Raw genomic sequence first — 80,890 nt, forward strand, 5'->3', positions numbered from 1 at the left:
GGCTTCGGCCGCACCAGCATCCCCGGGTTCAGGCCCCCGTCCGGGTCCCACACGTCCTTGACCGCGCCGAAGAGGCCGACCAGCTCCTCCCCGTACATCCTCGGCAGCAGCTCGGCCCGCGCCTGCCCGTCGCCGTGCTCCCCGGAGAGCGAGCCGCCGTGGGCGACCACGAGGTCGGCGGCCGCCTCCGAGAAGCGGCGGAAGTCCCGTACGCCCTTCCCCGTCCACAGGTCGAAGTCGATCCGGACGTGGACGCAGCCGTCGCCGAAGTGCCCGTACGGGACTCCCCGGAGGCCGAAGTCGGCCAGCAGCGCACGGAACGCGCGGAGGTACGCGCCCAGCCGCGCCGGCGGCACCGCGCAGTCCTCCCACCCCGGCCACGCGTCCCCGCCCCCCGGCATCCGCGTCGCCGTTCCCGCCGCGTCCTCCCGGATCCGCCACAGCGACCGCTGCCCGGCCGCCTCCCGCACCACGACCGCGTCCAGCGCGTCCGCCGCCCGGACCAGACGGGAGGCCGCTCCCGCGCCGTCGACCTCGCAGAACAGCCACGCCCCGCCCCGGGGCAGCCCCTGGGCACCCCGTACGAGATCGGCGGCCATGCCCTCCACCGTCAGCGGGCCGTACGCCAGGAGCCCCGCCGCCGCGTCCGCCGCCGCGGTCTCGTCCGCGTACCCGAGGACGACGAGGACCGGCTCGGCGGGCAGCGGGACGAGGGCCACCGTCGCCTCCGTCACCACCCCGAGCGTGCCCTCGCTGCCGCAGAAGGAGCGGGCCACGTCCACGCCCCGCTCGGGGAGCAGCGCGTCGAGGGCGTAGCCGGAGATCCGGCGCGGCAGACCGGCCGGGTAGCCCGTCCTCAGGAGGGCGAGGTGGCGGTCGACGAGGTCGAGGAGTCCGGCGGGGGCGCCGCGCCCGCCCCGCCCCAGCGTCAACTCGGCGCCTCCGTACGTCACCACTTCCAGCGAGCGCACGTTGTCCGCCGTGGTCCCCCAGGCGACCGAGTGCGCCCCGCACGCGTTGTTGCCGATCATGCCGCCGAGGGTGCAGCGGCTGTGCGTGGACGGGTCGGGGCCGAAGGTCAGCCCGTGCGGGCGGGCCGCCGCCCGCAGCCGGTCCAGGACGAGGCCGGGCCGGACGACGGCCGTCCGCGCCTCCGGGTCGAGGGAGACGATCCCGCCCATGTGCCGTGTGAGGTCGAGCACGACGCCGGTGCCGGTCGCCTGGCCGCCGATCGAGGTCCCGGCGCCCCGCGCGACGACCGGGGTGGTGCCGTGCGCCCGGCACACCTCCAGGACGGCCGCGATGTCGGCGGCGTCGCGCGGCGCGACCGTACCGGCCGGAACGCGGCGGTAGTTGGAGGCGTCCATGGTCGCCAGCGCCCTCGCGGCGGCGGAGAAGTCGACCTCGCCGGCGACGGCCGCGCGCAGGTCGGAGGCCAGCCCGGACGCGTGTTCCTCGTGTCTTCCCACAAGCCCAGGATGTCTCAGTCCTCGTCTCATCGGGCGGACATCCGGCGACCGGCCCCGCCCCGACCCGATACTCTCCGCCTCGTGGCTGAGATCCAGATTCCCGCTGACATCAAGCCCGCCGACGGCCGTTTCGGCGCGGGCCCCTCCAAGGTGCGTACGGAGGCGCTGGACGCCCTGGCCGCCACCGGCACCTCTCTCCTCGGCACGTCCCACCGCCAGGCTCCGGTCAAGAACCTGGTCGGCGAGGTACGTACCGGCATCTCCGACCTCTTCTCGCTGCCCGAGGGCTACGAGGTGATCCTGGGCAACGGCGGATCCACCGCCTTCTGGGACGTCGCGACCCACGGTCTGATCGAGAACAAGTCGCAGCACCTCACCTTCGGCGAGTTCTCCTCCAAGTTCGCGAAGGCCGCCAAGCTGGCTCCCTGGCTGGCCGAGCCGACCGTGATCTCCTCCGACCCGGGCACCCACCCGGAGCCGGTGGCCGAGGCGGGCGTCGACGTCTACGCGTACACCCACAACGAGACCTCCACCGGTGTCGCCGCCCCGATCAAGCGGGTCGCGGGCGCCGACGAGGGCGCGCTCGTCCTGGTCGACGCGACCTCCGGCGCGGGCGGCCTCCCGGTCGACATCGCCGAGACGGACGTCTACTACTTCGCCCCGCAGAAGTCCTTCGCCGCCGAGGGCGGCCTGTGGCTCGCGGCCTTCTCCCCGGCCGCCCTGGAGCGGGCGCAGAGGATCCACGCGTCCGGCCGTCACATCCCGGAGTTCTTCTCGCTCCCGACGGCGATCGACAACTCGCTGAAGAACCAGACGTACAACACCCCGGCGCTCTCGACCCTCTTCCTGCTCAACGAGCAGCTGAAGTGGATCAACGGCCAGGGTGGCCTCGACTGGGCCGTGGCCCGGACGAAGGAGTCCTCGGACGCGCTGTACGGCTGGGCCGAGGAGTCCAAGTACGCGTCGGCGTTCGTGACGGACCCGGCGAAGCGCTCGCAGGTCATCGGCACGATCGACTTCGCGGACGAGGTCGACGCGGCGGCGGTCGCGAAGGTGCTGCGCGCCAACGGGATCGTGGACACCGAGCCGTACCGCAAGCTGGGCCGCAACCAGCTGCGGATCGCGATGTTCCCGGCGATCGACCCGGCGGACGTGCGGGCCCTGACGGCCTGCATCGACTACGTCATCGAGAAGCTCTGACCTCTGCGGTCGTACGAGGGGCCCCGCACCGGTCGTGTCCGGTGCGGGGCCCCTCGCGTCCGTGTCAGCGGCCGCGGGGCCCCTCGCGTCCGCGTCAGCGGCTCAGGCGCCGGAAGCGGCGCACCGCGAGCGGCAGGAACACCGCCGTGATCGCCGAGCCCCCGCGACTGACGGCCGGGGGTCCCCGCGCCCGGCGGTCAGCCCCTGCGCCCGGCGGTCAGCCCCTGCGGAACAGGCGCTTCAGGCCGACCACGAGGACGGTGGCGCCGGCGAGGACGAGGAAGCCGACGGTGACGTTGCCGTTCTCGCCCCCGGCGGCCGGCGTCGCCGAAGGGGACTTCGGTGCTCCGCCCGGAGCCTCCGTCGGCTTCTTCGAAGGAGGCTCGACGCCCGCCCGTTCCACGCGCACCACCCGGCTGTTCCGGCCCTCGGAGCCGAACATGAGGGCCGAGCCGTCGGGCGTGTACGTCACCGACTCCGCCTGCCCCTGGAAGGGCGCCCCGACCGCCGTGCCCTCGTCGCCGAGGCGACCGTCCTTCCAGGCGTACTCCTGGGCGCTGAAGTAGCCCCGCAGGACGAGCCGTTCGCCGTCCGGCGAGAAGGCGCCGTCGGTCACCCACGGCACCTCGTCGACACGGCGGAAGACGTTCGTCCCGGACGAGGAGAGCCGCTCGGAGCCCGCGTACAGGCCGCCGCCGTCCTCGTTCTTGCTGGCGATGTACACCCGGCCGGTCTTCGGATGGACCATCAGGGCCTCGGCGTTGCGGGCGCCGTCGGCGTACTTCACGACGTACTGCCGCGCCGCCACCGTCTGGTCCTTCAGGGTCTTCGGCTCGGGGAAGCGGTAGATCCAGACGTGGTCCCAGGAGCCGTCGAGGTTGTCGCCGATGTCGCCGACGTAGATGTCGCCGTCCGGTCCTACGGCGATCGCCTCCATGTCGCGGGGGGTTCCGACGCCCGCCATGGTCAGGGTCGCGACGGTCTTTCCCGTACGGGAGTCGATGCCGTAGATCAGGGGCGCGTCCTGGTCGTTGTGCGTCCAGTAGATCCCGGGGTGGGCCCGGCTCGCGGCGAGGCCGCTGGACTCGGTGATCCGGGAGTCCTCGATCGTGAAGTCCCGGTCGGGTTCCTGCCCTTCGGCACGGGCATGGCCGGCCGGGAGCAGCACCAGGGCAGCGGCCGCGCCGAGGGCGCACAGAGCAGATCGCATGGATCAAGCCTGCCACGGCGCGGGGGAAACCGGCTTGACCAGCACCGAGGCCACTGTCATGGTCGCGCCCATGCCTACGCTCTCCGCCCCCGACGGGACCCTGCTCGCGTACCACGCGTCCGGTTCCGGCGACCCGCTGATCTGTCTGCCCGGCGGCCCCATGCAGGACTCCGCCTACCTCGGTGACCTCGGCGGGCTCGACGCCGGCCGCACCCTGATCCGTCTCGACCTGCGGGGCACCGGCGCCTCCGCGGTGCCGGAGGACCCGGCCTCGTACCGCTGCGACCGGCTCGTCGAGGACGTGGAGGCGCTGCGCGCGCACCTCGGGCTCGACACGGTCGACCTCCTCGGGCACTCGGCCGGCGCGAACCTGGCCGCGCTGTACACGGCCCGGTACCCGGAGCGGGTGGCCCGTCTCGTGCTCCTCACCCCGGGCACGGCGGCCGTCGGCCTGGAGACGGCCGGGGAGGAGCGGCTCGCCGCGGCGCGGCTGCGGGCCGGGGAGCCGTGGTTCGCGGAGGCGTACGCGGCCCTGGAGGACCTGACGTCGGGACGGGGGACGGCGGAGACCTTCGCGGCCGTCGCGCCGTTCTTCCACGGGACCTGGGACGAGGCCGCGCGGGAGCGGCACGCGGACAGCCACCGGCGGCGGAACGGGGAGGCCGCCGGGGTCTACGCGAGCGAGGGCGCCTTCGAACCGGAGGCCACGCGCGCGGTGTTCGCGGGGTTCGACCGTCCGGTGCTCGTCGTGGCCGGGGAGGGCGACGCGAACACGCCGGTGCCGACGGCCACCGCGTACGCCGGGCTGTTCCCGAAGGCCGATCTCGCGGTCCTGGCGGGGGCGGGGCACTTCCCGTGGCACGACGACGCGGAGTGGGTCGTGGAGACGGTCGGCGGGTTCCTGGAGTAGGCGGGAGGGACGGTCGGCGCGTTTCCGAGGCAGCGGCGACGGTCGGCGCGTTTCCGAGGCAGCGGCGACGGTCGGCGCGTTTTCCGAGGCAGCCGCAGGACCCGTGTCCCGGATCACGTCGCAGGTCCGGGACGCCGTCCGCGATGATGTGACCATGCGTTTTCTGTTCGTCGGCGACAGCATGACCATCGGACGCGCCGGCGACTGGACCTGGCGTTACCGCATGTGGGAGCACCTGGAGGCGACGCTCCCCGGCGGGTACGAGATCGTCGGGCCGCGCTCCGGCCTGTACGACCCCGCCGCCGACGCCCCGGCCTCGGAGGCGTACCCCGACCCGGCGTTCCCCGCCGACGCCCGGCGCCATCTGGCCGGCTGGGGCGAGGGCTGGCTGCACATGGCGCCGGTGATCGGCGAGACGGTGACGGCCACGGGCGCGGACGTCCTGCTGATCTCCCTCGGCCTGATCGACCTGGGCTTCTACACGAACAGCGACCAGACGGAGGAGAACGTGCGGGCGTTCGTGGCGGGCGCCCGGGCCGCGAACCCGCGCGTGCGGGCCGTCCTCCTGCCGGTCATACCGAACGTCCGCGCCGGGTACGACGCCGCTTTCGCCGCCGAGTGCTCCCGCTTCAACGAGCTGCTCGCGAAGGCGGTCGCGGACCTGGACACGGCCGCCTCGCCGCTGCTGCTCGCGACGGTCCCGGAGTCGTACGACCTCCGGGCGGACACCTACGACGGCACGCACCCCGGCCCGAGCGGGGAGCACAAGCTGGCCGCCGCGTTCGCCGGCGCGATGCACCAGGCGTGGGGGCTCGGCGGCCCGTACGCCCCCTCCTCCTGACGGGTCAGGCGGCGCGGGTGAGGCGGTTCGCGAAGGTCGAGACCGTGTACGTGCCGATGCCGAGGACGACCTCCAGGGCGTTGCGGCGGGTGTAGCCGGCCTTCTCGAAGGCGGCGAGGTCCTCGTCGCTCACCGCGCCGGAGGAGGCGAGGACCCGGAGGGTGAACGTCCTGACGGCGGCGAGGCGTTCGGCGTCGGGGGCCGGGCCGAGGGCGGCCAGCTTCGCCTCGTGCATGTCGACGCAGAGGTGGCACTGGTTGCGCGCGGCGACGGCCAGGATCACCGTCTCGCGGGAGTGCGGGTCGAGGGTGGTGGACTCGAAGATCGCGTTGATCTTGAGGAAGCCGTCGAGGGTCTCCGGGGACTCCTTGAGGAGGGCGACGGCGGCGTTGGCGCGGGCGGTCATGTCGGTGGTGGCGGGCAAGGCGGTTTCCCCCCGGGTAGAATGGACAACATGGTTGACCATGTCGCTGGAGAAAACGTAAACCAGGTTGTCGATACTGGCAAGGGGGTATCGCGGGACACTCCCGGATTCGAGCTGCCCCTGCTCCTCTTCGGCGGCTTCCGCACCCTCATCGACCGGCTCCACGCCCGCCTCGCCGACGAGGGCCACCCCGACCTGCGCCCCGCCTTCGGCTTCGCCATGCAGGCGATCGGCGCCCACGGCGCCACCGCCAGCGAGATCGGGCGACGCCTCGGCGTCTCCAAGCAGGCCGCCGGCAAGACCGTCGACCGGCTGCTCACCGCCGGCTACGCCGAACGCACCGACGACCCCGAGGACGCCCGGCGCAAACTCGTCCGGCTCACCCCGCACGGCTACGACGCCCTCGCCCGCTCCGCCGCGATCTTCGACGACCTGAGGGCGGAGTGGATCGCCGCCCTCGGCGCGGACCGGGTCCGGGACATGGAGGCGGCCCTGCGGAACGTCGTCCCCGCCGAGACGGCGTTCCGCCTGGACGCCACGAGCTGGCTGGGCGCGCCCTAGCGGGCCCGGCCCCGGGTCCTGTCCCGGACCCCGTACCCGGTCGTCACCAGGCGAAGGCCTCGGGAGACGGCCCCGGCCCCGGGAAGATCTCGTCCAGACCGGCCAGCAGCTCCTCGCCCAGCTCCAGCTCCAGCGCGCGCAGCGCGCCCGCCAGCTGCTCCGGGGTGCGGGGGCCGACGATCGGGCCCGTCACACCGGGACGGGTGAGCAGCCAGGCGAGGGCCGCCTCGCCCGGCTGGAGGCCGTGCTTGTCGAGCAGGTCCTCGTAGGCCTGGAGCTGCGCCCGCACCGCCGGGTCCGCGAGCGTGGTCGCCGCGCGCCCCTCGGTGCGCCGCTTGCCCTCGGTCTCCTTCTTCAGGACGCCGCCGAGCAGACCGCCGTGCAGCGGCGACCAGGGGATGACCCCGAGGCCGTACTCCTGCGCGGCCGGGATCACCTCCATCTCGGCACGCCGCTCGAAGAGGTTGTAGAGGCACTGCTCGCTGACGAGCCCGACCGAGCCCCGCCGGGCCGCGACCTCGTTGGCCTGGGCGATCTTGTACCCGGGGAAGTTCGAGGAGCCCGCGTAGAGCACCTTGCCCTGCTGGATGAGGACGTCGACCGCCTGCCAGATCTCCTCGAAGGGGGTCGAGCGGTCGACGTGGTGGAACTGGTACAGGTCGATGTAGTCGGTCCCCAGCCGCTTGAGGCTGGCCTCGACGGCCCGGCGGATGTTGAGCGCCGAGAGCTTGTCGTGGTTGGGCCAGGCCTCGCCGTCGGGGCCCATGTTCCCGTAGACCTTGGTGGCGAGGACCGTGCGGTCGCGGCGGCCGTCGCCCTTGGCGAACCAGGAGCCGATGATCGACTCCGTCCGCCCCTTGTTCTCCCCCCACCCGTAGACGTTCGCGGTGTCGAAGAAGTTGAGCCCCGCGTCGAGGGCGGTGTCCATGATGGCGTGACTGGTGGCTTCGTCCGTCTGCGGTCCGAAGTTCATCGTCCCGAGGACGAGTCGGCTGACCTTGAGTCCGGTGCGTCCGAGCTGCGTGTACTCCATGGGCGTCAAGCCAACTGCTTCGAGCGCACTCGAAGCAAGGCCCTTCCCACGGCATGGGCAGGGCGGAGTACGGGGGGCTACTGGCCGGCCAACGAGGCCACCGCGATGATCGCGAACATCAGTACGAGCACGCCGGCCATGATCCGGTTTCGGGTCTTCGGGTCCACCCGACGAGGTTAACCCGAGTGCCCCTCCCGCCCCTCAAGGGGCCAGGCGTCGACCGTCTCGTACCGGGGCTGCTCGCCCCGCACCCCGCTCACCGGCAGGTTCGACCGGACGAGCGCCAGCTCGGTCACCTGCCAGCGCGTGCCCTCGAATCCCCCGAGCTCGTCCAGGAAGGGCTGGAGCGGCGCCCCCTCCCCCCGTCCCCGCCCGACGGTCAGGTGCGCCTGATAGCGCCGGTGCTCGTCCATCGCGACCCCGGCGCGGCGCGCGGCGGCGTCGGACCGCTCGGCGAGGAGCCGCAGCGTGTCCAGGTCCCCGGCGACCCCGGCCCACAGGGCCCGGCGCCCGAAGTGCCCGCCGCCGTGCAGCCGCAACGGGAACGCGGGCGTGCGGTGCGCGGCCCGGCCCAGCCGCACCCGCAGCTCGGGCAGCAGCTCCTCCCCCACCTCCCCCATGAAGGCGAGGGTGAGATGCCAGCCGGGCCGCGAGGTCCAGCGGAGCCCGTCCGCGCCGGGCAGCCCGTGCAGACGGTCGACGACGCGTCCGAGCTCGTCGAGACACTCCGGGGGCGGCACGACGGCGGCGAAGAGCCTCATGGGGGAAGTCTGGCAGGCCGGACGGAGGTCCGGGCGGTACGCGCCGCCCGGCGGGCCGGCCTCACAAGGGTGCGGGGGCGCCGGGCGGCGCCCCCGCACCCGTCAGGAGACCTGGTTGTACACCCGGCCCAGGGAGTCCTTCCCGGCACCGGCCTGCGTGGTCGCCCGGGGCTTGAACGGGGTCTTGTAGTCGCCCGTGCCGGCGTAGAAGTACGCCGCTCCCGCCGCCGTCCGGGCGTACACGTCCGGACGCCCGTCCTTGTTGCCGTCGCCGATGCCGACGACGTCCGTGTACGCGTTCCAGCCGCCGCCTATCCGCGTCCGCGGCGCGAACGTGCCGTCCCCCCTGCCCAGGTACAGCCAGAGCGTCCCGGCCTTGTCACGGGCGACGAGATCACCGGCCGTGGCACCGCCGGTGTTCCCCGTGGCCGTGATCTGGTCGTAGATCCCCCAGCCGTAGCCGATCTTCCTCCGCGCCTCGAACGGCGCCGTCGTGGAACCCGTCGCCTTGTACAGCCACAGGTCACCCGCCTTGTCCGTCGCGACCAGATCGGCCCGCCCGTCACCCGTCAGATCACTCCCACCCGTGAGCCGGGTGTACGTGTTCCACCCGCCGCCGATCCGCACCCGGGACTCGTAGCCGACACGGGTCTGGCTGCCGGTGCCGCGGTGGAGCCAGAGGACCCCGTCCCGGTCGCGGGCGACCAGGTCGGCGGCGTTCGTACCGGCGATGTCGCCGACGGACTCGACCTGGTCGTAGATGTTCCAGCCGCGCAGCCCCGAGGTGGAGTTGTCCAGCGGGACGAGCCGTCCCGTGGCGTCGTCCCAGCGCGTGCCGATCTGGTCGAGATAGCCGTTCTTGTCCCGCGCGACCAGGTCCGGCGCCCCGTCGTCGTCGAAGTCGTGCGCCTTGGGGGAGCGGGTGACGGTGAGGGTGCCGGAGGTGGTGACCGACGGCATCCCGTTCCACGGCCGGGCGGTGACCGTCCACTCGTACGTGCCGTTGGGCGCGGGCCTCGGCCTCCACTTCTCCACCTCGCCGGCCCAGTCGAACCCGAGGCTTCCGTCCGGGTGGGCCCCGGAGCCGGACGCGGGCCGGACGACCGTCTCGAACGTCTCCCACGAGCCCTTGCGCTTCAGCTCGACGGTGAGGTCCGCCCGTGTGGTGGAGAACTTCCAGGACAGGCGGGTCTTGGCGACCCCGTCCAGGTCGACGGTGACCGGGGCGCCTCCGACGTACGCCAGGGGGGTGGCCCCGTCGTTCGGTTCGCCGGTGGAGGCGATCAGCGAGGCGGCCGGCTTCCCGTCCGCGCCGACCGCGACCCGGTAGACGCCCGCGCCGTCGGCGGCGGTGGTGCCGAGGACGAGGAAGGTGCCGTCGGGGCCCCGGGTGGTGCTCTCGGCGTGGTCGAGGAGCTTCACCGTCGACCCGTCCTTCAGGGAGCGGGCCGAGAACGCGTGCCACGGGGTGGCGTTGCCGGTGGAGGCGCCCCACAGGAACCAGTCGCCGAGCAGACCGCCGGTGATCGTGGTCGAGTCGTCGGGGCCGAGCGGGGTCCGCACGACCTCGTCCTGTCCCCGGACGGCCGTGGCCAGGACCAGCTTGTCGTCGGTGCGCTCCGTCCAGCCCACGTGCGTCGGGCTGAGGAAGGAGGACCTCGGCACGTACGGCTTCGGCCAGTCGGGTTCCGGGGCCAACTGGTACGTGCCGACCTGCTGCCCGGTCTTCAGGTCGATGACCAGGTCCTCGTCGTAGTTCCGCGCGACCGCCGTGTCGGGCAGGGTGTCGGACATCCAGCGGGGCTCGTAGTACGAGTCGCCCACGGTGCGGACGGTCGGCTGCCCGCCGCTGATGTCGATCAGCTTCAGCGTCTGCCGCGGGTGGTCGCTCACCAGGAGGGTCGAGCCCGCGACGGCGGCGAGGTAGCCGTGGGTCTCCGGGCCGGCGTTCAGGTCGAGGGTGACGGGCGCGGCGCCCGACGCCATGTCGAAGACCTTCACGGTCGAGGTGTAGATCTCCTCGGCACCGGCCTCGTTCACCTCGTGGGCGACCACGACGACGTCCGAGCCGGCCCCGCCACCGAGGACGTAGTCGCCCTCGCGCCTCTCGATGACCTTCGACACCCCGTCCGCGTACCGCGTCCAGCGCGCCGTGCCGTCGGCGTCCTCCGACAGGAAGCCGGTCTTCCCGGCGTTGAGCAGCTCACCGCCCGAGGCCAGGAACGGGACCTTGAGCGGCGCGGTGGCGGCCTGGGCAGCCGGCGCCAGGGCGGCGGGCGCGGGCGCGGCGATCGCGGTCGGTGCGGTGAACGAGGTCGCCGTCACGGCGGCGAGCACGACGCCGACGGCCACCGTCAGGCGCCGGCGGGAAAGAGCGGTACGCACAGCTTGGTTCTCCCCTTGTCGGATGGTCAGGTTCCTTCGAGGCGCTGCCGTCAGAAGGCCACGTTGTAGTACGTCTCGTGGTCCTCGTCCTCGACCGCGACCGCGGTGGAGGTGCGGGGCTTGAACGGAACCTTCCAGTCGCCCGTACCGGCGTAGAAGGAGGCGGCGGGCGTGCCCGTCGACGACCGGGCGTACAGGTCGGGGCGGCCGTCCTTGTTCGCGTCCCCGATGCCGACGATGTCCGTGTACACGTTCCAGCCGCCGCCGATCTGCGTCCGCGGCGCGAAGGTGCCGTCGCCCTTGCCCAGGTACAGCCAGAGCTTCCCGTCGTTGTCGCGGGCGACGAGGTCGCCGGCCGTGGCGCCGCCGATGTTCCCCGTGGCGGTGAGCTGGTTGTAGATCCCCCAGCCGTAGCCGATCTTCGTGCGTGCCTCGAACGGCGCGGTCGTGGAGCCCGTCGCCTTGTACAGCCACAGGTCACCCGCCGTGTCCGTCGCGACCAGATCGGCCCGACCGTCACCGGTCAGGTCGCTGCCGCCCGCGAGCTGGGTGTAGATGTGCCAGCCGCCGCCGATCCGTACGGGTTCGGCGGTGGCCCTCGGGTCGCCGACGTGCAGCCACAGGGAGCCGGACTTGTCCCGGGCGACGATGTCGACGGCCGGGGAACCGGCGATGTCGCCGACGGCCTCGACGCGGTCGTACCGGTTCCAGTCGCCCGTCCACACCGTCGAACCGCGGGTCTGCGCGTCGACGAGCCGCCCGGTGGCGTCGTCCCAGAGCGTGTCGATCGCGTCGAGGCTGCCGTCCGTCCGGCGCGCGAACAGGTCGGGCGAGCCGTTGCCCGCGTAGTCGTGCGCCTGGGGCGAACGGATCACGGTGAACGTGCCGGAGACCGTGACCGCCGGCATCCCGTTCCAGGGCCTGGCCGTCACCGTCCACTCGTACTCCCCGGCCGGAGCGGACGACCGGTAGGTGCCGCTGCCCAGTTCCCCGGTCCAGTCGAAGCCGAGCGAGCCGTCGGGGAGGACCCCGGTGCCGGTCTCACGGGGGCGGACGGTCGTCGTGAAGCGCCCTCCCGACTCCTTGTGCCGGAGCTCGACCGAGAGGTCCGCGTCGGTGGTGGAGAACTTCCAGCCCAGCCGGGTCTTCGCTACGCCGTCGAGGCCGAGGGTGGCCGGAACGCCGTGGCCGGTGTAGGTGAGGGGGGTGGTGGACCCGGGCTGCCCGCTGGAGGCGATCAGCCCGGCGGTCGGCTTCCCGTCCACGACGGAGAGCCGGTACACGCCCGCGCCCCGGTCGGCGGTGGTCCCGACCGCGAGCAGGGTGCCGTCGGCGGCCTTCATGACGCTCTCGGCGTGGTCGAGGAGCTTGACGGCGGTCCCGTCCGCCTGGGAGCGGGCCACGACCCCGCGCGGCTCGGCGGTGGCCCCCCGGTCGCCGAGCACGGACCAGTCGCCGCCCAGCGCGCCCAGGAAACGGGGCGGAACGTCGGCGGTGAGCGGCACGCGGGTGACCTCGGACGAGCCGCGCTTCGCCGACGCGAGGACGGTCGTGCCGTTCAGGTCCTCCGTCCATTCGACGCTGTCCTGCGTGATCGTGGCGGCTCCGCCCAGCGTCGCGCCGGCGGCGGCGGTGAACTCCTGGACGACGCGGGCGGTGGCGATGTCGACGACCACCAGCTTGCGCGGTCCGGTGGGTTCGAGGGCGCGGTAGAACCCGAGGGCGGTGCCCGGCAGGCTGTCCGCGACGGAGAACTCGCCCGCGCTGCCGTCGGTCATGCCGGTCACCCGACCGGAGGTCGTGACACCGCCCTGCTGGGTGCTGAGTATCGGGTGCAGCTCGTGGCCGTCGTCGAACAGGGCCGAGCCCACCGCGTCCGTGACCTCCCCGTCGAAGGCGGAGAAGGTGACGGGTGCGGCGCCGGTGGCCATGTCGCGCACGACCGCCTTCTCGGTCCCGTACCGCTGCGGCTTGGGCCAGGTGACCACCACGGAGTCCGAGGCGGACCCGAGGACCCTGCCGCCGGTCGTGTCGATCACGGTGGAGACGCCGTCCGAGTACCGCGTCCAGCGCGCGACCCCGTCGGCGTCCCGGGTGAGGAACCCGGTGGCACCCGCGCCGATCACCTGTCCGCCGGAGGCCAGGAAGGGGACCTGGAGGGGGGCGGTGGTCGTGGCGGCGGGTGCCGTCACCGCCACGGGCGCCGCGGCGGCGGCCGCCGGGGCGAGGAAGGGGCCGGAGGCGACGACCGCCAGGACGACCGCCACCGACATCGGGACACGACGACGAGACAAAGCTGTACGCAAGGTGTGTTCCTCCCCAACAACATCTTTACGGTCTTGACGACCGCCGAACTCGTCGAAGGGTTGTACGACTAGCCTCGTCGGCATGAAGATCCGAAAGGGCGGGGCGGAGGACCTCCCCGCGATACTCGCGATTCTCGACAGCGCCGTGGTGTGGCTCAACGGCAAGGGCATCACCGCGCAGTGGGGCACGGAGTCGTTCTCCGGGCGGCCGAAGGCGGTGGAGCAGGTCGAGCGGACGATGTCCGAGGGCGACCCGTGGATCGTCGAGATCGACGGCGTACCGGCGGGCACGATGACGCTGACGCCCCACCCCGGCCAGTACGTCGAGCCCGCCGACGAGCCCGAGGTGTACGTCCGACTCCTGGCGACGGACGCGCGCTTCCACGGACACGGGGTGGGGGCGGCCCTCCTGAAGCACGCGGAGGCGGAGACCCTCCGGCAGGGGGTGTCGCTCCTGCGCGTGGACTGCTTCGCGGGCAGCGAGGGCCGCCTCGTCGCGTACTACGAGCGCCAGGGCTTCACCCGCACCGAGCCGTTCGCGGTCGGCGACTGGCCGGGCCAGGTGCTGGAGCGGCGGTTCTGAGACGCGGACGGGGGCGGGGCGCTGCCTCACCGACAGCGCCCCGCCCCCTCAGCCGTACACCCGCGCCCGCGCCGTCAGGCCGCGGTCGCCAGCCGTTCGCGGGCCACGAACCGCACCTGCGGGTGCCCGTGGTGCCAGCCCATCGCGACCTTCAGGCCGCCGACCCGGGCCAGGACCAGGCCCACGACGACCGCCGCCGCGAGCGAGATCACGCCGCCCGTGGCGAAGCCGACGCGCGCGCCGTACGTGTCGGTGACCCAGCCGAGCAGCGGGGCTCCGATCGGCGTGCCACCGGCGAAGACCATCATGTAGAGGCTCATCACCCGCCCCCGCATCGCGGGGTCGGTGGCCATCTGGACGGCCGAGTTCGCGGTGATGTTGACCGTGAGGCCGATCATGCCGATCGGCACGAGCAGCAGCGCGAACAGCCAGAACGCCGGCGACAGGGCCGCCGCGATCTCCAGGACGCCGAAGACGGCCGCCGCGATCACCAGCATCCGCAGCCGGGTCGAGCCGCGGCGGGCCGCGGCGAGGGCGCCCACCAGGGAGCCGGCCGCCATCAGGGTGTTGAGGAAGCCGTACGCGCCGGCGCCGACGTGGAAGACGTCGCCGGAGAAGGCGGTGAGCCAGATCGGGAAGTTGAACCCGAAGGTGCCGACGAAGCCCACGAGCACGATCGGCCAGATCAGGTCCGGCCGCCCGGCCACGTACCGCAGCCCCTCCCGCAGCTGCCCCTTGCCGCGCGGGGCGCGCTCCACCGGGTGGAACTCGGCCGGCCGCATGAGCAGCAGGCCGACGATGGGCCCGAGGAAGAAGAGGCCGTTGAGGAGGAAGGCCCACCCGCTGCCGACGCCCGCGATGAGGACACCGGCGACGGCGGGGCCGATGAGCCGCGCGGACTGGAAGTTCGCCGAGTTCAGGGAGACGGCGTTGCGGAGCTGGTCGCGGCCGACCATCTCGGAGACGAAGGTCTGCCGGGCCGGGTTGTCGACGACCGTCACCATGCCGAGGAGGAAGGCGATGAGGTAGACGTGCCAGACCTGGATGGAGCCGGAGAGGGTGAGGGCGGCGAGCGCGAGCCCGCAGAGACCGAGGGCGGCCTGGCTGACGAGCAGCAGGCGCCGCTTCGGGTAGCGGTCGGCGATGACACCGCCGTACAGCCCGAAGAGCAGCATCGGCAGGAACTGCAGGGCCGTCGTGATGCCGACGGCGGCGGCCGAGCCGGTGAGGCTCAGGACCAGCCAGTCCTGGGTGATCCGGGCCATCCACGTACCGGTGTTGGAGACGATGGCTCCGGTGAAGAACAGCCGGTAGTTGCGAATGCGGAGCGAGGAGAAGGTTTCCCCCCGCCCACGGGTCTTGAGGGTGGGTTTGTGGACGGGTGCGGAGTCTGCTCCGGGTCCCGTACTCAAAGTGCGTCGCCTCCTTGGCGCATCGGTTACAGGTGGGCGAGCTTCTCCAGGACCGGGGCGGCGGCGCGCAGCTTCGCCCATTCGTCCTCGTCCAGGCCCTCGGCGAGGGTGGCCAGCCAGGCGTTCCGCTTGCGGCGGGACTCTTCGAGCATGGCTTCGGCCTGCTCGGTCTGGCTGACCACCTTCTGCCGGCGGTCGTCGGGGTGCGGCTCCAGCCGGACCAATCCCTTGGCTTCGAGCAGCGCGACGATGCGGGTCATCGACGGCGGCTGGACGTGCTCCTTGCGCGCCAGCTCGCCGGGGGTGGCGGAGCCGCAGAGCGACAGGGTGCCGAGCACCGACATCTCGGTCGGGCTCAGCGACTCGTCGACACGCTGGTGCTTGAGGCGTCGGCCCAGTCGCATGACGGAGGAGCGGAGCGCGTTCACGGCCGCGGCGTCGTCGGCGGTGCCGTGGGACAGGTCTGACATGTTCGTTAGCCTAACTCATTACTCTGTCTAAATACCAACAGGAACACGCGGAGGTAGCGGGGATCACACCCGTCACGCGCGCGGAGAGTGGCAGCACGGTGCACGGCAGATCACGCTTCGGCATCCATGTATCACCCAAACGAGTGAGTCGAATCCGGAAAGTGACGCAAAGGAGCCCCGGCTGCCCCGACCCTGAACGGCATGGGATCGACAGTGCTCAGCCTGCGCATCGACGGTGAGCTGCTCGACCGGCTCAGGAGTCACGCCGCGAAAAGAGGAATGAGCGTCCAGGACTACGTGGCCCGGACGCTCATTCGCGAGGATTTCGACGAGCGGTTCAAGACCGCGGTCGACGAGACGGAGAAGTTCTACGGTTCAGCTGCCGCTGAGCCCGGCGGTGATCACGTGAGGCCGAGCGCCGGCATCGCGTAGTAGAAGACGAAGACCGCCGACACGATGTACATGGCCACCGGGACCTCACGGCCGCGGCCGGCCGCGAGACGCAGCACGCTGAAGGCGATGAAGCCGATGCCGATGCCGTTCGTGATCGAGTACGTGAACGGCATCATCACCATGGCCAGGAAGGCCGGCACCGCGATGGTGTAGTCGCTCCAGTCGATGTCCTTGACCGAACCGGCCAGGATCAGGAAGCCGACCGCGAGCAGCGCGGGGGTCGCCGCCTGCGACGGCACCATGGTCGCGAGCGGCGTGAGGAACAGCGCCACCGAGAACAGACCGCCGGTCACGACCGAGGCCAGACCCGTGCGGGCACCCTCGCCGACGCCCGCCGTGGACTCCACGAAGCAGGTGGTGGCGGAGGAGGAGGTCGCGCCGCCGGAGGCGACGGCCAGGCCGTCGACGAGGAGGACCTTGTTGATGCCGGGGAAGTTGCCGTCCCGGTCGATCAGCTTGGCCTCGTCGCCGACGCCGAGGATCGTGCCCATCGCGTCGAAGAAGCAGGACAGCAGCACGGTGAAGACGAAGAGGGCGCCGGTCAGGAAGCCGACCTTCCCGAAGCCGCCGAAGAGGCTGACCTCGCCGACCAGACCGAAGTCGGGCGAGGCGACCGGGTTGCCGGGCCACTCCGGGGTGGTCAGACCCCAGGAGGGGACGGTCGCGACCGCGTTGATCACCATCGCCACGATCGTCATGACGACGATCGAGATGAGGATCGCGCCCGGCACCTTGCGGATGAGCAGGGCGAGGGTGAGGAGCGTGCCCAGGATGAAGACGAGGACCGGCCAGCCGGTGAGGTGACCGTCGCCGCCGAGCTGGAGCGGGACGGTGGTGTGCGCGGCGTCGGGGATGCGGGAGACGAAGCCCGAGTCGACGAGGCCGATCAGCATGATGAAGAGGCCGATGCCGATCGCGATGCCCTTGCGCAGGCCGACCGGGACGGCGTTCATGACGCGCTCGCGCAGACCGGTGGCGACGAGCAGCATCACGACGACGCCGGCGAGGACGACCATGCCCATGGCGTCCGGCCAGGACATCTTCGGCGCGAGCTGGAGCGCGACGACCGTGTTGACGCCGAGGCCTGCGGCGAGGGCGATCGGGACGTTGCCGATGACGCCCATGAGGAGCGTCGAGAACGCCGCCGTGAGGACGGTGGCGGTGACGAGCTGGCCGCCGTCGAGCTGGTGCCCGTACATGTCCTTGGCGCTGCCGAGGATGATCGGGTTCAGCACGATGATGTAGGCCATCGCGAAGAAGGTGGCGAAGCCGCCGCGGATCTCGCGGGCGACGGTCGAACCTCGCTCGGAGATCCTGAAGTAGCGGTCGAGGCCGGAGACGGGGTGTTCAGGGGTCTCCGGGGGCGTGGCCTTGGCGGTGGCCGTCGTACTCATGGGGGTTCCTCTTCGGAGGTTCAGAGAAGTCCTTTTTGGCGGTTCATACGAGTGGAACCCGCCAGAGGCAAACCGTTTCAGTATGAACACATGAACGAGCGAGCGTCCATCTCCGCGCGTAGACACCGCAACGAGCGGCCTAAACTGAGCCCCATGGCGAAGTGGACACCGAAGCACGAGGCACCCGAGCCCCTCGAAGGGCCGGTCGTCGCCACCATCACCGGCGGAACGATCCTCTGGTTCGTCCTCTTCCTCGTCCAGGTCCCCTTCTACGGCTGGTTCGACGACCGGGACCTCACCTGGTGGGTGTGGACCTGCCTGGCCGGTGCGGGGCTCGGCCTGATCGGCATCTGGTACGTACGCAAGCGGGACGCGGCGATCAAGCGGCACGCGGCGGCGCAGCGGACGGCCGACGGAGACCACGCGTAGCACCAGGGGACGATTCCGCTCCTCCCCCGGTCTGATCTTCGCCCTTCTCGGCAGGTGAACGACCGAATCCGGTCGTACCGTCGAGAACATGACTCAGCGGTCGAAGATCGACACGGACGGCGTCGGGACGACGGCGACCGGGCTCCCCGTCGTGCACAGCCCCGCCGGGCTGACCTCCGCCGAGGTCGCCGAACGCGTCGCGCGCGGCGAGGTCAACGACGTCCCCGTACGCAGCTCCCGCTCGACCACGGAGATCGTCCGCGCCAACGTCTTCACCCGCTTCAACGCGATCATCGGCGTGCTGTGGGTGATCATGCTGCTGGTCGCGCCGATCCAGGACAGCCTCTTCGGCTTCGTGATCGTCGCCAACACCGGCATCGGCATCGTCCAGGAGCTCCGCGCCAAGAAGACCCTCGACGGGCTCGCGGTCATCGGCGAGGCGAAACCCACCGTCCGGCGCGACGGGGTCGCCGCCGAACTCTCCACCTCCGAGATCGTCCTCGGCGACCTCATCGAGCTGGGCCCCGGCGACAAGGTCGTCGTGGACGGCGAGGTGGCGGAGGCCGACAGCCTGGAGATCGACGAGTCACTGCTCACGGGCGAGGCGGACCCGGTGGTGAAGAAACCCGGCGACCGCATGATGTCCGGCTCGTTCGTCGTCGCCGGCGGCGGCGCCTTCACCGCCACCAAGGTCGGCCGCGAGGCGTACGCCGCCCAGCTCGCCGAGGAGGCGTCCCGCTTCACCCTGGTCCACTCCGAGCTGCGTACGGGCATCTCCACGATCCTGAAGTACGTGACGTGGATGATGATCCCGACCGCGATCGGGCTCGTCATCAGCCAGCTCGTCGTGAAGGACGACAACTTCAAGGACGCCGTCGCCCGCACGGTCGGCGGCATCGTCCCGATGATCCCCGAGGGCCTCGTCCTCCTCACCTCCGTCGCCTTCGCGATCGGCGTGATCCGCCTCGGCCGCAAGCAGTGCCTCGTGCAGGAACTCCCGGCGATCGAGGGCCTCGCCCGGGTCGACGTGGTCTGCCTGGACAAGACGGGCACGCTCACCGAGGGCGGCATGGACGTCACGGAACTCCGCCCCCTGAACGGCGGCGACGAGACGTACGTTCGCAAGGTGCTGGGTGCCCTGGGCGAGTCCGACCCGCGGCCGAACGCCTCCCTCCAGGCCATCATCGACGCCTACCCGGACACGGTGGAGTGGCGCTGCACGGAGAGCCTGCCCTTCTCCTCCGCCCGCAAGTACAGCGGCGCGTCCTTCAGCGAAGGCGACGGCGAGAACTCGACCTGGCTCCTGGGCGCCCCGGACGTCCTCCTGAAGGCCGGCGACCCGACGCTCCCCGAGATCGACCACCTCAACGAACAGGGCCTCCGGGTCCTCCTCCTCGCCCGCGCGGCCCACGACCTCGACGCCCCCGACGTCGCCGCCGACGCCCGCCCCACCGCGCTCGTCGTCCTCGAACAGCGGCTGCGCCCCGACGCCGCCGACACCCTCGCCTACTTCGCCGACCAGAACGTCGCCACCAAGGTCATCTCGGGCGACAACGCGGTCTCGGTGGGAGCGGTGGCCGGAAAACTGGACATGCCGGGCGCGGAGAACACGGTGGACGCCCGCCACCTGCCCGACGACCGGGAGGCCATGGCAAAGGTCCTGGACGAGAACGCGGTCTTCGGCCGGGTCACCCCCCAGCAGAAGCGGGACATGGTGGCGGCGCTCCAGTCCCACGGCCACACGGTCGCCATGACGGGCGACGGCGTCAACGACGTCCTGGCCCTGAAGGACGCGGACATCGGCGTCTCGATGGGCTCGGGCTCGGAGGCGACGAGGGCGGTGGCCCAGATCGTCCTCCTGAACAACAGCTTCGCCACGCTCCCGTCGGTGGTGGCGGAGGGCCGCCGCGTCATCGGCAACATCACGCGCGTGGCCACGCTCTTCCTCACCAAGACCGTGTACTCGGTCCTCCTGGCGGTCCTGGTGGTCTGCTCCCAGGTGGAGTACCCCTTCCTCCCCCGCCACCTGACCCTGCTCTCCACCCTCACGATCGGCATCCCGGCGTTCTTCCTCGCGCTGGCCCCCAACAAGGAACGCGCGAAGCCGCACTTCGTCCGGCGGGTCATGCGGTACGCGATCCCCGGCGGCGTCGTCGCGGGCGCGGCCACCTTCACCACGTACCTCCTGGCCCGTCACCACTACACGGGCGAGGACGCCCTGGCCGCCGAGACCAGCGCGGCGACCCTCACGCTCTTCCTGGTCTCCCTGTGGGTCCTCGCGATCATCGCCCGCCCCTACACCTGGTGGCGCCTCACCCTCGTCGCCGCCATGGCCGGCGCCTTCCTCCTCGTCCTCGCCGTCCCCTGGCTCCAGGACTTCTTCGCCCTGAAGCTGGTGGGCGTGACGATGCCGTGGACGGCCGTCGGCGTCGCGGCGGCGGGAGCGGCCCTCCTGGAACTCGCGTGGCGCTGGGTGGACCGCCGCTTCCCGGCGTAGCCCTCACCGGGACACAGCTCCTCCACCCTTCGCTCCAGCGGGACTTGGGCCCATCGGCGCGCGGCGGCGCCTGCTGTACCGTACGGCTGCGATCTTCGGCTCGGGGGCGGTGTGCGCCGGTCCGGGCCGGCCGCGCCACCCGTTCTAGAGCAAAGGAAATGTCATGCGCAGACCACTCGCCGCGCTCGGCACCACGGCCCTGGTCATCACCTCCAGCCTCGGGCTGACGCTCGGGACCGCCGGTGCGGCCCACGCGTCCCGCGAGTACTGCCAGGCCATGTTCGGCAGCTACGAGCCGCTGCTGTACCAGGGCATCACCGGGTACAACCTGGAGGTCCAGGAGCTCCAGTGCAAGCTCAACTCCTGGAAGCCGAGCCTGGCGCTCGTGGAGGACGGCAAGTTCGGCCCGGCCACGCGCGACGCCGTCGTGAGGTTCCAGGCCTTCGCAGGCCTGGAGCAGGACGGCGTGGTCGGCTGGTACACGTGGAGCTCGCTGGACCGGTGGTGCAACTACCTGCAGACCTGACCGGCGACGGGGCCGCTCAGTCGAACCAGCGGTCCCGGGCCAGCTCCGCCGTCCTCGACGGGTCCTCCAGGAGGGCCGCCACCTCGAAGCGGCGGGGCCACTGGCCGGCCGCCCAGGCGAGACCGGCCGCCACGCCCTCCAGGGTCGAGGCGTGGACGACGCCGTCGGGGGTGCGGCGCCAGTCGAGATCGGTGCCGCCCGCGTGGAGTTCCTCGTGCTCGACGTACGAGGAGGGGGTCGAGGGGCCCAGGAGGGCGTGGACCGACGACGGGACCTCGTGCTCCTCGCCGACCGTCGTGACCTCGGCCGCGACGGCCTCGCTCAGCCGGCGGACCTGGAAGAGGTCGGCCAGGTCGGCCGCGCGGGACGGGGAGACCGGGAGGAGGGGGAGGTCGCCGGCCAGCGGGAGCAGGTCGGGGGCGTCTGCCACCAGGGCCTCGGAGGCGTCGACCACGACCAGGCTGCCGTCCACGACCGCGCGCAGTTCGTCCGGGAGCGTCACCTGCTCGGGGTCCAGGTCCGCCAGGGCCGTGTACAGGGCGTGGAGCTGGACCCCCGTCACCTCCCGCGACGGGTCCGCGAGACGGGTCAGGAGCTCCACCGCGCCGCCCGGCTCGTCGAGGAGGGCCGCGACCGAGGTGCGGACGCCCAGGGCGCGCAGGACCTGCTCGTCCTCGAATCCGGTCGCGTCGGCGGAGTCGTACAGGCCGGCGAGGAGCGGGTCCGAGCCCGCCGCGCGCAGGCCCGCCGGGCGGCGGCCGTCCAGGACCGGGTGGTCGCGCAGCCACCAGGCCGTGTACGAGCGGACGGTCTCCGTCGTGCCGTCCGGCAGCAGGACCCGTACGGGCTGGGTCAGGGCGTCCCGGAGGGGCGGCTGCGCGAGCAGCGCGAGGGCCTGCGGCCAGGCGTCGTCGTCCACCAGGTCCAGGTCCCGTACGGCCACGATCTCCGTCGCCACGGGGGGTACCGGGGTCTCCGGGAGGCGGTCCAGGACGTCCTCGCACCAGACGTCGACCGCGTCGAGGAGGCCCGCGTCGTCCGGCTCCGGGTAGTCGCCCTCGCGCGGCTCGACCTCGTCCGGGTCGAGGACCAGGTCGGTGGCGCGGACCAGGGCGAAGTTCGCGAGCACCCCGCACGCGGCGAGCGGCTGCTCGCCCCAGCGGGACGCCAGTTCCGCGTCGACGAAGGCCAGTTCGTCCTCGCGCATCACGGCCGCGAAGGGCGAGCCCGGGAGGACCAGTTCGCCCGCCGGGGAGAGTTCGCCGTCCTCGTCGGGGAGGGCGAGCGCGCCGAGCCACGGCTCCTCGCCGGGGTCGAGCTCCGCGTCGCGGACCAGGGCGAGGACCGTGTCGGCCAGCTCCTCCGCGTCGAGGGCGTCCGCGTCCTCGTCCCAGATCTCCCCCGCGTCGAGGGAGCCGGCGACCGCCGCCCGCACCTGCGGGGTCGTCAGGACCGCGCGGGGCGTGGCGGGCAGGGCGCCCAGCTTCTCCAGGAGCGGGTGGGCGGCCTCCGGGTGCGCCACCTTCAGGCCGAGCCGGGTCAGCTCGGCGGGGGTGCGGTCCTGCGGGAGGAGGACCTGACGGGGGCCGATCGTCGTACGGATCCGGGCGCCCTCGGCGGTCTCCGCGAGCGGCACCGGGAGGCCCGTCAGGCGGTCCGGGTCGACGCCGGCGAGGGAGTCGTACAGCCGCCACCACCACGTCGGCGCCCGGTCCACCCCGGCCAGGCGGTCGATCGCCTCGGTCAGGGGGACGCGGCCGACGCCGAGCGTGCGGAGCTCGGGACGGCGTTCGAGTCCGGCGGGCAGCAGGGTCGGGAACACCTCGGCGAGCACGTCGACGGTCTCCGCGCCCGCGCCCTCCGCGACCTCCGCCTCGATCGGGCGGAGCGCGGGAAGCTCCTCGGACGGCGCGGCCGGCGCCAGGAACGCGACCCTCGGAAGCCGGTCCAGGATCGCCTCGCGCAGCGCCCCGTCGAGCGGGCCCTTGCCGAGCGGCCCGGGGACGAGGTCGAGGGTCGCCGTCGTCACCGGATGCCAGTCGGCGAGCAGTTCGGCGTACGCGTCGGCGGCCCGCTGCACCAGGAAGTCGGTGAGCGGCCCCGGCGCCGGGTGCCGCCGGGCCGTGTCGAGCGGGAGGGACGCGATGAGCAGGGCGGGGATGCCGAGCGGCTCGTCGGTGGGGGTCGGGGCGTGCACGACGGGGGTCGTACGGGGGTACCTCGGGGCCCCCTCGGCATCCACGGGCACGGCCCAGGTCACGGACCAGTGCGGGCGGAGCCGCTCCTCGACCGGACGGTCCTTCAGGAGTCCGGCGTCGAGGGGGCCGCCGTGGGTGACGGTCCGCCAGCGGTTGCCGCCGGTCGCGGAGTCGTCGACGCGGACATAGCCGTCGTCCTCGGAGCGGCGCAGGGTCCGTACGCCCTCGGCCGTCTCCACGACGATCTCGGCGAGGCCCGGAAGGGTGAGGAGCAGGGCGTCGTCGACCGAGGCGAGGAGACGCTCGGCCAGGTCCTCGGCGGCGGTGTCCCGCAGCGGGAGGACGACGACGGTGTCGTAGCCGTCGGGCGCGGTGCCCTCGGCGGGCAGCGGGAGCCGGAGCAGCGGCACGTGGCCGTCGCGGCGGCGCAGTTCGTCGCCGAGGCCCGGGCTGTACCGGGCGGCCTCGGCGGCCAGTTCGCGCGCCTCGGCGAGGGACCACCTGACGCCGCCGTGCCGGCCCAGGACGGCGGGCTCGTCGGAGACGGCGAGGACGGCGGCGAAGCCGACGCCGAAGCGGCCGACGGCGCCGTGGGCCTGCTCGCGCTTGGCCGAGGCGCGGAGGGTGGAGAGCGACTCGGTGCCCGCGGCGTCCAGCGGGGCGCCGGTGTTCGCGGCGGCGAGGACGGCGGGGCCCTCGTGGTCCGCGGGGTGCAGGGTCAGCCGGAGACGGCCGGTGACACCGGCGCGGTGGGCGGCGTCGGCGGCGTTCTGGGCGAGCTCGACGACGAGGCGGTCGCGGTAGCCGCCGAGCGCCAGGTCCTCCTCGGCGTTGGCGTCCTCGCGGAACCGGGCGGGCGAGGCGCCCCAGGCGTCGAGCACGCCCCGCCGCAGCCGTGCGGTGCCGAAGGGATCGGTTCCGTCGGTCGTCGTCCGGACGCTGACGCTCACGTCTGACTCCACTCTGCGGGGCGGATCGGTCCCGGACCTCAGTGCCCGGGGCCCGAAGGTACCGCGCCCCGGGACCCCCGGACGGCCGGGGCACGTGCGGTCCCAGGGGCGTGCGGAGTCATTCGGCCACCCACGCGGGGCTCCGCGGGGTGGCGTGGCCACACCCCCTCAGGAGTGGCCCAGGTCCTCGGAGGCCGCGTCGGGTTCCGTCGTGGAGCCGGAGTCCTTCGCCGGGCGGAGGGGGAACTCGTCCGCCGCCATGGAGTCCAGGACCGGCGGGGCCGGGCGCGGGGGCTTCGGCATGACGGCGGCCTCCGAGTGCCCGCCGCAGCCGTACGCGAGGGAGACGACCCGGCCGTCCGCCGGGGAGAACTCGTTGGCGCAGAGGCCGAACGCCTGCTTCAGGGAGCCGGCCAGCGGCACCAGGAAGGCGCAGGACTCGCAGGAGGCGGGCGCCGCCTGTGCCATCGGGGTCTTCGCGCCGAACGCCTCGTCCCAGCGGTCCGCCGCCACGTGCAGTCCGTACCGGGAGAGGACCCGGGCCCGGCGCATGCCGAGTTCCTCGGCGACCGCCGCGATGGCGCCGCGGGACGGGGTGCGCGAGGTGAGCTCGGCGTCCTCCTCGTCGAGGTGCTCCTCCATCTCCTCCGAGACGGCGGAGTTCGGCGGCGGCGCGTCCTCGCCCGAGTAGCCGGGCTCCAGGCGCAGGTCGTCCTGCTCCGTGGGCAGGAGGTCGCCGGGGCCCATGTCGCCGGGCCGCAGCCGCTCGCTCCACGGCACCCACTCGGGGGCGAGGAGGGCGTCGCCGCCGGGCAGCAGGACGGTTTCGTCGAGCGTGACGTTCTTGGCACGCGAGGCCCGGGTGACGGTCACCGCCCAGCGCCAGCCCCGGTAGCCCGGCTCCTTGGACTCGAAGTAGTGCGTGACGACGCGGTCGCCCTCCGCGACCGCCTCGACGTGCGCGCCGACGATGCCGGGCGCGGCCGCCTCCTCGGCGGCCTCCCGCGCGAGGTCTACGGCCTCCGCGCACAGGCGGTCGGGGGTACGCGTGGCTCGCGGGGTACGCGGGGTACCGCTTCGCGTCGTCGCAGCACTCACAGGTCTCGCTTCTCTCCTACGCCGTCTCACGGGTGCGCCGGCCGAGGGGCGGGAGCGAAGCCACGGGCGGCGGGCGGAGCGGACCAGAGGGCCGCATCGACGTCCGCACCCGACTTGTCTCGCGCGTCTCGGGCACACCTAACGCCATCCATTCTGCGGGATGCCGAAGAGGCGCGCGGCCGAGAGCTTCCGCCGGTGACGCGCTACGCACGCTACCCCGTTCGCGGGCCTCCGCCCACCTGCCCGTCCCAAGTGGCCCGGATCGCGGACGCCCGGCGGGACCGGACCGACCGGCGGCGGGCCCTCCGCCGGGCCCGTCCGCGCCCCCGAAGTGGCCCGTTCCGGGACCCCGCGTCGGGGTCCACCGTCGTGCCACGGTTCGTCGGGCGCGCCCGTGGGGCACTATGACGGAGTGGCAGCCGCACGGTCCCCCGTACGATCGCATGATCCCGCCGGGCCGCTCCGCCGAGCGGGCCGGAAGGTCGGGCGCGCCCTGCACCTGCCGTTCACCGGGACCGCGAAGGGCATCCGGAAGGCCACCCACGCGCACGGCGCGGGCGAGTCGGGGCTCGGGAAGCTGATCGAGCTCCACGCCGTGAACGGCGCCGGGGACGTCATGATCACCGTCGCCCTCGCCTCCACCGTCTTCTTCTCCGTGCCGACCGACGAGGCCCGCGGCCGGGTCGCGCTCTACCTCGCCGTCACGATGGCTCCCTTCACGCTCCTCGCCCCCGTGATCGGTCCGCTCCTGGACCGGATCCCGCACGGGCGGCGCGCGGCGATGGCGGGCGCGATGCTGACCCGCGCGGTCCTCGCGATCATGATGTCGGGGGCCGTGGCGACGGGCGGCCTGGAGCTGTACCCGGCGGCGCTCGGCGTGCTCGTGGCCTCGAAGGCGTACGGGGTGGTGCGCAGCGCCGTCGTGCCCCGCCTCCTCCCACCGAACTTCTCCCTGGTGAAGGCGAACTCGCGGGTGACCCTGGCCGGGCTGCTCGCGACCGGCATCGCCGCGCCCATCGGGGCGGGGCTCCAGATGGTCGGGCCGAGCTATCCGCTGTACGGGGCGTGCGCGCTGTTCCTGCTCGGCGCGTTCTGGGCGCTGCGGATGCCGCCCAAGGTGGACTCGGCGAAGGGGGAGCGGCGGGCGCACCTGCTGACCCACGGCGAGAAGAAGCCGAGCCTGCGGACGGTCGGCCCGTCGGTGCTGCACGGTCTGGAGGCGAACGCCTCGCAGCGCATGCTGTCCGGTTTCCTGATCTTCTTCCTGGCCTTCCTGCTGCGTGAGCATCCGCTGTCCGGGCAGAGCGCGGCCGTCTCCCTGGGGATCGTGGGCGTGGCGGCGGGCGTGGGGAACGCCTGCGGCACGGCGGCCGGCTCGCTGCTGCGGGACCGGGGCCACGGGCCCGAGGTGATCATCGCCACGATGATCACCGTGGTGCTCGGTACGGCCATCTGCACGGCGGTCTTCTTCGGCGGTCTGATGGTCGCCGTCCTCGGCGCGGTCGCGGGGCTCACCCAGGCCCTGTCGAAGCTGTCCCTGGACGCGCTGATCCAGCGGGACGTGCCGGAACTGGTGCGGACCTCGGCGTTCGCCCGCTCCGAGACGGCGCTGCAGATGGCGTGGGTGGTGGGCGGCGGGATCGGCATCGCCCTGCCCCTGAACGGCACCCTCGGCATGTCGGTCGCCGCCGGGATCCTGGCCCTGGGCTGGCTCCTCGCGGTCCGTGGCCTCCTGTCGGCGGCCCGCAGCCGCCCGGGCCCGAAGGGCGGCCGCCCGAGGACGAAGGTGGCCTAGCCGGGGGCGGGGACACTCCGTGCGAACCGGTACGCCGTGGCGGCACGCCGTACCCCCGCGTGGCGCGGGCGCGGCGGCCCGATAGCCTTCGGCTCATGACCGTTGCGTTCTTCTCCGGCTCGCGCCGCCGGGCCGCCGTCGCCCTCGGGGCCGTCTCCGCCGGCCTCCTCGTCCTCTCCGCCTGCGACAAGCCGACTCCGCTCGCGACCCTGACGGTCGGGACGGACTCGGTGCACACCGAGGCCGCCTGCTACAACGACGGCGACGCCATCAAGGAGTCGCAGATCCAGCAGTGCCTCAACAAGAAGGCCGAGAAGACCATCACGGTCTCCGCGGACGACAAGATCCGCTTCGGGGTGGACCCGGAGATCGCGGACAACGGCTGGACGATCTTCCTCGGCGGCCAGCAGGCCGAGCCCGAGCCGTACAAGAAGACGTACCGGACCATCCCGGCCAGCGCCTTCTTCTCCAGCCAGACCGGCGAGGCCACCGACAAGACCCAGGTGACCATCGTCGAGAACACCGGCAAGAAGCTGACCGGCGTCTGGCACTTCCAGCTGAAGAAGGACTCCTGATCCGCCGGTGGTCCACCGGATCCTGATCGTGACGGCCGTGGCGGCGGAGGCGGACTCCGTCTCCGCGGGCCTCGGCCTCGGCGACCCCGGGCTCCTCCCGCTGCCGGGCGGTCTCACGCTGCGCCGTCACCGGGACCGCGTCGACGTCCTGGTCGGCGGGGTCGGCCCCGCGGCCGTCGCCGCCGCGACCGGGACGGCGCTCGCGCACGAGGCGCTGACCGGGGACCGGGGCCGTTACGGCCTCGTCGTCTCCGCCGGGATCGCCGGCGGGTTCCTTCCGGCGGCGCCGGTCGGCTCCGTCGTGGTGTCCTCGGCGATCGTCGCCGCCGATCTCGGGGCCGAGACCCCGGACGGGTACCTCGCCGTCGAGGAGCTCGGCTTCGGGCGGTCGGTCCACCACGTGCCCGAGGCACTGACCGACCGGATCACCACCGCGCTGACCGCCGGGAGCCGGGACACCGCGGGCCCGGACGCCGGGAGCCCGGACACCGCCGCGCCGGACACCGGGAGCCCGGACACCACCACCCCGGGCACCACCGCACCGCCGTACGCCCTCGCGCCCGTCCTCACCGTCTCCACCGTCACGGGCACCGCCCGGCGCGCCGCCGAGCTCGCGGAGCGCCACCCGACGGCCGCCGCCGAGGCGATGGAGGGCTTCGGCGTCGCCGAGGCCGCCGCCGCGCACGGCGTGCCCGTCGTCGAGATCCGGGCCGTGTCGAACGCCGTCGGCCCCCGCGACCGCGCCGCCTGGCGCATCGGCGAGGCCCTGGGCGCCCTCCGGCACACCTTCGAGCTGCTGAGCCGAACCGTCCTCGTGGAGCCGTGGGAGCCGTCGTGACCAAGCTGAAGATCGCCTACTCGCCCTGCCCGAACGACACCTTCGTCTTCGACGCCTGGGCGCACGGCCGGGTCCCGGGCGCGCCCCGGCTCGACGTGACCTTCGCGGACATCGACGTCACCAACGGCTGGGCGGAGAGCGGCACCGACACCCACGACGTCCTGAAGGTGTCGTACGCGGTGCTGCCGTGGATCCTCGACGAGTACGCCCTGCTGCCCTGCGGCGGCGCCCTGGGCCGGGGCTGCGGGCCGCTTGTCCTCACCCGCGACGCCGCGACCGGCGCGGACCTGGCGGGGAAGACGGTCGCCGTGCCGAGCGAGCGCTCGACGGCGTACCTGCTGTTCCGGCTGTGGGCGGCGGAGAAGGTCCCCGGCGGCGTCGGAGAGGTCGTCGTGATGCCGTTCCACGAGATCATGCCCGCCGTGCGGGACGGCAAGGTCGACGCGGGGCTCGTCATCCACGAGGCCCGCTTCACGTACGGGAACTACGGGCTGCACTGCCTCGCCGACATGGGCGAGCACTGGGAGTCCACGACCGGTCTCCCGATCCCGCTGGGCGCGATCGTCGCCCGCCGCTCGCTGGGGGCCGAGACGCTGGAGCTGCTCGCCGAGTCCGCCCGCGCCTCGGTGCGGATGGCCTGGGACGATCCGGCGGCCTCCCGGCCGTACGTCCTGGAGCACGCCCAGGAGATGGACCCGAAGGTGGCCGACCAGCACATCGGCCTCTACGTGAACGAGTTCACGGCCGACCTCGGCGAGCACGGCTACGCGGCGGTCCGCGGGCTGCTCACGCGCGCCGCGGCCGAGGGGCTCGTACCGCCCCTCGGCCCGGACGCGCTGCGGTTCCCGTAGGCGGGGCCTACACGTCGAGCTGGTCGGCGACCGCGCGGAGCAGGCCGGCGATCTTCTTGCCGGCCGCCTTCTCCGGGTAGCGGCCGCGCTCCAGCATCGGCGTGATGTTCTCCAGGAGCGTCGTCAGGTCCTGCACGATGGACGCCAGTTCGTCGGGCTTGCGGCGCTGCGCCGCGGCGACGGACGGGGTCGGGTCGAGGATCGTGACGGACAGCGCCTGGTCGCCGCGCTGACCGGCGACGACCCCGAACTCCACCCGCTGACCAGGCTTCAGTGCGTCGACTCCGGCAGGGAGCACCGACGAGTGGACGAAGACGTCGCCGCCGTCGTCACGGGAGAGAAAGCCGAAGCCCTTCTCGCTGTTGAACCATTTGACCTTGCCGGTAGGCACGTCTGTCCTCGTCCTCGTCCTCGTCGATGGGGATGGCAAACAGCGGGTCGACCGACCCGCCGGCACCAGGCTAATGGGCAGGAGGCCGGTGACAAGACGTCGCCGATGTGTTCCTCCGGCCTGGGAACTACCCTGGCCGGATGCGTAGTGAAACCCCCGCCGTGCCGGTGGACGACAGTGCCCCGGGTGACGGACTCGTCAAGGCCGGTGTGATCGTGTTCGCGGTCGGCGCGGTCGCGACGCTGGTCACCGTGGCCCCGCTGTTCCTCGGGACGGACCCGTTCCCCACCGTGGCGTACCTCGTGTCGATGCTGATGGGGGTCGGATTCCTCCTCGCCACCGCCGGGGTGCTGCGCTCGGTCGCGGCCCAGCGGCGGCAGGCCCGTTCCGGCCAAACGGCCTGAGGCTCAGGCCAGGTACCCCTCCCACCAGGCGCGGAAGTCCGTCAGGTCCGCCAGGACCACGTCCGCGCCGGCCGCCCGCAGCTCCTCGGCGGGGCAGGGGCCGGTCGCGACGGCCACCGAGAGGGCGCCCGCCGCGGCGGCGCCCCGGACGTCTCCGACATGGTCCCCGACGTACACCCCGGCGCCGTGCGCGCGCAGCGCCTCCGCCTTGCCCTCGGCCCACAGGCCGCCCGCGACCGCGTCGGGCTCGATGCCGAGGTGGGCGAGGTGCAGCTCGGCGTGGGGGCCGTTCTTCGCGGTGACGACGATCGTGCTGCCGCCCGCCTCGCGCACGGCCTCGATCGCGTCCCGGGCGCCCGGCATCGGGACGGTGGGCTCGATCGCGTACGTGGGATAGAGCGCCCGGTAGCGGGCGGTCATCTCCGTGACGTGCTCGGCCGGGAACCAGTGCGCGATCTCCTGCTCCAGGGGCGGCCCGAGGCGGCTCACGACGAGGTCGGCGTCGATGGGGACGCCCGTCTCGGCGGAGAAGGCGACGAAGGCCGCCCTGATGCCCGGGCGGGTGTCGAGCAGGGTCAGATCGAGGTCGAAGCCGACGGTGGGCGCGTGCGCGGGCGTGGTTGTCATGGGACCCATTGTCGGGGGACCTCCGGCCCAGGTGTTCGAATATGGGTGCTGGCTACACTCAGGTGAGCCTAACCAAACCCGTACTCCCCCGATGGGTCCCGATGCCAGCCGCTTTCCGTACCAGACGGGTCCTCGCGACCTCGGCGGCTCTCGTCGCCCTGCTCCTCGCCGTCCTCCTCAGCCTCGCCGTGGGCGCCCGCCCCATCGCGCCCTCCACCGTCCTCGACGCCCTGCTGCACGGCGCGACGGGCGACGACGCCGAGGTCGTCCGGGAGCTCCGCGTCCCCCGGACCCTCATCGGGCTGATGGTCGGCGCCGCCCTCGGGCTCGTCGGCACCGCCCTCCAGGGCATCACCCGCAACCCGATCGCCGACCCCGGCATCCTCGGCATCAGCCAGGGCTCGTCGGTCGCCGTCGTCCTCGCCATCGCCTTCCTCGGCGTGCACGAGCTGAGCGGCTACGTGTGGTTCGCCTTCGCCGGCGCCGCCCTCGCCTCCGTCGCCGTCTACGCGATCGCCGCCGCCGGGCGCGGCGGGGCCACCCCCGTGAAACTGGCGCTCGGCGGGGCCGCGATCAACGCGCTGCTGCTCTCCGTCACCACCGGCGTCCTCACGACCAGGGCCTCGGCGCTCGACGAGTTCCGGTTCTGGCAGATCGGCTCCCTCGACGGACGCGACACCGAGATCGTGGGCCAGATCTGGCCCTTCCTGCTGCTCGGCGCGGTCCTCGTCCTCTCCGTGGCCCGCGGACTGGACGCGCTCGCGCTCGGCGAGGACGTCGCCAAGGGGCTCGGGCAGAGCGTCGCGGCCGTGCGGATCGTGGGCGGGCTCGGCGCGACCGTCCTCACCGGCGCGGCCGTCGCCGCCGCCGGGCCCGTCGCCTTCGTCGGCCTCGCCGTCCCCCACATCGCCCGTGCCGTCGTCGGATCCGACCACCGCTGGGTGCTGCCGATGGCCGCGATCACCGGCCCGGTGATGCTGCTCGTCGCCGATGTCGCCGGGCGGATCGTCTTCCCGCCGGGCGAGATCCCGGCCGGGGTGATGACCGCACTCATCGGTGTGCCGTTCCTCGTCACCCTGGTCCGGCGGAAGGCGGTGCCGGCGTGACCACCGTGAACGTCCGGCCCGCCGGACACGGGCTCGTGCGCGCCGGACGGGGATCCTTCCTCGTCCACCGCCGCTCGGCCCTCGTCGCCGGCGGCCTGCTGCTGCTCCTGGCCGCGGCCTGCGTCGCGTACCTCTGCGTCGGGGAGAAGTCCGTCGCGCCCGGCGAGGTCCTACGGATCCTCCTCGGGGAGCCGTCGCCGTCCGCGTTCGTCGTCGAGGAGCTGCGCGAGCCGCGGCTCGTCGTCGCCCTCGCCGTCGGCGCCGCCTTCGGCATCGCGGGCGGCCTCATCCAGACCGTCGCCCGCAACCCGCTCGCCAGCCCCGACATCATCGGCATCAGCCAGGGCGCCGGGGCCGTCACCGTCGCCGCGATGACCTTCGGCCTCACCTCGTACACCGTCCTGCCGTACGTCTCCATCGCCGGCGGCATCCTCGCCGCCGCCCTCGTCTACGCCTTCGCCTGGCGCGGCGGGCTGCACGCGACCCGCTTCGTCCTCATCGGCATCGGCATCGCGATCGCGCTGCGGTCCCTCATCACGCTCTTCATGACGAAGGGCGACTACCTCGTCGCCCAGCAGGCCCAGATCTGGATGACCGGCTCCCTCAACGGGCGCGGCTGGGACGAGTCCGCGCCGATCCGCTGGACGCTGCTCCTGCTGCTGCCGGCCGTGCTGTGGGCGGCCCGCGCCCAGCGGACCGTCTCCCTCGACGACGACACGGCGACCGCGCTCGGCGTCCGGCTCGGCGCGGTCCGGCTCGGGCTCGTCGCCGTCGGCGTCGTCCTCGCCTCGGTGGCGACCGGCGTCGCGGGACCGGTCGACTTCGTGGCCCTGCTCGCCCCGCAGATCGCCCGCCGCATGACCCGGACGGCGCAGATCCCGCTGCTCTGCTCCGCGCTCACGGGCGCGGTGATCGTGGTCGTCGCCGACCTGCTCGGCCGGCGGCTCTTCTCCCCCGTCGAACTGCCGGTGGGTGTCCTCACGGCGGCGGTCGGCGCCCCGTATCTGATCTGGCTCATCGTCCGGAGCCGAGCCGTTGGAGGCAAGACGTGAGCAGACTGCAGGCCCGCGAGCTGACGCTCGCCTACGAGGACCGCACCGTCGTCGAGGAGCTCGACCTCGCGATCCCCGACGGCAGGGTGACCGTGATCGTCGGCCCCAACGCCTGCGGCAAGTCCACCACCCTCCGGGCGCTCGGCCGGCTCCTCAGGCCGGCGGGCGGCGCCGTCCTCCTCGACGGCGAAGAGCTGGCGAAGCTGCCGACCAAGCGGATCGCCCGCTCGATCGGCCTGCTGCCGCAGACCCCCGTCGCGCCCGAGGCCATCACCGTCGCCGACCTGGTCTCCCGGGGCCGCCAGCCGCACCAGGCCTGGTGGAAGCAGTGGTCCGAGGAGGACGAGCGGGCCGTCACCGACGCCATGGAACGCACGGACGTCGCCGCGCTCGCCGACCGGTCCGTCGACGCGCTCTCGGGCGGCCAGCGGCAGCGGGTGTGGATCGCGATGGCCCTCGCCCAGGAGACCGACCTGCTCCTCCTCGACGAGCCCACCACCTATCTGGACATCTCCCACCAGGTGGAGGTCCTCGACCTGGTCCGCCGCCTCAACCGGCTGCGCGGCCGGACCGTGGTCCTCGTCCTCCACGACCTGAACCAGGCCGCCCGGTACGCCGACCACCTCGTGGCCATGAAGGCGGGGCGGGTCGTCGCCGAGGGCCCGCCGGAGGAGATCGTCACGGCGGAGCTCGTGCGGGACGTCTTCGGGCTCTCGTCGGTCGTCGTCCCGGACCCCGTGACCGGGTCGCCGCTCGTGGTGCCGGGGGCGCCGTGGGGGGCCGAGGAGCCCGTGCGCTCGTAGGGGCGCAGGGCCCGCGCGAGCGCCGGAGGTAAGGCTCAGGTCTGCGCGAGCGCCGGAGGCAGGGCTCAGGGCACGCGCGAGCGCCGAAGGCAGGGCTCAGTGTCTGCGCGAGCGCCGGAGGCAGGGCTCAGTGTCTGCGCGAGCGCCAGAGCAGGAACAGGGCCGAGGCGATCGCCGCGCCCCGGAGGACCCACGGCCAGGTCTCGGAGACCGCCGCGCCCATCGCCTCGCCGCCCGGGGCCACCGCCTCGCCCCAGCGGCCCTCGACCCGGCCCCACAGCCAGACGATGCCGGTCGCGGCGCTGAGGCCGGGGATCACGAGGACGGCTCCCCTGACCTCGCCCGGGGTCAGCCGGCGGGAGGCGTAGGCGAGGAGCCAGCCCGCCGCGAGGGCGACCAGCGAGCCGAAGACGGCGCCGCCCACCAGGAGCAGCGCGGCCAGCAGGACGAAGGGGTTCGCGAGGCGGGCGCGGGACGGGGCCGCCTCCTCCTCCACGGGGGCCGGTTCCTCCGCGGGGGCCGGTTCCTCCACGGGGGCCGGGGCCCTGCGGAGCCGGAGGACCCGGGCGAGCCGGCGGACCTTCCCCGGTGCGGGCTCCTCGTCCGCGGCCTCCTCGTCCTCCTCGGGGGCGGGCCGCGCGAAGAGGTCGGGGCGCTCGATGCCACCGACGAAGCCGAAGAACCCGTCCTCGTCGGAGGGGTCGTCGGCGTCCGTCCGCCACCAGTCCGCCGTGCGGTCGGCGGCGGGGGCGTCCTTCTCGGCCCCGGCGGGGCCCGCGCCGCCGGGGCCGGAGCCGGCCGCGCCCCGGCCGCCCCGGGCCCGGCCGTCGGGGCCCCGGTCGTCCTGGGCGGGGACGGCGGGGCGCGACGCGCCGGAAGCCGGACGCGGGTTTCCGGGACCGCCGGAGGCCGCCTCGCGGGTACGGCGGAGGCCGCGGGTACGGCCCGGGCCCCCGCCGTCCCCCGTGCGGGGCTCCGGCACGGGTGCGGCAGCGGGCCCGCCCGAGGGGCCCGCGCGGTCCACGACCTCGTCCGGGGTGCCGAGGGCGCCGAGGATGCCGCGGACCGTGGCCGGGCTCTCCTCGCCGTGCGTGGCGCGCCGGCGGTCGATCTCGTTCCGCAGCCCGGACACCAGCTTCATCCGGTCGCTCGCCGGCAGTTGCCGCTGCTGTGCCAGATCGCCGACCCGGCTCAGATAGTCGTAGACCAACTGGTCGCTCTCGATCCCCACGGTGCCCCTCCACGGCCGGTTCGCCCGGTACGGCCCGACGTTAGCGCCTGGACAGCGGCTAACGTGGTCCGGATGGGGATCGGTGAGCTCGACCGGGAGGCGCACGTGCCCGAAGCAACTGGCGCCGGTGCGGCGCCCCGCACGCTCGCGGAGGCGCTCCGCGCGCGGGGCGACGAGGGGCTCTCCGCGCTGCTGCGCGCCCGGCCCGATCTGCTGAGCCCCGTACCGAACGACCTGACGCAGCTGGCGACCCGCGCCGGCACGCGGGGGTCGGTGGTGCGGGCCCTGGAGCGGCTCGACCGGTTCGCCCTCCAGACGGCCGAGGCGCTCGCCGTCGCCCCCGACCCCGCCCCGTACCCCTTGCTCCTGGCGCTGCTCACCGGCGACGAGGGCGATCCGGAGATCGAGGCGGCGCTGCCGGGCGCGGTGGCGCTGCTGCGCGAGCAGGCCCTGGTGTGGGGCGAGGACGACCGGCTGCGGCTCGTGCGGACCGCGCGGGAACTGCTCGCGCCCTCGGCGCAGCACCCTTCGCCGACCGGGCTCGGGCCGACGGTGGCCGAGGCGACCGCGGGGATGTCTCCGGGGCGGGTGCAGGAGATCATCGCGACGGCGGGTCTCACCGCGACGCACGATCCGGTGTCGGCGGTGGCCGTCCTCACCGGGCTGTTCACCGACCGGGAGCGGATGGGCGCGCTCCTCGACGAGGCGTCCCCCGAGGCCCTCTCCGTCCTGGACCGGCTGGTGTGGGGCCCGCCGTACGGCGAGGTGACGGCGAACCCGGCGCCCCCGGTGCGCTGGCTGCGCGACCGGGGTCTGCTGCTCCCGGTGTCGGCGCGGACGATGGTGCTGCCCCGGGAGGTGGCCCTGCACCTGCGCGGCGGGCGGGCGCACCGGTCGCCGGAGCCGGTGGCGCCGGTGCTCGCCGTGGCGCGCGACTACCGTCCCCAGGTTGTGGACAGCGCCGCCGCCGGGCAGGCGTACGCGACGCTCGCGACCGTCGAGGAGCTGCTGAAGTCCTGGGACCAGGGCGGCCCGCAGGTCCTGCGGGCCGGCGGGATGTCCGTACGGGACCTCAAGCGGACCGCGGCGACCCTGGACGTGACGGAGCAGCTCGCCGCGTTCTGGCTGGAGCTGTGCTTCGGGGCGGGGCTGCTCGCCTCGGACGGCGAGGCCGACGAGCGGTACGCGCCGACGCCCGCGTACGACGACTGGCTCGATCTGCCGGCCGCCGAGCGCTGGGCCCGGCTCGTCGCGCCCTGGCTCATGGCGACCCGGACGTCCGGCCTGGTGGGCGGTGCGGACGCGAAGGGCCGCACGCTCGCCGCACTCGGCCCGGATCTGGACCGCGCCTCCGCGCCGGAGGTCCGCCACCGGGTCCTGGAGCTCCTCGCGACGCTCCCGCCGGGCGCCGCGGCCGACCCCGAGACGCTGTTCGCGCGGCTGCGCTGGGAGCGGCCGCTGCGGGGCGCCGCGCAGGCGGGCCCGCCGCGCCCGCCCCAGCCCGCGGCCGGAACCGACGAGACCCCCGGCCCCGAGGTCCCCGGTGACCTGCGGTCCCGGCTCGCGCGCTGGACGCTCGCGGAGGCGGAGCTGCTCGGGCTCACCGGCAGGGGCGCGCTCGCGGGTCCCGCCCGGGCGCTGCTCAACCTGCCGCTGGCGGAGGCCGCGACGCCCGCCGACCACGGGGGCCGGGTCGAGCTGTCGGTGGCCGCCGGGCGGGCGGCGACCCTGCTCGCGCCGCTGCTCCCCGAGGCCGTCGACCACGTCCTGCTCCAGGCCGACCTGACGGCCGTCGCGCCCGGGCCGCTGCGGCGGCCGCTCGCCGACGCGCTGGCGGTCCTGGCGGACGTGGAATCGAAGGGTGGCGCGACGGTCTACCGGTTCACGCCCGGTTCCGTGCGGCGTGCGCTCGACTCCGGGCGGTCCGCCTCCGACCTGCACGACTTCCTCGGCGCGCACTCCCGCACGCCCGTGCCGCAGCCGCTCGCGTACCTGATCGACGACGTGGCCAGGAAGCACGGCCACCTGCGGATCGGGGCGGCCTCCGCGTACGTGCGCTGCGACGACGACACCGTCCTCGGGGAGATCCTGGCGGACCGGCGCTCCGCCGCGCTCGGCCTGCGGCGCCTCGCGCCGACGGTGCTCGCGGCGCAGGCGGACCCGGCGTCGCTGCTCGAAGGGCTGCGGTCGATGGGGTACGCCCCGGCCGCCGAGTCCGCCGAGGGCGACGTCCTGGTCACCCGCGCCGACGCGTACCGCACCCCGGCCCGTACGGCCCCGGTGCCCGTCCCCGACGGGCCGCCCGCCCCGGACACCACGCTGCTCGGCGCGGCGGTGAAGGCGATCCGGGCGGGCGACCGGGCGGCGACGGCGGTACGGAAGGAGCCCGCGGCCGCCGTGGAGTCGGCGGGCGGTCTCCCCCGCACGTCGGCGGCCGAGACGCTGGCCACCGTCCAGGCCGCCGCCATGACCGGCTCGGCCGTCTGGATCGGCTACGTCAACGCGGAGGGGGCGGCGAGCCAGCGCGTCATCGCCCCGGTCCGCGTCGAGGGCGGTTTCGTGACGGGCTACGACCACACGGCCGACGAGGTCCGCACGTACCCCCTGCACCGCATCACGGGCGTCGCGGAGCTGGCCGACGAGCAGATCTAGCGCTGCGGGCCCGGTCCGGTCCGGCCCCGCATCAGGCAGACTGGAGGATTGGCCGTCGTCGGAGCGGCCCGGGAAGGACCGATCGCACGTGAATGGGCCACTCATCGTCCATGCGATCAAGCTGGATGCACATACCTAGCACGTTGGGCCAGGTAGCGGATAGGCCCACCTGGAAAAGAGCGCGCTAAGCGCGCTTCACGCTCTCGGGCGGGACCAGCCACTCACGGCCCCCGCCCTCAGGCCAGAGGAACGCTGTAGGGCGCTTCCGGCGCTCGCTCGGCAGGCCGGCGGGGTCCTCGTAGTCCGGAATCACGTCACGCAGGATGCCGACCCGTCCCGCGCCGTCTTCCACACGTCGCCCGATGTCCGCTGCGGTGACCATCAGTGCCCCTCCGGGTGCCGCCGCATGAAGACGTTGCAGTCGGACACCGTGGCCATGTCGCCCCCGGCACGGGCGCGGGAGCGCACGTTGGCCAGCTCGATGCATCCCGCGCACCCGTCGACAGGGTCCGGCTCCCGATCCAGGTTCAACGGCAGTTCGACAGGCGTAGCGCTGTATCGCGTGGGCTCACTCATGGCGCGATGGTCGCGCCGGTCGTCAGGACGGAGGAACCTCGTACGTTTCCCACTTTGGGACGTCCTACCACGTGTAGAACGTCCCTAGGAACGTCCGAAATCCGAGGGGGCGCAGCATGTCCAACGAGCGACTTCGAACCGTCATGGAGGCAGGTGGCTGGACACATGCGGCCTTGGCTGGCGTCACAGGCGTCGGCCCCAAGTCCGTGGAACGGTGGGTCAATCTCGGGCGTACTCCGCGCCGGGCAACGGCACTGGCGGCAGCGGAAGCGCTCGGGGAAGACGTGCATGCCCTGTGGCCGGCACTCCGGCAGGCGCGTGCCGCACGTGCTGTCAGCCCCGAACTCGTCGCTCTGTACGGACAGCGGGCGGATCTTCCCGTGTCGGTCTTCGTCGATCTCCTCTCCCAGGCGCGGCAGCGGATCGACGTGCTGGTGTACGCGGCCGTCTTCCTGCACGAGGCGTACCCCCGCCTCAATGACCTCCTGCGCGAACGGGCCGACGACGGATGCGCGGTCCGCATCGCGGTGGGTGACGCCGACGACCGCAACGTCCAGCAGCGCGGACGAGAAGAGAAGTTCGGCCACGGCATCGAGTCCCGCTGCCGACTCGCGCTCCTGCATTACCGGCCTCTCGCGGACGTACCGGGAATCGAGCTGCGCACCCATGGAACGACCCTCTACAACAGCCTGTACCGCGCCGACGACCAGATGCTGGTCAACGCACACGTGTGGGGCGTCAACGCCTACGGCGCGCCCGTGTGGCACCTCCGGCGCCACGGCGACGGGGGCATGTTCGACACCTACGCGGGGAGCTTCGACGCCGTATGGGAAACGGCCCGCCCCGTGGAAGGCTGAGCACCGTGGCCCGAACCGAGTACTACGACGATCCCAACGCCCCCCGGCCGAACAGCCTGGTCGTGGCAGCCTCTGCCGTCGTCACCGATGAGGACGGCCGCGTACTCCTCCAGCGGCGCCGGGACAACGACTTGTGGGCGCTGCCGGGCGGAGCCATGGACATGGACGATTCCCTCCCCGGCACGGCCGTGCGAGAGGTCCAGGAGGAGACCGGTCTGGATGTCGAGATCACGGGACTCGTCGGCACGTACACCGACCCCCGCCATGTCATCGCGTACAGCGACGGAGAGGTACGCCGGCAGTTCAACGTCTGCTTCACCGCCCGGGTCGTCGGCGGCACCCTGGCCATCTCCGACGAGAGCACGGACCTCCGCTTCGTGGCGCCCGAAGCACTCGACTCGCTTCCCATGCACCACACGCAACGCCTGCGCATCCGGCACTTCCTGGAGCACCGCGCCGCCCCGTACCTGGGATAGGGCCACCGGTCGCGGTGGCGTCACTCCCCCAGCCGGCTACATGCACCGGCCAGCAGTTCATCAGGAGTAGAAGCCCTGGCCGTAGTCCTCCCGCCTCAGAGTGAAGTCGTCCGGACGATCACGACGAAGCTCCTCGTATCGCTGCGCGAAGATGTCGATCGCTTCATGAAGCGTGCAGTCCAATGCTTCGCGGATCGCCATGAGCGCAGAGATGATCCTTTGCTCCAGGATGTCGCGGTCCAGACTCTCGGGCAGATGCTCCACGGTGCCGTGACCCTACCCGGCACGGATGGCCAACCCCCGGGGCAGGGGATAACTGACCACGGAAACCCACTGATCAGCCACGCGAGAGTTTCCGCTCCCACACGCGCTGGTCAAGGGTTGAAGGGGGCCACCGCCCACCCCCTCGCACGCAAACGGATGCGGCTCTGGCTTCCGACCGCCCACTCCCACAAGCGCAGCGTGCGTGGCTCACCCTCAGCGGCGCAGGGCTGCGATGGCGCAATGACGGATCGAGCCCTTGGTCTGTTTTCTCTTATTTTTCTATGTGCAATCAAAAAGTAGGGAGAACCGTCATTCCGTCATCACCCTGCCGCTGAGAGAGCAGCAAACCGGCGGCACCCCCTGGGAGCGCGGACGACCCGCCGCCAGGGCTTCCCCAGCAACGGGCCGCGAACAGTCGCCAGGAGAGCTCAGAACAGCTCAAGCGTCTGAGCCGCTGCGCGCTGTACGACCGCTTCGACGTTCTTGCAGTCGGCGTCCGCCCGGCGGATCTCGCCGTCCTCGCCGAAGTAGACCGCGAGGCGGGAAGTGTCCAGTCTCGGGCCGCCCTTGCGGGACATGCCGACCTCGACGTACGCCCCCGCGTTCAGCAGCAGATCGCGCTTGCCCGCCGTGTCCGCGTCCTTCCAGAGCTGTGCGTGAGTCCGGCCGGTCGGAACCGCCTCCACGCCCGCAGGCTTCGCGGTGCGCTGCTTCTCGTTCAGCGAAGCCAAGCGTTCCTCCAGCTTGGCGTACTGAGCCGCGTACCTCGTGGCACCCTCCTCACCCTTGAACAGGCCACGGTCGTACCGGTCCTTCTCCAGGTCCTCCAGCGCTTCCCTGGCCTGCCGGATCTGCGGGCGGAAGTCCTCGCCCACGTGCTCCACCATGCGCACCACGGGGAAGGCGCCGAACTTCTCCAGGAACAGCGCCGTGACGTGCTGTTCCATGCCCTCACCGGCGATGCTCACGCCGTAGCAAGTCAGCTCCGCGCCTGCCTGCCGGGCCTTCAGCCGGCCGATGCACCGATAGCGGATGCGCCCCTTGGCGACGTACGTGTACATGCGGTTGTGGCACACCGCGCAGTAGACGATCCCCCGCAGCAGCGCCGTTCCCTCGCGTCGCCGGTCGCCCGGATTGGCTCGCCGGCTCAGCTCGTCCTGCAACGCCTGCCAGGTGTCCATGTCCAGGATCGGCGTGCGGTTGACCAGCGGCAGGCCGTCCGTCATCAGGATCGGCTTGCCGTCCTCGATCACCTGCCCCAGCAACTGGGGGTTGCCGAGAAGGCTCCGCAAGGTGGACGGATACCACCGCTTGGAGTCGCTTCGCTTGCCTGTGGTCTGCCGCGACGAGTGGCCGGGCGACGGCTTGTCGGACTCCGTGAGGTCCACTGCGATCTTGAGCAGCGAGTCCTTGTTGAGGACGCGTTCCACGATCTCGTGAATCGTCTTCGCTTCCTCGGGGTTGACCTCCAGGACCTTCCCCGCACCGTTGGGGTTCGGGGCCACCCGGTACCCGTACGGCACCCTGCCGCCCGTATAACGGCCCTCCCGTCGCAGGTGCTCATGGGCGCTGGAGACACGCATACCGATGGTGTCGGACTCCAGCTCGGCGAAGACCGCGATCACCTTGGCCATGGCACGCCCCATGGAAGAGGTGAGGTCCAGCGGCTCACTGGCGGATGCCAGAGCCACGCCCTCCGCCTGCGTCACCTTCATGATCTCGGCGAAGTCCACCGTGGAGCGGGCCAAGCGGTCGATCTTGAAGAACACGATCACGTCGAACTCGGCGAGACGGGCCAGGATCCGCTGAAGCCCGGGACGGTCCAGTCCGCGCGAGTAGCCCGAGACGTCGATGTCCTCTTCCACGGCTATGACCTGCCAGCCACGGGCCGCGCACAGAGCCTCACAGGCCGCGCGCTGACGCTCGGGCGAGGTAGAGTTTTCTGTTTCCCGCGAAAGGCGGACATAGATGGCCGCGCGCATTCCCGACGCGTTGGCCGGGACGCCCTTCGGGCGACGGGCACGGGGCATGGCCCTTGCCGTGGCAGGCGCAGATGTGGTGTCTGTCACAACGCGATCCTATCCCTGGAGGTATGTGTGTCCTGCCTGATCGTCCAGAGCGACAAGACGCTGCTCCTGGAGGTCGACCACGAGCTCGCCGAGGCCTGCCGTCGGGCCATCGCGCCGTTCGCCGAGCTGGAGCGGGCGCCGGAGCACATCCACACCTACCGGGTGACGCCGCTGGGTCTGTGGAACGCGCGGGCCGCCGGGCACGACGCCGAGCAGGTCGTCGACGCGCTCGTCGAGTACTCGCGGTACCCCGTGCCGCACGCGCTGCTCGTCGACATCGCCGAGACCATGGCCCGGTACGGGCGGCTCACGCTCTCCAAGCACCCCACGCACGGGCTCGTGCTGACCACGACCGACCGGCCCGTCCTGGAGGAGATCCTCCGGTCGAAGAAGGTGCAGCCGCTGGTCGGCGAGCGGATCGACGCGGACACCGTGGTCGTGCACCCCTCCGAGCGCGGGCAGATCAAGCAGACGCTGCTGAAGCTGGGCTGGCCGGCCGAGGACCTCGCCGGGTACGTGGACGGGGAGGCGCACCGGATCGACCTGGCCGAGGACGGCTGGAGCCTGCGCCCGTACCAGAAGCAGGCCGTCGACGGCTTCTGGCACGGCGGCTCCGGTGTCGTCGTGCTGCCCTGCGGCGCGGGCAAGACGCTGGTCGGGGCCGGGGCGATGGCCCAGGCGAAGGCGACCACGCTGATCCTCGTGACGAACACCGTGTCCGCCCGGCAGTGGAAGCACGAGCTGGTGAAGCGGACCTCGCTGACCGAGGACGAGATCGGCGAGTACAGCGGCACCCGCAAGGAGATCCGGCCGGTCACGATCGCCACGTACCAGGTGCTCACGACCAAGCGGAAGGGCATCTACCCGCACCTGGAGCTCTTCGACTCCCGGGACTGGGGCCTCATCGTCTACGACGAGGTGCACCTGCTGCCGGCGCCGGTCTTCAAGTTCACGGCCGACCTCCAGGCCCGCCGCCGGCTCGGGCTGACCGCGACCCTCGTGCGGGAGGACGGGCGGGAGTCCGACGTGTTCTCGCTGATCGGGCCGAAGCGGTTCGACGCGCCGTGGAAGGAGATCGAGGCGCAGGGGTACATCGCGCCCGCCGACTGCGTCGAGGTGCGGGTGAACCTGACCGACTCGGAGCGGCTCGCGTACGCGACGGCCGAGGCGGAGGAGAAGTACCGCTTCTGCGCGACGACCGCGACGAAGCGGAAGGTGACGGAAGCCCTGGTGAAGAGGTTCGAGGGTCAGCAGATCCTCGTCATCGGGCAGTACATCGACCAGCTGGACGAGCTGGGCGAGCACCTCGACGCCCCGGTGATCAAGGGCGAGACGTCGAACGCGCAGCGGGAGAAGCTCTTCGACGCGTTCCGCAACGGCGAGATCAACGTGCTCGTGGTGTCGAAGGTCGCGAACTTCTCGATCGACCTGCCGGAGGCGACCGTCGCGATCCAGGTGTCGGGCACCTTCGGGTCCCGGCAGGAGGAGGCACAGCGCCTGGGCCGGGTGCTGCGGCCGAAGGCGGACGGGCACAAGGCGCACTTCTACTCGGTGGTCGCGCGGGACACGATCGACCAGGACTTCGCGGCGCACCGGCAGCGGTTCCTGGCGGAGCAGGGGTACGCGTACCGGATCGTGGACGCGGACGAGCTGCTGGCGCCCTAGTCGGTGCGCGCCGGGCGGGGTCGGGGGTCCTTGATCCCCGCCTCGGCCGGGCCGTAGTCGCCCAGAAGGGCTACCGCGGCCGCCGCGCCGCCGAAGGCGCGTATCGCGCGGACGGCGGTGGCGAGGCGGTGGGGGCGGGGGACGGTGGTCACGAGGGTGAAGGTCGTCGCTGCCATGCCTCCATGATGGAATCCGGACATTGCGGATACATCGGCCTGGGGGTGGAACCGGGGTCCGCCTCGCGTCGGATCCTGCCCCCTAGGGGCGAAAGCGGTTCGCCCGGGCGCCCGCCCGGAGTTACACTTTCCGGCTTCCCCCGCTTCCCGTTCGTGGAGCGCCGCCGCCCGGTCGGAAACCGGCGGCCACCTTGTCGTGTCCGCGTATCCACCTGCCCGGAGGCTTCACCGTGTCCGTATCCGACCCGCTCTCGCGCGAGCGCGCCCATCTGACCTCGTCCCGCGCCGCGCTGCGCGCGATGCGCGAGGACGTCGAGGCGCTCGACATCAAGGACGTCACCGCGAACTGGGTCAACTCCCTGGTGCTCGGGCGGCAGATCGAGGACCGGATCAAGGCGCTCGCCGACCTCGCGGACACCCCGCTCTTCTTCGGGCGGCTCGACTACCTGCACACCACGCAGGAGGGGCAGCGCTTCTACATCGGGCGGCGGCACGTCCACGACGCCGACGGCGACCCGATGGTGATCGACTGGCGTGCGCCGGTCTCCCAGCCGTACTACCAGGCGTCGAAGAAGGACCCGCAGGACGTCGGCCTGCGGCGCCGCTTCGGGTACACCGGTGGCGACCTCACCGCCTACGAGGACGAGCACCTCTCCGACCCCGAGGAGCTGGAGCACACCAGCCGGCTGCTCCAGGCGGAGATCGAGCGGCCCCGCGTCGGCCCCATGCGGGACATCGTGGCGACGATCCAGCCGGAGCAGGACGGGATCGTCCGCTCCGACCTGTCGGGGACGGTGTGCGTGCAGGGAGGGCCCGGTACGGGCAAGACGGCCGTCGGCCTGCACCGTGTCGCGTACCTCCTCTACGCGCACCGGGAGCGGCTCGCCCGCACCGGCACCCTGGTCATCGGGCCGAACCGTTCCTTCCTGCACTACATCGAGCAGGTCCTCCCCGCGCTCGGCGAGCTGGAGGTGCAGCAGGCGACCGTCGACGACCTCGTGGCGCACGTCGAGGTGCGGGGCACGGACGAGGCGGCGACCGCCGTCGTCAAGGGCGACGCCCGGATGGCGGAGGTGCTGCGGCGGGCGGTCCGCTCGCACGTGACGCTGCCGACGGAGTCCCTGATGGTGGTCCGCGGTTCGCGCCGCTGGCGGGTCCCGGCCCACGAACTGGAGGAGATGGTCCGGGAGTTGCTCGACCGCGACATCCGGTACGGCGCCGCCCGCGAGGCCCTGCCGCAGCGCATCGCGCACGCCGTCCTGGTCCGCATGGAGGAGGCCGGCGAGGCCCCCGACGACCGGGTGCAGAACGCGGTCGCGCGGAACACGGCGGTGAAGGCCGTCGTGAAGGAGTGCTGGCCGCTCGTCGAGCCCGCGAAGCTGGTCCTGCGGCTCCTGAGCGACGCCGGCTTCCTCGCCGAGCACGCCGAGGGGCTGCTCACCGAGGACGAGCAGAAGCTGCTGCTCTGGACGAAGCCCGCGCGGAGCGTGAAGACGGCGAAGTGGTCGGCGGCGGACGCCGTCCTCATCGACGAGACGAAGGACCTGGTCGAGCGGACGCACTCGCTCGGGCACGTGGTGCTCGACGAGGCGCAGGACCTGTCCCCCATGCAGTACCGGGCGGTGGGCCGCCGCTGCACGACCGGCTCGGCGACGGTCCTGGGCGACCTGGCGCAGGGCACGACGCCGTGGGCGACGGAGAGCTGGGCGCAGGCGCTCGGGCACCTGGGGAAGCCGGAGGCGATGGTGGAGGAATTGACCGCCGGCTTCCGTGTGCCGCGCGAGGTCATCGCGTACGCCTCGCGGCTGCTTCCGCACATGTCGCCGGGGCTCGCGGCGGTGGAGTCGGTCCGGGAGAACCCGGGCTCGCTGGCCGTCCGCCGCACGGAGGACCTGGACGCGGACACCGTCGCGGCCTGCGTCGAGGCGCTGGCGCACGAGGGCTCCATCGGCCTGATCGCCGCCGACGCGCGGATCGCGCCGCTCGCGGAGGCGCTGGCGGCGGCCGGTCTGGCGCACCTCTCCCCCGGCGAGGAGACGACGGCCGAGTCCCGGCTGACGCTGGTCCCGGCCTCGCTCGCGAAGGGTCTGGAGTACGACTACGTGGTCCTGGACGAGCCGGCGGCCGTCGTCGACGGCGAGCCGGACGAGCGGACGGGCCTGCGCCGCCTCTACGTGGCGCTGACCCGAGCCGTGTCGGGCCTGACGGTCGTTCACTCGGCGCCGATCCCGGAGCAGTTGGGCGCGCTGTGAGCCGGGCGGGATCTCTCCACCACGTCGAGCTGTGGGTGGGCGACCTGGAGCGGGCCGAGCGGAGCCTCGGCTGGCTGCTCGGGGCGCTGGGGTACACGCCCTTCCAGTCCTGGGAGGGCGGCCGCAGCTGGGCGCTCGGCTCCTGCTACCTGGTCGTCGAGCAGTCCCCGGCGCGTACGTCGGACCACCACGACCGCCTCCGCCCCGGCCTGAACCACCTGGCCTTCCACGCGGGCGACAGGTCGGCCGTCGACGCCCTCGCCGCGGAGGCGCCGGCGCACGGCTGGCGGCTGATGTTCGCCGACCGGCATCCGTACGCGGGCGGCGAGGGCGTCTACGCGGCGTACCTGGAGAACGAGGACGGGTTCGAGGTGGAGCTGGTGGCGGCGGACTGACGCCCGGCGTGATCCGGAAGGCAGGCCCTAGAGCGAGGTCGCGTACTCGGCGAGGGCCTCGGTGCGGCTGCGGTGGGCGATTCCGGCGAGCACGAGGTTCGTGTCGCGGTAGTAGTGCTCGGTCACCAGGCCCCAGACCAGGGCCCAGCCCCGGCCGCGCGCCCAGGTGGCGTCGTCGACGCCGGCGGCCTCGCGGAAGAGGGACCGGGTGTCGGCGGTGAGCAGCGTCCAGGCCGGCATGGTGTCGCAGGCGGGGTCCCCGGCGCCGAGGGCGCCGAAGTCGATGACGGCGCTGAGGCGGCCGTCGCGGCCGAGGAGGTTGCCCGGTAGCAGGTCGCCGTGGATCCAGACGGGCGGGCCGTCCCACTGCGGGAGCCGGAGCACGGACTCCCAGGCGGCCGTGGCGAGTTCGGCGTCGATGGTGCCGTCGGCCCCGAGGTCGCGGATCGCTCCCACCAGGGAGCCGTCCTCCCAGCCGGTCACCGGGCCGCCCCGCGAGGAGGAGGGTCCGCCGGTGGCGTCGACCGCGCGCAGCGCCTTACCGAAGCGTCCCAGTTCGACGGCGGTGTGGGCGAGATCGGTGAGCGGGGCGGTGTGGGCGTCGGCGCCGTCCAGCCAGGCGAAGACCGACCAGGCGTGCTCGTAACCCTCGCCGGGCACGCCCTGCCCGACGGGCACGGGGACGGGCAGGGGCAGGTGGGGGGCGAGGTGGGGCAGCCAGCGCTGCTCCTTCTCCGCCTGCCCGGCCGCCCAGTCGGCCTTCGGCAGCCGTACGGCGAACTCGTCCCCGAGCCGGAACATGGCGTTGTCGGTGCCGGCGGAGTTCACCTCCCGTACGGGAAGTCCCGCCCATTCGGGGAACTGGGCGGCGATCAGCCGCTCGACGAGGGTGGTGTCGATGCCGGGGGAGGTCATGCGCGCGAGGTTAGCGATCAGCCGTCCGCCGGGCCACGGGATTTCGGGTCCGCGGGCCGGTCGAGGATGAGATCGCCGGCGCGGGAGAGGACTTCGGCGCGGGTGCGGCCGTCGTGGTCGGCGGCGAGGAAGTGGTGGCCGATGGCCACGCAGAAGGCGATGAGGCTGCGGGCCTCGACCTCGTCGGGGTCGGGACAGAAGGTGCCGATCATCTCGCGGAGCAGTTCCATGCGGCGGTTGTCGACCCGGCGCAGGCGCTCGGCGACGGCCTCGTCGCGCCGGGCCCAGTCGCGGACGGCGAGGTCGATGGGGCGCAGCCGGTCGCCGGAGAAGGTGAGCATGCCGGCGAGGGTGATCAGGGCCCTCGGGTCGCCGCCCTCGTCCTGCCGGACGCGGTCGACGACCTGGTCGGCGGCCTCCCGCTCCCAGGTGTCGAGCATGGCGGAGAGGAGGGCGTCGCGGTCGGCGAAGTAGCCGTAGAAGCCTCCCTTGGTGACGCCGAGCCGTTTGGCGAGGGCTTCGACGCGGACGGCGTCGGGCCCGCCGTCGGCGAGGACCCGGAGGCCCTCCTCCACCCATCGTTCGCGTGGCGTGCGTGCGCTGCCCACGGTGTGTCCCTCCTCACCCTGCAGCCGAATATACGCCTCCGTATATTCGGTCTGGCATCGTTGAACTCGTCGTTGTACGCGAGCGTATAGAACGTCGAGAAGTGGAAGGCGGCAGCACCATGAAGCTCCCCGTCACCGAACACACCACCCGGCCGTGGCGGATCCACGCGTTCACCCCCGACTTCACGACCGAGGACGTGTGGTCCTTCCGCACCCCGGGCGCGGGACCCGACGACTTCCCGCTCGCGCTCGCCGCGATCGCGGCGGGCGCCGGCCTCTCCCGGCAGTCGGGGCCGACCGCCTTCCTGTTCGCGGTGCGCTGGAAGCTGGGCGCCCTGCTCGGCTGGGACGAGCCCGGGGCGGGCATCGGCCCGCGGGTCCGGTCGCTGCGCGAGCGCATGCCGGAGGAGCTGACGGCGACGGTGGACCCCGCCCCGGGCCCCGGCCCGTTCACGCCCCTGTACGAGCTGCACGACGAGTGCGCCCGGGAACTGGCGAACAAGACCGTCCACGGGGTCATGCACCTGGGCTGGGTGGAGACGCCCGACGGGGGCCACGAGCTCCGCATGGCGGTCCTGGTCAAGCCCAACGGCCGCTTCGGCCGCGCCTACATGGCCCTGATCGCACCCTTCCGGTACCTCGTCGTCTATCCGGCGATGACCCGCCAGTGGGAAGCCGCCTGGCGGGACCGGGAGCGCCTGCTCGGGTAGGAGGTACGGACCGGGGTACGGGACCTACGCGTCGATCGCCTCGCGCCAGGTGCGGACCGCGTCCGCCGAGACCGGGGCCGTCCAGCCCCGGGGGCGGGCCGCGCCGCCGATGTGGAAGGCGGTGAGGCCGGCCGCGCGGAGGGTCGGGAGGTGGTCGAGGCGGAGGCCGCCGCCCACGAGGATCTGGGGCTCGTAGCCCGGCTCGCCCGCGCGGGCGGCCTCGGCGGCGAGGGTGGTGAGGCCGTCGTCGACGCCGGTGGCGGCGCCGGCCGTCAGGTAGGTGTCGAGGCCGGGCAGGTCGGCGAGGCGCTTGCGCAGGCCGTCGCGGTCGGCCGCGCGGTCGATCGCCCGGTGGAAGGTCCAGCGGCAGCCGTCCAGGACGGCGATCAGGCGCTCGACGGCGACCAGGTCGGGCTCGCCGTCGGCCGTGAGGAAGCCGAGGACGAACTCGTCCGCGCCCGCCGAGCGGAGTTCCTCCGCCCGGCCGGCCAGGGCGTCCACGTCGCCCGCCGCGAAGCCGTCCGCGAGGCGGAGCATCACGCGCAGCGGGATGTCCACGGCGGACCGGATGGCGGCGAAGGACGCCGTGGACGGGGTGAGTCCGTCCGCCGCCATGTCGGTGACGAGTTCGAGCCGGTCGGCCCCACCGGTCTGGGCTGCGACCGCGTCTTCCTCGTCGAGGGCGATCACCTCAAGGACAGCACGGTTGCTCATCTCGCCCATTCCTCCATGAATGACGACTACAGGTCTAGTCCAATGTCCAGACTAGCCGTGCGCGTGCTCTCCCGCATCGTGCGTGGCCTCGGCGGTGGCCGGAGCGGAGGCCTTCGCGGGGGTCTTTCCGGTCGCTCCCGCCGTGACCGTGAAGGACGCGGTCCGGACCTTGCCCTCGTGCTGGAAGTCGAGGAAGAGGCGGTACGTGCCCGCGCTGGGCGCCGTCGCCGTGAAGGAGACGTCCGGGCCGGGGCCGCCCTCGTTCGGGTGCACATGGAGGTAGGCGAGGTCGCCGTCGCGCAGGGCGACGAGGTGGCCGTACGCGCCGAGGTAGGGCTCCAGGTCGGTGACGGGCTTTCCGGCCCTGGTGACGGTGAGCCTCAGCTCGCCGGCCCTGCCCGGGTCGAGGACGCCGCCGAGCCGGACCTGGTAGCCGTCGACGGTCGCGGTCGGGGCGACGGCGGGCAGCGGCTTCGGGGCGTACGCGCCCGGGACCGACAGATCCACGCCCAGCGTGATGCCCTTCGCGCCCTTCACCGCCGGCTTGAAGTCGGCGAAGGCCTTGTAGCCGCCGGCGGCGGGCAGGTCCGCGTCCACCGACCAGGTGCCGTCGGCGGCCTTCACGGGGTGCAGGTGGCGGAAGGTGTTGAGGTCGCGCGAGGCGACGATGAAGTGCAGCTCCTTGCCGTGCTCGGTGGTGAAGGCGGTGACCTTCCGACCGGCGGAGTCCTTGATCGAGAACCTCAGGGTGCTCCTGCCCGCGGCGGGGGTGGGGGTCTCCAGGGCCAGGGTGTAGCCGTCCTGGGAGACCTGGAGGCCGCCGGGGAGGTCCGCGGCGGCGGTCGCGCCCTCCTCGTGGCCCGCGTGCCCGTCGCCCGCCTTCTTCTGCGGCTCCTGCGCCGCGTGCTCGCCGTGTCCCGCCTTCTGCGGCTCCTCGACGGGGCCGACCCCCTTGCCGACCCCGTACGCGGTCCCGAAGGTCGCGGCGAGCGCGGCGGCAAAGGCAGTGATCTTCACTCCGGTGTTCATGACTGCTCTCCCGTACGTGGGTGGCGTGGGCATTCCTGCGTCCGATGCACTTCACCATACCCCTGGGGGGTATCAAGTCAAGCCGGGTCCGACACTTGCGCGGGATACCACCGGGGGGTATACATGGACTCACAACCGGATACCCCCCGAGGGTATCTCCCAGTGGAACCGACCGAGGAGGAAGCCATGGGCTCCTGCTGCACCCCCGACAACAGCTGCTCGACCACCACGGAGACCGCCGCCGTCGCGGTCGCCGAGAGCACCGTCACCGTCTACGCCGTCTCCGGCATGACGTGCGGCCACTGCAGGACCGCGATCACCACGTCCGTCAGCGCCCTGGACGGCGTCATCTCCGTGGACGTCGACGTCGCCGGCGGCCTGGTGACCGTGACCACCGGCGGCGAGCCCGACGACGCCGCGATCACCGCGGCCGTCGACGACGCGGGCTACGAGCTGACCGGCCGGGCCTGATCCGCCGCCGGGCAGACCACACCCCACCGGCGTCCCCCGTCCCGGTACCCGAAGGTCCGCCCGGCAGGCGGCCACCGCCCGCACCACCCGGCCGCCGGGGCCCGGCCTCCCCCAAGCCCAGGCCCCGGCCCCCGAACCCGCTGCATCGAGGAGCAGGAAATGACCACGACCACTCCGGGCACCGCCCAGGTCGAGCTCGCCATCGGCGGCATGACCTGCGCCTCGTGCGCGGCCCGCATCGAGAAGAAGCTCAACCGCATGGACGGGGTCGAGGCCACCGTCAACTACGCCACCGAGAAGGCCAAGGTCACCTTCGACGCCGACATCGACGTCGCCGACCTGATCGCCACCGTCGAGGCCACCGGCTACACCGCCGCCGAGCCCCGGCCGGAGCGCCCCGCGAGCGGCGGCGGGGACGAGGAAGGCCCCACCGACGAGGAGAAGGCCGACGAGGAGCTGCGGCCCCTCAAGCAGCGGCTGGTCACCGCCGTCGCGCTCGCCGTGCCCGTCATCGCGATGGCGATGGTCCCGGCGCTGCAGATCGAGTACTGGCAGTGGCTGAGCCTCACGCTCGCCGCCCCGGTCGTCGTCTACGCCGCCTGGCCGTTCCACCGGGCCGCCTGGACCAACGCCAAGCACGGCGCGGCCACCATGGACACCCTGATCTCGGTCGGCACGATCGCCGCGTTCCTCTGGTCGCTCTGGGCGCTGTTCTTCGGCACGGCCGGTACGCCCGGCATGACGCACCCCTTCGAGTTCACGATCGCCCGCACCGACGGCGCCGGGAACATCTACCTGGAGGCCGCGGCCGGCGTCACCGCGTTCATCCTGGCCGGCCGGTACTTCGAGGCCCGCTCGAAGCGCAAGGCGGGCGCCGCGCTCAAGGCGCTGATGCAGCTGGGCGCGAAGGAGGTCACCGTCCTCAAGGACGGCCGCGAGGTCACCGTACCGACCGCCGAACTCCAGGTCGGGGACCGCTTCCTGGTCCGTCCGGGCGAGAAGATCGCCACCGACGGCACCGTCGTCGAGGGCTCCTCGGCCGTCGACGCCTCGATGCTGACCGGCGAGTCCGTGCCCGTCGAGGTCTCCGTCGGCGACTCCGTCACCGGCGCCACCCTGAACGCCGGCGGCCGGCTCGTCGTCGAGGCCACCCGCGTCGGCTCCGACACCCAGCTGGCCCGGATGGCCAAGCTCGTCGAGGACGCGCAGAACGGCAAGGCCGCCGCCCAGCGCCTCGCCGACAGGATCTCGGCCGTCTTCGTGCCGATCGTCATCGCCCTCGCGCTCGGCACCCTCGGCTTCTGGCTGGGTACGGGGCAGGGCCTGACCGCCGCGTTCACCGCCGCCGTCGCCGTCCTGATCATCGCCTGCCCCTGCGCCCTCGGCCTGGCCACCCCGACCGCCCTCATGGTCGGCACCGGCCGCGGCGCCCAGCTCGGCATCCTCATCAAGGGCCCCGAGGTCCTGGAGACCACCCGCAAGGTCGACACGATCGTCCTCGACAAGACCGGCACCGTCACCACCGGCCGGATGACCCTGATCAAGGTCCACACCGCCGCCGGCACGGACGAGACCGACGTCCTGCGCCTCGCCGGCGCCCTGGAGCACTCCTCCGAGCACCCCATCGCCCAGGCCGTCGCCACCGGCGCCGCCGCCAGGGTCGGCACCCTGCCCACCCCCGAGGACTTCGCCAACATCCCGGGACTCGGCGTGCAGGGCGTCGTCGACGGCCACGCCGTCCTCGTCGGCCGCGAGAAGCTGCTCCAGGAGTGGGCGATGGAGCTCACCCCGTCCCTGAAGGCCGCGAAGGAGGCCGCCGAGAAGGCCGGGAAGACCGCCATCGCGGTCGCCTGGGACGGCGAGGCCCGCGCGGTCCTGGAGGTCGCCGACGCCGTCAAGGAGACCAGCGCCGAGGCCATCCGGCGGCTCCGCGCCCTCGGCCTCACCCCGATCCTGCTCACCGGTGACAACAAGGCGGTCGCCGAGGCCGTCGCCGCCGAGGTCGGCATCGACGAGGTCATCGCGGAGGTCATGCCGCAGGACAAGGTCGACGTGGTCAAGAGGCTGCAGGGCGAAGGCCGTTCGGTCGCCATGGTCGGCGACGGCGTGAACGACGCCGCCGCGCTCGCCCAGGCCGATCTGGGCCTGGCGATGGGCACCGGCACGGACGCCGCCATCGAGGCCGGCGACCTGACCCTCGTACGGGGAGACCTGCGGGCCGCGGCCGACGCGATCCGGCTCTCCCGCAGGACCCTCGGCACCATCCGCTCGAACCTCTTCTGGGCCTTCGCCTACAACGTGGCCGCCCTGCCGCTCGCCGCGGCCGGACTGCTCAACCCGATGATCGCGGGCGCGGCCATGGCCTTCTCCTCGGTCTTCGTGGTCGGCAACAGCCTCCGCCTGCGGGGCTTCCAGGCCGCCGACCGCTGACGAACTCCCTTCCCGCCGATCCCCGAGGAGCCCGTCGTGGCCGGTTACGGACAGCACAAGGAAGACATCATCAGACGACTGCGCCGCATCGAGGGCCAGGTCAGGGGGGTGCAGCGGATGGTCGACGAGGACGTGTACTGCATCGACGTCCTCACCCAGGTCTCCGCGATCAACGCGGCCCTCCAGTCCTGCGCGGTGGCCCTCCTGGACGAGCACCTCAGCTGCTGCGTCACGGAGGCCATCGCCCAGGGCGGGGACCAGGCGAAGGTGAAGGTGGGTGAGGCGTCCAAGGCGATCGCCCGGCTGATCCGGACGTGACGGAGTCCCCGGGACTCACCGAAGCAGTGTCAACCGCCCTTGCGTGAAGGGCAGTCGGCGGACAGCGTGAGACTCAGCCGAAGACAGAGGCCGAGCACCTGCCGGAGGAGCGTCAGCTCCACCGATCCGGGCACACCGGAGCCGCAGACCTTCGCGCACGGGCGGTTCTTCATGAGGGTCGACATCCCGCCATCGTACCCCTGGGGGGTATACCTGGGCGGGGGAAGCGGCCCGTACGATGACTGGCCCTACGGGGGAGGGGATGCACGTGCGCCGGCTGGGAGAGCTGGAGGCCGAGATCATGGACCGGCTGTGGGCCTGGCAGCGGCCCGCCACGGTCCGCGAGATCGTCGACGACATCAATCGGGGACGCAGGGTCGCCTACACGACGGTGATGACGGTCGCGGACATCCTGCACCGCAAGGGCTGGCTCCGCCGCGAGAAGTCCGGACGGGCCTGGCTGTACGAGACGGTCCGCAGCCGCGAGGAGTACACGGCGGGCCTGATGCGGGACGCCCTCGGCGACAGCCAGGACCGCCCGGCCGCCCTCCTCCGCTTCGTCGAGGTCATCTCGGACGAGGACATGGCCGCCCTCGACGCGGCCCTCCGCGCCGCCCGGGGCGATCAGCTCCCGCACCCCGGGGACGGGGCCGGCGCGTGAACCACCACGTCCTCGTCCCGCTCGGGCTCGCGCTCCTCACCGGCTTCCTCGTGCCCTGGCTGGTGGTCCGGGCCCGCTGGGCCCAGCAGGTGCCCCGGCTCGCCCTCGCCGTCTGGGCCGCCTGCGGCGCCGGCTTCGCGGCCGCGGCGGCGCTGCTGCCCGCGCAGCTGGTCCTGTCGGGAGAGAGCAGCCACCGGCTGGCGGACATGCTGTTCACGTTCCGGCCGCCCACACCCGGCCAGATCCTGCACCTCGACGGGCGCGAACGGTTCGCCTTCTCCCTCTCGCTCCTCGTCCTGTCGCTGCCCGCCGCCGCGTTCGTCCGCCGCCTGACCAGGGCCCGGCGGGTCCGGGCACGGCACGCGGGCGTGCTGCGGCTCGTCGGACGGTACGACCCCGCGCTGCGCGCCACCGTCCTCGACGACGACCGGCCCGCCGTCTACTGCCTGCCCGGCCGGTCGCGACGGGTCGTCGTCTCCTCGGGCGCGGTGCACACCCTGACCCCCGCCCAGCTCGCGGCGGCCCTCGCGCACGAGCGGGCGCACATCGCGGGGCGGCACCATCTCCTGGTCGCGGCGGCCGAGGCCTTCGCCGCCGTCTTCCCGCGCCTCCCGCTCGCGCGCCACGGCGGGAGCGCCGTACCGCTGCTGCTCGAAATGGCCGCGGACGACCGGGCGTTGCGCCGCTGCACCCGCGACGCGCTCGCGACGGCGCTGTACGCCCTGGCCTCGGGCCGGGCGCCGCGGTCGGCGTTCGCCGCGGGCGGCCCCTCGGCGGCGCTGCGGATGCGGCGCATCCTCACCCCGTACAGCGCGGGACACCCCGTCCTGCGCGGTCTCCTCACGATCGCGGCGGCGGCGCTCGCGATGGCGCCCTTGATCGTCGCCTGCTGCTCGTTCCCCCAGTAATCGTGAACACCGTTATTTACTAAGCGAATTCGTAGATTTCGCATCGGTCACGGACCGCGGAATACGCCGCTATTGTGGGTACGTTGGGGCTCGGACTCGGCACGTCGAAGGGTGCACAACCAATGCAGCTCGCTGGCGTTCGTACGGCAGCGGCCGGCGACGCGACGACGATATCCAGACTGCTTGCCGACATCATCCGGAGCAGCTACGCCGGAATACTGGACGAAATCCCGATGCGCCGGCTGATCTCGGCCCAATGCGCACTCCCCCGCATACGCGCGGAAATTGAAATTCCGGGGGGCGCGCCCGGGTGGCTCGGCTGGCTGGTCGCCACGGACGCGGAGGGCGCGGTCGTCGGCGTGGCCGCCGGCGGGGTCCCGGTGCCGGGCGAGGGCGAGGTGTACGCGCTCGCGGTGGACCCCGGCGCGCGCCGCGCCGGGGTCGGTACGGCCCTGCTCGCCGCCGCGACCGAGCGGATGCGGGGCTACGGCGCCCGCGAGCAGCGGGTGGAACTCCCGGCGGTGGCCGACCCGGCGCTCCCCTTCTACTCCCACCTGGGCTTCGCCGCCCTCTCCCCGAGGCGCTGGAGCAGACCGCTCTCCTGAGCCGCACCGCGGCGGAGCCCGAGCGGCACCGTGGCAGATCCACGCCATCGCGTGTTCACGCAGGCCGATCCGGTGGATCGGGGTTCCCTCCCCAGGTCAGGATGGGTTCAGCGGCGCGGGCCCGGCGGCACGGGTACCTCGTCCGGACGGCATGGACCGAGCGAGCCCCTGGAGGAGCGATGCACACACCGAGCGGCACTTCCCTGCCCGTCGTGCCCGCAGCGCTCGCTCCGGTCCTGCCGTCCCGATACGGCCTCGACCAGGAGCCCGCCCCCGGCGCCGGCATCCGGGTCACCGCCGACACCCTCCCCGGGCTCGAATCGGTCTCCCCCGCCGACGAGAACTCCGTCTGGCTGCACGACGCCCTGCTCGGCCCGCACAGCGCGGACATCGTCCGCTACCTCAGCCTCGCCCGCTCCACCGGCGGACCCGTCCTCGACCTCGGCTCCGGCGCCGGGCGGCTCGCCGTCCCGTTCGCCCGGCACGGCTTCGCCGTGGAAGCCGTGGACCGGGACGCCTCGGCCCTGGAGCGCCTCGAAGGCTGGGCCCGCAGGATCGGTCCGCAGGTGGCCGGGCTCGTCGTCACCCACCGCGCGGAGCTCACCGGGCTCCGTCTGGAGGGCAGCTACCGGCTGGCGCTGCTCGCGGGCGCCATGGTCACCGCCGTCCCGCCGGCCAGCCGGCCGGAGCTGCTCCGCGAGGTCGCCGCCCATCTGGAGACGGGCGGGGCGCTCGCCCTCGACTACACCGCGCACCAGCTGCCGGGCCTGATCGCGGAGCCGCGGCGGACCTGGGCCTTCCAGGTGCCGCGCTTCGACGGCATCGACGAGTGGGTGGTGGCCCGGCAGGTCTTCGACCTGCCGTCGATGAGCGAGCGGATCACCTACTACGCGGCCAGGACCGGCAAGCTCTCCACGGAACGCGTCGTGCTCACGACCGACAAGTGGATCGTCGACCCCGAGCGGCTCGTGGCCGAGCTGCAGTCGGCGGGGCTGCACATCGAGGGCCGGCGGCGGCACCGGATCGACGAACGGACCGAGTCCGTCCTCCTCGTCTGCCGGACGGACGACTGAATCGCGGGGAGCACGGACGGCCGAAGAGCGCCTGACGAGGTTGACGAGCAAGAGGTACGATGCCCACAAAAGTTTGAGCCGACCAGGTGGCGGGCGGAGAAGATGGCAGTCGTGGAAGAGCTGACGGGCCGCGAGGCGGTGATCCAGCGCCTGCGCGATGTCGGGCTGCGGGTCACGGGCCCGCGCCTGGAGGTGCTCACGGTGCTCGCCGCCGGCGGCCATCTGGACGTCGAGGCGATCACCTCGACGGCCCGCGAGCGGCTCGGCACGCTGACCAGCCAGGCCGTGTACGAGATGCTGCGGCACTTCCAGGAGACCGGTCTGGTCAGCAAGTTCGACCGCCCCGGCCTGCCCGCGGTCTTCGAGATCTCCGGACCGGCCCACCAGCACGCCCTGTGCACGGTGTGCGGCCGGGTGGAGAACGTCTCCGCGACCGCGCCCGAGCCGCCCCGCGGCGCCCTGCCGCAGTGGCGGGTGGACGACGCGGAGGTCGTCTTCAGGGGCCTGTGCCCCGACTGCCGGGCGGACGCCCCCGGCGCCTGAGCCACGGTCAACTCCGTGCGTGTCGTTCGAATATGTGGCAGGGTCTAGCGGGGCGATTCAACAGGGTCCGCGTGGATCCGAGGGGAGTCTGCTGCGCCGTGTCCAGAAACGCCGCCGTGACCCGCGCGGGGAGCGAACAGGCCCTCGCCGTCTACCAGGAACTGCGCGCCCGCCCCGAGGCCGGCTTCGACGAGGTCGCGGACGGGTTCGAGCTCTCCGCCGACGAGCGGGACCGATGTCGGCGCGAACTCGCCTCCTTAGGTCTCACCGCCGGCCGTGAAGCCTCCGGCCCCGGCCCCCGCCCCCTCGTCGTCGACCCCGATGTCGCCCTGCTGCGGCTGCTGCGCCGGGAGCGCGACCGGCTCCAGGACCGCCTCGCCGCGACCAGCCGCGCGCACACCGCCCTCGAAGCCCTCGCCGGCCCCTTCCTGCGGGCCGGGGCCGCGCCCAGCTCCGAGGTCGAGGTGGAGATCGTCACCGATCCGCAGCGGGTGCTGCGCGAGCTGACGGACCTGACCGCGTCCGTGCGCACCGCCGTCCACGTCATGCACACCGGCTCCGTACGGCGCGAGGAGATGGCCGCCGAGCTGGAGCGGGACCGCTCCCGGGCGGCCCGCGGAGTGCGGGTCCGCGCCATGTACAGCCGCCGGGTCGGCACCGTGCCCGAGATGACCCAGCACCTGGAGGACCGGGCGGCGCTCGGCGTGGAGCTGCGCCTCTCCCCCGTCGTCCCGATGAACATGGTCCTCGCCGACGAGAACTTCGCCCTGCTGCCGACGGACCCGCACGACCCGGACTCGCCCACCATCCTCGCCCGCGGCCCGGGTCTGGTCCGCTCGTACCTCGCGCTGTACGAGTACTGCTGGCAGGCGGCCGCCCGGTACGGCGAGGAGCCCGGGGAGCCCGGCGGCGACGGCCTCTCCGACCAGCAGCGGGCCGCGCTGCACATGCTCGCCTCCGGCATCAAGGACGAGCAGATCGCGCGCAGCCTCGGGGTCTCGCTGCGGACCGTCAGCCGCCTGCTGTCCGAGGTCATGCAGGAGCTGGGGGCGGCCAGCCGCTTCGAGGCCGGCGTCAAGGCGGCCCGGCTCGGGCTGCTCGACGGCGAGGGGCCGGAACCCGTGGCCTAGCACGAGGAGTTCGGATGTCATGGAGGACGCGCACGGGCCGCAGGGGCCGTGCGGACCGCAGAGAGCGCACGACGGACTCCCGCCGAACCGTATGACAGGGTGAGGGCGGGGCGACTCGGAGGATGAGGGGGGTCACTTCGCCATGGTCACCGCGGGCGACGGCATCGGGGACGGCACGACCGACGTCCTGCTTGCCGTGTACCAGGAGCTGCGCCGCCGGGGCGTCTCGGACTTCGAGGAGGTCCGCAGGGAACTCGGTCTTGCGGCGGAGGAGTACGAGCGATGTCGCCGCGAACTCCTCGCCCTGGGTCTCATCGTGCCCACGGGGCAGGTGCACGCCACCGTCACCGCCGTGCAGGACGGCAGCTGGCGGTCGGAGACGGACACGGTGGCGGCGATCGACCCGGAGATCGCGCTGCTGCGGCTCCTGGAGCGGGAGCGGGAGCGGCTGCGGGAGCACCTGGCCGAGGCGGACGAGGCGTACAGCACGCTGGAGATCCTGGCGAGCTCCTATCTGCGGGCCGAGGCCCTGACCCGGGCGGAGGCGCACGTCGAGGCGCTGACCGACTACCGCAGGATCCAGCAGGCGATCGAGGACATCACCGATGTGATGCAGGAGAGTTCGGCCTCGCTGCACCCGGGGACGCCGGGCCGGCAGAACCCGGAGCTGATGCTCGACCGGGACCGGCGGCAGCTCGCCAACGGGGTGCGGGTGCGCGCCATCTACGGCCGCCAGGAGGCCACGGACCCGCAGATGGAGAAGTTCCTGGGGCAGCGGGCGGAGCTGGGGGTGGAGATCCGGCTGGCGCCGGTGGTGCCGATGAACCTGATCATCGCCGACCAGCAGTTCGCGCTGGTGCCGATCCGGCCCGAGGAACCGGGCGAGGGCGCGATCCTGGCGCGGGGCAGCGCCCTGGTGCGGCCGTATCTGAGCCTGTACGAGCACTGCTGGCACACGGCGACCCCGTACGGGAACGAGGCGACGGCGGAGGCGGGCGGCGACGGGCTCTCGGAGCAGCAGCGGGCCGCGCTGCACATGCTGGCGTCGGGGATGAAGGACGAGCGGATCGCGCGCACGCTGGGGGTGTCGCTGCGGACGGTCAGCCGGATGATCTCGGAGCTGATGCAGGAGCTGGGGGCGACGAGCCGCTTCGAGGCGGGGGCACGGGCGGTGCGGCTCGGCTGGCTGGACTGACTCTTTCCGGAATGCGCGGGAAATCACCGCGGCCCCGCAATCGTGGCAGCGATTGCGGGGCACGGCCGAGCGCATGAATTCCCGGGTGAATTCCCGGAGGAATGGCCTCAGTTGGTCGGGGTCGGCTTCGGGGGAACGACCGGCCAGCCGTTGTCCTCGGCGACGCCGGCGATGGTCTGCGGGGTGACCGGGGCGCTGCTGTCGGAGTCGACGGCGAAGGCGGCGCCGCCCGCGACGGCGGTACAGGCGACCGCCGCGACCAGCAGCTGACGGACGGCCTTGCGGATACCGGTGTTCTGCGCAACGGACATGATTCCTCCAGGACTTGGAATGTGAATTCCGTCTTCCGGGGCCCGTGCCGCCGGGCGTTCCCTGAAGACATCTCCATTCTGTCCCGGCCCCCGAATCGAATCCAGGGATAGTCTCTGCGTGGACCCGCCATGGCGTGGATGCGTCAATGCGCCCTCGCCGCAACGGAATTGAGCGATCCGGAGCTCGCCATACCTTTGGTCGAACCAAAAGAGATGCTAGACTTGTGCTACGGCCTTCTCGTTCCTCCAGGAGAGAGAGGCCGCCGGGGCAGGGGCGTGCCGCCGCCCCTGCCCCACCTCCCGCTCCAGCGCCCCCCGGTACACCTCGATGGTCCGGCCGGCCGACGCCCGCCAGCTCATCCCGCGCGCGTGGCGCACCGCCGCCGCCCCCATCGTCTCCACCGCCTCCGGATGCGCCGCGAACCAGCGCAGCCGGCGCGCGTACTCCACCGGGTCGTGCCCCCGCACGAGCAGCCCCGTCACCCCGTCCCACACCGCCGTCGGCAGCCCGCCCACCGCCGCCGCGAGCACCGGCGTCCCGCACGCCTGCGCCTCCACCGCCACCAGACCGAAGGACTCGCTGCGCGAGGGGACGACCAGCACGTCCGCCGCCCGGTACCAGTCCGCCAGCCGCTCCTGCGGCACCGGCGGGAAGGACCGCAGCACATCGGTGACCCCCAGCTCCTCCGCGAGCCGCCCCACCGAGCCCCGCCCGGTGGCGCCCGAATGCCCGCCCACCACCGGCACCAGGAGCCGGCGGCGCAGCTCGGGCGCCTCCCGCAGCAGCTCGGCCACCGCCCGGACGAGCACGTCCGGGCCCTTCAGCGGCTGGATGCGACCGGCGTAGAGCGGCACGAACGCCTCGGCCGGCAGCCCGAGCCGGGCCCGGGCCGCCGCCCGCCCTCCCCCGGAACCCTCACCCGGGCGGAAGGTGCGCAGGTCGACCCCTGGTCGCACGACCTCGGTCCGCGCCCCCTCCGCCCCGTACAGCGAGCGCAGCGCCTGCGCCTCGTCGGCCGTGTTGGCGATCAGCCGGTCCGCGCTGCCCACCACCTGGTGCTCGCCCCGGACCCGGAGCTCGGGCTCGGGGGTGTCGCCCTCGGCGAGCGAGGCGTTCTTCACCCGGGCCAGGGTGTGGGCGGTGTGCACGAGCGGTATCCGCCAGCCCACCGAGGCGATCCGGCCCGCCTGCCCGGAGAGCCAGTAGTGCGAGTGGACCAGGTCGTAGCGCCGCTCCTCCTTGAGCAGGGCCAGCGCGAACGGCACCACCAGGTCGGGCATGGCCTCCTTGGGCAGCGCCCTGCGCGGCCCGGCGTGGAGGTGACGGACCCGCACGCCCGGGGCGAGCTCGACGAGCGGGGGCGCGCCCTCGCCCCGGCAGCGGGTGAACAGGTCGACCTCCGCGCCCTGTTCGGCGAGGGCGCGGGAGAGCTCGACCATGTAGACGTTCATGCCGCCGGCGTCCCCCGTCCCGGGCTGGTGGAGCGGGGAGGTGTGGACGCTGAGCATGGCGACGCGCAGGGACACGTGGGGCTCCTGAGGAGTGGGGGGCCACGTGTCCCTGCGCGTCGCTCGCGCGCGCACGGTCACGCGGCAGGGAGGGGACTGGACACTGCTCGTACGGAAGTACTTAGTTGCTTAGTAGTTATGGGGATCAGAATCCGAAGACAGGGCCCGACGGCGGCGCCAGCCTGGTCCCCGGCAGCGGACCCGTCAGGGCCTGCCAGTCGACCGGGCGCCCCGGCTCCACCTGGAGCGCCGCCGCCAGCCGGCCGGCGCCCTCCGGCATCACCGGCCGCGCCCACGCCGACAGCGCCGAGGCCACCGCCAACTGCGCGGCGAGCGCCGGGAGATGACGGCAGGAGGTGCTGGGGCGGCACCGCTCGTGGGCGTTGACGTGGCCGAAGTCGGCCACCGACCGGACCATCTCGTCCAGGACGGCGACCGCCCGGCGCGGGTCGAAGGCGTCGGGGCCGTACGCCTCGCGCAGATCGTCCACGCCCCGGTGCAGCCGCCGCTCCAGGATCTCCCAGCCGGTGCCGCCGGGCAGCGCCTGCGGGGCGAGACCGCCGCACTCCTCCCGCACGGCCGAGAAGAGCCGGGACAGCCAGCTGTTCCAGTTCTCGTCCAGCTCCCTCCGGGCGGTCGCGAGCCGATCCCGCCGGAAGACCGTGCGGCGGCCGAGCGGGCGGGCCTGGAGGACATGGCGGCGCAGGGTGTCGGAGCCGTACTCGGTGAGCAGGTCGAGCGCCCAGGCGTTGCCCTCCTGGACCCCCTCCTCGATGACGTACGACTCGTTGACGTTGAAGTCCTGCGGCAGCTTGATGTCCTGCGCGAGCAGCAGCACCGGCAGCAGCACGGCATGGCAGAACGCGTGCCCGAAGCCGCAGAAGTGGATCGCCCGGCGGGGCAGCGGGCCCGTCACGTCGTAGCCGAAGAGGTGCATCGCGGCGGCCTCGAAGCAGCCGTCGACACGGTGCTCGGGGAAGCCCTCGACCGGCACCGGCAGGCCCCACTCGGCCGGGTGGCCGACCGCGATGTCCGGCAGCCCGTCCTCGACGAGCGACTCGCACAGCGCCGCCAGCCGCGGCGGCAGCCCGGCCGTCGCCCAGTAGTCGGCGAGGATGTCCCGGAACGGCTCCAGGGGCACGTACAGCCGGCGGCAGCGACGGGCGACCGCCGGGGTGTCGCAGAGCGCGCAGCGCGCCGAGATCAGGTCCCCGCCGTCGTTCGGACGGGCGCACTCGTGGCACATCCCGCCGTCGCTGACCGCGCCGCAGTGCGGGCAGGTGCCGGTGGCGTGCGCCCCGTACAGCCAGCGGTCGCACGGCTCGCAGTACGGGAGCAGCCGGGTCCGGGGAGCGATGACCCCCTGTGCGTACAGCTTCGCGAAGAGGTCCTGCACCCAGCGTCCGTACCCCTTGTCGCGGCGCGGGCGCACGATGTGGTCGAACTCCACGCCCGAGCGCAGCCAGTCGGCGGTGATCGCGGCGCGGTAGCCCTCCGCGACCTCCTCCGGCTTGCGGTGGTGGCGCAGCGCCCGCACCTCGACGGAGCTGGCGTGGTCGGCGGTGCCGGTGGTGAACCGGACCGCCTCGCCCTCGGCGCGCAGATAGCGGGTGAGGACGTCGGCGGCGACGTACGGCCCGGCGAGGTGGCCGATGTGGAGTTCGCCGTGGGTGGCGGGCGGGGTCGCGGTGATCCAGACGGGGGTGCTCATGGGACCTCCTTGACGCGGTGTGTTTCCGTCGGTCAGCGGGGCTCGAAGTGGAAGGAACGGATGAAGCAGTCGCGCGGCTGCTCGACCGCGTAGACGATGCACTCGAAAAGGGCCTGCGTGGTCAGCTTCTCGTCGGGTGCTATTCCGTCCGGATTCGATCCGTCCCATTCCGCGAAACGCGGGTCCGAGGTCGAGAAATCGGGCGGGAAGAGGGAGAAGACGCGCACCCCGGAGGGCCGCAGCCGGCGCGACAGGATGTCGGCGAAACCGGCCTGGGCGCTCTTCGCCGCCCAGAAGGCCTCGTGGGCGACGCCGGCGGTCGCCGCTGAGGCGCCCTCGGCGTCGCGGACGGCGACCATGTTCACGATGTCGGGCCGCAGCGAGCCGCGCAGCAGCGGCAGGAAGTGCTTCACCATGAGGACCGTGCCGCCGGCCGTCGACTCGATCGTCTCCACGATCTCGGCGTCGCTGGCCGCCTCCAGGTCCATGCCGTCGAGCCAGCGGGCGCCGTTGTTGACCAACAGGTCCACCCGGTCGGTCCGCTCCCCGACCCGGGCCGCGAACTCCCGGATCTCGGCGGGCCTGCTCAGGTCGCAGCCGAAGGCGTGGATACGGTCGCGGGCCGAACCCATGACCTCGGTACGGGTCCGCTCGGCGGCCTCGACGGTCCGCGCCGACACGTAGACCTCGGCGCCGAGATGCGCGAATCCGACGGCGAGCGCGCGACCGAAATAGCGGGACGCCCCGGTCACGACGACACGCAGATTCTCGAATTTCATGTGTGTCTGCTCTCCCCACGGATACCGATGGCCGGTCCATTTCAGCGTGGCAGAGGCACGGCGTTCCGAGCGCGCCGAAAGGGGTGCGCATTCACGCCGTTGCGTGGACACGCCACGGCAGCTCCAGGCTTTCGAGCACCTCGGCGCGCTTGTGGTGGACGCGGACGCGGTCGTGCGCGGCGGAGACCGTGACCGTGCCGGTGGGGGTGCGGACGGGACCCCGCACTGCGGGCACGACGGTCCCGCCGATCGCCCCCGCGGCGGCGAGGGCGGCGGCGCCGGTGAGGGCGAGCCGGGGGTGCCAGCCGCCGACGGTCAACGCGCGGACGGACAGGCCGTCGGGTCCTTCGGCGAAGGCGGCGATCTTGGGGAGGGCGGAGGTGGGGGGATGCCCGAGCCGGCGGGCGGCCTCGGCGCGCAGGGCGAGGAGCTGACGCTCCGTCGCTCCCGGCTCCAGCCGCCGGGCGTCGACGAACACGTACGGATTGCCGTACCGCACGAGGGAGACGGGCACGCCGAGGAGGACGTCGACGGGACGGCCCGTGGGGAGCGTGCCGGGAGCGTCGGGCGCCTTGAGGAAGCTGAGCGTGTACGCGTCGTGGTGGGGCTCGCGTTCGCACAGCACGGTGTCGCCGGTGGTCACGGCACGGACGGTGACGGGCCCGGGGCGGCCGTCGGCGACGACACAGGCGAGGAGGGAGTGCCCGCACCCGGCCCGGAAGTCGAAGGAACCGTCGGGGAGGGCCTGGACGAAGCGGTAGTGAAGGGTGAGGGGGTCGAAGAGAGCGATCTTGTTGAGGCGGGGGTGGGGGGTGGCGGCGAGGGCGCGTCGCAGCTCGCCGCCGAGGGCGAGGGCGCCGACGGGCAACCGGTCGACCCGCACGACGAGCGTGGGCCCGGGCGCGTCCTCGGCCCGCACGACGGTGGCCGCCACCGTTGTGGGCGCCTCCGCCGGGCGCGCCCCGGCCGTTGTGCGCATACGTTCCTCCCCCAGACTTCGTCCGGGAGATGCCCCCATCGCCCTGCGGGACGATTGCCCACACGGGCGTGGCCCCGGGGCGCAGCCCCCCTGCGCCGGCGCGGGTTCGGGACGGGAAGGTCCCGGGGGTTCAGGCCGCACAGCCGGCCGGGATCCGCATGCCCTGGACGACCTCCGTCCACAGCTCGTGGACGGCGAGGGACCAGAGCGTCAGGGCGGCCTGCGGGGTGGGGTGTTCCAGGTGGCGGGCCAGGAGCTTCGCCGCCCGGTCCGCGCGGATCTTCCCGCCGAGGACCAGCCGCGCCGGGGAGAGCATCTCGCGGACGAGGTCCAGCAGCGGGCCGCCGGGGGCGAGCATGGCCGCGACGGGCAGCGTGAAGGGCTGCTTGGGCCGCCGGAGCACGGACGGGGGCAGGAGCTCGGCGCCCGCCTCGTACAGCGCCCGTTTACCCGTCCGGGCCGCCACCGGCAGGGACCGCGCGTGGGTGACGACGGACGGCTGGAGGAACGGCAGCCGGGCTTCGACGGCCCAGGCCATGGAGAGGTGGTCGAGGCGTCGCAGGTGGTACGCGGGGAGCCGCCACCGGGTCTCGAAGGCGGTCATCGCGGTGAGCCGGTCCGCTCCGACCGCCTCGGCCGAGCGCAGCTCCTGTGCGATGCGGTCGGCGGCGGAGCCCGTATCCGCGATGTACGCACGGTAGTTGGCGGTGTAGAGGTGCTCGCGGAGCAGGCGCGGGGCCGCCGAGAGCGCGTCCGCGTACGCGCCCGCCCAGTCCGCCCCCTCCGGCGCCGCCAGCGCCGCCCGCATCCGGTCGTATCCGCCGAAGAGTTCGTCGGCGCCGTCGCCGGTGAGGGCGACGGTGAAGCCGTTCTGGCGGACGGCGCGGAAGAGGGCGTAGGTGGAGAGGGTGATGGGGTCGGCGTTGGGCTGGCCGAGGTGGCGGACGGTGCGGGTGAGGAGGGAGCCGAGTTCGTCGGGGTCGACGGCGACCTCGTGGTGGACGGTCCGGGCGCGGCGGGCGACGGCGCGGGCGTACGCGGCCTCGGAGTCGGGCCACCGGCCCCGGTAGGTGAGGTGGAAGGTGTGCAGCGGCGGCGCGTCGGTCTCGCGGGCGTGCTCGGCGGCGAGGGCGGTCACGAGCCCGGAGTCGAGGCCGCCGCTGGTGACGGCGCAGACGGGCACCTCGGCCCGGGCGAGCCGGCGGACCTCGTGGCGCAGGACGTCCTGGGTGCCGCCGAGGGGTTTCACGCGGTGGGGGCCGCGGCGTCGGACGACGGGGGCCGTGCCCGGGCGGACGAGGGCGGTGGCGCCGGGCGGCAGGACGTCGACTCCGGCGAGCGCGGTGTGGGTGGAGAAGGAGGTGCGGGTGGCGAGGACGGTGTCGAGGGCGTCCTCGCGCGGGGAGATCCGTACGCCTTCGAAGGCGAGGAGGGCGGGGATCTCGGAGGCGAAGCGGGTGGAGCCGTCGTACGGGTCGTGGTGCAGGTGGAGCGGCTTCATGCCCATGTCGTCGACGGCGAGGACGAGTTGCGTACGGCCGGGCCGCAGGTCGAGGAGGGCGACGGCGAACATGCCGTCGAGGTGTTCGGCGAAGGCGGGTCCGTACTCGGCGTACAGCGCGGGGAGCACGGTGCCGTCGCAGCGGTCGGGGAAGCGGTGGCCGCGGGCGGCGAGGGTGCGGCGGAGCTCGGCGTGGTTGTAGATCTCGCCGTTGAGCACGGCGAGGATGCCGGGCAGGTGGGGCAGCCGGTAGGGCTGCCGGCCGCCGCAGGGGTCGGTGACGGCGAGCCGGTCGCAGCCGAGGGACCAGCCGGGCCCGCTGAGCACGTGGTGCTCGTCGGGTCCGCCGTGGCGCTGGCGGGCGGAGACCGCCGCGAGCTGGGCCGGCTCGGGGCGGTCCGCCCCGGCGGCGAAGGAGCCGAGGATCCTGCACATACCGGTCACCCTCCAAGCACATCACCCAACATGTCACAGCCAATGATTTGAACGTACCAAGTTTTTGAATGGCGCGTAAGTGCCATGTCCTGTTCACGCCACGGCTTGGCCTTGCGACGCCCCCGCCACCCCAACAGGCTGACCCCATGGAGGACTTCAACCGGACCACCCCCGAGTCCCTGCTGGTCGTGGCCGCACACCCGGACGACATCGAGTTCTGCGTGAGCGGCACCGTCATGCAGTGGATCGAGCGCGGCACCCGCGTCACGTACTGCATCGTCACGGACGGCGGCGCGGGCGGTTACGACGAAGCGCTCCCCCGCCAGGCCATGGCGGACCTGCGCCGCGCCGAGCAGGTCCACTCCGCCAAGCTCAGCGGCGTCGCCGACGTGCGCTTCCTCGGCTACCCCGACAGCTTCGTGGAGGCCTCCGTGGAGCTCCGCCGCGATCTGTGCCGGGTCATCCGCGAAGTACGGCCGCAGCGCGCCATCATCCCGTCCCCCGAGATCAACTGGGCGCGCGTCGCCGACCTCCACCCCGACCACCGCGCGGTCGGTGACGCGTCTCTGCGCGCCGTCTACCCCGAGGCCCGCAACCCCTTCGCCCACGCGGAACTCCTCAAGGAGGAGGGCCTGGAGCCGTGGACCGTCCACGAGCTGTGGCTGATGACCGGGCCCACCCCGAACCAGTACGTCGACGTCACCTCCGTCTTCGACCGCAAGGTCGAGGCCCTGCGCATCCACACCTCGCAGACGGCCCACTTCGACGACCTGGCCGGCCTCCTGCGCGACTGGCTCGGCGAGCACGCGACGGCCGGCGGACTGCCCCCGGGCCGGATGGCGGAGGCCTTCCAGATCGTGCACATCGACTGAGTCTTGTCGCCTCTCGGGACGCGTGAGACCGTGACGGACCAACGCACGTGATTCTGGGGGGGAGTTCACGCCATGGCGGTCGAGAGGTCGGATGCGGACAAGGGTCTGATGGACCAGCACGCCCTGCCCTGGGTGGAGGCGAACGAGGACGACGCCCACGCGGCCGCCGACCGCCTCCGCCCCTTCGGTGCGAAGTTCGCGGACGACCGGGCGGACGCGGCCAAGGCGGTCGAGCGACTCGTGTCCAGCGGGCAGGGCGAGGCGAACAAGGCGCTCGCGGAGCACTGGGAGGGCCTGGCGGCCCAGTTCTCGCAGGTGTCCTCGGCGGCCGGGACCATCGCCGACGGCATGGACGGGTGCGGCGACATCGTCTCCGGGGCGAAGAACGCCGTTCTCGACCTCGTCCACAACCTGCGGTCGTCGGTCTCCCGCCTCTCGGACGCCATGATGCCGACGACCGACACCGCGCTCACCCAGGCGGAGGCGGCGGAGGCGGAGAAGGTCAGGCCCCGGTTCCAGGCCGAGGTGACCTCGGCGACCACCCACGGCGAGGAGCGCCTGAAGCGCGTACGGAACGACAGCGCCGTCGGATCCCTCAAGTCCATCGCCGGACTGCCCGAGGGGACCGGCGGTGGCACCGGCCGGCAGGGCGACGGCACCGGCGGGCAGGGCGCCGACAGGATGCACCTGGCCTCCGCCGGCGGCTCCTGGTGGGGTGATCTGATCCACGACGACGACGAGCACACGCACGCGGCCAAACGGCTCGGGAAGATCGCCGACCACATCCGTGACACCACCTCGCAGCCCCTCGCCCAGGCCGTCCTCGCCGTGACCGAACTCGGCGCGAGCGGCGCCGTCGGCGCCTCCCTGGCCGCCGGCATCCGCCCGCTCCTCGACGACCTCGTGCTCGCCTCGCTCGCCCTCGCCGACCACCTGACCGGTCCGCTCACCGGTGCGATCAAGGCCGCCGCCGAGGAGCAGAAGCGCAGGCAGGACGAGATCAGGGACCGCTTCGGCTGGAGGCGCTAGAGAGCGTCTCGCCGATCGGGCCGGGACAGCCCACTGGGGCCCGCCTCGTGGCGGGCCCCAGTGGGCTGTCGGGCGGGGTTCAGCAGGCGCCGAGGTCCTGCCAGACGCCCCACTCGCCGGTGGTGCCGGGCTCCTCGCCGGTCGTCCACCACTTGGCCTTCCAGGTGTGGCCCTTGTGCGAGACCTGCTGGCCGCCGGTGTACACGCTGGAGGACACCCACGGGGCCGCCGTGCACTGCGTGGCGCCGCCGGTGACGGTCAGGGAGAGGACCGCCGCGTGTCCGGCCGACGGGCTCGCTCCGTTCACCACGAGCTGGTAGGTGCCGGAGACCGTGGCCGCCGTGGTGTTCACGGTGAGGGTCGAGGAGCCTCCGGCCGTCACCGAGGCGGGGCTGAGCGTGGCGGTGACGCCGGCGGGCAGTCCGCCGACCGTGAGGTTCACCGTCTGTGCCGTGCCGGCGGTGACGGCGGTCTTCACCGTGGCGGAGGTGGACGCACCGGCGGTGACGGTGGCGGCGGCCGGGGTGGTGGTCACCGAGAAGTCGTCGGCCGGGGTCGTGGTCCCGCTGGTGAAGGGGGCGAAGATGTGCGAGAAGTCCCAGGTGTTCTGCTGGATGCCCGAGCAGTTGTCGGCGGCTGCGCCGCCGGCGCAGCCGCCGTTGTCACGCTGGAGTGCCCAGAACGAGAGGGTGTTGATGCCCTTGGAGACCGCCCAGTCGTAGACCGTGCGGGCGTTGGCGAGGGTGAAGGTCTCGGCGGGGCCGAAGTCGTCGACGCCGATCATCTCGGTGATGCCGACCATGCCCCAGAGCTGGGCGGACGTCTTGGTGGGGTAGAGCTTGGCGAGCTGGTCGTAGAGGCCCTGGGCGGCGGTCTTGGTGTCCGCGGCCATGTCGTGGGCGGCGTTGTCGTAGTAGTCGAAGGTCATCATGTTGACGACGTCGACGCGCGCGCCGTTGGTCACGGCGTTCTTGAGGACCGCGAGCCCGCTGGCGGCGAGGCCGTGGGTGGTCGTCGGCAGGGTGTACGAGATCTGGATCTGGCGGCCGTTGGCGGCGGCCCAGTCCTGGACGACCTTGATGGCCTTGTTGCGGCGGTCGATGCCGGCGGTGTTGTCGAGGGAGTCGACCTCGATGTCCATGTCGAGCCGGGTGACGTCGTAGGTCGTGATGACCTTCTCGTACACGGCGGCGATCTGGTTGACGTCGGTGCAGCTGTCGGCGATCTCGGTGCCGGTGGTGTCGGCCGTGTAGCCGCCGAAGGAGGGGATGACGTCGCCGCCGCGGGAGCGCATGGTCGCGATGTCGGCGCCGAAGGAGGACGCGGCGACGGGCAGACCGGTGTCGCCGTTCCAGTAGGCGGTGCAGGATCCCTTGGCGGCGGTCTGGAGGAACGCCATCGTGAGGTGCTTGGCGCCCGACTGCGCGCTGAGGGCGGCGGGGCTCTCCCCGGTCCAGGACTCGAAGTAGGGGGCGAAGACCCGGGCGGGGAGCGGGGTGGCCGCCTGGGCGGGGGCGGTGGCGACGGTGGCGAGGCCGAGGGCGGCCACGGCGGTCACGGCGGCGGTGAGGGCCGAGCGGAGCGAACGTACGCGTCGTCTCATGGCAATCCAATGACTGTGGGGGGGGTGTGGGGGTGCGTCAACGTCCTTGTCGCGCACGACTGTTGCGATACGGAGTAACCCCGCGGCCATGGGCACGTCAATGACCTGGACCAAACTTGGACTAGACCAATTTCGCGCTTCGTTGCGTGGTACATCCAGCCGGCGCGGGCGCGTGCTGGAGCGATGCGCGCGGGCCGCCGGATTGGTCCAGCGAGCCCAGCCTCACGGCCTCCGCGCTCGGAAGCGGTTCCTCCGCCGACCGCCCGGGTACCTGGCGTACATGTCAAAAGGCTGGCGCTGGTTCCTCCTGGCCGTCCTCGTCGTCTGGACCGTCTTCGCGCTCCAGTGGACGGATCTCGGCTGCGACTACCCCGAGGCCTATCTGGCGGTGCTCCGCTTCGGCACACCGGAGGGCCTGGAGTTCCTCCCGGCCTGCGCGGGCTAGCCGGTTCCGCTGCCTAGGATCGCCGCATGACCCGTCACTCGCGCTCGTCCCTGTCGCTCTGGTCGCGGGACTCGTTCCTGTCCGTCGGCTCGGTCGGATCGACCCTCTCGATCGGCTCGGTCGGCTCGTTCCTCTCCGTCGGCTCGGTCGGCTCCGCCCTCTCGGTCGCCTCCGTCGGCTCCTGGGCCAGCCTCGGCTCCCTCCTGTCCGCCCGGTCCAGCTGGTCGGTCCTCTCCTGGCGCTCCCACCGGGGCGTCCTCGCGGCGGGCGCGGTGCTCGCGGTGGCGGGGACGGTCGCGGTGACGAGCGCCCGCCGGACCCGCTGACGCGCACCGGGGCGCGAGCCGAGCGCGTGTCGGGCGCGTGTCGGGCGCGGGCTGGTCAGAGGGTCTCGGGCACCCCCGGGCGGAGCCATCGGAGACGGTCCTCCAGGTCCGGGGCCCCGAAGGCCTCCGTGATGCGGGCCGGGTCCTCCGCGAGGTGGGTCCAGGAGTCGAAGTGGAGCGGGACCACCGTGCGGGCGCCCAGGGTGCGGGCGAGGGCCGCGCCCTCCCCGGCGCTCATCGAGAAGGCGCGGTCGCCGGTGGACGGGAAGTGCGCGTCGCCGAGGTGGAGGAAGGCCGTGCCGATACGGAAGCGGGCGGCGATCTCCGTGAGGGCGTCGTGGCGGACGGTGTCGCCCGAGACGTAGAGCGTGCCGCCCTCGTACGCGACGACGAAGCCGGTGACCGGGCCCGTCACGTGCTCGGTGCCCTCCGGGCCGTGCCGGGCGGGGGTGGCCGTGACCGTGACGGCCGTGGCCCCGGCGGTGATCCTCCGGCTCTCCCAGGGCGCGAGCCCCTCCGCCCGGCCGCCGAGGCGTGCGGCGGCCTCCGGGGTGGTGAGGACCGCTCCCGCGCGGGCGAGGACCTCGCGGCCGGTCCGGTCGAGGTTGTCGGCGTGCTGGTCGTGCGAGAGCAGGACCAGGTCGACGGGCGGGAGTTCGGCCGCGGTCAGCGCGGGGCCCGCGGTGCGGTGGAGCGGGCGGGCGCCCGGGTAGTCGGCGGGGGCCGGGTCCAGTGCGGGGTCAGTGAGGACGGTGAGGTCGCCGATGCGCAGGAGGACGGTCGCCGTGCCGAGGTAGGTGGCGGTGACGGTCTCGACGGGCGCGCTCACGCGCAGGCCTTCGAAGCGCCCGTCTCCGAGGCGCCGGCCTTCGAGGCGTCGATCTTGGCCTGGAGGGAGGCCAGGAGGCCCTGGAGGAGCTCGATGGTGAGCTCGTCCGTGAGGTTGCCGTCGGCGTCGAAGCGCTCGTGCGAGCGGAAGACGTGGACCTCGGGCTTCACGACGACGTCGCTGTCGGTCCAGACGAAGACCTGACGGAGGGCGAGCTGCGCCCGGACCGTGCCGAAGTTGGTGGGCGCGGCGCCGAGGATCGCGGTGGGCTTGCGGTGCAGCGGGAGGCCCTCGGTCCTCGTCCAGTCGGTGGACAGCCAGTCGAGCGCGTTCTTGAGGACACCGGGGACGGAGTAGTTGAACTCCGGTGTGGCGATGAGCAGTCCGTCCGCCTCCATGACCCGGCGGCGCAGCTCGTTCACGACGGCCGGGCGCAGCTCGGGGGTGTCGAGGTCCTGCTCGTACGGCGGGATCTCGCGCAGGTCCTCGTAGATCTCGATCTCCTGGCCGCCGGGGTTGAACTTCCGGGCGGCGTGCAGCAGTCGGGTGTTGTGCGAGGCGGCGCGGAGCGAGCCGGAGATGGCGAGGATCGTGGACGCGGTCATGGGAACCCCCCAGTTCGTCGGGTGAGCCGGCGGGTGCCGGACTCGACGGTCCTGAAGCTAAACCGATCGGTTCAGTCTGTCAACCAAACAGTTCAGTCTTGACAGTGAACTGAATGGTGTAGTTCATTCGAGGGCATGGCCACTCACGCGCTCACCGCAGGGCGGACCGTCGCCCGCGTCGCCCGCCCCTTCCACACCTACGAAGGCGCCGGATTCCCCGTACGCCGCCCCTTCCCGACCGAGGAACTCCCCTTCGTCGACCCCTTCCTGATGATTGACCAGGTCGGACCGGTCGAGCTCGCGCCGGGCGAGGCGAAGGGCGCGCCCCCGCACCCGCACCGGGGCTTCGAGACCATCCAGTACGTCCTCGACGGCGACATCGCGAACGCCGACTCGCGCGGCCACCGCGCCGTCGTCCGCGCCGGCGGCGCCCAGTGGCTCACCGCCGGCTCCGGGATCGTCCACGAGGCCCTGCCCACCCCGGAGTTCCTCGCCTCGGGCGGACGGCAGCACATGCTCCAGATCTGGCTGAACCTCCCCGCCCGCCTCAAGGGCGTCCCGCCGCGGAGCCAGAACGCCGAGCCGGCCGACCTCCCCGTGGCCGTCACCCCGGAGGGCGCCGAACTGACCGTCCTCGCCGGGACCAGCCACGGCGTGACCGGCCCCTTCGAGACCCGTACGCCGGTCCTCGTCGCCCACGGTCGGCTCGCGCCCGGCACCCGCGCCGAGTTCACCGTCCCCGCCGGGCACAACCCGATGGTGTACGTGATGCGGGGCGAGGCCACCGTCTCCGGCGAGCACCTCCCCGACGGCCACCTCGCGGTCCTCGCCCGGGACGGGGAACGGTTCACGGTCGAGGCCCCGTCGGCCACCGGGGCACCTGCCGCCGCCGGGGCCCCCGGCGCCGTCACCGAGGTCCTCGTCCTGACCGGCGAACCGATCGGCGAACCGGTCGCCCGCAGCGGGCCCTTCGTGATGAACACGCCCGACGAACTCCGCCGGGCGGAACGGGACTTCCGGCAGGGCCTGATGGGCCGGATGCCGGTATGACGGCGCTGTCGACGCCCCCGGAGGCCAAGGAGACCGCCCCCCGGAGCGGCCTCCTGCTCGCCGCCCTCGCCGCGCCCGCCGCCATGGGCGTGTCGGGGCCGAGCCTCGCGCTGCCGGAGGCCGCGCGCGCCCTGGCCGTCACCCCGGCGGCGGCCGCCTGGCTGATGACGGCGTTCGGACTCGGGATGGCGATCGGCACCCCGCTCCTCTCGGCCACCGCCGGACGGCGGCACGGCGCCGCCGGTGTCCTCAGGGCCGCCGCCGCCCTCGTGGCCCTCGGCTCCCTCCTCGTGCTCCTCGCCCCGAACCTGCCCCTGGCGATCGGCGGGCGGGCCCTGGAGGCGGCCGGAGCGGCGGGCCTGAACGTCGCCGCCTTCCAGCTCGCGGGCCGCGACCCCTCGGGCCGGACCCCGGGCCTGGTCGCGATCGGCAGCGCGGCGGGGGGCACCGCGGGCCTGTTCGCGGGGGCGGCGGTGGCCGGGGTGTTCGGCTGGCGCGGCGCCCTGGTCCTCCCGCTCCTCGGCCTGCTCCCCCTGCGCCCCGCGCTCCGCCTGGCGGGCGGGGAGCCGGCACGGACCGACGACACCCCCCGTACCTCCGCGGCCCTCCCCCTCGACATCCTCCGCGACCGCCGCTTCCTCGCCGCCGCCGCGCTCATGCTGGCGCTCTCGACCGTCAACTTCGCCCTGCTGTACGCCGCTCCGCGCCGCGTCGCCGCGCTCACCGGCTGGGGCGCGGTGGAGACCGGCGCCGTCGCGTCCGTCGCCGCGCTCACCGGGGCGCTGCTGTCCTGGCAGCTGGTCCGCGCGGCCCCGGCGCTCGGCCCCGCCCGGCTGCGGGTGGTCCTCGCGCTCGGTTCGGCCGTGGCGCTCGTGCTCGCCGTGACCGCGCCCTGGCCGGCGGCCGTCCTGCTCGGCTCGGGGACCAGCGCGCTCGTCACGGCCGGCGGTCAGGGGCTGCTCACGGGCGCGGCGACCGGGGGGCTGCCGGAGGCCCGGCACGGGCTCGCGATCGGCCTGTTCAACCTGGCGTTCCTGATCGGTGTCGCGGCCGGTCCCGCCCTCGCGGCCTTTGCAGACCAAACCGTTCAGTTCATATAGTGAGGGCTCTCGTCGTGAGGCCCCTCGCCGTGAGAGCCCTCGCCGTGAGACCCCTCGCCACCACCGAACCGAAGGACCGCTCATGGGAGCCGGAGCCGACACCCAGGCCGACGCCATCGACGAGTACGGCATCCCGATCATCCCGGACCCCGCCGACGCCGCCTCGCGCAAGCGCCAGGCGATCATCGACGCGGCCCTCTCCGAGTTCCTCGCGGAGGGGTACTCGGCGGCCTCCATGGACGCCATCACCCGCGGTTCCGGCGTCTCGAAGGCGACGATCTACAAGCACTTCGGCAGCAAGGAGCGCCTCTTCCTCGCCGTCATCGGCGGCGTCCTGCCGAAGACCTACGCCGACCTTGAGCCCTCCAACTCCACGATCGCCGACGCCCCCGACCTGCGGGCCGCGCTCGTCCGGCTCACCACCGACTGGGCCCGGATCCTGCTGCGCCCCGACATCATGTCGCTGCGCCGCCTGGTCATCGGCGAGATCGACCGCTTCCCGCAGCTCGGCCAGCTCTGGTACCGGGTCAGCTACGACATGAACAACGGCCCGCTGATCGAGGCCTTCACCGAGCTGAACGCGCGCGGCGCCCTCGACGCGCCCGACCCGGTCCTCGCCGTGCAGCAGCTGGTGGCGGCGACGGTGGGCGTGCCGCAGCTCGTCCGCACCTTCTCCCCCGACGCCGAGATCGACGACGCGGAGCTGACGCGGGTGATCAGCTCGGGAGTGGATCTGTTCCTCGCCCGGTACGCGCGTTCCTGAGGCTCCGGACCCACGCGAGGACCAGCAGGGCGAGGGCCCAGCCCCCGGTGGTGAGGAGCTGGGTGCGACTGTCGGCGTCGCCGAGCATGAACGCCAGGACGGCACCGATCCCGGCGAGGGCGACGACGGCCCGAACGGAGGGTCCGCCCAGGCGCAGGTGGGAGGCGGCGATCAGCGCCCAGACGATCAGGATCGCGGCGCCGATCGAGTGGAGCAGGAACGGGAAGACCGTGCGCGGCCAGACCATGCTGAGCACGACGGAGACGAACCCGAACGCGGCGGAGGCGAGGACGGCGGCGTACGGGACGCCCGACCGTCCCAGCCGGCCGAGGACGCGGGGCGCGTCGCCCCGCCCGACGAGGGCGTACAGCATCCGGGAGGAGCCGTAGATGTTGGCGTTCATGGCGGACAGGAGGGCCACGAGGACGACGGCCTTCATCAGGTCGGCGGCACCGGGCACGCCGATCCGGTCCATCACGGCGGCGTAGGGCCCGTCGGCCACGCCCGGGGCGTTCCACGGGACGAGGGTGACGATGACGGCCATGGAGCCGAGGTAGCAGACCGCGACCCGCCACATCACGGCCCGGACGCCCGCCCGCACGGCGCGGACCGGGTCCTCGCACTCGGCGGCGGCGATCGTCACAGTCTCCAGACCGCCGAAGGCGAAGACGGCCGCGACGACGCCGACGGCGACGCCGTGCCAGCCGTGCGGGAGGAAGCCGCCGTCGTGCAGGAGGTGCCCGGCCCCGGGTGAGGGCGAACCGGGCAGCAGCCCGGCGAGGACGACCACCCCGAGCAGCAGGAACCCCGCGATCGCGGCGATCTTCAGCCCGGCGAACCAGAACTCCAGCTCGCCGAAGTTCCGTACCCCGGCGAGGTTGCTCACGGTGAACACGCTCATGAAGACGGCCACCCACGCCCAGCCGGGCACGGCGGGCACCCAGCCCCCGGCGATGTGCGCCGCCGCGACGGCCTCGGCGGCGACGCTCACGACGAGCAGCGCCCAGTACATCCACCCGGCCAGCAGCCCGGCCCACGGCCCGAACGCCCGCCGCGCGTGCTCGGCGAAGGACCCGGTCACCGGCCGCGCGGCCGACATCTCCCCGAGCATCCGCATCACGAGCACCGTCAGCACTCCGGCCAGCGCGTACGCCACGAGGATCCCGGGCCCGGCGGCCGCGATCCCGACCCCCGACCCGACGAACAGCCCGGCCCCGATGGCCCCGCCCAACGCGATCATGGCCAGATGCCGCTGCCGCAGCCCCGCCCCGAGCACCAGCCCCGTCACGATTCCCCCCGAGTTTCAGACGACCAGCGCAGGAGCCTGACGCCTGATCCCACCGGAGGGCAACCCGATCCCGCTCGCTGAGACGTCCCGAGACGCGCGTCAGCCGCCCGCGACGAGTCGCACCGCGAGGACGACGATCAGCGTGCTCGACGCGAGCGCCGTGCCGAGTCTTCCCCTGGCGCTCGTCAGGGTGCGGCCGAGGAGCGTGCCGCCCAGGGCGAGGAGGAGCTGCCAACTGGCCGAGGCGAGCAGGGCGGCGAGGACGAAGGCGGTGCGGTCGGTGAGGGTCGCGGGGGCGGAGGGGCCCGTGGCGAGGACGAGCGCCGCGAAGTAGATCACCGTCATGGGGTTGAGGATCGTGATCCCCAGGAAGGCGAGGTACGCGCGGGCGGGAGTGAGGGCCACCCCGTCGTCGCGGGAGGCCAGTCCGCCCGCACGGTACGCGGCGAGCGCCGTCCAGCCGGCCCGTACCGCGAGCACCGCGAGCACGACGGCGGAGGCCCACCGCAGGGGGGTCATCACGGGAGCCAGGACGGGAACGAGCGCGGAACCCCCGGCGACGGCGACCAGGGCGTAGACCCCGTCGGCCGTGGCGACACCCAGGGCCGCGCCGGCGCCCGTGCGCCAGCCGGCGCGGGCCGTGACGGCCACGAGGTAGGCGCCGACGGCGCCGACCGGGATCGCGATGCCGTAGCCGGCCAGCAGGCCGGCCACCACCGCGGCCGTCACGCGGCGGCGGGGATCGTGCCTCCGGGGGAACCGGGCCGCTGCTGTCGTCGGTAGTCCGCGCCGTCCTTCGTACGGGAGAGGAAGCCGCCGGTCACGAGGTGGCGGCGGAGCGCCGGAAAGTCCTCGTGCACCGCGCGCAGGGCCTCGTTGACCTCGGGCTCACGGTAGGTCCGGTCCGCCTCGAAGAGGGTCACGGCCAGGTGCGCGAGCAGCGCCTCGCGGCGGGCGGGCCTGCGCGGGATCGCCTTCAGGCGCCCGTCCGCGGAGAACAGGTCCGCGACGGGGCGGGAGGGATGACTGGTCATGCCGAGAGACTGGCGTCCCGCTCCCCCGCCCCGCAAAGGGTTTTCAGCGCGCTCAGCCCGTGATGACGTTCACGGCCGGCTGGAAGTTCGGCATGACCGGCGGCATCCCGGACTGCTCGAACAACGGCCGGGCCTTCTCCACGAAGGCGAGGAAGTTCTCCTCCGAGTCGAAGAAGTCCGTGATCCGCCACCCGCCGCTCCCGTCCGGCCCGGACGCGTGCGCGATGAACCCCTGCGGCGGGAACCACTCGGCACCCTGGATCAGCCGCGTGGTCTCCTCGTACTGCTCCTGGGTCCCGCCGGGGATCTCGATGGTGACGACGACGCCCTTGCGCATGGTCCTGCTCCTGTACGTCCGGGGAGGGATCCCGACCAGCAGACCAGCCGCCCCGGGGCCCCGCACGGCGACGGGACCCGTTCGGGCGAGACTTCGACCGGCGGCGTCAGACCGCGTGCGCTCGCGCGAACGCGGTGAAGGCGGCCCAGGCGGCGGGGGTGGCCGTCAGCTCGCCCTTGGCGTGGTCCTTGGTGTCCCGGACGAGGACACGGGGGAGGTTGTCGGCGACCTCGATGCAGGCGTCGTTGTCGTTGCCGCTGTACGTGCTCTTGTGCCAGTTCGGCGAGGTCTCAGTCATGGTGTTCCTTCGCGATCGCGCGCATCAGTTCCAGGGACGCCCGGACGCCCAACGCACCCTGCTGCAGCAGATCATAGACACGCTGGAATCGCATGACCTCTGCCGGTTCTTCTGTGTAGTTGCCCGTGCTGAACCCCTCCGTGTACGCCCCGCGTTCCCCCTTGGGGAGCGTCAGCAGGGCGAGGGAACCAGCCACGGGTGCTCCCTTCATGGGGAGCACCTGGACGTTCACGTTGGGGCGCTCACTCATGGCGAGCAGGTGCTCGACCTGCTCCCGCATCACCTGGCCGCCTCCCATGTCCCGGCGCAGGCAGGCCTCGTCGAGAACGATCATCATCCAGGGCGGATCGGCCTGGTCGAGCACGGCCTGACGCTCCAGTCGCCTGCCCACGAAGCTGCCGATCTGCGCCGAGTCGCCCGCGAGGCCCGCCTCCATCGCCGCTCGGGCGTAGCCGGCGGTCTGGAGCAGACCCGGAACGACGATCGAGAACTCGTGTATGGCCGTGGCTTCGAGCTGCCGCCTCATGTACGTCTTCGCGTAGTCACGGACGTTCTGGTCGGTCAGGATCTTCACGAGGTCCACGAGCGATCCGGGTGGGAGCCGCAGCACGATCTCCAGCTTCTTCGCCAGGTCCCGGTCCGGCGGGTCTTCGCCACGCTCGATCTCGGAGATCCGGCTGCCGCTGCTGAAGACCTTCGCCGCCAGGTACGCCTGGGTCCACTCGCGCCCCAGCGCCAACCGCGCCTCGCGCACCCTGTTCCCGAGGTACTGCTCGATGCTGTCCCCGGGGTCCAGGTCCTTCGCTCCTGGCATATGCCTCGTTCCTCACCTGCGCCATGGAACTCAACTCCTGGTGAGCGTAGGTCCGGTCACGTCATCGTGGAGTCGTTCCGGAGGAGATCCATCAGAAAGAGAGCCCTCCATGCGTACGACCACGAACGATCCCCCCGTCCGCCCCGTCTCAGAGCCCGAGGCCGCCCAGGTGTACGTGGACCTGAAGGCCGCCATGGACAGCGTCGGGCTCCCGACGAACGGGCTCTACCGCGACGTGACGCGCGGGCCCGGCGGTGACGTCCACCGGTACGGGCTCGGGGTCGTCAGCCTGACCGGCGCCAAGCGACTCACCGCACTCCTGCGTGCCGCCCGGCCCGCCCCGTGAGGTACCGGGTCGGCGACGTCGTGACCGACGCGCAGCGGGCCCTCACCGGGCAGGTCCGGGACGTGCACGGGAACGTGCTGACCCTGGTCCGACCCAGCGGCTACCTGTGGGAGGCGGCGGCCGACCAGTGCTGGACGGCGAGTCCGACGGAGCGCGAGAGCCTGACCCCTCGCGGAGCCGTCCGCATCATCAGCACGTCGCCGTCACCCGGACGGCCCTCCTCCGCCCCGTAGCGGCGATCGCGCACAGAAGCGCCGCATCGAGCGTCACTCGTACGGGGGTTACTCGTCCGGTGTGTCGGTCTGGACGTGGTGTGGGCGGTACGTTCGCGCAAAACGGCCCCCGTCGATGGCTCCAACCATCGGCGAGGGCCTGAACCACTCGTGGAAGGCACTAGTTCCACCGTGATCTACCGGCACTTTAACGCGCCCTCGCGCGGCTTCACCCAGTTCTCGCACGACATCATTCGGCATCCCCGGCTCTCCTCCGACGCCGTTCGGCTTCTGACCTGGCAGCTCTCCCTCCCCCAAGGCGCCCGCGACTGTCTTTCCCGCACCGCCGAACGTGCCCGGATCGGGGCAACCGCCTTCGGGCGGGCCAAGCGGCAGCTCAAGGACGAAGGCTTCGTGCACGAGCGGCGGGTGCAGGTCGACGGAGGACGGTGGGTCACCCAACAGCTCGTGTCCGGCTCCCCGTTGACCGCCGCCCAGGCCGCCAAGCTCCTCGCACGGGAGCCCGTGCCGTCCTCGCAGGTCGCACCGAGTCCCCGGAAACCGGCCGCCGGTCGGCCGACGACCCCGTCGGCCGACGGTCATCCAAAGAAAGACCCCGGGGGAGACACCTCCCCCCCTTCCCTCGAAGGGCGACGAGACGGCGGAGGAATCCCCTCGGCTCGAAGACGCCCGCGCGCTGGTCGGCGCGCTGCCTCTCCTCTCCCCCGCCCTCCGGCACATCCCACCCGGCATGCGCGACGAGCTCGCCCGCCTCGCCGCCCGCTGGCTCGACGCCGGCCACACCTCCGGCGACGTGCACGAGCACGTCCTGCGCGGACTGCCCGGTGCCGGGACGCCCGTGCACCGGCCCGGCGGCCTCGTCCGGTACCTCCTCCGCGACGTACCCCGCCGCGAGCTGCCGTCCCTGACCCTGCCGCTCCCGCGGGTGTCCGGTGAGTCGGTCTCCGTGCGACTCCTGGGCACCCGGGAGTGCGCCGGCGACCACACCCAGGCCACGCTGTTCCGCCCCGTCGCGGACGAGACGATGTGCGCCGTCTGCGTACCGCACGACGAAGGCCCGTCGCCGTCGCGACGGGCCTTCCAGGAGTTCGTTCATCGTCCGGGTCACTTCGGGTCGCGGTTGAACACCGCCTTGGACCAGAAGTAGCCGAGGGTGGCCAGGGCGAGGCACCAGCCGAGGGCGAGCCAGCCGTTGTGGCCGATCTCGGTGCCCAGCAG

General features: G+C 73.0%; 83 protein-coding genes and 1 pseudogene (1 of these 84 cut by a window edge). 44 read left to right on the forward strand and 40 right to left on the reverse strand.

The window, feature by feature from the left end; genetic code table 11:
* Positions 1 to 1,499, reverse strand: the 5' portion of a protein-coding gene (locus IE237_RS05170) for an FAD-binding and (Fe-S)-binding domain-containing protein (protein ID WP_189800550.1). 1,342 nt of this gene lie to the left of the window's left edge; 1,499 of the gene's 2,841 nt are visible here — the first part of the coding sequence; its start codon is at positions 1,497 to 1,499; the stop codon falls past the left edge of the window.
* Positions 1,500 to 1,550: 51 nt separating this feature from the next.
* Here IE237_RS05170 and serC point away from each other — a divergent pair, with 51 nt between their 5' ends.
* Positions 1,551 to 2,669: a phosphoserine transaminase gene (gene serC / locus IE237_RS05175; RefSeq protein WP_189800551.1), complete on the forward strand. Its 1,119-nt coding sequence runs from the start codon at positions 1,551 to 1,553 to the stop codon at positions 2,667 to 2,669.
* A gap of 217 nt (positions 2,670 to 2,886) precedes the next feature.
* On the opposite strand, the gene IE237_RS05180 is transcribed toward serC, so the two are convergent.
* Positions 2,887 to 3,879 carry an esterase-like activity of phytase family protein gene (locus tag IE237_RS05180; RefSeq protein WP_189800552.1) on the reverse strand — a complete coding sequence of 331 codons (993 nt, stop codon included), beginning with the start codon at positions 3,877 to 3,879 and terminating at the stop codon, positions 2,887 to 2,889.
* Positions 3,880 to 3,949: 70 nt separating this feature from the next.
* On the opposite strand from IE237_RS05180, the gene IE237_RS05185 reads away from it, so the two are divergent.
* Together IE237_RS05185 and IE237_RS05190 are read left to right on the forward strand one after the other, a co-directional pair.
* Entirely contained in the window at positions 3,950 to 4,789 is an 840-nt protein-coding gene (locus IE237_RS05185) for an alpha/beta fold hydrolase (RefSeq protein WP_229842295.1), read from the forward strand.
* A 154-nt stretch (positions 4,790 to 4,943) separates the two neighbouring features.
* Complete coding sequence (locus IE237_RS05190; protein WP_189800554.1) at positions 4,944 to 5,630, forward strand: GDSL-type esterase/lipase family protein; 687 nt, start codon at positions 4,944 to 4,946, stop codon at positions 5,628 to 5,630.
* A gap of 4 nt (positions 5,631 to 5,634) precedes the next feature.
* Here the strand turns inward: IE237_RS05190 and IE237_RS05195 are convergent, their stop codons facing one another.
* The gene (locus IE237_RS05195) at positions 5,635 to 6,036 is read right to left on the reverse strand and encodes a carboxymuconolactone decarboxylase family protein (protein WP_229842302.1); all 402 of its coding nucleotides are present in this window, start codon (positions 6,034 to 6,036) and stop codon (positions 5,635 to 5,637) included.
* Between the two features lie 48 nt (positions 6,037 to 6,084).
* Here IE237_RS05195 and IE237_RS05200 point away from each other — a divergent pair, with 48 nt between their 5' ends.
* Positions 6,085 to 6,615 (forward strand): MarR family winged helix-turn-helix transcriptional regulator, encoded by a 531-nt coding sequence (locus IE237_RS05200; protein ID WP_229842260.1) that lies wholly within the window; start codon positions 6,085 to 6,087, stop codon positions 6,613 to 6,615.
* Positions 6,616 to 6,658: 43 nt separating this feature from the next.
* On the opposite strand, the gene IE237_RS05205 is transcribed toward IE237_RS05200, so the two are convergent.
* The 4 genes from IE237_RS05205 to IE237_RS05220 form a co-directional block, all read right to left on the reverse strand.
* On the reverse strand, positions 6,659 to 7,648 hold the full coding sequence (locus IE237_RS05205) for an aldo/keto reductase (RefSeq protein WP_189800557.1): 990 nt from the start codon (positions 7,646 to 7,648) through the stop codon (positions 6,659 to 6,661).
* A 176-nt stretch (positions 7,649 to 7,824) separates the two neighbouring features.
* A complete protein-coding gene (gene thpR, locus IE237_RS05210) occupies positions 7,825 to 8,409 on the reverse strand; it encodes an RNA 2',3'-cyclic phosphodiesterase (RefSeq protein ID WP_189800558.1) in 585 nt (194 codons plus the stop codon).
* 102 nt (positions 8,410 to 8,511) lie between these two features.
* A complete protein-coding gene (locus tag IE237_RS05215; RefSeq protein ID WP_189800559.1) occupies positions 8,512 to 10,794 on the reverse strand; it encodes an FG-GAP-like repeat-containing protein in 2,283 nt (760 codons plus the stop codon).
* Positions 10,795 to 10,844: 50 nt separating this feature from the next.
* Positions 10,845 to 13,100: an FG-GAP-like repeat-containing protein gene (locus IE237_RS05220; RefSeq protein ID WP_189800560.1), complete on the reverse strand. Its 2,256-nt coding sequence runs from the start codon at positions 13,098 to 13,100 to the stop codon at positions 10,845 to 10,847.
* Positions 13,101 to 13,182: 82 nt separating this feature from the next.
* Between IE237_RS05220 and IE237_RS05225 the strand changes: the two genes are divergently transcribed.
* Entirely contained in the window at positions 13,183 to 13,683 is a 501-nt protein-coding gene (locus tag IE237_RS05225) for a GNAT family N-acetyltransferase (protein ID WP_189800561.1), read from the forward strand.
* Between the two features lie 74 nt (positions 13,684 to 13,757).
* Here IE237_RS05225 and IE237_RS05230 read toward each other — a convergent pair whose 3' ends face one another.
* Together IE237_RS05230 and IE237_RS05235 are read right to left on the reverse strand one after the other, a co-directional pair.
* Complete coding sequence (locus tag IE237_RS05230; protein WP_189800562.1) at positions 13,758 to 15,095, reverse strand: MFS transporter; 1,338 nt, start codon at positions 15,093 to 15,095, stop codon at positions 13,758 to 13,760.
* A gap of 26 nt (positions 15,096 to 15,121) precedes the next feature.
* Positions 15,122 to 15,565 carry a MarR family winged helix-turn-helix transcriptional regulator gene (locus tag IE237_RS05235; RefSeq protein ID WP_189800563.1) on the reverse strand — a complete coding sequence of 148 codons (444 nt, stop codon included), beginning with the start codon at positions 15,563 to 15,565 and terminating at the stop codon, positions 15,122 to 15,124.
* Between the two features lie 201 nt (positions 15,566 to 15,766).
* Between IE237_RS05235 and IE237_RS05240 the strand changes: the two genes are divergently transcribed.
* Entirely contained in the window at positions 15,767 to 15,997 is a 231-nt protein-coding gene (locus IE237_RS05240) for a hypothetical protein (protein ID WP_189800564.1), read from the forward strand.
* Here IE237_RS05240 and IE237_RS05245 read toward each other — a convergent pair.
* Positions 15,967 to 17,412, reverse strand: coding sequence for an NCS2 family permease (locus IE237_RS05245; RefSeq protein WP_189800565.1), 1,446 nt, complete (start codon positions 17,410 to 17,412; stop codon positions 15,967 to 15,969). The two genes, IE237_RS05240 and IE237_RS05245, sit on opposite strands and share 31 nt — an antisense overlap.
* 153 nt (positions 17,413 to 17,565) lie before the next feature.
* Between IE237_RS05245 and IE237_RS05250 the strand changes: the two genes are divergently transcribed.
* From IE237_RS05250 to IE237_RS05260, 3 genes are all read left to right on the forward strand, one after another.
* Positions 17,566 to 17,841: a DUF2530 domain-containing protein gene (locus IE237_RS05250; protein WP_189800566.1), complete on the forward strand. Its 276-nt coding sequence runs from the start codon at positions 17,566 to 17,568 to the stop codon at positions 17,839 to 17,841.
* An 88-nt stretch (positions 17,842 to 17,929) separates the two neighbouring features.
* Positions 17,930 to 20,338: a cation-translocating P-type ATPase gene (locus IE237_RS05255; protein ID WP_189800567.1), complete on the forward strand. Its 2,409-nt coding sequence runs from the start codon at positions 17,930 to 17,932 to the stop codon at positions 20,336 to 20,338.
* A 163-nt stretch (positions 20,339 to 20,501) separates the two neighbouring features.
* Positions 20,502 to 20,864, forward strand: a complete 363-nt coding sequence (locus IE237_RS05260; protein WP_189800568.1) for a peptidoglycan-binding domain-containing protein — start codon at positions 20,502 to 20,504, stop codon at positions 20,862 to 20,864.
* A 16-nt stretch (positions 20,865 to 20,880) separates the two neighbouring features.
* Here IE237_RS05260 and IE237_RS05265 read toward each other — a convergent pair whose 3' ends face one another.
* The gene (locus tag IE237_RS05265) at positions 20,881 to 24,024 is read right to left on the reverse strand and encodes a sacsin N-terminal ATP-binding-like domain-containing protein (RefSeq protein ID WP_189800569.1); all 3,144 of its coding nucleotides are present in this window, start codon (positions 24,022 to 24,024) and stop codon (positions 20,881 to 20,883) included.
* A 156-nt stretch (positions 24,025 to 24,180) separates the two neighbouring features.
* The gene (locus tag IE237_RS05270) at positions 24,181 to 25,110 is read right to left on the reverse strand and encodes a DUF3027 domain-containing protein (RefSeq protein ID WP_189800570.1); all 930 of its coding nucleotides are present in this window, start codon (positions 25,108 to 25,110) and stop codon (positions 24,181 to 24,183) included.
* 412 nt (positions 25,111 to 25,522) lie between these two features.
* Here IE237_RS05270 and IE237_RS05275 point away from each other — a divergent pair, with 412 nt between their 5' ends.
* From IE237_RS05275 to IE237_RS05290, 4 genes are all read left to right on the forward strand, one after another.
* Positions 25,523 to 26,905 (forward strand): MFS transporter, encoded by a 1,383-nt coding sequence (locus IE237_RS05275; protein WP_229842262.1) that lies wholly within the window; start codon positions 25,523 to 25,525, stop codon positions 26,903 to 26,905.
* Positions 26,906 to 27,000: 95 nt separating this feature from the next.
* Positions 27,001 to 27,480 carry a DUF2771 domain-containing protein gene (locus tag IE237_RS05280; protein ID WP_189800572.1) on the forward strand — a complete coding sequence of 160 codons (480 nt, stop codon included), beginning with the start codon at positions 27,001 to 27,003 and terminating at the stop codon, positions 27,478 to 27,480.
* 7 nt (positions 27,481 to 27,487) lie between these two features.
* Positions 27,488 to 28,318, forward strand: coding sequence for a futalosine hydrolase (gene mqnB, locus IE237_RS05285; RefSeq protein WP_189800573.1), 831 nt, complete (start codon positions 27,488 to 27,490; stop codon positions 28,316 to 28,318).
* On the forward strand, positions 28,315 to 29,169 hold the full coding sequence (locus IE237_RS05290) for a 1,4-dihydroxy-6-naphtoate synthase (protein WP_189800574.1): 855 nt from the start codon (positions 28,315 to 28,317) through the stop codon (positions 29,167 to 29,169). Before mqnB ends, IE237_RS05290 begins: the two co-directional genes overlap by 4 nt.
* 7 nt (positions 29,170 to 29,176) lie before the next feature.
* Here IE237_RS05290 and IE237_RS41480 read toward each other — a convergent pair whose 3' ends face one another.
* Positions 29,177 to 29,560, reverse strand: a complete 384-nt coding sequence (locus IE237_RS41480) for a cold-shock protein (protein ID WP_030694234.1) — start codon at positions 29,558 to 29,560, stop codon at positions 29,177 to 29,179.
* A gap of 140 nt (positions 29,561 to 29,700) precedes the next feature.
* Here IE237_RS41480 and IE237_RS05300 point away from each other — a divergent pair, with 140 nt between their 5' ends.
* Positions 29,701 to 29,964, forward strand: a complete 264-nt coding sequence (locus IE237_RS05300) for a hypothetical protein (RefSeq protein WP_189800575.1) — start codon at positions 29,701 to 29,703, stop codon at positions 29,962 to 29,964.
* Between the two features lie 3 nt (positions 29,965 to 29,967).
* Here IE237_RS05300 and IE237_RS05305 read toward each other — a convergent pair whose 3' ends face one another.
* Positions 29,968 to 30,591 (reverse strand): HAD family hydrolase, encoded by a 624-nt coding sequence (locus IE237_RS05305; RefSeq protein ID WP_189800576.1) that lies wholly within the window; start codon positions 30,589 to 30,591, stop codon positions 29,968 to 29,970.
* Positions 30,592 to 30,692: 101 nt separating this feature from the next.
* Here IE237_RS05305 and IE237_RS05310 point away from each other — a divergent pair, with 101 nt between their 5' ends.
* Genes IE237_RS05310 through IE237_RS05320 form a run of 3 tightly spaced genes read left to right on the forward strand, consistent with a single transcriptional unit; the run spans position 30,693 to position 33,552 of the window.
* On the forward strand, positions 30,693 to 31,697 hold the full coding sequence (locus IE237_RS05310) for a FecCD family ABC transporter permease (RefSeq protein WP_189800577.1): 1,005 nt from the start codon (positions 30,693 to 30,695) through the stop codon (positions 31,695 to 31,697).
* Positions 31,694 to 32,749 (forward strand): FecCD family ABC transporter permease, encoded by a 1,056-nt coding sequence (locus IE237_RS05315; protein WP_189800578.1) that lies wholly within the window; start codon positions 31,694 to 31,696, stop codon positions 32,747 to 32,749. Before IE237_RS05310 ends, IE237_RS05315 begins: the two co-directional genes overlap by 4 nt.
* Entirely contained in the window at positions 32,746 to 33,552 is an 807-nt protein-coding gene (locus IE237_RS05320; RefSeq protein WP_189800579.1) for an ABC transporter ATP-binding protein, read from the forward strand. The genes IE237_RS05315 and IE237_RS05320 overlap by 4 nt, the downstream gene beginning before the upstream one ends.
* Before the next feature lie 127 nt (positions 33,553 to 33,679).
* Here the strand turns inward: IE237_RS05320 and IE237_RS05325 are convergent, their stop codons facing one another.
* Positions 33,680 to 34,783, reverse strand: coding sequence for a hypothetical protein (locus tag IE237_RS05325; RefSeq protein ID WP_189800580.1), 1,104 nt, complete (start codon positions 34,781 to 34,783; stop codon positions 33,680 to 33,682).
* A 72-nt stretch (positions 34,784 to 34,855) separates the two neighbouring features.
* Here IE237_RS05325 and IE237_RS05330 point away from each other — a divergent pair, with 72 nt between their 5' ends.
* Positions 34,856 to 37,435 carry a helicase C-terminal domain-containing protein gene (locus IE237_RS05330; protein WP_189800581.1) on the forward strand — a complete coding sequence of 860 codons (2,580 nt, stop codon included), beginning with the start codon at positions 34,856 to 34,858 and terminating at the stop codon, positions 37,433 to 37,435.
* Between the two features lie 381 nt (positions 37,436 to 37,816).
* Here IE237_RS05330 and IE237_RS05335 read toward each other — a convergent pair whose 3' ends face one another.
* Positions 37,817 to 38,011, reverse strand: a complete 195-nt coding sequence (locus IE237_RS05335; protein ID WP_031132883.1) for a hypothetical protein — start codon at positions 38,009 to 38,011, stop codon at positions 37,817 to 37,819.
* Between the two features lie 116 nt (positions 38,012 to 38,127).
* On the opposite strand from IE237_RS05335, the gene IE237_RS05340 reads away from it, so the two are divergent.
* Positions 38,128 to 38,868, forward strand: coding sequence for a helix-turn-helix domain-containing protein (locus IE237_RS05340; protein ID WP_189800582.1), 741 nt, complete (start codon positions 38,128 to 38,130; stop codon positions 38,866 to 38,868).
* Positions 38,869 to 38,873: 5 nt separating this feature from the next.
* Positions 38,874 to 39,344 carry an NUDIX domain-containing protein gene (locus tag IE237_RS05345; RefSeq protein WP_189800583.1) on the forward strand — a complete coding sequence of 157 codons (471 nt, stop codon included), beginning with the start codon at positions 38,874 to 38,876 and terminating at the stop codon, positions 39,342 to 39,344.
* A 60-nt stretch (positions 39,345 to 39,404) separates the two neighbouring features.
* Here the strand turns inward: IE237_RS05345 and IE237_RS05350 are convergent, their stop codons facing one another.
* A complete protein-coding gene (locus IE237_RS05350) occupies positions 39,405 to 39,608 on the reverse strand; it encodes a hypothetical protein (protein ID WP_189800584.1) in 204 nt (67 codons plus the stop codon).
* Positions 39,609 to 40,036: 428 nt separating this feature from the next.
* Entirely contained in the window at positions 40,037 to 41,677 is a 1,641-nt protein-coding gene (locus IE237_RS05355; RefSeq protein WP_189800585.1) for a recombinase family protein, read from the reverse strand.
* A 27-nt stretch (positions 41,678 to 41,704) separates the two neighbouring features.
* Here IE237_RS05355 and IE237_RS05360 point away from each other — a divergent pair, with 27 nt between their 5' ends.
* The gene (locus IE237_RS05360; protein ID WP_189800586.1) at positions 41,705 to 43,342 is read left to right on the forward strand and encodes a DNA repair helicase XPB; all 1,638 of its coding nucleotides are present in this window, start codon (positions 41,705 to 41,707) and stop codon (positions 43,340 to 43,342) included.
* Here the strand turns inward: IE237_RS05360 and IE237_RS05365 are convergent.
* A complete protein-coding gene (locus IE237_RS05365) occupies positions 43,339 to 43,518 on the reverse strand; it encodes a hypothetical protein (RefSeq protein ID WP_189800587.1) in 180 nt (59 codons plus the stop codon). The two genes, IE237_RS05360 and IE237_RS05365, sit on opposite strands and share 4 nt — an antisense overlap.
* Before the next feature lie 230 nt (positions 43,519 to 43,748).
* Between IE237_RS05365 and IE237_RS05370 the strand changes: the two genes are divergently transcribed.
* A complete protein-coding gene (locus IE237_RS05370) occupies positions 43,749 to 45,770 on the forward strand; it encodes a HelD family protein (protein WP_229842263.1) in 2,022 nt (673 codons plus the stop codon).
* Positions 45,767 to 46,165 (forward strand): VOC family protein, encoded by a 399-nt coding sequence (locus tag IE237_RS05375; protein WP_189800588.1) that lies wholly within the window; start codon positions 45,767 to 45,769, stop codon positions 46,163 to 46,165. The genes IE237_RS05370 and IE237_RS05375 overlap by 4 nt, the downstream gene beginning before the upstream one ends.
* Positions 46,166 to 46,192: 27 nt before the next feature.
* Here IE237_RS05375 and IE237_RS05380 read toward each other — a convergent pair whose 3' ends face one another.
* Together IE237_RS05380 and IE237_RS05385 are read right to left on the reverse strand one after the other, a co-directional pair.
* Positions 46,193 to 47,080, reverse strand: a complete 888-nt coding sequence (locus IE237_RS05380) for an aminoglycoside phosphotransferase family protein (protein WP_189800589.1) — start codon at positions 47,078 to 47,080, stop codon at positions 46,193 to 46,195.
* Between the two features lie 17 nt (positions 47,081 to 47,097).
* Positions 47,098 to 47,688 (reverse strand): TetR/AcrR family transcriptional regulator, encoded by a 591-nt coding sequence (locus IE237_RS05385; protein ID WP_189800590.1) that lies wholly within the window; start codon positions 47,686 to 47,688, stop codon positions 47,098 to 47,100.
* Between the two features lie 119 nt (positions 47,689 to 47,807).
* On the opposite strand from IE237_RS05385, the gene IE237_RS05390 reads away from it, so the two are divergent.
* Complete coding sequence (locus tag IE237_RS05390; protein WP_189800591.1) at positions 47,808 to 48,398, forward strand: DUF2867 domain-containing protein; 591 nt, start codon at positions 47,808 to 47,810, stop codon at positions 48,396 to 48,398.
* Positions 48,399 to 48,422: 24 nt separating this feature from the next.
* On the opposite strand, the gene IE237_RS05395 is transcribed toward IE237_RS05390, so the two are convergent.
* Together IE237_RS05395 and IE237_RS05400 are read right to left on the reverse strand one after the other, a co-directional pair.
* The gene (locus IE237_RS05395; RefSeq protein WP_189800592.1) at positions 48,423 to 49,112 is read right to left on the reverse strand and encodes a copper homeostasis protein CutC; all 690 of its coding nucleotides are present in this window, start codon (positions 49,110 to 49,112) and stop codon (positions 48,423 to 48,425) included.
* 51 nt (positions 49,113 to 49,163) lie between these two features.
* The gene (locus IE237_RS05400; protein ID WP_189800593.1) at positions 49,164 to 50,141 is read right to left on the reverse strand and encodes a DUF8832 domain-containing protein; all 978 of its coding nucleotides are present in this window, start codon (positions 50,139 to 50,141) and stop codon (positions 49,164 to 49,166) included.
* 186 nt (positions 50,142 to 50,327) lie between these two features.
* On the opposite strand from IE237_RS05400, the gene IE237_RS05405 reads away from it, so the two are divergent.
* From IE237_RS05405 to IE237_RS05415, 3 genes are all read left to right on the forward strand, one after another.
* The gene (locus tag IE237_RS05405) at positions 50,328 to 50,612 is read left to right on the forward strand and encodes a heavy-metal-associated domain-containing protein (RefSeq protein WP_189800694.1); all 285 of its coding nucleotides are present in this window, start codon (positions 50,328 to 50,330) and stop codon (positions 50,610 to 50,612) included.
* Between the two features lie 159 nt (positions 50,613 to 50,771).
* Entirely contained in the window at positions 50,772 to 53,042 is a 2,271-nt protein-coding gene (locus IE237_RS05410) for a heavy metal translocating P-type ATPase (RefSeq protein ID WP_189800594.1), read from the forward strand.
* A 36-nt stretch (positions 53,043 to 53,078) separates the two neighbouring features.
* Positions 53,079 to 53,360: a metal-sensitive transcriptional regulator gene (locus IE237_RS05415; protein ID WP_015035316.1), complete on the forward strand. Its 282-nt coding sequence runs from the start codon at positions 53,079 to 53,081 to the stop codon at positions 53,358 to 53,360.
* A 29-nt stretch (positions 53,361 to 53,389) separates the two neighbouring features.
* Here IE237_RS05415 and IE237_RS05420 read toward each other — a convergent pair whose 3' ends face one another.
* Positions 53,390 to 53,545 carry a hypothetical protein gene (locus tag IE237_RS05420; RefSeq protein ID WP_189800595.1) on the reverse strand — a complete coding sequence of 52 codons (156 nt, stop codon included), beginning with the start codon at positions 53,543 to 53,545 and terminating at the stop codon, positions 53,390 to 53,392.
* An 83-nt stretch (positions 53,546 to 53,628) separates the two neighbouring features.
* On the opposite strand from IE237_RS05420, the gene IE237_RS05425 reads away from it, so the two are divergent.
* From IE237_RS05425 to IE237_RS05455, 7 genes are all read left to right on the forward strand, one after another.
* The gene (locus tag IE237_RS05425) at positions 53,629 to 54,021 is read left to right on the forward strand and encodes a BlaI/MecI/CopY family transcriptional regulator (RefSeq protein WP_189800596.1); all 393 of its coding nucleotides are present in this window, start codon (positions 53,629 to 53,631) and stop codon (positions 54,019 to 54,021) included.
* On the forward strand, positions 54,018 to 54,929 hold the full coding sequence (locus IE237_RS05430; RefSeq protein WP_189800597.1) for a M56 family metallopeptidase: 912 nt from the start codon (positions 54,018 to 54,020) through the stop codon (positions 54,927 to 54,929). Before IE237_RS05425 ends, IE237_RS05430 begins: the two co-directional genes overlap by 4 nt.
* Before the next feature lie 122 nt (positions 54,930 to 55,051).
* On the forward strand, positions 55,052 to 55,534 hold the full coding sequence (locus IE237_RS05435) for a GNAT family N-acetyltransferase (protein WP_189800598.1): 483 nt from the start codon (positions 55,052 to 55,054) through the stop codon (positions 55,532 to 55,534).
* Positions 55,535 to 55,713: 179 nt separating this feature from the next.
* Positions 55,714 to 56,607 (forward strand): SAM-dependent methyltransferase, encoded by an 894-nt coding sequence (locus IE237_RS05440; RefSeq protein WP_189800599.1) that lies wholly within the window; start codon positions 55,714 to 55,716, stop codon positions 56,605 to 56,607.
* Between the two features lie 102 nt (positions 56,608 to 56,709).
* Positions 56,710 to 57,150 carry a Fur family transcriptional regulator gene (locus IE237_RS05445; RefSeq protein ID WP_229842265.1) on the forward strand — a complete coding sequence of 147 codons (441 nt, stop codon included), beginning with the start codon at positions 56,710 to 56,712 and terminating at the stop codon, positions 57,148 to 57,150.
* Between the two features lie 98 nt (positions 57,151 to 57,248).
* Entirely contained in the window at positions 57,249 to 58,280 is a 1,032-nt protein-coding gene (locus IE237_RS05450) for a helix-turn-helix domain-containing protein (protein WP_189800600.1), read from the forward strand.
* A 142-nt stretch (positions 58,281 to 58,422) separates the two neighbouring features.
* The gene (locus tag IE237_RS05455; protein WP_189800601.1) at positions 58,423 to 59,475 is read left to right on the forward strand and encodes a helix-turn-helix transcriptional regulator; all 1,053 of its coding nucleotides are present in this window, start codon (positions 58,423 to 58,425) and stop codon (positions 59,473 to 59,475) included.
* Positions 59,476 to 59,582: 107 nt separating this feature from the next.
* Here the strand turns inward: IE237_RS05455 and IE237_RS05460 are convergent, their stop codons facing one another.
* The 6 genes from IE237_RS05460 to asnB all read right to left on the reverse strand — a co-directional run bounded on the left by IE237_RS05460 (position 59,583) and on the right by asnB (position 66,700).
* A complete protein-coding gene (locus IE237_RS05460) occupies positions 59,583 to 59,786 on the reverse strand; it encodes a hypothetical protein (protein WP_189800602.1) in 204 nt (67 codons plus the stop codon).
* A gap of 216 nt (positions 59,787 to 60,002) precedes the next feature.
* Complete coding sequence (mshA, locus tag IE237_RS05465) at positions 60,003 to 61,295, reverse strand: D-inositol-3-phosphate glycosyltransferase (protein WP_229842303.1); 1,293 nt, start codon at positions 61,293 to 61,295, stop codon at positions 60,003 to 60,005.
* A 145-nt stretch (positions 61,296 to 61,440) separates the two neighbouring features.
* Positions 61,441 to 63,006, reverse strand: a complete 1,566-nt coding sequence (locus IE237_RS05470; protein ID WP_189800604.1) for a class I tRNA ligase family protein — start codon at positions 63,004 to 63,006, stop codon at positions 61,441 to 61,443.
* Positions 63,007 to 63,038: 32 nt separating this feature from the next.
* On the reverse strand, positions 63,039 to 63,785 hold the full coding sequence (locus IE237_RS05475; RefSeq protein WP_116159600.1) for an SDR family oxidoreductase: 747 nt from the start codon (positions 63,783 to 63,785) through the stop codon (positions 63,039 to 63,041).
* Positions 63,786 to 63,876: 91 nt separating this feature from the next.
* Complete coding sequence (locus IE237_RS05480; protein ID WP_189800605.1) at positions 63,877 to 64,764, reverse strand: 2-methylaconitate cis-trans isomerase PrpF family protein; 888 nt, start codon at positions 64,762 to 64,764, stop codon at positions 63,877 to 63,879.
* A gap of 130 nt (positions 64,765 to 64,894) precedes the next feature.
* The gene (asnB, locus tag IE237_RS05485) at positions 64,895 to 66,700 is read right to left on the reverse strand and encodes an asparagine synthase (glutamine-hydrolyzing) (protein WP_189800606.1); all 1,806 of its coding nucleotides are present in this window, start codon (positions 66,698 to 66,700) and stop codon (positions 64,895 to 64,897) included.
* A gap of 146 nt (positions 66,701 to 66,846) precedes the next feature.
* Here asnB and IE237_RS05490 point away from each other — a divergent pair, with 146 nt between their 5' ends.
* Both IE237_RS05490 and IE237_RS05495 read left to right on the forward strand, forming a co-directional pair.
* Complete coding sequence (locus tag IE237_RS05490; RefSeq protein WP_189800607.1) at positions 66,847 to 67,572, forward strand: PIG-L deacetylase family protein; 726 nt, start codon at positions 66,847 to 66,849, stop codon at positions 67,570 to 67,572.
* 72 nt (positions 67,573 to 67,644) lie between these two features.
* Entirely contained in the window at positions 67,645 to 68,601 is a 957-nt protein-coding gene (locus tag IE237_RS05495; protein ID WP_189800608.1) for a hypothetical protein, read from the forward strand.
* A gap of 79 nt (positions 68,602 to 68,680) precedes the next feature.
* On the opposite strand, the gene IE237_RS05500 is transcribed toward IE237_RS05495, so the two are convergent.
* Positions 68,681 to 70,204 carry a chitinase gene (locus IE237_RS05500; RefSeq protein ID WP_189800609.1) on the reverse strand — a complete coding sequence of 508 codons (1,524 nt, stop codon included), beginning with the start codon at positions 70,202 to 70,204 and terminating at the stop codon, positions 68,681 to 68,683.
* A gap of 280 nt (positions 70,205 to 70,484) precedes the next feature.
* Here IE237_RS05500 and IE237_RS05505 point away from each other — a divergent pair, with 280 nt between their 5' ends.
* Together IE237_RS05505 and IE237_RS05510 are read left to right on the forward strand one after the other, a co-directional pair.
* Complete coding sequence (locus tag IE237_RS05505; RefSeq protein ID WP_189800610.1) at positions 70,485 to 70,649, forward strand: hypothetical protein; 165 nt, start codon at positions 70,485 to 70,487, stop codon at positions 70,647 to 70,649.
* Positions 70,650 to 70,675: 26 nt separating this feature from the next.
* Positions 70,676 to 70,975, forward strand: coding sequence for a hypothetical protein (locus tag IE237_RS05510; RefSeq protein WP_189800611.1), 300 nt, complete (start codon positions 70,676 to 70,678; stop codon positions 70,973 to 70,975).
* Between the two features lie 55 nt (positions 70,976 to 71,030).
* Here the strand turns inward: IE237_RS05510 and IE237_RS05515 are convergent, their stop codons facing one another.
* Both IE237_RS05515 and IE237_RS05520 read right to left on the reverse strand, forming a co-directional pair.
* Positions 71,031 to 71,804, reverse strand: a complete 774-nt coding sequence (locus IE237_RS05515; RefSeq protein ID WP_189800612.1) for an MBL fold metallo-hydrolase — start codon at positions 71,802 to 71,804, stop codon at positions 71,031 to 71,033.
* The gene (locus IE237_RS05520; RefSeq protein WP_189800613.1) at positions 71,801 to 72,409 is read right to left on the reverse strand and encodes an NADPH-dependent FMN reductase; all 609 of its coding nucleotides are present in this window, start codon (positions 72,407 to 72,409) and stop codon (positions 71,801 to 71,803) included. Before IE237_RS05520 ends, IE237_RS05515 begins: the two co-directional genes overlap by 4 nt.
* Positions 72,410 to 72,544: 135 nt before the next feature.
* On the opposite strand from IE237_RS05520, the gene IE237_RS05525 reads away from it, so the two are divergent.
* The 3 genes from IE237_RS05525 to IE237_RS05535 all read left to right on the forward strand — a co-directional run bounded on the left by IE237_RS05525 (position 72,545) and on the right by IE237_RS05535 (position 75,322).
* Positions 72,545 to 73,459, forward strand: coding sequence for a pirin family protein (locus tag IE237_RS05525; RefSeq protein ID WP_189800614.1), 915 nt, complete (start codon positions 72,545 to 72,547; stop codon positions 73,457 to 73,459).
* Positions 73,456 to 74,559 carry an MFS transporter gene (locus tag IE237_RS05530; RefSeq protein ID WP_189800615.1) on the forward strand — a complete coding sequence of 368 codons (1,104 nt, stop codon included), beginning with the start codon at positions 73,456 to 73,458 and terminating at the stop codon, positions 74,557 to 74,559. The genes IE237_RS05525 and IE237_RS05530 overlap by 4 nt, the downstream gene beginning before the upstream one ends.
* 82 nt (positions 74,560 to 74,641) lie before the next feature.
* Entirely contained in the window at positions 74,642 to 75,322 is a 681-nt protein-coding gene (locus tag IE237_RS05535) for a TetR/AcrR family transcriptional regulator (protein WP_189800616.1), read from the forward strand.
* Here the strand turns inward: IE237_RS05535 and IE237_RS05540 are convergent.
* The 6 genes from IE237_RS05540 to IE237_RS05565 form a co-directional block, all read right to left on the reverse strand.
* On the reverse strand, positions 75,276 to 76,562 hold the full coding sequence (locus IE237_RS05540) for an amino acid permease (RefSeq protein ID WP_189800696.1): 1,287 nt from the start codon (positions 76,560 to 76,562) through the stop codon (positions 75,276 to 75,278). The genes IE237_RS05535 and IE237_RS05540 overlap by 47 nt on opposite strands.
* Positions 76,563 to 76,709: 147 nt before the next feature.
* Positions 76,710 to 77,339, reverse strand: a complete 630-nt coding sequence (locus tag IE237_RS05545) for a LysE family transporter (RefSeq protein WP_189800617.1) — start codon at positions 77,337 to 77,339, stop codon at positions 76,710 to 76,712.
* The gene (locus IE237_RS05550) at positions 77,336 to 77,644 is read right to left on the reverse strand and encodes a DUF2087 domain-containing protein (protein WP_189800618.1); all 309 of its coding nucleotides are present in this window, start codon (positions 77,642 to 77,644) and stop codon (positions 77,336 to 77,338) included. Before IE237_RS05550 ends, IE237_RS05545 begins: the two co-directional genes overlap by 4 nt.
* A gap of 52 nt (positions 77,645 to 77,696) precedes the next feature.
* On the reverse strand, positions 77,697 to 77,981 hold the full coding sequence (locus IE237_RS05555; protein ID WP_189800619.1) for a hypothetical protein: 285 nt from the start codon (positions 77,979 to 77,981) through the stop codon (positions 77,697 to 77,699).
* 106 nt (positions 77,982 to 78,087) lie between these two features.
* Positions 78,088 to 78,279, reverse strand: coding sequence for a DUF397 domain-containing protein (locus IE237_RS05560; RefSeq protein WP_189800620.1), 192 nt, complete (start codon positions 78,277 to 78,279; stop codon positions 78,088 to 78,090).
* Complete coding sequence (locus tag IE237_RS05565) at positions 78,272 to 79,093, reverse strand: helix-turn-helix domain-containing protein (protein WP_189800621.1); 822 nt, start codon at positions 79,091 to 79,093, stop codon at positions 78,272 to 78,274. Before IE237_RS05565 ends, IE237_RS05560 begins: the two co-directional genes overlap by 8 nt.
* A 109-nt stretch (positions 79,094 to 79,202) precedes the next feature.
* Between IE237_RS05565 and IE237_RS05570 the strand changes: the two genes are divergently transcribed.
* From IE237_RS05570 to IE237_RS05580, 3 genes are all read left to right on the forward strand, one after another.
* Positions 79,203 to 79,439 (forward strand): hypothetical protein, encoded by a 237-nt coding sequence (locus IE237_RS05570; RefSeq protein WP_189800622.1) that lies wholly within the window; start codon positions 79,203 to 79,205, stop codon positions 79,437 to 79,439.
* Between the two features lie 20 nt (positions 79,440 to 79,459).
* On the forward strand, positions 79,460 to 79,672 hold the full coding sequence (locus IE237_RS05575; RefSeq protein WP_189800623.1) for a hypothetical protein: 213 nt from the start codon (positions 79,460 to 79,462) through the stop codon (positions 79,670 to 79,672).
* Between the two features lie 730 nt (positions 79,673 to 80,402).
* A complete protein-coding gene (locus IE237_RS05580; RefSeq protein WP_189800624.1) occupies positions 80,403 to 80,819 on the forward strand; it encodes a hypothetical protein in 417 nt (138 codons plus the stop codon).
* Here the strand turns inward: IE237_RS05580 and IE237_RS05585 are convergent.
* Positions 80,777 to 80,890: pseudogene (locus IE237_RS05585) on the reverse strand (ABC transporter permease); the annotation flags it as partial. The gene IE237_RS05580 and the pseudogene IE237_RS05585 sit on opposite strands and share 43 nt — an antisense overlap.

It is taken from the genome of Streptomyces tanashiensis (genome assembly GCF_014648895.1).
GTDB lineage: Bacteria > Actinomycetota > Actinomycetes > Streptomycetales > Streptomycetaceae > Streptomyces > Streptomyces tanashiensis.

Excerpts from the sequence above, each read along its gene's own strand:
- IE237_RS05300 (WP_189800575.1), top strand. The coding sequence starts at position 29,701 with ATGCGTAGTGAAACCCCCGCCGTGCCGGTGGACGACAGTGCCCCGGGT.
- IE237_RS05400 (WP_189800593.1), bottom strand. The coding sequence starts at position 50,141 with ATGAACACCGGAGTGAAGATCACTGCCTTTGCCGCCGCGCTCGCCGCG.
- IE237_RS05225 (WP_189800561.1), top strand. The coding sequence starts at position 13,183 with ATGAAGATCCGAAAGGGCGGGGCGGAGGACCTCCCCGCGATACTCGCG.
- IE237_RS05530 (WP_189800615.1), top strand. The coding sequence starts at position 73,456 with ATGACGGCGCTGTCGACGCCCCCGGAGGCCAAGGAGACCGCCCCCCGG.
- IE237_RS05420 (WP_189800595.1), bottom strand. The coding sequence starts at position 53,545 with ATGTCGACCCTCATGAAGAACCGCCCGTGCGCGAAGGTCTGCGGCTCC.
- IE237_RS05525 (WP_189800614.1), top strand. The coding sequence starts at position 72,545 with ATGGCCACTCACGCGCTCACCGCAGGGCGGACCGTCGCCCGCGTCGCC.
- IE237_RS05495 (WP_189800608.1), top strand. The coding sequence starts at position 67,645 with ATGGCGGTCGAGAGGTCGGATGCGGACAAGGGTCTGATGGACCAGCAC.
- IE237_RS05365 (WP_189800587.1), bottom strand. The coding sequence starts at position 43,518 with ATGGCAGCGACGACCTTCACCCTCGTGACCACCGTCCCCCGCCCCCAC.
- IE237_RS05535 (WP_189800616.1), top strand. The coding sequence starts at position 74,642 with ATGGGAGCCGGAGCCGACACCCAGGCCGACGCCATCGACGAGTACGGC.
- IE237_RS05390 (WP_189800591.1), top strand. The coding sequence starts at position 47,808 with ATGAAGCTCCCCGTCACCGAACACACCACCCGGCCGTGGCGGATCCAC.
- IE237_RS05190 (WP_189800554.1), top strand. The coding sequence starts at position 4,944 with ATGCGTTTTCTGTTCGTCGGCGACAGCATGACCATCGGACGCGCCGGC.
- IE237_RS05470 (WP_189800604.1), bottom strand. The coding sequence starts at position 63,006 with ATGAGCACCCCCGTCTGGATCACCGCGACCCCGCCCGCCACCCACGGC.
- IE237_RS05245 (WP_189800565.1), bottom strand. The coding sequence starts at position 17,412 with ATGAGTACGACGGCCACCGCCAAGGCCACGCCCCCGGAGACCCCTGAA.
- IE237_RS05435 (WP_189800598.1), top strand. The coding sequence starts at position 55,052 with ATGCAGCTCGCTGGCGTTCGTACGGCAGCGGCCGGCGACGCGACGACG.
- IE237_RS05455 (WP_189800601.1), top strand. The coding sequence starts at position 58,423 with ATGGTCACCGCGGGCGACGGCATCGGGGACGGCACGACCGACGTCCTG.
- IE237_RS05520 (WP_189800613.1), bottom strand. The coding sequence starts at position 72,409 with ATGACCGCGTCCACGATCCTCGCCATCTCCGGCTCGCTCCGCGCCGCC.
- IE237_RS05560 (WP_189800620.1), bottom strand. The coding sequence starts at position 78,279 with ATGACTGAGACCTCGCCGAACTGGCACAAGAGCACGTACAGCGGCAAC.
- IE237_RS05240 (WP_189800564.1), top strand. The coding sequence starts at position 15,767 with ATGGGATCGACAGTGCTCAGCCTGCGCATCGACGGTGAGCTGCTCGAC.
- IE237_RS05260 (WP_189800568.1), top strand. The coding sequence starts at position 20,502 with ATGCGCAGACCACTCGCCGCGCTCGGCACCACGGCCCTGGTCATCACC.
- IE237_RS05255 (WP_189800567.1), top strand. The coding sequence starts at position 17,930 with ATGACTCAGCGGTCGAAGATCGACACGGACGGCGTCGGGACGACGGCG.
- IE237_RS05505 (WP_189800610.1), top strand. The coding sequence starts at position 70,485 with ATGTCAAAAGGCTGGCGCTGGTTCCTCCTGGCCGTCCTCGTCGTCTGG.
- IE237_RS05480 (WP_189800605.1), bottom strand. The coding sequence starts at position 64,764 with ATGCGCACAACGGCCGGGGCGCGCCCGGCGGAGGCGCCCACAACGGTG.
- IE237_RS05380 (WP_189800589.1), bottom strand. The coding sequence starts at position 47,080 with ATGACCTCCCCCGGCATCGACACCACCCTCGTCGAGCGGCTGATCGCC.
- IE237_RS05200 (WP_229842260.1), top strand. The coding sequence starts at position 6,085 with ATGGTTGACCATGTCGCTGGAGAAAACGTAAACCAGGTTGTCGATACT.
- IE237_RS05580 (WP_189800624.1), top strand. The coding sequence starts at position 80,403 with ATGCGCGACGAGCTCGCCCGCCTCGCCGCCCGCTGGCTCGACGCCGGC.
- IE237_RS05500 (WP_189800609.1), bottom strand. The coding sequence starts at position 70,204 with ATGAGACGACGCGTACGTTCGCTCCGCTCGGCCCTCACCGCCGCCGTG.
- IE237_RS05555 (WP_189800619.1), bottom strand. The coding sequence starts at position 77,981 with ATGCGCAAGGGCGTCGTCGTCACCATCGAGATCCCCGGCGGGACCCAG.
- IE237_RS05445 (WP_229842265.1), top strand. The coding sequence starts at position 56,710 with ATGGCAGTCGTGGAAGAGCTGACGGGCCGCGAGGCGGTGATCCAGCGC.
- IE237_RS05410 (WP_189800594.1), top strand. The coding sequence starts at position 50,772 with ATGACCACGACCACTCCGGGCACCGCCCAGGTCGAGCTCGCCATCGGC.
- IE237_RS05475 (WP_116159600.1), bottom strand. The coding sequence starts at position 63,785 with ATGAAATTCGAGAATCTGCGTGTCGTCGTGACCGGGGCGTCCCGCTAT.
- IE237_RS05205 (WP_189800557.1), bottom strand. The coding sequence starts at position 7,648 with ATGGAGTACACGCAGCTCGGACGCACCGGACTCAAGGTCAGCCGACTC.
- IE237_RS05310 (WP_189800577.1), top strand. The coding sequence starts at position 30,693 with ATGCCAGCCGCTTTCCGTACCAGACGGGTCCTCGCGACCTCGGCGGCT.
- IE237_RS05460 (WP_189800602.1), bottom strand. The coding sequence starts at position 59,786 with ATGTCCGTTGCGCAGAACACCGGTATCCGCAAGGCCGTCCGTCAGCTG.
- IE237_RS05330 (WP_189800581.1), top strand. The coding sequence starts at position 34,856 with ATGGGGATCGGTGAGCTCGACCGGGAGGCGCACGTGCCCGAAGCAACT.
- thpR (WP_189800558.1), bottom strand. The coding sequence starts at position 8,409 with ATGAGGCTCTTCGCCGCCGTCGTGCCGCCCCCGGAGTGTCTCGACGAG.
- IE237_RS05395 (WP_189800592.1), bottom strand. The coding sequence starts at position 49,112 with ATGAGCAACCGTGCTGTCCTTGAGGTGATCGCCCTCGACGAGGAAGAC.
- IE237_RS05250 (WP_189800566.1), top strand. The coding sequence starts at position 17,566 with ATGGCGAAGTGGACACCGAAGCACGAGGCACCCGAGCCCCTCGAAGGG.
- IE237_RS05335 (WP_031132883.1), bottom strand. The coding sequence starts at position 38,011 with ATGAGTGAGCCCACGCGATACAGCGCTACGCCTGTCGAACTGCCGTTG.
- IE237_RS05180 (WP_189800552.1), bottom strand. The coding sequence starts at position 3,879 with ATGCGATCTGCTCTGTGCGCCCTCGGCGCGGCCGCTGCCCTGGTGCTG.
- IE237_RS05440 (WP_189800599.1), top strand. The coding sequence starts at position 55,714 with ATGCACACACCGAGCGGCACTTCCCTGCCCGTCGTGCCCGCAGCGCTC.
- IE237_RS05405 (WP_189800694.1), top strand. The coding sequence starts at position 50,328 with ATGGGCTCCTGCTGCACCCCCGACAACAGCTGCTCGACCACCACGGAG.
- asnB (WP_189800606.1), bottom strand. The coding sequence starts at position 66,700 with ATGTGCAGGATCCTCGGCTCCTTCGCCGCCGGGGCGGACCGCCCCGAG.
- IE237_RS05280 (WP_189800572.1), top strand. The coding sequence starts at position 27,001 with ATGACCGTTGCGTTCTTCTCCGGCTCGCGCCGCCGGGCCGCCGTCGCC.
- IE237_RS05235 (WP_189800563.1), bottom strand. The coding sequence starts at position 15,565 with ATGTCAGACCTGTCCCACGGCACCGCCGACGACGCCGCGGCCGTGAAC.
- IE237_RS05340 (WP_189800582.1), top strand. The coding sequence starts at position 38,128 with ATGTCCAACGAGCGACTTCGAACCGTCATGGAGGCAGGTGGCTGGACA.
- IE237_RS05540 (WP_189800696.1), bottom strand. The coding sequence starts at position 76,562 with ATGATCGCGTTGGGCGGGGCCATCGGGGCCGGGCTGTTCGTCGGGTCG.
- mshA (WP_229842303.1), bottom strand. The coding sequence starts at position 61,295 with ATGCTCAGCGTCCACACCTCCCCGCTCCACCAGCCCGGGACGGGGGAC.
- IE237_RS05570 (WP_189800622.1), top strand. The coding sequence starts at position 79,203 with ATGCGTACGACCACGAACGATCCCCCCGTCCGCCCCGTCTCAGAGCCC.
- IE237_RS05185 (WP_229842295.1), top strand. The coding sequence starts at position 3,950 with ATGCCTACGCTCTCCGCCCCCGACGGGACCCTGCTCGCGTACCACGCG.
- IE237_RS05510 (WP_189800611.1), top strand. The coding sequence starts at position 70,676 with ATGACCCGTCACTCGCGCTCGTCCCTGTCGCTCTGGTCGCGGGACTCG.
- IE237_RS05305 (WP_189800576.1), bottom strand. The coding sequence starts at position 30,591 with ATGACAACCACGCCCGCGCACGCGCCCACCGTCGGCTTCGACCTCGAT.
- IE237_RS05490 (WP_189800607.1), top strand. The coding sequence starts at position 66,847 with ATGGAGGACTTCAACCGGACCACCCCCGAGTCCCTGCTGGTCGTGGCC.
- IE237_RS05565 (WP_189800621.1), bottom strand. The coding sequence starts at position 79,093 with ATGCCAGGAGCGAAGGACCTGGACCCCGGGGACAGCATCGAGCAGTAC.
- IE237_RS05195 (WP_229842302.1), bottom strand. The coding sequence starts at position 6,036 with ATGACCGCCCGCGCCAACGCCGCCGTCGCCCTCCTCAAGGAGTCCCCG.
- IE237_RS05550 (WP_189800618.1), bottom strand. The coding sequence starts at position 77,644 with ATGACCAGTCATCCCTCCCGCCCCGTCGCGGACCTGTTCTCCGCGGAC.